We start from the raw sequence: 113893 nt of genomic DNA, 5'->3' as shown, positions 1-113893 counted from the left end.
CTGCGTCTGCGTTTTACAGCTTCGTGTAGCCAATAGGTGGTGCCACCGGTAATCAGGAGGAGGAGGGCAAGGAGGAGGTGCCTTTCGAGGAAGTATTGTCCGGTCAGTGCAATGGCAGTGATTAGGGCGGTGAAGAGGAGCAGGGAAAGGGTAGCTTGGGTATGGGAGAGCCCAAAATCGAGGAGGAGGTGGTGGATGTGCCGGCGGTCGGGAGTAAAAGGGGAGGAGCCTCGGTAGATGCGGGTAGAGAAGACTCGGATGGTATCGAAAAGGGGGACTACGATGACGGACATGGCGAGGACGGGCACGGCATCGAGTTTCCAAGGGTGGCTGGGCGAAAGGGCGGCAGATTTTTCAATGAATGAGATGGTTAGGATGGCGGTCATTGTGCCTAGAAGTAGGGAGCCGGTGTCGCCCATGAAGGTCTTAGCGGGGGGGATGACGTTAAAGGGCAAAAATGCGGTGTATGCGCCGGCGGTGATGCTGGCGAGGATGGCGAGCTCTTGGAATCCGGAGCCGTAGAACCATGTGCCGAGCAGGAGGCAGGCAAAAATGCCTAAGCTGGAGGATAGCCCGTTGATGCCGTCTATGAGGTTGAAGGCGTTGGTGATGACCAAAATGGTGAACACAGAGAGGATTAGGGAGAGGGCATAGGGCATGTCGTTCCACCAGCCGAGCATGCCTTGGAAGCTGGCAATGCGGATGTCGGATGCAATGGCGAGGAGGATGGCAACGGCTATTTGTATGAGGAGCTTTTTTTTGGCTGCCATAGGTGCGAGGTCGTCTTTGAGGCCCATCATGAAGATGACTAGTACTGCGCCGATGATGTATTGGAGGTGGGCGTAGGCTTGGAAGGGGACCCAAAGCAGGACGGCAATGAGGAAGCCGGCGAATATGCCTACTCCGCCAATGGAGGGGGTGGCGACAAAGTGGGAGCTGCGGTGGCCGGGCTTATCGAATAGGTGTTTGTCTACGGCTATCCTGATGACGGGGGGGATGGCGAGGTAGGTGATGAGGAATGCGGTGATGAAGCCGAAGAATAGGTCGAGCATAGTTTTTTGGTGTAAGGGGGATTGGGGGCAAAGATAAGAATTCTGAGGGGTTGGAGGTGGTTTTTTGGGCGCAGCGGTGGGGGGCTCGCGGGCTTGCTTGTGTTTTTTGCTTGGGTGGGCATGGGGGAGGGTTCACGCGGCGGGCGCGGCGCAGCGGCGGATCGCGGCGCGGTGGTGGTGGGCTCGCAGGCTCGCTAGTGTGTGTTGCTCGCAGGCTCGCTTTTTTAGGGTGTAAGGGGTTACGCGGCGGGAGGGGCGCAGCGGCGGATCGCGGCGTGGTGGTGTTGGGCTCGCATGCTCGCTAGTGTGTGTTGCTCGCGGGTTTGCTTGAGAGGGTCAGGAGGAATCATCTTTTGGAGGGTAGAGGCTAAATCCCGAAAGAATGCCAAAGGCGAGCCATATATGACGGAAGTTCATCATGTCACGGCTGATGCTCTCGATTGATGCCATGCCGAGGAAGATAAGCAGGGCGGATATTTCAAGTTGGGTTTCTTTGGGGATTTTTTGGGTGAATCGGTAAAGAATGAAGATGAAAAATATTAATACTGAAAGGCCTGTGAAGCCTATTTCTGCCCAAGCGCCAAACCAAGTAGAGTGGGGATCGTAGAGTGGGAGATGGGTTGGATATTTATCTTGTGCCTGCAAAGCTCCAAGTTCGCTGTTGAATTGTCCAGGGCCAACACCAAGAATGGGATGCTCTGTTGCAATCGTATATGCGGCTTTTTTTAACTCCAGGTAGGTCGTCTCTATCCAATAGAAATCTCCTGTGCGGGCAGCAGTGGTATAACCGGTATAGGACGTTCCTTTCAGGTAGGTGGCATTGTATTGAGCAGCAGGAAGCACAATTAGGTGGGTCCCCGTCCAGTAGACCAGAGCGGCGGCAGCCCATACTAAGTTTTTTAGATAAGCCGTCACTGCACTGTCTTTACGGGGAATATGGTGTAGTGCAATCAGCAATAGCCCTGCACCTAATAGTATCAGTTCTTTGGAGGCGCTAAGGCCTAAAGCAAACAGAAGGATAGCCAAAGGTGCGGCGTTGCCTCTGCGATGTGCCAACCAGTCTTTGAAGAAGAGCAGTGTGGGGAGGAAACAAACTGACATGAGCATTCCTCCGCTACCGGTCAATCCTGTCGCTCGGTAGATGGTGCCAAAGTAGGGGTAGTCTTGGTAGAGGCGCACTAGTTGGCTTGGGTAGCCGGCCAGTGCAAAGACATATCCTCCGATGGCGATCAGAGCACTTGCTACTGCTCCGTATTGCCAAGCTCGAAGCAGGGGCATTGACAGTCCTTTGCTAGCCCAATGATGTGCAAGAAGAAAGATTCCGGCTAGATATGCTCTTCCCGTGGCTTCGAGAATTGCATTAGCTTGCTGGCTGTAAATGGCTGAGGCATAATTGATAAACAAGTAAGCGGCTAAGGGAGGCAAGAGGTTGGATGGGGGGAGATTAAGCTTGGCTTTGCTTTTCCATAGATAAGGTAGGACTGCAATTAGGAATATGATTTCAGTGAGTTGAAACCGGCTGCCAAGGATTGGCAATTGGATGACTTTAACGAAGGGTAGGCTGAAACAGAGCAGGTAGAAGGCCTGATATGCTAGGTGTGATGCTTTCTTTGTGGTGGGTTGCAGTTTTAATGAATTGTGGTGGTGGAGAGGGGGGTACGCGGCGCAGCGGCGGATCGCGGGGTGGTGATGAGACGGCTGTGGTGGTAGTACAATCGCGTTGCGGGCCGCTCCGAGTTGGAGTTTGGTGTCCGTGGTGAGGACCACTCCGCGCAGCACAAGCCGAAATGCCTTAACTTTTCTTAAGCCGCTGCTCTGTACGGTAAAAATTCACTAGCAGCTGTTCGAGGAGCTGGCTGGTAGGAATGGACTGCTGTTCTAACCAATATTTAATCTCCGGGTCTAGCTGCAGGCGGACGTTCAGGGCTGCTTCGGCTTCCGCAAGGCCATCGGTAGCCACTGCTGTCCATTCGCCTTCGAAAGCTTCGTCTTCAGCAATAGCCTCATCATCGTAGTAGATGCTTTCCTCGGGCACGTCTACCCCGGCTTTGGCAAGCTGCATCGCCTCCAGGGCTTCGACTTTATGATCGGTAAAATCCACTTGGTAGCCTTGTAATGGCTCTTCGGCCCTGGCTCTTTGCAGGGCTTCGGCTACGGTTAGTTTAGTTTTCATCGTCCTGCGATTTCAATTTTTTGCTCAGATAGGCTCTCCGCTCTTTTTTATTAGCTCTACGGGCTGATATGATGCGAACTACGGCCCCTCTAAGTGTGTAAGCAAGGCTTATTATGGCTAAGAACGCTTTGCCTACCGTCAAAAACCGCTTTTCTCCGTTGCGCTCTTGCTCAAAAATTAGCCTGTCCTGGTCATTGAAAATTTCTTTTGCGTCCTCAAAAGGCATGCCGTGCTTCGCCTTATTCTTAGCGTTTTTGTGCTCATCCCATTCAAATTTTGGCATAGCGGTAGGGATTGATATTGTTCAATAAACCTTCTTTTCCGGGGAGTAGTTCCGGGGGCGAGGCGTTTTTTGGGCTCACGCGGCGGTAGCAATGAAGCAACGGTACGCGGCGTGTCGATGAGGCGGCTGCGGGGCTGCATACGCTCGTTACGAGTCTTGGCTGCGTGGCGCTTCGTTGCGTTAACCTCTTTCTTACCACTGAGGGGCATTAGGTACTTAGGGATTTTCACCATGGAGTTTTACCACTAAGGCACAGAAGGTACTAAGAGGCACTGAGAATATTAAGGTGTTGCTAAGTGCAGCTTACTGCCTGATTGTCTTAGTGTTGTTCTTGTGGGTTTTACCACTAAGGCACGAAAGGTACTGAGCTCTTGATTCAGCACTAAGGGGGAAGTTTTTGGTCTTAGTGCAGCTTACCGGCTACCACTCCACGCCGCACAACCAGCATTCGGGCTGATAGCGGGTTATTCTTGCCCTTTTTTTAGCTCTTGCGCTGCTTCAAACAAGTGGACGACGATAGGTTTGAGAAGAGCTGCTACTTGTGCTTTATTTTCGGATAGCCAATGGTCAATTTCGGGAGATTGGGTCGAGAGGTCGATGTGTATGGCGGACGGTTGGAAAGCGGCTGCCCGCCTGGCCTTTTCTTCCCACGAAAGCTCAACGATTTCGCTGTTGATCGTCAGCTCATCGATATCCTCGTCGTAAGCTATGTCGTCGTCGTTGTAGTAGATGTTTTGCTCGGGGATGACGATCCCGCCGCTTGATAGGACGATGGCATCCTGGATGTTGACCTGTTGGGCGCTGTCTTGATCCAAGATGATGCCTTTCAAGTCTCCGCCTTCGTTGATGCGTGCTACAGCTTCCTTAACGGTCAGGGTTTTCATGGGCTCGGTTTTTGAATTTGTGCTCAAAATAGCGGTTCCGCTCGTTCCGGTTGGCCTGCCTGGCTGAAATGATCCTTACGCCCATCCCTCTCATGGTGTAGACTACCAAAAGTATAAATTTAGCGGCAGACTTTCCAATCCGGATGATTCTGTACTCCCCATTCCGGCTGGCTTCCAGCTCTATAGCACTTTTATCGGTAAATACCGTTTGGGCTTCCCCAAAGCCTACCTTGTGCTTGGCCTTGTTCTGTGCGTTCTTGCCCTCGTCCCATTCAAATTGCGGCATGGCGGTGGGAGTTGGGGATATTCCTGAAGCCTCTTTTTCTGAGGGGGAGTTCCGGTTGCTGATCGGGTTTTGCTGCTGCCTTCGAGGGGCTTGGTGCCCGGTTGGTGCTGCACAGGTGGTGTTGCTCTACCATAATGTCTTGTATTGATAGGCTAAAGGTAGCAACTTGTTTCTTTAAACGAAATGTAAATAACGTTAAACGAAACATTTTAACATAAAAAGCAGGCTAAGGCACCGAAAATCCTGCATTTTATCCACATTTGTGCTATGAGTACCCGCTATAACCGTATCAAAGCTGTATTAGTCGAGCAGGAAAAGACGAGCAAGTGGCTGTCCGAGCAAGTTGGCCGGAGCAAGGGCACCGTCTCGAGGTGGTGCTCCAATCAGATACAACCGCCGTTGGAGGTCTTGTTCCAGATCGCAGATGTGCTGGAAGTGGATGTCTGTACGCTGCTGGCGAAGAATGAGAAGAGCCCAAGGAGGTGAGAAGCTTGTTTGAGCTATTTAGTTGGGTAAATCAGAGGGATTCTGATTCTCCAGGGGCTTTTTTAGTTGAATAATTCCTTGAGTTGAGTGGGCACTTGTTGCAAAGTGATAGAGGAGAGATTATAAGAAGAGTAGGCAGAAAAGTCATCTATATTTTGCAGGCAGCTTATTTTTTCCTTGGTTTTGAGAAAACTGCATGGATATTTGGCTGATACAACTGAAAATCAATACGACACCAATCCATGAACCACTTACTCTGCCCCCAAGGCCAGGGGCGGTAAGTGATATAACAGTTGCCATAATTACCGTACTGCAAAATGCAGCTCTGTAATTCATAGGAAGATATGTGCTTATACTTGCTCTCAGTTGTTTAAAGAAATAAGTTAAAAGTATTAGGGTGCCAATAAGGCCTGTCCCAACTAGGCTTGAAAAAATAAAGCTATGCATAGATATAGCAATGGGAAAATACTGCCGGAGAATAGCACCTTCACCCGCAGCAAAACCTGATCCAAAGATAGGGTCTTCAAGGAAAGCAGATATAGCTAAGGTCCACATATAGTTTCTACCCGAAGAGTCTTGTAATGAAACTTTTTCTTCTCCCAGCCAGAGCGTGTGAAGCAGCAACTCTTCACCCCAAAAAATAAAAAGAGTCAAGCAGGCTGCTATTACATATAGCAGTATGCTTTTATAGTATTTATTTCCTAGCGACAAGCCGAATAACCCAAGAAAAATCCCTAAATAATTTTTTCTAGCAAGGGATAATGTGGTGAATATACTTATGATCCACGTAGCAGGATGAAAGGGTCTTATATACCAAGCCAAGAAAAAAAAAAGTGGAACAGATGTCCTTGCTGCATAGAACATGCGAATGGTAAAAAGCTGATTTCGAATCAGTAATGCATAAAGGAAGGACCATAAGATTTCCCAAAGTATGTAAAGGAGTAAAAAATCTATTATTTGTTTGGGGTTGCACCTTTCCCCCAGAATCATACTTACCGAAGTTATTAGGAAAAGAAAGCATATCATCTCTACGGAACGAGCTAATGTTTCAAGAGGGCCAACTGACCATAGAGTGGTAAGAAACGCCCAAATAGAGAAAATAAGTAAAGATAAATTAGGCTTATATTTCTCTAAATAATCATAGCGACGAAATAGATAGATAAAGCTAATTACACCGATGATCAACCAGTAAGTAACTTGTATAATTGCGGACTTATCAATAACATCGAAATACTCTACCGGTCTTTGCCTTTTCCATATGAACTGCATAGGATGCAAAGCAAACAGAAGAAAGATTAGTATCTGCTCTAATGGTTGGGTGGTAAACTTTAAGAGGTCGAATGTTCCCAGCCGGATCTTGAGGGAATAAACCTTTGGCATTAATATACTAGATGGTTAATTCGATATAAGCGTATAAAGTCTATAAGTGATGTACAAGCAATTCAGCAAAAGCATTTTAGATGAAAAAAAATGGTAGCGGAAAGAAGGGGATGCGTTGTAGGTAAGCAATAAAACAGAAGACTAGTTGTCCTGTCCAATAGAATTGGAAAATGATAGATACGGCGGACACCTTGGAAGTGGCAATTCGGGTACATATTTCCTAACATAGATTTTTCAAATTGAAGTCATATTTGAAAACCCCGGGTTAGATTTGCATGAAGAGAGTACACTTAGCCCATATACCACGCCTCACTTTTCAACCCCTCATACACCCGCTCAATCCCCTCCCGCAGCCCAATCCGGGCCGTCCAGCCGGCTGCTTTCAGTTTGCTGACGTCCATGAGTTTGCGGGGGGTGCCGTCGGGCTTGGAAAGGTCGTGCTCCAGTTGGCCTTCAAAGCCGACGATGTCTTTGATGAGCAGGGCCAGGTCTTTGATGGGGATATCCTCTCCGGTGCCGATGTTGACCAGGCCGGGCTCATTGTAGGTTTGCATGAGGTAGTAGCAGGCATCCGCGAGGTCGTCTACGTGCAGGAACTCCCGTTTGGGGGAGCCGGTGCCCCAGATAGTCACGGCCTCGTCCCCGCGCTTCTTCGCTTCGTGGAATTTGCGGATGAGGGCGGGCAGAACGTGGGACTTCTCCAGGTCATAGTTGTCATTGGGCCCGTACAGGTTGGTGGGCATGACGGAGATGTAGTTGCAGCCGTACTGGTGGCGATAGGCGTCGCAAAGCTTGATGCCGGCAATCTTGGCGATGGCGTAGGGCTCGTTGGTGGGCTCGAGTTCGCCGGTCAGGAGGTAGTCTTCCTTCAGGGGCTGTGGGGCCATCTTGGGGTAGATGCAGCTGGAGCCGAGGAACATTAGCTTTTCCACGCCGTTGTCCTTTGCTGCGTTGATGACGTTATTTTGGATCATCAGGTTGTCGTAGAGGAATTCGCCCCGGTAGGTGTTGTTGGCGAGGATGCCTCCTACTTTGGCGGCGGCTAGGAAGACGTGGGTGGGTTTTTCTTGCGCGAAGAACTCGTTTACGGCGGCTTGGTTGCGTAAGTCGAGTTCTTTGCTGGTGCGGGTGATGATATTCGAGTAGCCTTCTGTTTTAAGCTTGCGGCTTATGGCGGAGCCGACCATTCCCCGATGTCCAGCAATATATATTTTATCGTTGATGTTCATTTTTTTGCTTTCAAGGTTTAACCATGGAGTCTCATAGAGTTGCATGGAGTTTTGCTTTGTACTTCTCTGTGGTGAGTATAACCATAGAGAAGCATGGAGTTACATGGAGTTTTAGGGCGTTTTTTATTTGACTCATTGAGACTCCATGCAACTCTGTGGTGATATCAGTTAATATCCATTCACCACCCGTTTAATACCGTTTTTCAAGCTTTTGACATTGAAGTTGAGGAGCATGCCGTGGCGAAGGTTCATGAGCTTAAGATAAGTCAGTACTTGTGCCAGGTGTATTGGAGCGAGTTGATCAACGGCTTTCAGTTCCAAGACGAATTTTCGCTCGACTAACAGGTCTATACGGTAGCCACAATCCAGTTTTACTTCTTCATATACCAGGGGTACTGCTTTTTCCTGCTCGACAAATAGCCCACATTGCCGGAGTTCGTATGCTAAACAGGCTTGATATGCCGATTCTAGAAGTCCCGGACCAAGTGCCGTATGCACTTTGAACGCACATCCTAATACCTTTTCTGACAACTGGTTAAACTCCATGCAACTCCGTGTAACTCTGTGGTGAACCTACTCGAACTCATTCTTAACCTCAAACCCAGCCGCCTTCAACACCTGATCCCGCTTAAACAACTCAATATCCGCCGCCACCATCTCACTACACAGCGCCTGCAAATCATAAGACGGCTCCCAGCCCAACTTGGCCTTGGCTTTGGAAGGGTCACCAATGAGGAGGTCCACCTCGGTAGGGCGGAAGTACTGCGGGTCTACGGCGACGACTTCGCTGCCGGCTTGCAGGGCGTAGTCCGGATTGGAGCTGCTGCTGACGATGCCGACCTCGTTAATGCCCTCGCCTTTGAACTCCAGCTCCACGCCGATCTCGCGGAAGCTCATGCGGACGAAGTCGCGCACGCTTGTGGTGACGCCGGTGGCGAGCACGAAGTCCTCAGCTTGGTCTTGCTGCAGCATGAGGTACATGCCTTTGACGTAGTCTTTGGCATGGCCCCAGTCGCGCTTGGCGTCCATGTTGCCGAGGTAGACTTTGTCCTGGAGCCCGAGGGCGATTTTGGCGACGGCGCGGGTGATCTTACGAGTGACGAAGGTCTCGCCCCGCAGGGGACTCTCGTGGTTGAAGAGGATGCCGTTGCAGGCGTACATGTTGTAGGCCTCGCGGTAGTTGACGGTGATCCAATAGGCGTAGAGCTTGGCGACGGCGTAGGGGGAGCGGGGATAGAAGGGCGTGGTCTCCCGCTGCGGGACTTCCTGTACTAGGCCGTAGAGCTCGGAGGTGGAGGCCTGGTAGAAGCGGGTCTTTTCCTGCAGCCCGAGGATGCGGATGGCTTCGAGGATACGGGTGGTGCCCAGGCCATCGGCATCGGCGGCGTACTCCGGGGCATCGAAGCTGACCTGCACGTGGGACATCGCACCAAGGTTGTAGATTTCATCCGGCTGTACTTCCTGTATGATACGGATGAGGTTGGTGCTGTCGGTCAGGTCGCCGTAGTGGAGGATGAAGCGGAGGTCTTCCTCGTGGGGGTCCTGATAGAGGTGGTCGATGCGGGCGGTATTGAAAAGGGAAGCGCGGCGTTTGATGCCGTGGACTTCGTAGCCTTTTTCGAGCAGGAGTTCGCTTAGGTAGGCGCCGTCTTGGCCGGTGATGCCGGTGATTAGGGCTTTTTTCTTCATGTTTTGTTTTTTGTTTTTACCACTAAGGCACGTTAGGCGCTTAGGGGTTTTACCATGGAGTTTCATGGAGTTTTTACCACTAAGGCACGGAGGCACTTAGGGGGGTTACCACTGTGCGCCTCTGTGGTGAGTAAAACCATGGAGTTCCGTGGAGTTTTGTGCACTGTGTGCCTCTGTGGTGAATTTAACCATGGAGTTTTTTCTTATGCTGTGTTGCCACAATTACGGGAAAATAGCCTTTAATTCCTAAACCACTGGCCTAGTTTGCGGAGGGGTTTGAGTATTGTGGTGTGGGGATAGGGTTTTAGCCCGTTGACCTGCCAGGCGAGGTGGTCTTCGCGGTTGGCGCGGATGCGGTGGCGGAAGCTGGCGTTGCTCATGCCACCGGTGCGCATTTTGACGAGTACTTCAGGCAGGTAGGTGGCGGAGGCTTTGTGCTTGTAGAGGAAGCGGAGCATGAGCTCATAGTCTGCTGCGGAGCGGAAGCGGAGGTCGAAGCTGCCGTATTGCTCAAACAGCGCGCGGCGGGCGAAGAAGGTGGGGTGGGGGGGCATCCATCCGTGCAGGAAGTTGCGGTGGCGGTAGGGGCCGGACTTCCAGTGCCGGACTACGTTGAATGGTGGTTGGGCTGTGACGTAGTGCAGATCGCCGTAGAGGGTGTCGGCTTGGGTGTCTTTAAGCTGCCGGGCTACCCGTTGGAGGGTACCGGGGGTAGCGTAGAAGTCATCGGCATTGAGGAAGGCTATGTACTGCCCGGTGGCGTGGGCTATGCCTTTGTTCATGGCATCGTAAAGCCCGCTGTCTGGCTCGGAAATGATTTTGGAGACATGGGGGTACTGCCGGGCAATGGCGAGGGTGTTGTCCTGGCTGACGCCGTCAATGATGAGGTGCTCGATACCGGGGTGTTGCTGCCTGGCAACGCTTTCCAGCGTATCCGCAATGGTGGCGCTACTGTTGTAGCAGACGGTGATGATGGAAAACGTGAGAGAAATGAGAATGGAATTTAATGCCTTCGTTCGATTGGCAGAGCCGGGCTAAAAACTTGGTGCTCTCTATTTTCTGACCCTTTTAGACTGTGTTGGGATTTCACCCTTTGGGCTGCATTTGCCAAATTTTATCCTGTACTTCGTTGCTCTTCAGTCGCTTAGCTCAGGCTAGGCTCCCTCATCGCGCCCCCGACGATGAATGTCGGGATCAAAGACTTGTTCAGAATAAAATTTGACTACATTCGCTCCAAAAGCGAATTCCCAACACAGTCTTAGTCTTGCACCCTCCGCTCTTTCTTAGCTACCGCCGGATTCCCCTGATAAATGGTGAAGGCTTCCAGATTTGAGGTTGCCACAGACTTGACCGAAAGGACCGCATGGCTCCCGCACCTGACGCCCGGGCAAACCAGGGACTGCGCCCCAATCCATACGCCATTTTCTAGTGTAATGGGGGCGGTGATGAGGTCAAAACTGCTTTTTTTGTAGTTGTGGTTGCCGCAGAGCAGCATAGCGCCCTGAGAAATGCAGCAGTGGCTGCCAATATCGACCTGATCGAGGTTGTCAATCCAGGCGCCTTCGCCTATCCAAACGTGGTCGCCGATGCGGAGCTTCCAGGGGAATTTGATGGTTACGGATGGCTTGATGACCACGCCGGTCCCCACCTTTGCTCCGAAGGCCTTCAATACCTGAATTTTCAAACCATTGATAATGGCCAGGGGATGGCGGAACAGTATCGCGCTGCAGAGCAGCCAAAGCAGTTCTTTCCAACGGGGAGCGCCACGCTGAAAAGCTTTGTTTTGGTAGCGGGAGAGGTCGGTTTGGGGCATCCTGGAAAAGGGCTACTTGGAAAAGAGCTTTTTGTAGGATGAAACCAGGTCTTGCTTTGCAAAATACTCCTTTGCAAAACGATGGGCAGACCTGGACCATTGTTCGTACTCATGAGCGGTCATTGTTAAAGCATGATGGAGGGCTGTTTTCCAGGCTTCCGGCTCAGATAAGGGCAGGTCCCAGCCTGCTTTATGTTTTTTTAGCCACCGCCACGGCGTTTGATCGCTAATCAGCACGGGCGTTCCAGTAGCTAAAGCCTCGAAAATGGCATGCCCAAAGTTTTCACCATGAGTGGGCAGTATAAAAAAGTGGTGAGCCAGCAGTGCGTCTTTTACCTTGGGCGGAGGCTGTTCACCCGCATAGCTTACCGAAATATTGGCAGGCAGTTTTTGGATGGCTGCTTCACAGTCTTTCCAGTAGCTCGGATCTTCCATAGGGCCAATAATGGTCAACTCCACGGGGTGGCTAATGTATTGCAGTACCTGCAAGGCATGGAGCAACCCCTTGATCGGGTGGATGCGCCCCACAAAAAGGAGTTTCCAGGCCGGAGCGGGGGCAGCTTTGACGGGCTTCCGGGCTTCCGGCTGTACGGGAAAGTTAGAAAGCTGTACTACCTTTGCAGCAGGGCCAAAAACCGAGCGGATATCTTTGGCTTCCGTGGCATCGGTGGCGTGAAAACAGATGCGGCGTTGCAGCCCTATGGTGTGCAGGAGGCTTAGCAAAAGCTTTTTTTTAATTGGCTTGAAAGCCAGGGCTGAACTCCGCAGCATCCCCCGTGGAGCCAAAACCACTTTTCCCCGGTGCGCTCCCCTGAGGTGCAACCATAGCGGCCAGAGCGTGAAGTCCGGGGAGAACATGCTGTTCAGGTACAGGGGGAGGGTAGGGTGCTGCCGCAAAATCGTTCGGATGCGCTTGCGCCGGTCAGCTGGGCTGAGGTATTGCACTTGTGTGGCAGTGCCTTCGTAGGCCACCCAATGGTTGGCGCGGATGCCCTCGTAGGGCTGCGTGTCGCCCAGGTCCCGGTCTCCGGTCACCACCAGCATGGGCATGTTAGGGGACAGGCCTTTTACCAGATTGACGGTGGAGGAAATGGGGCCGCCGGCCCGGTAGCCCGGAGCAAACCAATCAGTTAGCAGGAGTGCTTTTCCCAAAGGGTTAGCCATTGGCACTGCTGACTTTCTGGTAGAGCGACCAGTATTGCTGAGCGATACGTGCGGGCTCAAACCGCTTCACATTTTCAAATCCTGCCGCAACAAGCTGCTCCCGGTAAGCCGGATCGTTCAGAACGCGCTGTACGCCGGTACGGATGCTGTCTGTATCGGAAGGGTCAACCATGCAGGCGGCACTCCCGGCTACTTCGGGCATAGAAGAGCAGTTGCTCGTGATGACCGGGCAACCGAGGGCCTGTGCTTCTACGATGGGGAGCCCAAACCCTTCCAGCGTAGAGACGAATGCCAGGGCATCGGCATTACGGTATTTTTGTACAAGCGCTGCTTTACTGATCTTGTATGCATTGTGGTAGCGGATGCGATGTTTTTCCAACAGGGCTTTCTGCACAGGCGTCAGCTCGCCCACGATATCTAATGTCAGAGACAACCCCTCGACTGCCCGAATAAGGCCCTCCAGGTTTTTGTTGGCTTTGGTGCCAATGTGGAGTACAACCGGCGGGTGGTTGATGGCAGCGGATGGTATTGGAGCCTCTGCTACCGGCAGGGTGAGCGGGTTGGGGATCACTGCAATCTTTGCTTCAGGAATGGGAGCCAATTCCAGCAGGTCTTTTTTGGTGGCCTCGGAAATCGTTGTGATGTACCGGGCGTGACGGGCTGGGAGAAACACCCAAAACCAAAAAAGCAACCGGCGCTTCAGCCCGCTGCTCCGCTTCAGGAATTCAAAATCATGGAAGGTAACCACGGTGCGCCCCCGTTCCAGAAAAGGGGTGATGTAAGTGATGTCACCGGTAACGTGGTTGACCACTCCTTGCTGCCGCCGGGCATTCAGCCCGTTTTTCAGGCGGGGGGCCAGCCCCTTGCTCGGGAAAGGCAGCGTATACCACTTTGGCGTTTCGGGGAAGCAGCCCTGCAAAGCTTCAAATACCTGCTCAATGCTGTACTGATGCGGAAAAGCTTTGCGGAAAAACAGGGTCACCTTCACCAGTCAGACCTTCCAGTTTAGAATATTCCTGGCGGCCCAGAAGAAGCCAAAGACCACAATACTGGCTTTGACCATATGATTGAGCACGACCACCAGTTCTGTTTCCGCCTTGACCACCTGAAGGAAAATCAGGGGCAGGAAGGCGATAAGCAGCAGATTTTGTCCGGCGTTTTTCAACAAAAAACGCCAAAATCGGGCCAGGAAAAAACCCCAGGCGCCCATAAAGAGAATGCCGCCAAAGACATTGTAGTTGCCATAGGCTTCCCCGACGATACTTATACCCATTGAGGTACCTTGGCTAATGTCCAGCCCGGTGAACCTCCGAAAGTTTTCCCGGCCGCCGGCCTGCGTTTTGTTGGGGTTTAGGAACCGGGGCAGGATTGATGCGGATATAGCTTGTCCGATCGTCTCGCCCCCAATAAATGGTGTCCGGGCAGGGATTTCATCCATGATGGCGCTGATGATCCATCCCTGATTGAGCCTTACATTATTCTCTACATCCCTCTCCTGATCGGCATTACGGTCATCCGAAAGTATAGCGTCAAGTGCCAGGTCAGCGAATAACTCCAGCTTGTTGCCGCCGTACCCCTGCCAGACCTGCATTCGGTAGGCGGCTTTGATGGTTTGTAGAGTGGAAAGCGATAGAACACCGATGAGTATTGTCAGGTAAATCTGTGATTTGGAGGGCTGGTGCTTCAATGCCCAGAACATGTAGAAAAAGACCGACCAGAGCACGAGATCGTGGAACATTGCCTGCCTCAGCGCGCTCAAAAACAAATACCCCAATGCCAGGTAAAAGATGTTGCGGAGGCGTGGGTCATTACTAAAGAAAAGCACAATAGCCCCGACAAACTTAAAGTTGGAGGCCAGGAATGCAAAAAAGCCCAATGTGCCCGGCAAAACACCGGAAATCAGGTCGAAAAAGACGCCGATCAGAAATACGCCCAACCCATACTGCTCGTAACGCTGTAGTTGCGTCACAGGAATAGCCAGCCTGCCATAGCTGCCCAGCCCGCCCAGGGTGGAAAGTACGAAAAAGGCGTAGGCGGGCACAATGTAGCCCATGTACTCTGCCTCGGGCACGTACATATAGTACCGGTAATGAAAGGAGGGCGTAAGGTATTCGATGACCGGGCCTACAATCCACTGCAGTCCGGCCGTAAGAAGCATCAACTCAAGAATAGGGACACTTTTCCCAAGAACACGCACAAAACGTAAGAAAACCCATATCACCAGTGTCAGCCCGATTATACTGGCTGTGGTCATATCGCTTTTTTGATTGTTACCGTCCCGATCGTCTTTTTTTGATGAAGGCAATACCGCTAAGGTATTTTTCCCAGTTCCTGCTCATAAGCCTTGGCTTGCTCTTGAAAGCTCCAGGCCTCAATGTGGGCTTTCAAGTCGGAGGTGGTATACGCCTTGCCACTATGTTTTTTCATCCAAAGGATTTTTTCCTTTAGCGCATCCGCATTGCCGGCGGGAAAAACTTCACCGGTCTTTTGGGGAATGACCAGGTCGACCTGACATCCCACCCGGTCACTGACTACAACCGGGCGCCCACTGGCCAGAGCTTCGTTGACGGCCAGGCCCCAGGTTTCGCCCGGACCGTTTGAGGGCAGGCAGAAAACATCTCCCAGCCGGTAAACTACTGGCATCTGACTTTGATTTTGGAAGCCGATAAAGTGTACGTAGGTCAATCCCTGTGCCCGTTCTCTGAGACGCTCCTCCAGCTCTCCACTGCCGCCCAGAACCAGATGGACTGGATTTTTTTGCGTTTCGGCGATGCCAATAATCGCTTCCATTAGGAGTTGCGGAGCTTTTTTGGCTTCTAATTTGCCTGCAAATAATACCGCGAAATCGTCCGCTGCTATTCCTAACTTTTGCCGCCAGGCGCGGGCCTGCACTTCTTCCTGCTGCTGATCGTTTCCGGCAAAGCGAACGTTATCTATAGCATGGGGCGCAAAGGCGAGTTGTGCTTCCTGCAATCCGTGCTTCAGGAAATAGTGCCGGTTTGCGGAACCTACATAAAATGCCTTGTCTACATAGCGGTATACCCATTTCAGGAACAACCGCCGCGCCATTGTCCGCCATCCCGGCTGCTCATCGAGCAAAGTAGAGTCGCCCCGGAACCAGACCGGGCGCTTCCCTTTGAAATAACGCATGAGCCGCAAATGGCCGGGCGGATTCCAGCCGAATACCAGCACGGCCTGTGGATCATAAGCCTCAATCGAACGGATAAGCAGTTGAAGATGAGCTTTGGTATCAGCGGGGGTGAACTCAAACGCATAGCCTTCCAGCAAAGGGATATCCCAGCTTACGGTTCTGCCAAAAGCCCGGTCAAAGCCCAGCGACTCTTTGGGCTTGGTGTAAAATACCCGCAGGCCTATCTGCTTACGCGCTGTGATTAGCCGGAAGAGCGGGGCATGGTACTGAATAGGGTGGGTAAGAATGATGGCGAGGCGCTGTATCAACGCGGTAGGCTATGAAGTGCGGTATCAATAGCTGCTGCCAGTTTCCTGGCCGATTGGCGGGCAGAGAATTGCTCCAGCGGTTGCAGTTCGGGTGACCATTGTTCGTCTCCCTCCTTTAGAAAAGGGATAAAGGTGGAAGCGACCATTGCTTCTATTGCTTCCAATCCCATTTCAGGATTGTACCGGGCAAGGTAACGGTCAGCCTTACAGGCGGCCATGATTTCCGCTGCAGAGCTTTCTTCATGAAAAACAGCCCATACCGGGCGGCCTGACAGTAAACACTGAAAAGTTTTGGATGCTGTATAATGCGCTTCAGTGGAGCCGATGATCATTACCCCGGCTGCTTTTCTCAAAAATTGCTGAATATGCAAAAAGGGAAAGCGGGAGCGCGTTTCCACTACATGCTGAGCTATGCCATACCGTTGTGCATACTCCTGAATGGTGGTGCCGCCGTAGGCGCCTGTCCCCAGGAAATATAGTTTCTTTCGGCTATCCCATTGCCCCTGCGCCTCTATTTTTTGGACAACGCTAAACAGGGCTTCGATAAAGCGGTAACTCTGTGGCAGAAAAGCCCCGGCGTAGACGTAAGGGATAACCTCTGGGTTCTTGCTCCAGGGGTAGGTGATTTCTCCCAGGTCAATTTGATGGTCTGCCGGATCAAAGCCGTAGGGCATGCCCACGTGGGTAATGGGTTGACCTTTGAAGTGACGATCCAGGACAGCCTGATAATAGGACGTGGAGACTCCGGAAATCAGAGCCGCCTTCTTTACGGCAAAGGGTTCCAGCAACTTTGCCAGCTGAAGGCTCCACCATGCGCGGCCGTACCTTCGCTGATAGGGGGCTAGTGGGCGCACCCAGGGGTCGATGTAGTCGATGCCATAGGGAAGCCCGGTTTCGTTGTAAATCAGCCGGCCCAGAACTGCCATGTAGAAGGATGGGATAGGAATCCATATGAAGTCGATTTGCCGTTCCCGGCTCAACGCAATCGCTTTTTTATACAACGCCCAGAAAGCACGCAGCCCAATATCGCCAATAAGCCGGACGCGTTTCGGTGGGGATAATGCAGCCACCCGAATGGTTTCGAAGTGCTCCCGGAAAGTCCTGACAAAATCTTTATCCGGTGCTTCCTCAAAGTACTGCTCCTCCACAGTGAGTACCAGAGGCTGCCAGCCGAAATCCGGCAGGAAGTTGCCAATCAGGCGGGGCCGGTGTACGCCGGCCAGGTTGGCGGGGTGCCAGTGGGGATAGATGATGAGTAGGGTTTTCACGGTAATAAGGCCAACAATTTTTTTTGTTCGGCCTCCCAGGCAAAGGCTTTCGCTTTTTCCCAGCGCTCCACCTTATGGGATAAGGACAATTGAGCGCTGTCTATATGCTTTAAGGCCTCGGATAGCCCCGCGTCCATGATTTCACCCGCCCGATAGTCCAGACTTTCCAGAAATTGCCGCTGGCCTTGGGTATCGGTGGCCAGGACATATAAGCCAGCCTGCGCGTAGGCTAAAAACTTATTGGTCAGACAAAGATCCCGGTTCAAATCGGCATTTTTTGCTTCCAGGGCCAAGCCAATATCCATGGTGCTCAAAAAGGCGTGTAAAGCGGCTTGCGACATAATCGGATGTAAATGAATATTGGAAGGCAGCTGGAACCTTTCTAGATAATCCGGTTTGGGGTTTCCGATCAGGTGAAATTGCATAGCCGGATGATCTTTTGCAGCGGCAAAGACCTGCTCCAGCCCCCGGCCCGGTCCAATGGTCTGACTGAACCAGCCCAACTTTACCGGTCCAGTAGTAGTGCCAGACAATGGTTGTGTAAATTCCGCAGCCGGAAAGCTATTTAGAATCATCCGATGATTGGGATGCCCACCGATGAGCTTAAGCGTATGGACAGCAATGAGCGGACTGGCACTCGAAAGGCCAAAGGCGGCCGGCAGAATAGCTTGCATTAAAAATTCGCGACGCTGTTTTTCAGTTGCCGGATGTCGGCGAATAGACTCTCCGGGGTGATAGTCTTCCACGTCGAAAAGGAAGGGTACTTTTAGATAGTTACTCAGTCGCCAGGCGGGGTAAAAACTACCACCACTGTGCGCCAGAATAAGGTCTGCCGGCCCGTCTAGCTTTTTTATCTTTTGCCAAAGCAGAATAGCCGCTTTATTACTGGCGTAGGCATTGATGAGCCGATTACGTCTAAAAAAAGGAGATAAGCGCAGGGCTGCTTGCTGTTTCAGGCTAGCCAGCAACCAGGGCCAAAAGGGTTTTCTACCCAAATTGACACTAACCACCTCCAATTGATACTGCGCTATCAAGGCCTGATCTTTCTGCCGCCAGCGCTCCGCACGATTGATCAATACAATTTTCACCTGGTAGTACTCCCGTAAATACAAAATAGATTTTAGTGCACGCGGGGTGGTGGAGAGATTGCCGGAGAGTAGGTATAAAATTTGCCTAGCCAAATCAAAGCTTAATTTGCGCTAATAAGTCTAAATATTGCTCGGCAATTACCGCAAGGGAAAAACGCTGTTCGCAGTCTTGACGGACCACCGTTCTATCTATTTCGTCAACTTTTTCAATAGCGTCAATCATCCCAGGAACATCATTGACGATGTACCCCGTCTCTCCATCCTTTACCACCTCCGGAACGGAACCTCTTTTAAAAGCGATCACCGGTGTACCGCAAGCCATGGCTTCTGCCATCACAATACCAAAGGGTTCTTCCCATTTAATGGGGAATAAGAATGCTTTGGACCGCTGGAGGTAGTATTTCTTTTGTTCATCGTCGACCGGCCCCACGTATTCAATCAATGGATGCTCCAGGTGGGGCTTGATATGTTCTGCAAAATAGGCATCATGGCCCGGCTGAATATTCCCCGCAATAATCAGTTTTGTATGGGTCGCTAAGGCACTTGCAATACACTCTTTAGTCCCCTTGATATCTTCAATCCGGCCCAAAAACATTACATGTTCTTTAGCTACGGTATCATCGGGCACAAAGTAATCCGTGAGGGTAAAGTTATACACCGGCGTGAATTTATGTTGATAGTGTTGCAGGTGATTCAACATATGTCCAGCTGCCGCCGTAAAATTCGCCCGTTTGCCAAACAGGAAACTCATTAAGCCGGTGGATTTTGGGCTAATGAAGCGTCCGTAGGTCATTAAAAAACCAACCTTTGAGGTCATTAAAGTAGGATACAAGTACATCAGCCGGCCAAAGCTATGGATTACATCTGGCTTTTCGAGATGGTAGACTCGTAATAAAGTAAACGCATTTTGCAGGGTATTCCGTAGTCCCCGGGAAGAGGTATTTTTCCAGGCGTAGCGCTTAGCCTTTGGATTCGTTGATTCGGCATGGGCAAGCAAAACCACCTCATGCCCCCGCTCGACGTAGGCATTGATTAAACCATCCACCAGGCGCTCTACCCCTCCGTACAATTTGGGAGGGACAGGAATTTCAGGGTCGACGGGGATAAGTATTTTCATTTACTCTACTGTTTGCACTTCCAAATGGTGCATAACCAAAGCAGCCACCTCCTCCATACTGTGCGGCTTTTCGATATGCTTTGCCACCTCCATAATCGAGGCTGGATCCTCTAAAATATTTTCTAATTGCTGTTTTAAAGCATCGGTATTACCATTTTCGAACAACCAGCCGTTAACCCCATGATCGATACTGCTCTTCATAGCGATATAATCCGAAGCGATGGTCGGTATCTTACGGGTAGCGGCTTCTAAAATAACTAAGGGAGCCACTTCAGCAATGGAAGGCAAAAGCAAGACATCAATATTATTTAAGTATTCTGCCACTTCTTTTTGAGTTAACCCTTCAATCCATGTAATATCAGACCTTGAAGAAGCCCATGATTTGTGTCGATCAAAATAATCTATTTCTTCACCAGAAGGATTCGTAATGATATGGAGGTGAAAGGTCTTATCGCTTTCTAGTCTTTCCCAAGCTTCTTTTAAAAAATGAAACCCTTTAATGGGATGCATGCGGCCTAAAAATAAGAAGTGTACAGTTGGATGAACCGGCCTATGTTCAATGAGAGCATGGTCAAAAAAAACCGAACTAATCCCTTGGGGTAACAGGACTACATCTTCAATACCATTGGCCCTAAAAGCCTCCCGTATCCAGGGAGCGATCGCGAAAATCACATCAGCGTAGGTGGCGATGCGTTGTAATTCTTTTTCCCGGTGGCTGGCCTGGTACCAGCTGGGTGGTAAGACCGCTTGAAAAGTTGCTTGCTGTGTCAGCGTACTCAGCGTACGCCCCGCCAGGTTTGCTAGTAAAGGATTTAAGCCTTTATGCTGTAATAGACAATTTAGGCAGCGGCTTATTTCTACTCTACCGTCGCAATTACGTTTATCAAAAAGACGCATATTACCTTTAATACAAAACAGCCCACCTAAATGGGGGGTGAAAGCCGTTTTAAACCCTAGTTGTTTGGCAGTACGTAGATGAAAGCTATTGACTGCCCTTCCAAAAGAATGAAAATGCACCCAATCGGGTTGGATCATCTTTAATCGCGCCTCAAAAGCCTCAATACCCCGTGGTGGAATTAACCCATTTAGTTCTTTGGTACTAGCTGTTGGGGGGACCGGAAAGGTATAGACGGGGATGTCCTCGTGAATATAATCGTCTTGTACTGCTGTCACAGAAATTAAGACACTTACGCTCCATCCTTGTTTTTTAAAATAGTGGCATAAATTGAGTGCATAAATCTCGGTACCGGCGCGGTGAGTGGGGAAGAAGGATTCCAATACAAAAAGAATGCTAGACCTATTCACCTGTTTTCAATTAAATTTTTTGGGTAGGACGGAAACACTTAAAAAAATAAGCTTTAGGAAAACCGGTCTCCCGGAGAATACGTCTTAATTCCCTCAGGGAGAGCTTCGGGGACAGTCGAAGCAAACGTCGCCCCATCAAAATATTATTATTCTCCAAGATGGCACTTTTTAGGTAATCAGGTAAAATGGCCTGCTCCAGGGTATGCCGATGAATACAATAATTTAAAATAATGTACTCATTGTTTTGGTTACTGTTTATGATTTCCTGTCCTGGATGTTGTCTCCACCAAAATAAATCCCGAGCAAATAATACAATGGGGCTCTGGGAAGCTGCCCGCAGATTGAATTCATAATCCGCTGCCACCTTAAAAGCAAGATTAAAGCCACCGATATGCTCAAAGAATTGACGCCGATAAATGCAGCCACTAGGACCGATGTATAGAACGCCCTTTTTGAAAAAATGATTTATAAAGGCTTCTTCCGTGGTCTGTAAAACAGGAAGCGGGGTAGCGCCCAGGTAGCTATTATACGTCAAACCAATTCCCGCTTCTGGGTACTTTTCCATGGCAGCTACCATCATTGCTAATCCGTGTGGGTAAATGAGGTCGTCAGAATCTAAATATTTGAGATATTTCCCTTTCGCATAACTAGCTGCTTTATTCCGATTTGGGTAGTCTCCCAGATTTTTTTCATTGATATATACTTTTATTCGACTATCCTGTTGTTCGTACTTTCGAGCTATGGCAACGCTTTGATCCGTTGATTGATCGTCCACAATAATCAGCTCCCAATTTTGATAGGATGAGTTGATGACACTTTCGATGGCTTCGGCAATGTATTTCTCACGATTGTATACCGTCATTAAAACAGATACTAGCGGTATCTCTTTATACTTATCCATCTGTAGACAAACCTTTTTTGTGAAGACTTCTTCCAATCCCCCCCCATTCTTCTCGCCTCCTCCAGGCCCGCTCCAAAGCCTCCGAAAAACTATGCGGCGTAGGGGCACAAGCTACAAAACCCGTTTGATTATCGACTATCACTTCGGTATTGCCACCCACGTCGGTCACTACTGCGGTACGACCGCTGATAGCCGCTTCGACCAGAGAGATCGGCAACCCCTCCCCATCGGAAGGAATCAGCAAAATTTGATTTTTCATCCAGATTTCGGTAGCGGAGCTTACGTGACCACAAAAACGAACCTTTTGCTCAATGCCTAACCACTGAGCTAAGTCTTTTAGATAGGCTAAACCATAGCCCTTCCCGTAGATATTCAATTGCCATTGTCGGTTCTTCCACTGGGACTGTGCCAAGACTTCAAATAAAGTATCGTGCCCTTTACCGGAGACTAAAGCCCCCACCATGGCCATTTGAGTGGTTTGACCTGTTGGATAAGGTAAATAGACCTTCTCCTGTAAGTTCGGTGGATTTTGAAAAATCCTGGCGTTATCCAGGCGAGTACACAACATTCGTTCCGTCAGTTGCCACTGCCGATGGGAAACAAACAATACTGCTTTCGCTCGCTGAAATACCTGCCTCCCCCGAGGGTAAATATTTGCTTCGGGAATAAAACTATACTGACAATGAGAGTGACAAATCAGCGTGTAGGGTATTTTTTGTACATAGAGCCTTTGGTAAAGACCATAATGGTGTAGTAATAGATCAATATTACTCCCCTGATTAATAATTACTTCATCGGGGGCAAACTGCAATACCGCCTGCCAGGTATCATCTAGCGAGGCTACTCTATTCTTTATAAACCGCTGTATTTTTTTTCTTAGGGGTACATCGTGGGTAAAGCGCTCGCGCAGATGCAGTTGCGCGCCATTCTGTTGTAGGTCTTTTATTTTAGGATGTGTCTCGTTTCCCCAATCATAAACCGAAACCAAGACCTGCTTACCTTGCGCTAAACTCGCCATAGCCTGTGTATTCCAATAGGCTTCGCTCCCACCCCAGGGTAGCCCTCCCATTAATGATATATAGGCAATACTTTGCATCTACCAATTTTGTAGCGTGGCGATACTATTTTTGATACGCCAGTTGTGTACTATCTCGCTGCTTTTGATAGTTGAAATATTTTTTCATTTTCAAAAACTTAGATTCAAAGAAATGAAAACTAATGGCTGAGATACTGTAAGCCAGAGCTACCTTGGTCAAAAAATCTATTCCCAGATGCTCAAACCTAAAAAAACGATCACAAATAGAATAAGCTAGAGGGTGATAGACATATAAACCGTAACTAATTTTCCCCGTGTATGCGAAAAATTTTCCCTTTAACACTTTATTTGTGATATGATCACTCTTTAAGCTTAGCAGCAAACCTATGAATGAAAAATAGATTGTCGCTAAAAATAAAAATTTGATTACCTGTATAGTATCATTACCGGATCCCGAAAAAATGGTCCACATAATCGTGGTTGGAAGAAACAGTCCTACAGCTAGAACTGTATATTTTTTAGCGTGCGTTTCTCTAAATCCATATCGTTCTTCAATAAGAGCCAATAATGCTCCTATTGCTAAAGCATCAAACCGTGTAAAGGTGAAATAAAAAACGCCATATCCCAGATCAAGCATAAAAAGCCGCAACAAAAAGGCCATGATTACTATTCCGGCAATTATTTTCCATAGATTTTTTTTCGAAACAAAAAATACCACCAAGGGCCAAAAAAGATAAAAATGCTCCTCTACAGCTAAGGACCAAAAATGCGTCGGACCTACCGCATTCCAATCAAATGTAATGGCAAAATTTTGTAGATACGTATAGTAATATATTTGCTGACTAAAATCAGTACCTTTTGTTTGTAGTATCAAAGGAGCAACAAAATAGTACAGCAAAAGAAACAGATAGTACAAAGGAAAAATCCTTAAAGTCCTCCGCGCATAGAAATTCTTGAAGTACCCTTTAGTTTCTTTGGTCGCCATTAAAATTCGGGTAATCAAAAAACCAGACAACACGAAAAACAGGGTTACTCCAGTCTGTCCAAAGATCGCTGCTTTAGCCATGTAACTGAGTACTTTTGTAGAAGGTTCTATTCCCTGAAAAAAATGAAAAACCATCACCATTAATGCAGCTATAGCTCTAACCCCATCTAGATTTTTATAATAGGTTAATTTCATTTTTCTTGACTAAGAGGATCAGGGTAACGATCATTTTTTCATCAAAAATAACTCTATAATCCAGCAGATTTTTCAAGGTGAAATCTTTATTTATTTACCGACAAACAAGATCTTAAGTAATATTTCAGCACATCTAAATTACTTTTCTCAAAGGGCTTTAAGGACAAGGCTTTTAACCAATATTGAATCACCGTCTTGAATTCTCTATTTTTCACCAACACAAAGCAAAAGCTAGTAAGTACATAATGGTTTACCCTTTTTATTTCTGCTTTTGACAATCCTTTCTTTACAATAGGAAGACTATTTTTATGTCGCTTATGCCACTTCAAACTCTCATCTATCCACTTTTTATTAATGCTTCCCTCTGAAAAGTGCTCCAGTAAAATATCATGTGTTACTACAACAGTATACCTTCTACCAATCAGCAGAGAACTTTCCATATCGTAAAAGTGAAAGCCTTTTAGATCCTGCTCATTAAATGGAAAGTCATGCCAGACATCTTTCCGCATGGCCAGAAAAACACCATCTACTACGGATACCTCAGAGAAATTGCGATGTTCAGCCTCCTTTTGAATATGCTGAGTAGTTTTTCCATCCTTCCATCTTTGAACGGCATTAATACGATAAAATTCGGTAGGTATCATACTCCATGTCGAAGGATACCTGGACTTACAAACTGCCCCCGAAACTCCAACTAATCCAATTTCAGTTTTATCTAACAACACTTTAAGTGCCTCACCCCAATCTTTGGTATGGAAAGCAACGTCTTCGTGTAAAAAAAGTAAATGGGAGAACTTAGCCTTGCGCGCGCCTAAATTATATGCCTGGGATATGGAGTATTTATTGCTTGTATTATCAATAATTACAATTTCGTAGCTACAATTAATCGTATCTGCAATATTCTGCTTTAAACGCTCTAGTAAATTCGAATTTATAGAACAAATTATTATACTAAGCATTTGTCAGTGCTCTGCGAATAAAACCTAAGGTTCTCAACTGTAAAGAAACTTTTACCAAATTAAAAAGTGCTCTTAAGCTGAATTGTCTTTGGATTAAGAATAAGGCTTCATTGCCTCGATCCAAAGCAATCAATTGATTATTTGTTTCGGTGGTAATGTCGGGAAGGTCTATTCGATTCTTTCGAAGATAATTCTTAAACTTAATACGCATTGTTTTATCAAATTGCTCCTTATAATTGGTTGTGCTTGCTGAAATGTTAGCAATCACACTGTTTTCATGACGCCTAAAATAATTTAAAGGCTTGTGATGAAAGGCTACATTTCCAAGGCAGGACAATTTCAACCATAATAGCCAGTCTGCATTAGTTTTTAAATTCGTATCAACGCCACCTACCTCTTCATAGCATGATTTTCGAAAAATAACAGCGCTTGCGTTGGGAATCCCGTTTTCGTAAATCAAGGCTTTGTAGATTAACTCCTTACCCTGGAAGACGACCGTTTCTTTAAACAGTTCTGCGATTTCATCAGTAGAATAGCTCCATTTACTGGTAACTACGCCTGTTTCGTTCGTTTTATTGGATTGGCAAAAACTAATAACTGTTTCCGGCATCTCAAAAAAAGGCAATAACTCCTCAATAAATGTATGCTCGCTCCAATCGTCTGCCTCTGCTATCCAAATCAATTCGCTTCTAGCCAATTCAATACCTTTTCTCCATTGTTGAAAAACACTACCTGAGTTAATGCGATTCGGATATACTCTTATCCTGCTATCTTTTGCCCGGTAGGCTTCAATGACATCAAGGCTATTATCTGTAGAGGCATCGTCTAATATAAGTAATTCAAAATCTTGAAAAGACTGACCAAGGATACTATCTATCCGTTGGGGTAAGTATTTAGCATAATTATAGTTAGGTAAAACGACCGAAAGACGGGGCATCCTATTTAAATAGCTGTCGGATGAGTTTAAACGGCTTCAAAATAAAGTCTCCTACACGATAACTGAGAGAATTATAAATTTCTTTTTTATACTTTTCGAAAGCTGCTTTTTCCATACGCAAAGTATCCAGTTCACGAAGTATCGTTAAAGGCTCTGGAAAATACTGCTTATATAAATCTAGATGATTTACGATTAGTTGCTGTTCTAAATATTGCCTTTTCAGGTTCTCGTTGGCAATATCCTTGACCATTGATTTTTCTTTCACCCGATAATAAAACAAAGGCTCGTTTGATTTATAAAACCTAGCCCCTTGTTCAAGCATGGACAACCACAAATCCCAATCTTCCCAACCATACTTCATGTTTTGGTTATAGCCCTTAGTTTTATCAAAAATCGTTCTACGGAAAATAGCGGAACAATAGACTAGATTCCGCGTAAGCATTAATGGCATTTCAAAATCTGGTAAATCCCATTCTCCTGTTTTATCACCAAAAAATATTCCTTCTCCATAGAAAACATCAACAGTATTTTTTTCGCTTAAGCAATTTATTCCTAATTCAAGATACTTAGCATCAATCTTATCATCAGCATCAAGTGGTAATATGTATTGTCCTGTTGATGCTGTAATACCACTATTTCTAGCAGCTGAAAGCCCTAAATTAGCTTGATGAATTACCTTTATTCTATCGTCTAGCTCTTTGATCCTATCCGCAACTTCCTTTGTATTATCAGTACTTCCATCATTAATGATAATTATTTCAAATATTTGATACGTTTGATTTAAAACAGATTGAACAGCTTCCAATAAATATTGTGCCTGGTTATAACAAGGAATGATTACTGAGACCTTAGGAAGGTTAAAATTTTTCAGGGGTGATCGTTTTTTTTATTGTGTAATAAACAAACTTGAAATAATTAAATAAGGATAGATATTTAGCCAGAGACCAAACCGACTTTAAATAATACCAGTATCTTTTATTCTGTAATTCAAATAACGCAGATTGCTTATGTACAAATATCGCTTCAGCTTCTATGTCTTCTATCGTAAGATTAGGGATTCCCGGCATCCTTAATCTTCTATAATATGCATCTTGCTTAGCTCTAAGCGAAAAAATTCTAGCCTGCCAGATATTCTTATTGGCTCTATGCGGATTTGTGTGGGTACTTAAGGTCGAGTTTACCTGCTAACAAATAGATCATAGTGATGAAATTATTGAGGTTCCGGTATCCCCTCGCTCTTCTTTTTGCCAGCTGGATTTTTGTGTTAATGCCTTCTAATATCCCATTGGTTAATCGAGATGTAGTAAAACTCATGATTCCATACCAGTGAGCTTTCAGGGTTTTGACGAATTCGATGAACGGGAAGATTTTGCTTTCCTCTGCCTGGCTGCACCAATCAGCTAAAAACAGTTCTGCCTGCCCTTCTTCCTTGATTTCCCAAAAGTCATCAAATAGCACTTTAAGCCGGTAGGCTTCGCCAAGGGTTGGATATAGCTTGAGCAAGCTATCCCGCTTCTCTTTTTGTGACTTGCTCAACTTCTCCTCCCCTTTTAAAAAGGTGTACTTATGGCCCTTGAGCAATTCATGTTCCTTCCTTTCCGCTTGGCGTACTTTGTCCATGGCTTTGTTGAGCAGCTTTTTTACATGGAACCGGTCAAAGGTCAGAGCTGCGTTTGGAAAAGATTCCAGGCTGCCACTAATAAATGATGGGGACATATCCAGGCTGACTTCTTCTATCTGCTCTGCTTTACAGCCTTTGCTTTCAAGGTATTGCTGTATGTTTGAGACGCTTTGCTTATCCTTGCCCGGAGTTACATGGACCACTTTACGCTCATCCATGTCCACCGCTACAGTTATGTAGTTATGCCCTTTTTTAGTGCTTGTCTCATCTATCCCCAACTCTTTAACCTGGCTGTGGTCTTCTCTTTGATAAGCGCCGCGGACATAATAATTAAGGATAGTCCATATCCGGTTCGCATATTCCCCAACCAATTGCCCTACCTTGCTGACCGGCATTTCACATTCGATCAATTGCAATACAAAGGATTCGAACAGCAGCGTAAAGCCACTGCCAGGGCGCGCCCAAGGCACTTCAACCTGCTCGACCTTGCCATCCGACTTCTTTACCCGGGGGACTTTTGCATGAAGGTAGCACCGGTGCTGGAAAAAATCTAAATGCCGCCAAGTCTTATCACGTGTATCATAGGCAGTATATTTGTCCCCGTCCGATACCTTAAACGCGCTCCCTGGCTTGAAATCCAGAAATAAATGCAGCTCTCTCGAATCATTCAATTCACTTTCGGTGAATTCAATCTTTTGTATAAACCATGGAGTATTAATCCCCAATGCCATCGCGAATAGTTCCTTATTCTTCATCCACCAAATTTACTCGCTTTTTGGCTATTACCCACACGATTTAGCATAGAGCCTTCTTATTTAATGAAATGCTTTCAGCTTGGTGTCTGTAATAATAAAGAGGTTTGTCAAAAAATAAAACTTTCCCTACTTCTTCAAGTTTATAATACAAATCTTTATCCACCGCTTTTTTTAAATTTCTCGTTAACACCTTCTGTTTTTTGATATGCCTCTTTCTTAAATGTTGCAAAATGTGAAATATGATGTTGAGTATTATTCTTGAGCGTCAGATAACTTTGTTTGTAAGGAATTGTTCCAACATAAGTTGATTTTCCTATCACTTTTAGGGTTTTATCACAAATGAAATGTGTAGAATAAATAAGACTCGCGTGTGGATTTTCCAAGTGTTTTTTATACATCAAATCAACCGCTTCATCTATATATTCACCTAAATTATAACAAGGAATAATAACTGATACTAAAGGAAGTTCATTGTCCATATGCCTTTTTAGAATAGAATAAACGAAAGAACAAGCTGAGATATGCTTTATTTAGCTTGACCTGCCCATTTTTAATTTGCTGTATATATGCTTGCTTTGCTGCTTCTATGTGGTTTTGTTTGTAAAAATCAAATAAATACTTAGAACTAACAGCTTTTAGCATATCATTTGATTTTAAAAACTTAAAACTCCAATTAACTGGTGAATAATTTACAGATTTTGCTTCATATACACTAAGTATTTCATTCGGCAGCTTTGCTTGCTTAAAAATAAAATAGAAAACCTGCTTCGCTTCTTCTCTGAAGATCTCCTCAAATTTCGTAGTTTTTGATTCACTATGATAGCGAAAATGCCCTAAAGTATGATTAGTCAGGTTTATGTCTGAAATACCAAATTTCATTAAAAACCTAAACCAAAGCTCCAAATCCATTACATAATTCAAACTCTCATTTACACCACCTAATTTCTTAATACACTTAAGGCTGTAAAACATCCCCTGCTGATTCAACCGCTCATGAATTATAGTTTCAGAGACATTATCCAAGATTTCTGTACGGTATCTAAAATCAGGTAAAACTTTATTATCCTCAAAAACATTTCCAAACCCACATAAAAGTTTAGTTTCCGGAAGGCGTTCAAACTCAGCCGCAACCTCAAATAAGGAAGATGGTGCCAAATAATCATCACTGTTTATCCAGTTAAAAATATCACCACTTGCTTGGGCCAAACCTTTATTAATGGCATGACTTTGCCCACGATCTGGTTCTGAAATCCAAAATTTTAGATATTTTTCATATTTACGGATAATATCTACCGAATTATCCGTACTCCCTCCATCAATAATGATGTACTCTAAGTTAGGATAGTTCTGAAGCAATATAGAGCGGATGGTCTCTTCTATGTATATCCCTTGATTATAACTTGGGGTTACGATAGATATTTTAGGCCAATCTCTACGAACTGAATATAAAGCCGGATCGGTTTCTTCCGTCCAAGGCCAACCTGTTTTACTTGGCGGAGAAGGAGGTAATTGTTCTAATAGTCCTGACATACCGATATTTAAATCTAATTTTTTAAAACTTCTTATTTAGCTGACCAAATAGTCTTTTCCAGATCCGCCTTGTTGTTGAGGTTGATGGTGATGATGGAGAGTTTGGGTTGGGATGCTTTATCCATGTTAACATGTGCTTGCTATGCTGGTAAATTGGATTTTCTAAGTGAGAACACTTTGATAGAGGTGAACGTGCTTGTGTACGCAACTATCCATTGAAAATTGCTGCACTCTATTCTGGCCCCTTTCTACATAATGGAGTCTTTCCTCCCTGTTTCTAAGTTGCTCCAGGCATCTTACGAAACTTGGCCTATCGTCCACTTCATAAAATAAGGCCGCGTCGCCACCAATTTCTGGAAAACAACTAGCCCTGGGTAAAATAACCGGGCAGGCATTTAACCAGGATTCCAATATTGGGTAGCCAAAGCCTTCATAAACAGAAGGAAAAAGGAACCCCAGGGCTCCTTGATAATGATGGTACAGGTCTTCCTGAGCAATAAATGGTTGATGTAGGACTAAATCTCTTAGCCCCAAATTACTTAGAGAATTCTTTTCTTCCTGAGAAAATGGCCCACTACCATAACACATTAAACGAAGATTTTCCTGGATCAAAAAATCCGCTATGTTTTCTAATAACCAGTTGAAGTTTTTGTAGCCGGATCTGTTGCCAACGAATAGAAAATGATCAGAATCTTCTCCTTTGGAAACTTTGAGTTCTCCAGGTAAACGAATCCCATGATGGATCACCGAAATCTTGTCCGTATCTATCTGCGGAAATAAATGAAGAATATCTCTTTTTGTATTCTCTGAAATCGCAATAATCTTATCTGCCCGGGGCAAAAGTTTTTTTTTGTTGCGGATTTCCATAAAACCCCCATGACCTTCTTGCCGGGCAATGTACAACTCATGCGTCATATCATGGACAGTAACAATTAACTTAGTCGAAGGATGAAGGTATTCCAGATAATAATCTTCGTAATAAGTTGGATGAAAAACCGCAACTTCCCCAGTAGAAAGCTTTTTATTCAGGGTATCCTGAGCTTTTTGCCGTAAATAAACCTTTAAGCGATCTCTTCCTTTAAAATAGGGCCCATTGGTCAAGCGCTCCAACCAATGTTCTTTACCAATCCGCTGGTAATTTTCATTATAAGTATACGACAACTGAGTAATAGGTTGAATGCCGTAATCAGGAAGGAAATCAAACAACTCTGCGAAGTAGTGAGAGATACCACCAAATTTTTGGCTACGGAAGATTTGATTATCGAAATGAACTTTCACTGCCCTTGGGATAAGTCTTGTTGTACTTTTTGTTTGACCATTTCGAAGTCTATGCTTAACAGGCTTGGCCTTGGATTAGTTATTTCTGAATAAATCATCCTTCTAATCTTTCTTAATCCTCTTATAAAGAGTCCTGACTTGGCTTGTTGCATTTCTAATGGATTTGTATCAAACTCTTTTTCAGTAAAAAGATGCAGAGTTCTTCCGTTCGTGTAGAAATTCAAACCAAACCGATCGGCCAGTATTTTTAGTGCCTTTTCTGTATAAAAAGCGATGTGTTGGCCAGTCTCAGACGCAATATACCACCAGCCTTCAATATTGTTTTCTGGCTGTAATTCCGTACTGAACAGAACATTTTTCCCATAAGACAGAATCTTATTCAATTCGTCCACCGGGTCAACTAAATGCTCCATCACCTCAAATGCCGTTACCAATTCAAATTGGCGGTCAGATTTAGATAAATCCTCTATGTCAAAATATTTAGCAAATAGATTATCACAGTGAATATCTTGTCGATAATAATTGAACCCTCTATCCCGCATCATACGTACAAACATGCCATAACCTCCACCGTAGTCCAGGAATTTACCTCTCGAATTGAAAGTATTTTCAATTATTCTACTCACTACGGTCTGATAATGTAAATTACGGCTGATGAGTCCTATATCAAGGGAAGTGATAGCAGAGGAATAGGCTTCATCTAACCAAAATGGAGTTTCTGTTTGGATTAAACCACACTTTTCACATTTAGCATAGTTTACCAAATACTTTCCTAGCACTTTTTTTTGAAAAGTAACATTGGTTTTACCCGAACACACCCTACAATTAACATTCATTTTAATTACTATTGATTAGATTTAATTTTAGGAATATACTCTTGATAATCGACCTGAGTTTTTTAGGAACTAAAAACCACAAACGTTTCACCGGACTCATTTTGATTTTATTATGATTGTAAGAAACTATTTTTTTTCTCCCTAGTTTTGATTCTTGAATGGGAATTTTTTCTAGAATAATTTCTTTTGCAAGCTTCTCCCAATAACATTTATCCGACTCACCACAATTATCCCCACTACCATCATGCCCAATGTTGTTAACCAAGGACTGTCTGGGATGCAAGGCAAATCCATTATTCAAGAACATAGAGGCATACCACTTAACGGCCCAAGTTTTCTTGCTCCCACTAATATTCATATCAAGCTGATGCATAAAATCTCCCGAATCCTCAATGGTGAATTCTTTTACTTTTAGTGGATCTTGTACAATTTGACTTTTCAGGTATTTAGCATCAAGTTCTAGTTTGGCCCAGGCTTCTTTCCAGGTAGCCCATCCCCAACAAGAAGTGACATTATAAAAGAAAGTTTCTGGCAGTTGCTTCCATCCTTTTACCGGAAACCAATAGCCACTGATATGCATTACTCGATCCTCCTGTTCATATATATTCAAGGCTTCATTCATATATTTTAGAAAACCAGGAGAAGTGACTATATCATCTTCCAAGACGATGACACGCCCATATTTATTTACTATAGTAGTCACTCCATCCACGATATTGTCCGCCAGGCCCCAATTCTTTTCTCGCTCGACAATGATGACCTTTTTGAAACCATTGATAGTTTTGATATAATCCTTGACTGCCTGTACTTTACTATCGCTGGGTATTTTGGGGCCATCGGCGAAAATAAACAACTCACTCTGATCGGCTAAATCATTTTTTTGTAAGGCCTCTACTGTCTGCTGGGTATGCCAGGGACGGTTATATACGAAAAGGACGATAGGAGCTAACTCCATTCTGTAAAGAATTTTTTCATACTATTTTCCCAGACTTCTTTGGAAAATTTTTCTCTGTATTTAGATGAACTTCTTTTCCCAAGTTCCAATCTTAAATCTTTATTATTTAATAGCCTGAAGAATTTCACTAATGAATCTTTTCTATCATCTATTGTAATTAAGTATCCAGTTTTATTATTATCAATTACTTCTGGTAAACCTTCCTGATCAGACACAATGCAAGGAAGAGCATGCGCCATCGCACCAACAACGGCAATTCCAAAACTTTCTTTTTTGCTTGGCTGGAAATATACATCTGCTTTATTATACCATTTTTCAACGTCGGGGTCAGCTCCCCAAAAAACTATTCTATCTTCATCTCTAGTCAGTTCACGCCATTCTTCGATTTCAGAGCCACTCCCAATCCAGTAAAATTTAACCTCACTTGTTGTTTTTATAACTTCCCGAGCGATTTGCACCCAAAAACTTGGGTTTTTATACCACTCTACACTTCCTATAGTTAATATAATTAAATCATTATTTTTCTTTGCCCCACCAATTTTGTACGCATTTTTTTTCTTCTGATAATGATTATATATTTTATATACATATCTTTCCTTATGTAATAGATGCCAATTTTCAATTATTTTATTTCTAGCATATTCAGAAACTGTAATGATTTGTTTTTTGAGGGATAACTTTCTCACCCAAAGTCTTCTTATTTTTTCAATTTCCTGATCAACTACAGTATGAATTATGTAAAGGAGAGAACCTGGAAGAAGAAAAAAAAATAAATATTTATCTGGTGAACCAATGCTAGTTATTATTGCACAAACCTCATTTTTCTTCATTACTCTCAAGTAATGTATTGTAGCATGTATAGTTCTTTTAAGAGGGTTGATGTTGAATTTAGAGAATAGCTTTTCGTTAAATGCAATTCTTCCAAAATCATATTCCTGATTTATATACTTAAATCCATAAGTACTTAATTGCTTTAAAACTTCATCATCTTGTTGTTCTTCTGACAGCTCGACTGTTACATCATAATTTTGTTCTTTCAGGAATTCTAACAAAGAAAAGAAGTAGGTTCTAGTACCTCCGTATTTACCAAATTCTGGAACTAGCAATACCCTTTTTGACTTTTTTACTAATATCCCTGTATATACATACAAGTATATTAAATTTACTAATGGAATCACCCATTTAATTATCTTTCTCATGTAGTTAAAGCTAGTAAAAAACCATCTTCCCTCCAATCCAGGTAATAATCCTTAATTTTATCTCTATTTTTGCCAATAAAATATTTGAGAAATGAATAAACATTTCCTTTCAGCTCTTGTCTTTCTTCTTGCCTTCTATTGATCAATCGAAAATTTAGTTCTCTAGCTTTCATTACATTATTGAAAACCATAAGCAGCCTTTGTCCTGTATTAGAGAATACTAGTTGTGGAAACTTATGTTCTATGTAATAGCCGTTGAATTTTGTATCATCAAGAAAAGTCTTTATTAAATAATTGTAATAAAAAGTCTTATTTTCAGCAAGTTGAATTTCCTGAAAGTTGGGATATGTTTTATTTAGAAAGCTACTTAGGGCAGGTCTATTTGATTTTGTTAAAATTTCTCCAAAACCTTTTCTTTTCATCTTTCTTTTATTAAATAAATGCTCCACCATTTTTAAATACCACATATCTGGCAAAGCGGGAGCCTGAGTTGGATGCCATTGGTGGTAAACAGGTATATCGGTAGCATTGACCATGATACGCAATAATCCACTATCTTCTAGCCTAGTGTACAAATCATCATCTTCAGCTCCCCATACCTGAAAATACTCATCAAACCCCTCTATTTGTTGTAAGATATCGGTATCGACAGTACAAAGACCAACGTAATCATGCTTTGATTTTGCCAATACTGAACCTTGTTTATAATCTTTCTGTTTAGCACCTTCTGGCAGATAAAAACAGCGGTGCGTCGTAAAGGTATTTCTGTAGTCTATCTGTTCTTCTAGTTTTTGTAAAAAAGCAGGTTCTACCATAAGATCAATATCCCAAAGTACGGTTATTTCTCCTTTGGCTCGCCGAATTCCGGTATTTAAAGCATGAGAACGATTCCAAAACATCCCCCGTGTTTCATTATAGATGTAGGTCACAAAGGGATAAGATTCAACGATTGGCCGAACAGTTGTTCTTACCTCTTCGTCACTACCATAGTCAACAAAGATCAATTCAAAGTTCTGATTAATTTGACTTGCCAGCGAATCCAAACTATTTCTAACTCGTTCTAAATCTCGGTTCCTAAAAGCAGTGATGATAGAAAATCGATACATGTTATAATCAATAATATCTTTTATTCTTAAAAGCTTTCAGCAAAGCGCTTAATGGCGCTCTGATTCCAGTTCTGCCATTTTTCAACCTATTCAGGTCATCTTTAGCTTTAGCTAGTGACTCATTTAATGTTTTTATTTCTTCCAAACGTTTAACAAAGAGTTCTTTACATACGAGGTTATGCATAGGTTTTCTAAACTCCTCGAACATAAAATCTTTTTTGGAAAAAAGAAACATATTTTGTCTATACCACCACTCTATTTCTGTGGTATTCCAAAAATGGGGCCGTATAATATCATAACATTTGTAACCAACGGAATTAAATTTATCGATCCAATATTGATGCCACTGTTCATTCAGATGATTTTGTCCTCCTTGACCGGGAATTGCAGCAGAGAAAAGAACAGTATCGCCATGATTGATGATATTACCGAAGAAAATGTCTTCGTATTTCCCATCAATATGTTCTACTACTTCTAGGCTTACAACTAAATCAAACTGTTTATCCAAATCTAATTTTGTCCTAAGATCATATTCCTTAAAATATTTTAGGGGGATCGATAATAGTTTTTTATCAACATATGCTCCATCAATTCCTAGAACATCATTAATGTTGTTTTCTAAAAAAACATCTAACCAAGTACCTAATCCCGTACCAATATCAAGAACTGACTTTACTTGGATACGTTTTAAAAGAAAAGGTATGATATGTTTTGCAGCGTTAGTATTATGAATATCAGTCGTGTGTACGTACATTTTATATTTTTTTGATGTCAAACTTTGGAACAGCAACTATATTAGTATGAGGATAAGGAATTTTGCCAGAGGAATAAATATCCGTTTCCTTCAAATGAAATGAGGCTGCATTTTTAACAGTATCATAATCACCGTCGTTATCCCCTAAATAAAGATCAATATAGTATATGCCTGGTCTGATTAATGGGAAATCAGGAAGTTTAATAAAAAAAACATGTGATTTTTTCTCCTCAGAAACGATTGTTTTTCCTAACATGGTGTTATTTAAGCCGATTAGTTTTTCGTTATTATCTGACTTAATTACGATTCCCAAGCGAATATTTTCATTAGCTCGCCTAATTACTACATGTAATTCAATTTCTAATACACAATTAGTATGTAATATTGTGTCTTCTTTCCCATCAATTAAGAGTCGTAATTTTTGAAATCCAATTTTGGGATCGAGCACTTTATTTGGATGAGTGCTTAAGTTAACGATAGCCTTGGACTCAGGAAGATAGCCCTCACTCCTTTTTAAATATTGATTTACAACTTCATTAGTATGACCTCGTAACACAATTTTACCGTACTCTAGAAGTATAGACCTTTCACACAACTTCTGCACACTAGCCATATTATGACTCACAAACAACACCGTCCGTCCTCCCCCTTTCGAAATATCCTGCATTTTCCCAATCGCCTTTTTCTGAAATTCCGCATCCCCCACGGCCAGTACTTCGTCTACGATCAGGATTTCCGGCTCCAGGTGGGCGGCTACGGCGAAAGCGAGGCGGACGTACATACCACTGCTGTAGCGCTTGACTGGGGTATCTACGTATTTGGCTACCCCTGCAAAGTCAACGATTTCGTCGAATTTGCTGCGAATTTCTTGTTTGGTCATACCCAGGATCGCGCCGTTGAGGTAAATATTCTCCCGGCCGGTCAGCTCCGGATGGAAGCCGGTACCGACTTCGAGTAGGGAGGCAATGCGGCCGTGCGCCGTGATGCGGCCCGTGGTCGGTCCCGTGACCCGCGAGAGGATTTTCAGGAGGGTACTCTTGCCGGCACCATTTTTCCCAATGATCCCCAGTACTTCTCCCTGCTGCACTTCCAGGTTGATATCGCGCAGGGCCCATACGTACTCGCCGGCTCTACTGTCGAGCTGGTTTTCTTCTCCTATTTTGAGGGTGGGGTCTTCCTTACCGCGCATGCGGTACCACCAGCGCTGAATGTCGCCGCGCAGGGTGTTGGTCCCCACCAGTCCCAGGCGATACTGTTTACTGATGTTTTCTAACTTTATGATGGGTTCACTCATTCTTTACTTTTCGTGAAATTTAGTTTGGCATTTAGCCTGCGGAGGCAGGAGCTTCCTTAGAATTAATGAGCACGGTACAAGATCTATACGGTATCCATAAAGGTTTTTTCGACCCGGTTAAACAGTACAATCCCCAGAAACAGGAATACCAGAGCAAAGCCAGCGGCGTAGAGCAGGCCCGTCAGATTGAAGCTGCCCGAGCCCAGCAGACCGTACTTAAAGTTCTCTACAATCGGGGCGATGGGGTTCAGCAGTACAACGAAGCGGTACTTTTCGGGGACGGTAGATACCGGATAGATCACCGGGGTGGCGTACATCCACAACTGCACCCCGAAGCCCATGAGCTGAATCAGGTCCCGGTATTTGGTGGTCAGCGATGAGATAATGATCCCTACACCCAGCCCGATCGCCGCCAGAATGACCAGATAGACCGGGATAAGCAGTGCGGTCAGGTTGAGTTGAAAGGAAGCGCCGCGCTGCCAGAAGATCAGCATGACCACAAAGAGCAGCAGCATTTGGATAAAAAACTGCACCAGATTGGAGATCACGGTAGAGATGGGGGTCACCAGGCGCGGGAAATAGACCTTACCAAAGATGCTCGCATTGGCGGTGAAGGTACTGGAGGTACCGTTCAGACAAGCGGCAAAGTAGTTCCAGCCTACAATTCCGGTCAGGTAAAAGAGCATGGGAGGAGCGCCATCTGTAGAGATCTGCGCGATCCTATTGAACACCAGCGTATATACCAGCGTACTCAGCAGTGGTCCCAGCAGAAACCAGGCGGGCCCCAGGATGGTCTGCTTGAAGCGGGCGACCAGATCACGCCGTACAAAGAGCAGAATCAGGTCCCGGTACTGCCAGACTTCTTTGAGGTTGAGATCCAGCAGAGACCGCTTGGGCTCAATGACCAACGTATATTTATTATTTTGTGGTTGCATGTATGTTTTTAACTTTTTACGAAGGCATAAGGTCCAGAGAAGAGTACCAAGTTTCGCTTAATGGTTCGGTTGTTACCAAAACTTCCACCAGGTTTTCTTCTTATCATCACTATAATACCCATACCCATACCCATATCCATACCCGTACCCATACCCATACCCATACCCATACCCATACCCATACCCATACCCATACCGAGTCCCTTTCTTCACCCCATTCAGAACGATCCCCATTTTGGGGAGTTTCTTTTGTTTGTAGACTTCTTGGGTGATCATCAGGAGGTTTTTATCTGTTTTGCCATGCCTGGAAACCACAATACTCCGGTCTACCTGTTGAGCGAGCAGCAGGGCATCGGTCACGAGCCCCATAGGCGCGGTGTCTACAATGATGGCGTCGTAGGCTTCCCGCAATTCCTTAAAGAGTTGGGTGGTTTTGGCGCTCATGATCAGCTCGGAGGGGTTCGGTGGGATAGGGCCACAGCCGATAAAAAAGATATCATCCTGCCCGGGCACCGGCTGCACAATATCTGAAAGGGACGCCTGATCGACGAGGTAGTTGGTCAGCCCCTGTGGTGCGGTGGCACCGGTGAGGTAGCGGGATAATTTTGGTTTGCGCAGGTCGAACCCCAAAAGAACGGTTTTTTTACCCGCCAGGGCTTCAGACATGCCCAGGTTGATGGAAATAAAGCTTTTGCCTTCACCGGAGATACTGGAAGTCACCAATGTCACTTTATCTGATTTGTCCCCCTGTGAAAGGTAGTCCAGGTTGGTACGCAGGAGGCGGAACATTTCCGCCACAGAAGAGCGGCTGCCCCTTTTTACCACAATGCTGTCTGCTTTGGGGGAGGTACCGATCATACCTATAAAAGGCGTTTGAGTAAGGTTTTCGATGTGCTTACGGGTGTACACTTTATTGTCAAAGTAAGCCAGCAAAAAGAGTAGTCCGGCAGGGATGCCTAGCCCCAGCAGCCCGCCCAGGAAGAAAATACGCTGCCGGTCCGGGGAGACCACTCCCTCTGTTACCGGTTTATCGAGCAGGCGGGCGTTAGCGGTTTGGGCAGCGATGGAAAGCGCTGTTTCTTCCCGTTTTTCCATCAGGTAGAGGAAGAGGTTTTCTTTTATTTGCTGTTGCCGCATGATCTGCAGCAGTTGCCGGTTGATTTCCGGAATGCGGGCGATTTTCTGTTCAACGGGGCGCAGGGACTCCTGCAATTGCAGGGTTCTTTGCCGCAGTTCTTTTTGTAAGGTGTTGATACCCTGAAGCAAAATACCGCGCAGGAACTGCAATTGTTCGTCGTAGGTGGCCAGGCCGGGATTGGCCGTTGTAGCCGCTTCGAGGAGTTGATCCCGCTCAAAGATAGTCTCGTTATATTCCTTTGCGACTTCACTGAGCTGCGTGGACAGGATTTGTGAAGTCAGAGGCAGGGTTTTGTAACGGTTGGAATCTGCCTGAATGAACGTTTCTACCTCCTGCAGGAGCTGTTCCTGCAGGTTCAGTTCCATCAGTTGCTCATCTGCTGCGGTGAGTTTTTCCAGGTAGTTGGCATTTTGGTCCAATCCGGAAAGGGCATTGTCCTGCCTGAAGGTTTCTACCTCTTTTTCCACGCTGTAGAGGTCTTCTGTAATAAAGCGCAACCGTTCGTCGATGAAGCTCAAGGTTTGCCTGCCTGCTTTGTTTTTCTGTTCGATGACGGCCTCGTTGTAAAACAGCGCGAGGCAACTCATGATGTCGATGGACCGTTGGGGCAGGGGGTTATTCATGGCCATGTCAATGACATTGGAGTTCCGGGCCGGGCTTAGCTTCAGGGCATTGGCGAACCTTCTTGCGGTTTCCTCTGCGGGAGCTACTTTAATAGTCAGGCCAGCCCCCGGCTTCAAAAGTTCCTGGGTTTGTTTGCTGAGTGTCCAGATGGTCTGATCGAGGGTGAAAGGCCTGCCCAATTCCTGAATCAGCGTATCCGTTTCTCCCTTCAGCACGGCGAATTTGCCATTGTCTTTGAGTTCAATTTTGAGTTGGTGGTATTGATTTTGCTCCGCCGGCTGTATGTCGGAAAGTATTCCGGACCATTGGCTGCCATAGACTTCTGTGACCAGGATATTGCCCTCAACCCAGTAGCTGATATTTAATTTTAGGGAGTCTACCACTTTGAGCATGAGTTCGGAAGACTCCAGGACTCTTAGTTCATTATTGATATCAGTCCTGTCTCTGAGCCCCAGGTCTTCGGCGATGATATCTGTGGAGAAGGCCTGCTGTTGCTCTTCGTTGATCAGAATAGATGACCGGACGCTGTAAACAACGGTGCTGTATCGTAAAACGAGCCATGCTGCCGTAATTCCAATCACAAGCCCCAGGACCAGCCAGTACCAATTGCCCAGGAAGAGGTAGAGGTACTCCTTGAGGTCGATGCGATTGTTGTTTTCGCTTCCCGGGTTGTCGGTAGGGAGTTGTGTTAGGGGTTGTTGCAAGTTTTTGGTGGTTGGCTGTCCGGTTATAAAATGCGGATGGGCCGTTATCTGCTCAGGGCAATAATTAATGAGATCAAAGACAATCCAGCCGTAGCATAAGAGATAATCCGCTGAGCCGGGTCGGCTACTGTAGCAATCCGCGCCTGAATCGGCTCTACATAGATCACATCATTCTGCTGCATATAAAAATAGGGAGACGAAAAAATTTCTGCTGATTGCAGGTCCAGTCGGGTATAGGTGCGCCGCCCTTTTTTTTCCCGGATTAAAAGGACGTTATTCCGGTTGGCGTAATCGCTGAGGTCTCCTGCCATGCCGATTACTTCAAGTATAGTTGTTCGTTTGTTGGACAAGCGTTGGACCCCCGGTGCGTTCACTTCTCCCAGCACTGTAATCTTTAGATTTAGGAACCGCATTTCCACGACCGGGTCTTTGATATATTCCTGCAGCAGCCCGTAGATTTGCCCTTTGGCTTCTTCTATGGTGAGCCCTTCCACCTTTAGTTGCCCCAATACCGGGAAGTCGATGTAGCCATTTTGGTCGACCAGGTAGCCCTGGAACATCTCGAGCATGTAGTTACCGCCTTGACCTTGTCCACCCATTTGCATATTTTGTCTTTGCCCCCCAGGACCCGTTCCGGGGTTGAAAGGCGCTGCGGCGAGCGGGTCAATGCTGGTTACGTCGATACGCAGGAGGTCTTCGGGTTGTATTGTGAGGTTAATATCGTTGAAGATTTTCTCGGGGGTGTCTTCGGGGAGGTTGGCTTCGTTGAAGTTGATGAGCTGGCGGTGTTGTACGCAGGAGGAAGCGAGGAGGAGGATTAGGGTTAAGAAGGTTATATTTTTTATGATGGTGTTCATTTTTTGGGGTTTTCTGGGGGGGGCTGGGGGTTGGTGGTTTGGTTTTGTGGTTGTCTGGTGTTATGGTGTTTTGGTGGTTTGGTGGTTTGGTGGTTTGGTTTTGTGGTGTTTTGGTGGTTTGGTTTTGTGGTGGTTTGGTTTTGTGGTGTTTCTGGGGTTTGGCTTGGGGGGGGTAGGGTGTTTTGGTGTTATGGTTTTGTGGTGTTTCTGGGGTTTGGCTTGGGGGTTGGGTTTTGGAGTGTTGTGGGTTTTCTGGTGTTTTGGTGTTCTTGGGGTTTGGGTGTTCTTGGGGTTGTCTGGTGTTTTGGTGGTTTGGTTTTGTGGTTGTCTGGTGTTTTGGTGTTCTTGGGGTTTGGGTTTTCTGGGGGTTGTCTGGTGTTGTGGTGGTTTGGTGTTCTTGGGGGTTGTCTGGTGTTTTGGTGGTTTGGTTTTGTGGTGTTTTGGTGGTTCTGGGGTTGTGGCTTGGGGTTTGGTGTGTTGGTTTTATGGTGTTTTGGATCGGGCGGCTATGAGTTTGGCTAGCATGTGGGAAACGTGTTCGTATTCCTTTATGAGTTCTTCTGTTATTTTTGGGGGCAGGTAGCCGATTTCTTGTGCGATTATGAGTTGGGTGATGACTTCTGCGGTTGAGCCTTTTGCGATGTAGAAGTGCCGGATGCTTTGTTTGTTGGTGTCTAGCTCGTCTCCTTCGGCGGTGTTGGAGGGGACGGAGACTGCGGCGGCTCTGATTTGGTCTCGGAAGCGGAAGTCTTGTTTGAATTTTGTGTGCTCATCGGTTACTTGGTAGATCCTGACGGCTAGGTTTTTGCTTAGTTGCCAGACGCGGAGTTTTTTGAAGTTGCCGATGGGGGAGGGGGTTTGGGGGTTTGGTTTTGTGGTGTTGTGGTTTTCTTGGGGTTGTCTGGGGGTTTGGTGTTTTGGTGTTTCTGGGGTTGGGCTTGGGTTTGGTTTTGTGGTGTTGTGGTGTTTTGGTTTTCTTGGGGGTGTCTGGGGGTTTGGTGTTTTGGTGTTTCTGGGGTTGGGCTTGGGTTTGGTTTTGTGGTGTTTTGGTGTTGTGGTGTTCTTGGGGTTTTCTGGTGTTGTCCTCCTTCGCCTACAGGCTTCGGCGGGCGGAGGGTGGTTGGATTACCTTCTGTTTCCTCTAGGTTTTCTACCCTTTTTACGTTCATACGCTTTAATGTGCTCATCTTCGAGTTGGCGTGCTTTTTTTCTGCCAATGATCCCTTTGATGAGGATTTCTCCAACATAGCGGATGATGCCTACGGCTGCATTGAGAAAATTGATCTGTTCACGCATTCTTGAGGAGTAGCCATCTTTTCCGATAGGTTTGTCGCTAATGCCATATTTGAAGATGTCTTTCTCCTTTCGATCGTGTATGGCGTAGAGATGGTGCTCTTTTTCATTGTCGAGGCTATTACCATGCTTTGCCATACCACTTAGTCTCTCCAGCCCTGCTTATTACTATACGTCTCGATAGGGTAGGCAGGTATATAGTCATAGGGTTTTCCGGTTTTAAGCTCGAAAGCTTCACTGGGTACATACAGCAGGGACTCGAAGGTCAGGTCTTTGGGCATGGCTTCTGGATAGGACAGTACCTTTTCATAGTAGTCTTTTCCATTGGCAATGACACAGGCCCGGGCATAAAGGAAGTTGTCTACAGAAAAGTAGGCGTCTGGCTGCCAGGCGTCCTCGCCGATATGAAGGGCGTATTCCTTTTGGTCGAGCCGGTATAGCTTTTCAGAGAGCAGGTCGGCAAAGCTGTAGATGGAGCGGGCATCGAGTTGGGCAAGCTTTTCTACTGCCGGGCATACAATGGCTTCATCTGTTTTGGCTTCCCAGTCCAGCAGGTCAATAATCCCCCAGAAGTCTTGTTCGTTCAAGCTGCTGCCGGGCTCTGCCTGAAGGATCAGGTTGACCTCTGCCCCGGGGTACTTTTCTTGCAGCTCTTTGAGTTTGTCTTCATTGAGCTGATGGATGGGTATTTTGATATTTTGGGTCATGTCGCCATTTGAGTAAGTCGCTTTCAAGTTAGTTTTTTTTTGAGGTTGGGGCAAGGGGGGTATGGTTTTCCGGGGTGTGGCTTGGGGTTTGGTGTTGTGGTTTTGTGGTTTTCTTGGGGGTGTCTGGGGGTTTGGTGTTGTGGTTCTCTGGGTTGTGGCTTGGGGTTTGGTGTTTTGGTTTTGTGGTTTTGTGGTGTTTCTGGGGTTTTGGTGTTGCTGGGGGTTGGGCTTGGGTTTGGTTTTGTGGTGTTTTGGTTTTGTGGTGTTTTGGGGGTTTGGTGTTGTAGTGCTAGGGTTGTGGTCCTTTAACCTTGGGAGCTTTACACTTTAACCTTGCTTCTGCCCTTGTTCAGGTATCATTGGCGGCTATACTTCCGAACCTCGTTAGCGATGTGGTTTTTGATAAGTGGCCAGGAGGTGTCGGAGAACATTGTTGGCATCGGTTCGCGTTCTGCATCCTCGAAATAAGCTAGGCTACGGAGGGCTATCCATTCATTTCCATCGGTGATTTTTTGTTGGTAGAACTGCATTATTTCCAGGAGTGAAAATTGCTGTAGCAGGAAATAAAGGTCGATAAAGTCTTTTTTGGAACCCCGCTGTTCAATCGCTGCAATTTTCATGGCGGCGATATCCAATATTGACGCCATACGAATTCCATCTTCCTCTACTTGCGAAGCAATCCATGGATAGGGGTAATTGACGATGTCGACTTTGATATTATTGATGAAAAAAGCTTTAATGGAACTGCTGCCTCTGATGGCAACTACTTCTGCGAATTCAGATAATTGTACTGAAAGCTGATGATCATCGAGATGGTGTTCGCCAAATAAATCAATATCTATGGAGCTCCGATGCCCAAGCTGAAGCGCCAGAGCTGTACCACCCACCAATCGCAGTTTCGAAAAGGCTGGTATTTCCATGAGGGATTCTAATAATCCCAGAAGCTCTGCCGAGACTGTTTTTCTGTGTAGCACCGGAATGCTTTTTTGTCTATATTCAATACTAAGCTTAGGAAAGCTACACTTATGGCATCGAGGTTGTTTAGAGATACTACAATTTCACGAAGCGTATCTGGTCCATACCATTGTTGAATGAGTTTCCAGTCTTCCAGCTTTCCGTAACGCATGACCCGCTGTACGATGAAGTGCCGATGTTCGTGCCAATGGATATTGGAAACGGGTGTGTCCCAGAACATACGACAGGACAGGGCAGTTGCGGATGGAGTGGGACTGGTTTCTTCCGGTTTTGTGGTTTTATAATTTTGCATATTTAGAATAACCAATCTTTGGTTGGAATCGTTTGAGGGGGGGCTTGGGGTTTTGGTGTTTTGGTGGTTCTGGGGTTGTGGCTTGGGGTTTGGTGTTTTGGTGGTTCTGGGGTGTTTTGGTGTTTTGGTTTTGTGGTTTTTCTGGGGTGTTTTGGTGTTTTGGTTTTGTGGTTTTGTGGTTTTTCTGGGGTTTGGTGTGTTGGTTTTATGGTGTTTTGGATCGGGCGGTTATGAGTTTGGCTAGCATGTGGGAAACGTGTTCGTATTCCTTTATGAGTTCTTCTGTTATTTTGGGGGGCAGGTAGCCGATTTCTTGTGCGATTATGAGTTGGGTGATGACTTCTGCGGTTGAGCCTTTTGCGATGTAGAAGTGCCGGATGCTTTGTTTGTTGGTGTCTAGCTCGTCTCCTTCGGCGGTGTTGGAGGGGACGGAGACTGCGGCGGCTCTGATTTGGTCTCGGAAGCGGAAGTCTTGTTTGAATTTTGTGTGCTCATCGGTTACTTGGTAGATCTTGACGGCTAGGTTTTTGCTTAGTTGCCAGACGCGGAGTTTTTTGAAGTTGCCGATGGGGGAGGGGTTTTGGGGTGTTTGGGGGTTTGGTGTTGTGGTTCTCTGGGTTGTGGCTTGGGGGTTGGTTTTGTGGTGTTTTGGTGTTTTGGTTTTCTTGGGGGTTGTCTGGTGTTTTGGTGTTGTGGTTTTCTTGGGGTTGTCTGGTGTTTTGGTGTTGTGGTTTTGGGGTTTTGGTTTTGCTTTAATCTTGGCAGCTTTACCCTTTATCTTTATTCAGATATTAGGAGGTTTGGGGTTTTTATTCTTGAGAAAAGTCAAAAAGGAAACTTGCCTTTTTATCGTTCGATCTGTAGTAGTTGATAAGGACAGAAGTGTCAGGGGCAATTACTCTGGCATCATAAAATGGATGAAATCCGTAAAGGTTAGGATTTCTGTTTCCTCGAATTGTTTTAGCACCAGTAGGTCTTTATCGCCTGTAATTAAAAAATCAGCTTCACTGTCTTTGGCCATAGCTAACAGGAAATTGTCTTTTGGGTCTCTGCATATATCAACTTCAGATTTTACTTCGACCATTGCGCCGAAGGTATCGAAAACAGCCAAAAGGTCTTGGATATCTTCTGCTGCAAAATACTTTTGAAATTTTGACCGTTGGGCTACTAAAACAAACTCTTCTAAAAGTTGCTCACTAAAGATTAGTTTCACCTGATTATTAGCTAATAAGGCATCCAATTGGATCAGGCGTTCTGAAATCAGGTGACTGATCCAAAGGTTTGTATCTAAGATGATCTTTTTAAGAGGCACTTTCTTTATACAGTGCTGCTCTGACTTTTTCCACCTCTGTTATGATCTCCTCTTCCGTGACCGCTTCCTCTGCAGCGCGTTTCCGGATGCGCTCGGCAATTGAAGACAAGCTTGGTTTTGTTTCTTCCTGAATACGGATAAGGTTTAGTTTAGCCAATTCTTCTAAGAGGCTTTTGGCTCTTGGGTCTACCAGCTCTATGTTTAATACGGTCATTTTTTTTCTTTTTGCAGCTTATCGCTCAGGTTGTGGCAGAGGCTTGTTCTAGTGTTACGCGAGTAGCAGTATTATCTGCATAACAGTCTGCTAATGATCTGATTGTTAAAACAGTGGGGCAGGGTGGAGAGTTCCCAAAATCAAGGTGTTCAAAATTTATCGAAACGCGATTCTTGGCTTCCGTAGTTGTGGTGTTTCTGGGGTTGTGGCTTGGGGTTTGGTGTTTTGGTTTTATGGTTTTCTTGGGGGGGGCTGGGGGTTCGGTGTTTTGGTTTTGTGGTTCTCTGGGTTTTGGCTTGGAGGTTGGTGTTGTGGTTTTATGGTTTTCTTGGGGGGGGCTGGGGGTTCGGTGTTTTGGTTTTGTGGTTTTGTGGTGTTTTGGTGGTTTTGGGGTTTTGAGCGTGTGTTAGTGGCCGGTTTTGTCCACAGATTTGCACAGATGGCAGCATTTCATTCACGGCTCAAGACCTTTATTCAAATACTTCGGTCAACGGGATGTTCAAATCCGGGAGGACGGCAGACACGGGGCGCTCGCCCGTTACATAGGGCTTGCTGCCAATATAGCGGCCATGCTCATTCAAGGTATAGACGGTGACGCTGTTTTCCGAGATATCGACCAGCCAATATTCTTTGACTTCATTTTCCTCGTAGAGTTCAAATTTTTCTTTGCGCTCTTTGCGGCTGTTGCCGGGAGAGAGGATTTCGATGATGAGGTCAGGGGCACCGTTACAGCTTTGCTCATCTAGTTTGGATACTTCGCAAACGACGCAGATGTCGGGTTGGACGACAGTGTCTTTGCCCTTTTTGTTGAGCTTTACATCGAAGGGTGCATGGAATAATTGGCAGGGTTGTTTCCAGAGCAAGGCGTCTAAAAAGTGGAGCAGGTTTCTGCTTACTTGCTGATGCTTTACACTAGGTGCCGGGGACATTTTAAACACGCGCCCTTTTATGAGCTCTACCCGTTCTTTGAACCCCCACTGCAGGTAATCTGCATAGGTGTACTTTTTATTGAGGTCTAGCTGATTGATATCGGTAATCATCGTTTTACCCTTTGACCGGTAGCTGTCAATTTAGGGGTTTTCGGCAGCGTGGGCAAGTCTTGTCCACAGATTTGCACAGATGGCAGCACAGATGTTTGGTGTGCATTAGTGGCTAGTGTTGCCCCGTTTTACATCGTAATAGTCGAGGTACCAATCCACAAAAGCATCAATCCCCTCTCGGATGCTTGTCTCGGGCTTGTACCCAAAGTTATCAATTAAGTCCTGCACATCTGCATAGGTGGCAGGCACATCGCCCGGTTGGATGTCCATCATATTTTTCTCTGCCGTAATGCCCAGTTTGTCCTCGATGGCTTTGATGAAATCTAGGAGCTTTACCGGGTTATTGTTGCCGATGTTGTAAACCTTCCAGGGCGCTACAGAGGAGTCTGGCAGGGGATTTGCGCCGGTCCATTCCGGGTTGCCCTGAGGCGGGCCATCAATGACGCGCACCACGCCCTCTACGATATCATCTACGTAAGTGAAATCACGCACCATATTGCCGTGGTTGAACACCTTGATCGGCTCGCCTTTCAGCATGGCCTCCGTGAAGAGGAAGAGGGCCATATCCGGCCGGCCCCAAGGCCCGTAGACGGTAAAGAAGCGCAGCCCGGTCGTGGGCAGCCCGAACAGGTGGCTGTAGGTGTGGGCCATCAGTTCGTTGCTCTTTTTGGAAGCGGCGTAGAGGGAGATAGGGTGGTCTACATTATCAGCGGTAGAAAGGGGCATTTTCTCATTCAGCCCGTACACGCTGGAGCTGCTGGCGTAGGCAAGGTGGCCTACCTTATGATGACGGCAGCATTCCAGGATATTGGTAAAGCCTATGATGTTGCTGTCGATATAAGCTTGGGGGTTGATCAGGCTATACCGCACCCCGGCTTGTGCGGCGAGGTTGACTACGGCATCAAACTGTTCTGCTTTGAATAGTTTGTCCAATCCTTCCCGGTCGGTCAGATCGAGCTTGATGAACTGATAGTTATCGTGGGTATTGCTCTTTACGGGCTTGCCGTAGGCTATGGTATCGGTGTTGATCCCGGCGCTTTTGAGTCGGTCGTACTTGACCTGCGGGTCGTAGTAGTCGTTGATGATGTCGAGGCCGGTAACTTGGTCGCCGCGTTGGGTTAGCCGGTTAGCCAGGTGGTAGCCTATGAACCCTGCTGTTCCAGTGATCAGTATTTTCATTTTGTAATAAGTGTTAGAATGCTGGGGCTGTGTTGAGGTTGAGGTTTAGGTTTAGGTTTAGGTTTAGGTTGAGGTTTCTTTGTGCTGAGGTTTAGGCTGAGGTTGAGGTTTCTTTGTGCAGGGGCTGTGTTGAGATTTTTCTTGTGTTGAGGTTGAGGCCATCCGGGGGCTGCTACAGGATGCGGTCGCCACTTAGCCCCTCAACCCTCATCCCTCATCCTTACCCTTTACCCCTCAACCTTACCCTTAGCCCTCAACCTCATCCTTAGCCCTCACCCCTCACCTCAAGGCCTTCATCAACCGGTTTAATTCCAAAATCAGGACATTATATTCCTGAAAGAGAGGTTCCACCTTTTCCGGTGTGAAATATTCAACCCCTTGTCCATAAAGAAGATGGCTTTGGGTTTCGCATGCTGATCCGCGGGCGATGGTGTAGAAATAGCTTTTATCCTTTGAAGTGCGCCTGCCAAACCCTTCTGCAATATTACCGGAGACGCTATTGGAAGACCTTCTGATTTGCGAGGTCAATCCGTAGTCCTCAGATCTGGGCAGAGGCACGGTAAGCTGGAAAACTTCGGTAGCCAGTTCATTTGCTTTTTGCCAGACGGGCATTTCACTGAAGGATTGGTAGGGCATGGTGGACTGAGATTGAGGTTTTTCTTGTGCTGTGCTGGGTCTGTGTTGAGGCTGAGGATTGAGGTTTTCTTGTGATAGGGCAGTGTTGAGGTTGAGGCTGAGGTTTTCTTGTGCTGGGGCTGTGTTGAGATTTTTCTTGTGTTGAGATTGAGACCATTCGGGGGCTGCTATAGTAAACGGTCGCTACTTGGCCCATCACCCCTCATCCCTCAACCACACCCTTAGCCCTCATCCTCACCCTTAGCCCTCAACCTCAATCCTCACCCCCTCACCCCTCCTACGGCTTCGCCGACGATAAGTCGCAAGGGCTTAACCGGCTGAACAGAGATATGTAGTTGGCCAAAAGGCATCAGTTGCACCAGCCCAGCAAAAGCGGACCGATCAATATAGATAACTGCAAAGGTAGCAGTTGTTAGTCAAGTTGTGTGTTAAAGTGTTTGCCGGAGCTGAAAAGCGACACCCGTAGAAAGAGCAGCGCCCCGGAGACGTTGTAGTAACGAAGGGCAGTTCAGAGGACCAGCCTCCCAACACCATCCCCCAGAAGCAGCTGTAATGTTCCAGCCTTAGGGGAAGCCCATTCATTTTGTCGTTCGGCTTCTTTTCGTAGGACAATGCAAAAAAAGGCTGCCAATTCCGATTTCCCAAATTTTAAGCCCACAAAATCAAAAGCCACTTTCCCGCCAAGGGCTATCGCCAACCTAACCCCCTGCCAGGCAGCCATTTAGCCCCATCTGTTCTTTTTATAAAATCCAAAGCCCAGGATAACCGCTTTGGAACAGCCTCATATAGTTGTTCAGGGGCCTACCCTCGCCACAGGCTCGGGTCGCTACGCTCCGGGGCTCGCTATCCGCTCGGCCCTGCGGGCTGGCCACCCCTCCGCATCGCTAGTCCGGGCATAAAAAACCAATTGCCCGCCACCTTTTCCTCAAAAATTTCAGCGATTGGCAAAAAGCACTATTTTTGCGGAGCCCGCACAAGATGCGTGCAGCCAAGCCCCACTGTGAACCCAATACGCCATCCCGACCGGCCACAGCCGTCAAACATTCATGGCCCGTCCACAAGGCCCGGCACAAATCTACTTCATGAAGATACTTCAGCTCTGCAAGAAATTCCCGTACCCCCTGAAAGATGGCGAGTCCATAGCCGTGACTTCCCTCAGCCGGGCATTCCACGAGCTGGGCAGCGAGGTCACCCTCCTGGCCATGAACACCCACAAGCACTATTTCCCCATCGATCAGCTGCCGGCCCCCTTCAGCTATTACAAGCAGGTACAGGCCGTGCCGGTCGACAACCGGGTGAAGCCCTGGGAAGCCCTGAAGCATCTCTTCAAGCCGGGCTCCTACCACATCTCCCGTTTTGTGTCCCAAGCTTTTAGCGACCGCCTGGCACAGCTCCTACGCGCCCATCAGTTCGATGTCATACAGCTGGAGACGCCCTACCTGTCGCCCTACCTGCCCCTCATCCGGCAGCACTCCTCCGCCCTGGTCTCCATGCGGGCCCACAATGTGGAGCACGAGATATGGGGGCGCATTGTGCAGCACACCCGCCCGGGGCTGAAGCGCTGCTACCTCAGCCACCTCACCGGCCGGCTGCGGGCCTACGAGGTAGCGCAGCTGCAAGGGTACGATTACCTGGCTGCCATCACCGAGCGCGACCTGCAGCAGTTCCGTCAGCTGGGCTACGAGGGCGCGGGCAGTGCGGTCCCCATCGGCATCGACTGCAGCCGTTACCACCCCGACTATGGGAGCTATCAGCGCCCCGTCAGCTTTTCCTTCATCGGCTCTCTAGATTGGATGCCCAATCAGGAGGGGCTGAAGTGGTTCCTCGACAGCGTTTGGGGTCCGCTCCGGCAGGCCCACCCCACGGCAGAGCTGCACGTGGCGGGCCGCAATACCCCCGATTGGCTGACGAGGCTGCGCCGCCCCGGCGTGAAGGTGCACGGCGAAGTGCCTAGCGCGAGCCAGTTCATCAACCGGCACAGCGTCATGGTCGTCCCCCTTTTGGCAGGCAGCGGGATGCGCGCCAAGATCCTGGAAGGCATGGCCCTGGGCAAGGCCGTCCTGACCACCCCCGTAGGCCTGGAAGGGATAGCCGCCAAAGACCAGCAAGAAGTGCTGATCGCAGAAGGGCCGGAAGGCTTCCTGCGGCAGGCCCAATACATTTTCGGGGCGGGCCCCCGCCTGGAGCAGATGGGGCAGGCTGCCCGCCGGCTGGTGCAGGAGCGCTACGATAGCCGGGAGGTGGCCCGTGGGCTGCTGAAGGCCTACCGCGCACTTAATGTCGAAGCCCTTTAGATGATGACAGCGCTCGGGCATATCATGTTTTGGGGCGGGCTGTTGTCCTTGCTGCACACCTACCTTTTTTACCCCCTGCTCCTGAAGTTGCTGGCCCGTGGCAAGGCCGAGCAGCTCCCGCCCACGGAGGAGTGGCCGGAGGTCTTCATCATCATGTCGGCCTACAACGAGGAGCGGGTCATCGAAGAGAAGATGGCCTCCCTTTCCGCCCAGGAATACCCCGAAGGCCGGCTGCAGATCCTGGTCGGCTCCGATTGTTCCGACGATGGCACCAACCGCCTGGCCGCAGCCTGGGCAGGCCGGGAGCCGCGCCTGTCCTTCTTCCCCTACACACAGCGCAGGGGCAAGCCAGAGGTGATCAACGAGCTGGCGCAGGAAGCCCGGAGGCGGGCGTCTTCCCCGGACTACATCCTCATCATCACCGACGCCAGCGTCATGATGGAGCCGGGCACAGCCCGCCGCCTGGCGGCACGATTTGCCGACCCGGGCGTGGGGCTGGTAGACAGCCACATCAAGCATACGGGCATGCAGCGGGCGGGCATATCCGAGGCGGAGAACACCTACATTTCTGGGGAGGTGCTGCTCAAGCACCGCGAGGGGCTGGCCTGGGGCTGCATGATGGGCCCTTTCGGCGGCTGCTACGCCCTGAGGGGGCGCTATTTCAGCCCGGTCCCCTCCACCTTCCTGGTCGATGATTTTTACATCACCATGCGCTTGTTCGAACAGGGCGGCAGGGCGGTCTCCGCCCTTGATGCCCTCTGCTACGAGGCGGTCTCCCACGACATCCGGGAGGAGTTCCGGCGCAAGGTCCGCATATCGGCCGGCAATTTTCAGAACCTCAAGGCCTTCCGGCACCTGTGGTGGCCCCCGTTCGGCCGCCTGGGCTTCGCCTTTTTTTCCCACAAAGTGCTGCGCTGGCTGGGCCCTTTCGCCCTCATCGCCCTTTTGGCGGGCACGGCCCTGCTGGCCCTGGGGGGCAACTTATTCTACCAGCTGTTGTTTGGGCTTTTAGCGGGCGGGATGCTGCTGCTGCCGCCCCTGGATCAGTTATTGCACCGATGGCAAATCGACTGGCTGCCCGTCCGGGGCGCACGCTATTTTTTGGCGATGAACCGGGCACTGCTGGCTGGTTTTTACAAATATCTAAAAGGAGTACGCACCAATGTCTGGCAACCAACCAAACGAAACTAAACCAAAGGATTTTCAGCTCAACACCATAGAAGAGGCCATAGCCGACATCAAAGCGGGCAAGGTCATTATTGTGGTAGACGACGAAGACCGGGAGAACGAGGGCGATTTTATCTGTGCCGCAGAGTGCGTCACGCCTGAGATCATCAACTTCATGGCCACCCATGGGCGGGGGCTGATCTGCTCGCCCATCGATGAGAAGCGGGCCGACGAGCTGGGGCTCGAAATGATGGTCTCTTCCAATACTGCTTTGCACGAGACGGCTTTTACCGTTTCTATCGACCTGATCGGGCATGGCTGCTCCACGGGCATTTCGGCTTACGACCGGGCTACAGGCATCCGCCACCTCGTCAACCCCGATGCCAAAGCAGAAGATTATGCCCGCCCGGGGCACATTTTCCCCCTGAGGGCTAAAACCGGAGGGGTGCTGCGCCGCACTGGCCACACCGAGGCGGCTATCGACCTGGCGCGGCTGGCCGGCTTCCGCCCGGCCGGGGTCCTGGTGGAGATCCTCAATGAAGATGGCACCATGGCCCGCCTGCCGCAGCTCATCGAAATCGGGCAGCGGTTTGGGCTAAAGATCATCGCCATCAAAGACCTCGTCGCCTACCGCATGCAGACGGAGCGCCTCATCCGCCGGGAGCTGTCGGTCTCTCTAGACACCCAATACGGGCCTTTCGAGGTCATCGCTTTCCGGCAGCTGACCACCGGCGATATCCACCTGGCGATCAAGAAAGGCAGCTGGAACCCCGGGGAGCCGGTACTGGTCCGGGTGCACTCCTCCACCGAGACCGGAGAGATCCTGGGCTCCCTGTTCGACAATTACGGGGTGCAGATACAGCGGGCGATGGAGAAGATAGCGGAAGACGGCAACGGGCTACTGTTGTACATGCGCCACGGCGAGAAGTACGAATCCATCTTGCAGCACCTGTCCGATTATGCCAAGCTTCAGGAGAAAGGGGAGAAGGCCGAGCTCAGGGGCGGCATGGACCAACGCGACTTTGGCGTAGGCGCTCAGATCTTGCGCGACCTGAACATCACCAAGCTCCGCTTGCTGACCAATGCGCAGCGCCGCCGCATCGGCCTCATCGGGTATGGGCTGGAAGTTGTGGAGAACGTACCTTTATAAACAGGGGGTATGGGCCGGTACGAGCGCAAATACAAGATCGAGCAGCTTTCGCCTGCTGTAGTGGAAACGGTGGTGCGCCACCACCCGGCAGGGTTCCGTGCTCTGCATCCGCCCCGCTACATCAACAATTTGTACTTTGATACGCCCGGCTTCACCGCATTCCAGGATAATGTGGACGGTGCGCCTCAGCGCCTGAAGTACCGCCTGCGCTGGTATGGGGCCGACTTCAGTACCTTGCAAGACCCGGTGCTGGAGGCCAAGGTCAAAGACAATCAGGTGGGCTATAAGCGGCATTTCCCGCTGCCCCCCGGGCGCTACGGGCTGCAAGCCCTGCCGGCTTTGGTCGGGCAGTGCCGGGCCCTGGCCCATAAGGGGCTCGACCTGCAGCCGGTCTTGTTCAACCGATACCACCGGTCTTATTGGGCGGCTCCGGCTTACCCCTTCCGCCTGACCATAGATACGGCTCTGAGCTTTGGCCCTTACGCCCCTTCGGGGGTTGGGCGGCTGCCCTACACAGAAGAGGCCGTGGTGGTAGAGGTGAAGTACGAGTCCGGGGATGAACATCTGGCCGGCTTCGTGCTGCAGCATCTGCCGTTCCGCATGACCAAAAGCTCCAAATTCGTGACGGGCATCAATTTTGTGTATGGCTGATCAGGCCTGGCCTGGCTTGGCGGCAACGCCCAAAAGCGTGCCAAGGCAAAGCATACCACAGCGAAAAAGCATAAGATTTTGGAAATAGCACCGCGCACCGTATCCATTACCCGGGCATTGCAGCCCGGCAGCCCCTTCCGGGAAAAAATGGAGGGGGCAGGCTGGGTGGTCCACGGGCAGAGCTTGATCCGGTTCCGCTGTTGTGCCCCGCCCGCCCTTCCCGAAGCAGACTGGCTGTTTTTCTACAGCCCGAGGGGGGCAGACTGCCTGTCGCGCCTGCACCCCAGCCCGGCAGGCTACCGCATGGCCGCAGTAGGGCCGGGCACGGCAGCAGCCATGCAGCGCCACGGCTGGCTGCCGGATTTCACAGGCACGGGCCGCCCCGGGGAGACGGCCGAGGCTTTTGCCAAAGAGGCCAGCGGGCACAGCGTAGCCTTTGTGCAGGCGAAGCACTCCCGGCAGTCGGTCCAAAAAGCATTGGGCGGTCGGGTGGCGGCACAGTCTGTAGTGGCCTACGATAACGAAGCTGCCCCGCCGGCTGAGCAGTGGCCGTCGGCAGCCATTGTCTTCACCAGCCCTATGAGCGCCCGGGCTTATTTGAGCGTTTTCCCCCTGCTGCCCGGTCAGCGCGCTTTTGCCATCGGCCAGCCGACGAAGGACGCCCTCGCTTCCCTGGGGGTAGCTGCACCGCAGGCCGAGCGGCCGGACGAAGAGGCCATGGCCCAAATGGTCCTGGCCGCGTTGTTGTAACTTTTGTGCCGGCTGGCGTTAGGGCCGGAAAAGAACAGATAGCGATATGATGTACAAAGCATGGATGATAGGGGCGTTGATGGCGGTGGCGGCGGTAGGCTGTGCCCCGAAGGGGGCACCTGAGGATGGCAGCCGCCCCTTCCGGGAGTTTGCGGAGTTTTACGAGCGTTTTCATCAGGACACGGCCTTTCAGCGGGAGCGCATTGTGTTCCCTTTGCCCGGGCTGCCGCAGGAGGCCGACAGCGCCCTGATCGCTTCCGGCTTGTTCCGTTGGACGCCGCAGACCTGGCAGCTGCAGGGGGCTATTGATTTTTCCCGTTCGGAGTTCCGTCAGGAGCTCACTCCCGTGGGGCGGGACCTGATCATAGAGAAGATCGTGCAGCCGGAGTACGGGCTGCAGATTGAGCGCCGTTTTTCCCGCCTGGAAGATGGCTGGCACCTCATTTACTATGCGGGGCTGAACCGCGTGGAGGCCCGTTAGCCGTTAGGAGGTGGTTTGGAGCGGGCAGGCTCATGGCCAGCCCAGCATCTCAGCGATATCGGCTTCGATCAGCTCTACCCAACGGCGGTACATAAGGCTGGAAGGGTGGAGTTGGTCTGAGGCGACAAGGGCGGGCTCCTGCAGTCCCAAACGAGAAATGGGGGTGATGTCAAAAAAGCGGAGCCCTAGGCTGTCTGCCACACTGCGGATATAGCCATTGTACTTGTTGATCTCATCGGAGATGTCCTCTGGGCTGGAAAACTGCTGCCCGAAGGGGGTGTAGGCATAATCAGGAATGGACAGCACCGCTACCCGGGAGGGGGCGCCTCCGGCCAGGGCTATTGCCCGGCTGGCCAGCTCTTGGAAATCGGCTTCGAACTGCTCGAAAGGCTTTCGCTGATATTGATTGTTGACCCCGATGAGGAGGCTAACCAGGTCGTAAGAGGTGAGCAGCCCTTCTTCCTGTTCCAGCTCGCTGAGCAGCTGTGCGGCGGTCCAGCCTGTGCGGGCGATGATGCGCGGGGGCAGCATCAGTGCGGTGTCGCCGGCGTAGGTTTCATTGAAGCGGGCGGCCAGCTGTTCTGGCCATCGGCTGCGGGGGGCTACCCCTTCCCCTATGGTGTAGCTGTCGCCCAAGGCGAGGTAGTGCAGGGTATCTATTTGCTGTGCTTCCGGCCCTTTGCCTTTCTCTACCGGGCTCATCGTGGTTTTGCTGCAACCGTTCCATAGGAGTAGGGCAAGCAGGGTTGCCCCCAATAGCCTGCTGATGGTCTTATTGCTGATGGTCTGTCTCATAGTTTACGTCGTTTCTTGTGCCTGATGGACGGCTGTACCTAATAGGTACGAAAATTTAGGGGTTTGGGTTGCATAGGCCGGTAGGCTCCGTGGCGGGAATAGGCACAGCGGGCAAACAGGCACAGCGGCACAGCGTACACTGAGAAACACGGAGATCAACTCTCTCTGTGTACCTCCGTGCCCTCCGCGTCTCCGTGACGAAATTAGACACAGCGGCACAGCGTACACTGAGAAAAACGGAGATCAACCCCTCCGTGTACCTCCGTGCCCTCCCTGTCTCCGTGGCAAAAACAGGCACAGCGGCAAAAAAAATCAGTAGGCGGTTTCTGTTTTAAGGAAACGGGTAACATAGTCGTGGATGCCATCTTCCAGGCTGTAGAAAGGAGCCGTGTAGCCTGCGCCCCTGAGTTTGCCCATATCCGCTTCAGTAAAGTACTGATAAGTCTCCCGGATATCCTCAGGCGTATCGATGAAAGAGATTTTGGGCGAAAGCCCGAGCGAGCGGAAGGTTTGATTGGCGAGGTCGAGGAAAGAGCGCGCCTGCCCAGTGCCCAAGTTGTACAGCCCGCTTTCCGGGCGGTGCTGCCAAAGCCAGTGCATAACGCTGAGCACATCCATAACGTAGATGAAATCCCGGCTCTGCTGCCCGTCTGCGAAATCGGGGCGGTGGGACCGGAAGAGCTTCATGCCCCCATTGGCTTTGATCTGCCGTGCGGTATGGAAAACGACAGACGCCATCCTGCCTTTGTGGTACTCATTGGGCCCATAGACGTTAAAGAACTTGAGCCCGTACCAGTGGGGGGGCTGCTCTTTTTGCGACAGCGCCCAAAGGTCGAAGTCGTTTTTGGAATCGCCGTAAGGGTTGAGCGGGCGGAGCTGCGCGACGATATCGTGGCGGTCTTGGTAGCCGTGCTCGCCCAGCCCGTAGGTGGCAGCGCTTGAGGCGTAAATGAAGGGGATCTGATGTGCTGCGCACAAAGACCAAAGGGCTTTGGTATAATCGAGGTTGAGATCGAGGAAGATCTGCCAGTCCTGCTCGGTCGTATCGGTGCGGGCCCCAATGTGGAAGACGGCGGAAACATCGTCATGGTTTTCCCATAGCCAACCGGGGAAGTGGTTGCGGTCGATTTTCTGGGCGTATTTTTTGCCGGCCAGGTTGGGCGCTTTGTCCTCCCGGCTGAAGTTGTCGACCAAAATGAGGTCTTCCCGTCCTGCTTCGTTGAGGTACTGTACCCAACAGCTGCCAATAAACCCGGCTGCTCCTGTGATTGCGATCATGGTGGGTTGCTGTTTTGGGCAAAGGTAAGCAATTGCAAGCTTGGGCAGCAGAATCAAGTTTGGCAATCTAGTGCCTCAAGCCATAAGGGCTTAAAATTTTGTAGCTTCACGAAAGCAAAAGGGGCGACCCTGTCATCATGGGCGTGAACGAAAATGTCGCAGGTGTTTATGCTTTTGGGGCTTTATAGCCTGGCATTGGCCTAGCGCTGCGAAGGGGCGGCAGGCCTGATAAGGCCGAGCGGATAGCGAGCCCCGTAGCATAGCGGCACCTGCCATCGGGCAGGGGCAGGCCCCTTACATTGTACAGGGGCAGGCCAAAAGAGCGACAATCTGGTTTGCGCCCGTCACCATCAGATAGCAATATGAATACAGATTTTAGATTTTTCTGCAGCCTATGGCTGGCCGTTTTGATTTTTGGCAGTGCAGGTGCGCTGCGGGCACAGGAAACCTGCGGGGGCAATTTGGGCGAGAACATATTTGAGGCGGGCGACTTCGGCAGCGGGCTGCCCAATATCCTGACTACCGATCCGGGCATAGCTCCGGGCTATGTTTACTCCACCAGCCCACCGCCCAATGATGGCTTTTACACCATCACCAACAATACGGGGCTCTGGAATTTGTTTGAGGGGTGGCTGCCCATACAGGACAACAGCCCGGACCCCAACGGGTACATGATGGTGGTCAATGCCAGTTTTGAAGAGGGGGTCTTCTACGAGCAGGAGGTCACGGGGTTGTGCGACAATACCCTTTTTGAGTTTTCGGCCGATATCATCAACCTCATCAGCCAGTCTTCGGCCAGCCTGATCAAGCCCAATGTGACCTTCCTCATCGACGGGGAGGTGCGCTATACCACCGGCGATATCCCGCAGAACAATACTTGGAATACCTATGGGTTCACTTTTACCACTGCGCCCGGGCAGACCTCTGTGACCCTGGCCCTGCGCAACAACGCACCGGGCGGTTTTGGCAACGACCTTGCCCTGGACAACATCTCTTTCCGGGCTTGCGGGCCAGAAGCGCAGATACTGCCGGAGGCGGTAGCGAACATCTGCGAGGACGGTTCGCCCATACCCTTGAGCGCTACTATAGTGGGGGAGGAGTACGAAGACCCTGCTGTGCAATGGCAGCAGAGCACCAACGGGGCAGACTGGGTGGATATGCCGGGGGGCAATACCGGCACCATCATGCACACCTCGCTCTCTGCCGGGGTCTATTATTACCGTTACCTGCTGGCGAGCTCGCCCGCTAATCTGCAGAACGCGAAGTGCCGGATTGTATCCAATACCAAAGTGGTGGTGGTGCAGCCCAAGTTTTTTGAAGAGGCAGACACCCTCTGCGAGGGCAGCTTGTACCTGTTCGGTGGCGATACGCTCCGCACTGCCGGTGCGTATGTCGATTCCCTGGTTTCTTCCCTCGGCTGCGATAGTATTGTTACGCTCAGGCTGTCGGTAGTGCCCGACCCCGGCCTGGCGCTGGAAACGGCAGTCGACACGGCGAGCTGTTTTGGGGCTGCTGATGGGCGGGTACAGGTGTTGGGCGTTGAGCCCGCATTCCCCCCTTTTCAAGTCAGCATAGGCGGCCAGCCACAGGCGGGGCTGCCGGCCTCGCTTGGCGGGCTGCCTGCGGGCGGCTATGCAGTGCGGGTAGCCGACCGTTTCGGCTGCGAGGTATCGGATACGCTGCTGGTCTTGGAGCCGGAGGCTTTCTTTGTAGAGTTGTTGGGTGATACCGCAGTGAAATTGGGGGAGGAGGTGATTTTGGAGGCCATACCTTCCCTGCCCCTTGCGCAAAGCAGCTGGGAGGGCTTTGCTGATTTTGAGTGCCTTGGCCCGGGCTGCCTCCGCATCTCCCTGCTGCCGTTTGTGGACGGCATGTTCCGGTTTACGGGCAGCCTTGCGGACGGCTGTGAAGTTTCAGACTCGTTGTTTGTGCGTGTAGAAGAGGTGCGGCAAGTGTACCTGCCCACGGCTTTTTCTCCCAATGATGATGGGCGGAATGATTGGTTTGCTCCTGTTGTGGTGAGCCCTAATGTGCAGGCCATCGGGTTGTTGCAGGTGTTCGACCGCTGGGGCGGGACGGTTTTTGAGGAGCGCGATTTCCTTCCTCAGCCGGGCGCTGCAGCTGGCTGGGACGGTACATCGGGGGGGGAGCGGTTGCCTGCCGGGGTGTATACGTACCGGGCTGAGGTCATCTTTGTGGATGGCAAGGTTATCCCCTACGCTGGCAATGTGCATCTGATCCGGTAGGGCCGAATGGCAATAACAGATACGGAGGTCCGGAGATGAATTAGACACGGAGGCACAGAGGGCAAAGCGTGGCACGGAGGTCAAATGCTCTGTGGGCCTCCGGGTACTCCCTGTCTCCGTGGCGAAGACAGGGAGTGAGCCAAAAAGCAAGCTATTCCAGCAAGCAGGGGATCTGTTGAATAAAAAAACCCGGGTGGTAAGCTTCGTACTCCTCATGCCCGGAGCTCCAGCTGACGATGACGCGGTCTATTTCGTCTTTTTTGAGCAGGTTGAGCTGCCCTTGGTCTATGGCATAATACACCTCATAGACAACTTCCTGCGTCTCTGTATTGAGCTCCCCCCGGGCCGTTTTGCCGGCCGGCAGGCGCACGTACTGCCCAGCCAGGGTGGTGATGGTCAGCGCGCTGCCCTTGCGGATCTCCCCATAAATGCGTGCCGCATTGGCCACAGAAAAATGGTAAACAACGGACACATAGCGGTAGCCGCCCACTTGGGTGAGCCCCGCCTTGCAAGTCATAAACTCTTTGCCGTCCAGGAACGGGCGCATAGATTCGTCGGTATGGTCGAAGAGCGTCTCTTTTTCAAGAATGCGCTGGAACTTGCCATTGGGGTTGAGCCCGTCGTATTCAGCATGGCACCCCGGCTGAGGGTTTTGGATGACCTCCCGCGTGTGGCTGAAAGGCTGGTAGTCATCATCTAGCAGGACGCTTTCATAGCTTTGGGCCGACACAATATCAAGCCCAGAGAATTCCCTTGCCGCCTGCCGGCTGTCCGCCCGCTGCCGCTTATACTCCTCCACAATCTCCCCGCCTTCCGATAAAGAAGCCAGGCGGCGTACTTCCTGTCCTGCCAGGCGGGCTTCGTGCTTGGCCAGCCGTTCGATTTCCTGTGCGGTGGCCAGCCGCTGGCCGATCTGTTCGAGCAGGTCGGCATCTTCTGTTGCCGCCTGCGCCCTTTTGAGCTCCTCTTCGAGGGTAATGCGGCGGGCCCGGGCTTCGTCCAGCCTTTTGCTGGCAATCTCGTTGGCGCTCTGCGCGAGCTGCAGCTGCCGGTCTATAATTTTCCTGAGGTCATCGTAAGTGACGGCGATATTGCCCGGCAGGGGCTGTACGTCTGCAACGAGCACCGCGAGGTCCTGTTCGGAAACGGCATTGCCTTCGATATCCCTGGCTTTGCCTTCTTCGTTGTAAATGATGGGCACCCCGTTCTCATCGTAGCGGAGGGTAGGCTGCTGAGCCGATGAGACGGCGGTACAGCACAGGGCGATCAGGGCAAGGAGGTACTTCATGACGAGCTGTTTTTGGGTAAATGCTGTTCTTGCCCAAAAATAGGCAATAATCAGCTTACTTGGTTGGGGCATCAGCCGCCGGGCAGGGAAGGCGTGCAAAGCGCCTGCCGGAAACAACAGCTGGGCGTAAACCAAAATGTCGCAGCCCTTAATGCTTTTCGGGCCCTAGCCTGGCATTGGCCTAGCGCTGCGCAGGGGTGGCCGAAGGCCAGACTCGACGCCCGTAGGGCGAGGGGCCGAGCGGACAGCGAGCCCCGGAGCATAGCGGCACCTGCCTGCTGGCAGGGGCAGGCCCCTATCCTTACGGAGGGGGCAGGGCAAAAAACGAGAATCTGGTTTACGCCCCAACAGCTTTTATTTACCTTTGCGCCCAATGCCCGGCCAAGCGCATGCCCAGGCTGCTGGCTTTGTTGGAGCAAAGCTTAGCGGTTGGGTGCGCAGCCTACTTTCAGGCATAGGCCAAGCGGCAGAAAAGCAAGCGCTATGATGTATCTGTTCAACATTGGGTTCCTGCCCGTCCGTGTTTGGGATATTTTGGATATCCTGATCGTTGGGTACTTGATGTACCAGATATACAAACTGCTGAGGGGCAGTATCGCGTTCAACATCTTCGTGGGCGTGCTCACCCTGTACGTCGTTTGGTGGCTCGTCAATCAGCTGGGCATGGACCTGCTCTCGGCTGTGCTCGACCAATTTGTCAGTGTAGGCGTTATCATCATCATCATCATATTCCAGCCGGAGGTGAGGCGTTTCCTGTTGTTTTTGGGCAATACGACGCTGCGGCAGCGGTCCAACTTCCTGGGCCGCATCTTGGACCGCAACTTGGAGAACACGGAGGAGAAGGCTCGTCAGCTGCGTGCTTTGCGCTCGGCCATTGTGCGCATGAGCAAGCGCAAGACCGGTGCGCTGATCGTGCTCGCGGGCAGTTTGGACCTGGAGGGCTTGGTCAGCTCAGGCGTTGAGATGGACGCAGACATCAGCGAGCCCTTGCTGGAGAGCATATTCAACAAGTACAGCCCTCTGCACGATGGGGCGGTCATTGTAGGCAGCAACCGGCTAAAACTAGCCAGCTGTGTCCTGCCGGTTTCGGACAACCCCAATCTGCCAAAAAGCGCAGGCTTGAGGCACAGGGCAGGTGTGGGGATATCGGAGCGCGCTAATGTGGCTGCTTTTATCGTTTCAGAAGAGACGGGCGGCATTTCCGTAGCATACGAAGGGAAGCTCCGGCGCAACCTGGATGAGAAAGAACTGAAAAATTTACTAAGTGAGCATTACTAAGGAGGATTGGCAACTGGAGCGGCGCGAGGAGTTTGAGATCGAGGAGCAGACCGAGCAGGCCATAGCCGCATTATTGATGGAAGCCTTCCCGGGCTACCCTGCGCGCAGCTTTTTCCGGCAGGTGCCGGCATTCCGCTACCTGTGCTGGCAAGGTGAGCGGCTGGCCGCCCACATGGGGGTCGATTTCCGGATGGTCAACGCAGCGGGCACGCTCATCCGGGCATTTGGGGTGGTCGACCTCTGTGTGCACCCGGATTTCCAGCAGCGGAAAATGGCTAGCGCTATGCTCAAAGCCCTTACCGAGCTGGGGCGCAAAGCCAGGGTAGGGGCTATACTGTTGACGGCTTCGGACCAACAGCTGTACTTGGGGCATGGCTTTGAAAAGGTAGACAACCGCTGCACTTGGATGATGATCAGCGGCGATAAAACGCTGGGGGTGGTCAGCCGGGGCCTGGGTGGAGGGCTGATGGTCAAACCGCTGAACGGGCAGCCCTGGCCCGATGGCCCGGTCGATTTCCTGGGCCCAGCTTTCTAGAGCGCCGGGCGGTGCAGGGTTGTCCTACACCACATTCCCCCCTACGGCAGCAAGGTGGTCAATAGGGCCAAAAGGCGGTTGGGCAGGCGGAATTAGCGGTTGGGGCACTGCCTTTTAGGATTATAATTTTTACATTTGCTGAGCTTTTCAAAAAGCACCGGTCCTGCCGGCATTGCCGCACAATAAGGCGCTCCTCCGGCTCGTTCCGATGTGTCACCAATAAAAAACTGAAAAACAACAATGAGCGGATCACAAGTTACCATCGAAAACGGAAAACTCAACGTACCCAACGACCCCATTATCCCTTTCATCGAAGGCGACGGCATCGGGCCTGACATTTGGGCTGCTGCCGAGCGAGTGCTGGATGCTGCGGTAGAAAAAGCCTATGGCGGCGGCCGCAAAATCCACTGGAAGGAGGTCTTGGCTGGCCAAAAGGCCTTTGACCAGACGGGGGAGTGGCTCCCAGAGGAAACGCTGCAGGCCATTGAGCAGTACCTGGTGGCGATTAAGGGTCCATTGACGACACCGGTCGGTGGCGGTATCCGCTCGCTGAATGTGGCCCTGCGCCAAAAGCTCGATCTGTTCGCTTGTGTCCGCCCTGTACGCTGGTTTCAGGGGGTGCCTTCCCCGGTTAAGAACCCCGGCGCTGTCGACATGGTGATCTTCCGCGAAAATACAGAGGACATCTACGCGGGCATCGAGTACCTCAACGGCACTCCGGAAGCGGACAAAGTGAAGCGGTTTTTGGTAGAGGAGATGGGCGTTACCCAGATCCGCTTCCCAGATACGGTCTCGCTTGGCATCAAGCCGGTCTCTGTGGAAGGCACAGAGCGCTTGGTGAAATCCGCGATCGACTATGCGATCGATCAGAAGCTGCCCTCTGTGACGCTGGTCCACAAGGGCAACATCATGAAGTTCACCGAAGGCAAGTTCAAAGACTGGGGCTACGAGGTGGCTGAGCGCGAGTACGGCGATAAGGTCTTTACCTGGGCACAGTACGACCGCATTGCAGCAGAAGAGGGCAAAGAGGCGGCCAACAAAGCACAGGATGCGGCCCTGTCGAATGGCGCTGTCCTGATCAAGGATTCTATCGCGGATGCTTTCCTGCAGCAGATCCTGACGCGCCCATCAGAGTATTCCGTCATCGCTACGCTGAACCTGAACGGCGATTATGTTTCTGATGCGCTTGCTGCACAGGTGGGCGGCATTGGCATCGCGCCGGGCGCCAACATCAACTACACTTCTGGCCGTGCGATCTTCGAGGCTACCCACGGCACAGCGCCAAAGTACGCAGGCCTGGACAAGGTCAACCCTAGCTCTGTCATCCTTTCTGGGGAGATGATGCTGCGCTACATGGGCTGGAACGAGGCGGCCGACCTCATCGTCAAGGGTGTGGAAGGGGCGATCTCTGCCAAGCGGGTCACTTATGATTTTGAGCGCCTGATGGATGGGGCTACCCTCTTGAAGTGCTCTGAGTTTGGAGATGAGGTCATCTCGCAGATGTAACCTTCCTTGTCGTGGCATAACGACTGTCAGCGGGCAGCCTGGGGTACTGGGCTGCCCGTTTGCGTAAGCGCCCAAAGCGGCGAGCGGGCTGTTGTTGGGCGCAAAGGATGGAAAATGGTATTTTGAGCGCTGGAAAAACCTAACCGCATTGAAGAAGAAAGTCCTCCTGATCACCTATTACTGGCCTCCAAGCGGCGGCATTGGGGTGCTGCGCTGCCTCAAGATTGCCAAGTACCTGCGCGAAAATGGGTGGGAGCCTGTTATTTTCACGGCTGATGGCGCGGATTACCCCACCTTAGACCACAGCAACGACCATGATGTCCCGGAAGGGGCTACTGTCTTGCGCCATCCGATCTGGGAGCCTTACCAAGCTTACCGCAAACTGACGGGGAAGCCGCCCGGGGCCAATGTCAATAACGTATTTTATGTGCAAGAGGACAAGGGGAGGTGGGCCCACGAGCTGGCCGTATGGGTGCGCAGCAATTTTTTCATTCCTGATGCCCGCTGCTTTTGGATCCCATCGGCAGTCCGGTTCTTGTGCCGCTACCTAAAAGCCCACCCTGTGGATGCCATTTTTTCTGATGGCCCGCCACATACCAATACCCGGATTGCCACTTTGGTCAGCCGTAAAACGGGCATCCCCTGGCTGGCGGATTTCCAAGACCCTTGGACACAGATCGATTATTACCAGCTTTTAAAGCTGACCCGGTGGGGAGATGCCCGCCACCGCCGTATGGAACAGGAAGCGTTCCGGCAGGCTTCCAAGATCACCATCGTCAGCCCTACCTGGAAAAAGGACTTGGAGGCGTTGGGGGCGAGGAATGTTTCGGTCATCCCTTGGGGGTTCGACCCCGGCGACTATCCGCCGGAGCCCCGGGCAGTGGGCGGTAAGTTTGCTTTCACCCATCTGGGCATAATGGGCTACGACCGTAGGCCGGATGTTTTTTTCAAAGTCTTAGCGGATTTATGCCGTGACACTCCGGGGTTCCAAGAAGACCTCAGGTTAAAGCTAGTCGGGCAGGTAGACCAAAGCGTGAAGGCTGCGCTGCAAGGGCATGGGCTGATGGGCGCTGTAGAAATGCCGGGGAATGTGCCCCGCTCTGAGGCTTTGTCCCTGACGCTCAACAGCCCTATCCTGCTGTTGCTGCTCAATCAGCAGCCCAATGCGCAGGGGCGCATCCCAGGGAAGCTCTTTGAGTACCTGGCTGCCCGCCGCCCGGTCTTTTGCCTGCAGCCCATGGAGAGTGATGTGGCGGGCATACTGGCCCGCGCTGGGGCAGGGCAGGCTTTGGGCTATGAGGACGAAGCGGGCATCCGGCAGGCGGTATTGGGTTTGTACCGGCAGTACAAGACTGGCGAATTGCTGCAGCCGTTGGCGTCGGATATCAGCCCGTATTCCATTCAGTCCCTGACCCGCGAAATTGCGGGCTTCCTGGATGAGATTGCAGGGTAGGGCGGCCGGGCCATCCCTGCCCCTCGGGCAGGGGCAGGCTCAAAAAAGGGGCATCTGCTTTGTGCTCGGCCGTGGCTTAGGGCTTGTCCCCGGGGCGGGAGGCTTTGGCGGCATCGAGCAGTTGTTGGAAATTGAAGGCCAGGCCGGGGTGCATGCTGCTGCCCTGCCCCGATATCCAAGAGCCATCCTTGAGCTGCAGTTTTAGGGATTTCTGCCCCATCTCGTCATAGAAGAAGATCAGGGCGTCTGCATAGGTCCAGGCTTCGGCCTCGAAGGCCGCAAAAGCCTCTAAGAATTCCCGGGCGGCTGCCCGCTCTTTTTCCCCGGCCTCCCCGTATTGGGACCAGGTCATGAACCGGAGCCCTACCTTCCGGTTCTCGTTGGTGGACAGGTACTTGAAGTAGTCTTTGTAGGAGCTGCTCTGCAGGCCGATAAAGTAGGCCTCTTCGTGGATCTCCTCAATATTGGGCAGGCCGATCGAGGTGTATTTGGCGGCTGCAGGGTTGGAGAGCCACTTGATTTTCACGAGCGGCTTCAGCGTTGATTTTTCGGCTTTCAGCTCCTGCGCGGTCATTGCAGAGAAGCGGGCAAGATCAGCGGCCGGTTTCAAGTGCTGGAAATCTTGGCCTTCTGCTTTTGGGGAAGGCAGGAGGGTGAACTTCCGGCCAGGCTTGAGGTTGTCCGGGATATTTTGCTCAAAGTAGTACAGAAAGAAAGGCTCAAGGTCTGATATTTCAAGCCCGGTTTGGGCTCCCTCCTGATGGTTAGGTGCTTCCATTTTTATAGTGGTTTATCGGCCCCAATGGGCAAGGTTAATGTGAGGGCTGTTTTTTTTCCGCCCACTCGGCCCTCCCCAGGCCATACCAATGGTGCAGTGCGCCATCGAACTCGAAGGTCTCCAGGAAATTCAGCCCTATTTTTTGCAATACCCTGTTGGAGCCTGCATTCTCGATATGGGCCCCGGCAAAGACCTGTTGCAGCCCCATTTCACGGAACCCGTAGCTTAGGGCATGCTGTGCTGCCTCGGTAGCGATCCCCTGCCCCCAGAACCGCCTTTTCAGCCGGTAGCCAAGGTCGAAATAGGGCGTTTCCCTTACCGACCTTTCGTATTTGAGCCCTGCCCAGCCTATGAACTCGCCGGACGCTTTGCCGGCCACCGCCCACCTGCCTATGCCGTCATCTTCGTACTGTTTCCGGATGTAGGCGATTATGCCTTCCGCTTCCTGTAGGCTTTTAATGGGCTTGCCGCCCAAGTACCGGTGCACTTCAGGGTCTGAGTCGAGCTCAAATAGGCCCTGAAGGTCATCCGCTTCGATATCCCTAAGGATCAGCCGGCTGGTTTCGATGTGTATTTTCATATAGGTGGTGCGTTGGGGGGCAGCTTGCAAGGCTCTGAGCGCGCTGAGCGGAACAGCCGGTGCCCAAAAAGGCAGCCGCTTCCGGAGGGGGAGCGGCTGCTGTCGTAGGTTGCTTCGTGATCCCAGCAGGACTCGAACCTGCGACCGCCTGATTAGAAGTCAGGTGCTCTATCCAACTGAGCTATGGGACCTATTAGCTTGGATGCGTAAGGGGGGTAGCCTTAAAATGGCGCTTTCTTTTCCCGCGCTAAGCCTTTTTCCGATCGTTTGGCTTAGGCCAGGCTTCTGGGAAAAAGCCGGCGCGTGATTGAAAACAGCCCGTTTTGCCTACTGACTGGCCCGACGCATCAGGTCTATTGCATTTGCAGCGCAAAATTAAAGAAAAAACTGCAAAAACCAGCGGTTTAGTTCTTTGGGGCTGGAATTTCTTCCTTGGCGGGGGCTCAACCTTGCCCCTGAGCGGTTTGTTTAGAAGGGGCAGGGCAGAGGGTTGCCCTTTGCACACTTCAAAGGACGATGCCGTTATGAAAAAGATAATCCCCAACCGGAAACGCTTTTATTTCTCCCTTGCCATTGTGCTGCTATTTATTTACGCCTACGATTTTATGGAGATGCGCATCAGCACTCCGACTTTCCAGGCGGTGCTGTCTGACAACCCCCTTGGCTACCGCGCACGTTTCGACACCCTTGAGCAGGATGGGCGGGCGTTGCGCTACCTTGAGATCGGCACCGATTCCCTCCCCCTCGTCGTCTTCATCCACGGGGCGCCCAGCTCATCTTCTTTTTGGAAAACCTTTCTGCGCGACAGCAGCCTGCTGTCCAAAGCCAAGCTCATGGCGGTAGACCGGCCAGGCTACGGCTACTCCGGATATGGGCAGCCAGAGCTCTCGGTCAAAAAACAAGCGGCGCTCATTGCCGAAGCCATACGCGAAAAGCGCGGGCAGCACCCTGCCGTCATCCTGCACGGCTCCAGCTATGGGGGCACCGTGGCTGCACGAATTGCGATGGACTTCCCCGACCTCGTTGACGGGCTGCTGCTGCAGTCGGCCTCCCTCAAAGCCGGGAGCGAAAAGACCTTTCTTTTCACCCACATCACCCGCCACTGGCCCTTCCGTTGGCTGCTGCCCGGCTCCATACACGTCGCCAATATGGAGAAGCTGTCCCACAAAGCGCAGCTCGATTCTATGGCCGGGCTATGGGGGCGCATAAAAAGCGCGACCATCCTGCTGCACGGGGATGAGGACGGGCTGATTTACCCCGAAAATGCTATATTCGCCCGCGATCATTTGGAGAATGCGTCTTTCTTGGAGTTCAAAATGCTGGAGGGCCGCAAGCACGATCTGCTCTGGACCAAGCGCGCCCTGCTTGAAAAGTCCTTGGAAAAGCTGATCCGGCTTACTGCAGGCGGAGCCGATGCCCTCGCCCTGCCCGAAGGGTGACAACCGAAAATACAACCTACATGAGCCAAGTCCGTATCGAAGACAGCTGGAAGCAGGCGCTGCACTATGAATTTGAACAACCCTACTTCCAAAGCCTTATTGCATTCCTCAAAAAAGAGAAGGCGGCCGGTAAGCAGATCTACCCACCGGGCAGCTTGATTTTCAATGCTTTCAATATGACGCCTTTTGATAAGGTAAAGGTGGTCATCATCGGGCAAGACCCTTACCACAACCCGCGCGAAGCCATGGGGCTTTCTTTTTCGGTGCCCCGGGGCGTGCGCGTCCCCCCTTCCTTGCGCAACATCTACAAAGAGCTTCAGGCCGACCTTGGGCATCAGCCGCCCGCCCACGGCGACCTCACGGCATGGGCAGGGCAGGGGGTGTTCCTGCTGAACACGGTGCTCACCGTTGAGCACAAGACGCCCCGTTCCCATCAGAAAAAAGGCTGGGAGCAGTTCACCGATGCGGTCATCCGCAGGCTGTCAGACGGGCGGGAGCACCTTGTCTTCCTATTGTGGGGCGGCTTTGCCCGGCAGAAGAAGCTGCTGATCGATGCCAGCAGGCACCTTGTCCTTGAGGCGGCACATCCATCCCCATTAGCAGGCGGCGCTTACTTTGGCAGCAGGCATTTTTCCCAAGCGAACGCCTATTTGCAGGATAAGGGGGAGGCGCCTGTGGATTGGCAGTTGCCTGCCTGATGCGCTGAGGGCAGACTGTTCCTTTGGTGGGGCCTGCCCCTGCCGCGGCGAGGGGCCCAACGGGCAGGTGCCGCTATGCTGCGGGGCTCGCTGTCCGCTCGGCCCCTCGCCCTACAGGCGTCGGGTCTGGCCTTCGGTCACCCCTGCGCAGCGCTAGGCCGTTGGCGGGGCGGAAGCCCATCAAAGGTTAGGGGGGGCAGGAAGAAAAATGGAGAAAAATGCTGTAGATAATTGGACAATGCATTAGGTTAGCATTTTCAGAACAACATCTTCAACCCTGAAATATGTACTACTTGAGCCGATTGTTGATCGCCCTTGCCGCTATCCTGCCAACCGCCCATGCTTTTGCTCAGCCGGCTGGCCTCTTTGATGAGACCGCTTTCCTTAGGCTAGAGTCAAACGAGCCTTTCTTGGTGCTCAGCGACGACCGCCTGCTGAGGGCGGAAGAATTTGAGCTGATGCAGCACTTCCGTTACGAATGGCTGGAAACTGCAGACGGGGATAGCATACCTCGCAAGATGATCCGGCTGTTGCGCACAGATCAGGCTTATATGGCTAATGTCAGTAAAGACGATTTCCAGCGGGCTTTTTGTTTTGAAATGGGGGATATCGACCTCTTCTCTACCCACATCCCGTCTGAAGACAAAAACTGGCACCGCCGTTCGGATTTATACTTTACCCGTGGGTTTGCCCAAGCTGAGGAACTCCGCCACCCCAACCTGAAAAAAGCGTTGGCGCCTGGCCTCGCCATCTTGGGGGAGAAAGAAGCCGCGCTCGTCAGGGGCAAGCTCAACCGGGGGCGCAACCGGAAAATCATGAAGCGGGTGGCCCTCGTTGCGGGCATCCTTTTTACCACTGCCGGGGCCATGGAGCTGTACAACGTCCCTAGTCAGCGCAGGCTGAATGCCATTGGCTTGAGCTCCTTGCTTGGGGGCGCTACCCTTATGACGATAGGGATAGCCTCCTATCCGGAGAAGCATTACCTGGATGCGGTGAGCACTTACAACTATTTTATTGAGGAGTAGGGCGGGGCCCACCGCTGAGGCATTGCAGTCAGATATTTAACCTTTCTTTTTTCTGCAGACTCGTGCAGATTTTGCAGAAAACTTTTATGTTTACGAAGGCTTAACGATTATTTTTTCTTGCTCCTTTTAGATTAAGCTGTTGGCAATCAGTGATTAGCCCGCATTTTGCCGAAGAGTTTTTCTTCGTCACTTATACCCCAATTTTTTCACACTAAATCCATATTCTATGAAGAAGCTGGTTCTACTAAGCCTCGTTTTGATTTTTGCACTCGCTTCCACACAGCAAGCGATGGCCTTTGTTGTTCACACGCCTGCCAAGGCTAAAGTCGAAGCGGCAACGCAATAGGCTGGACTGAACGCAGACGCTTTTGCTAACCTCACTGTTGAAGAATTTCTGGCGCTCACTCCGCGCGACATCCGTCAGCAGACCGGCGAACGCCTAAGCCTGAAGGAGACGATCGCGCTGAAAGCGGCACAAAAGAAAATCAAGAAGGAGCTGCGCAAAGTAGATGAGAGCGCTCCGAAAAGCCAACTCATCGCCCTGCTGCTGGTTATCCTTGTTGGAGGCATTGGCATCCACCGTTTTTACCTGGGCTACACCACAATCGGTATCATTCAGCTGCTGACCCTTGGTGGTTGTGGCGTTTGGGCACTGATTGACCTTATCCGGATCATTACCGGCGACCTTGGCCCTGCAGACGGAAGCGCTTATGACCCTAAGCTCTAAGCCGAGCCGACGAAAGTTCTTTGCGATGGCAAGGCTGGCATTTCTGCTGGCCTTGCCTGTCGTGCTTTGGGCCCTCCCCGCTGATTATTTCGACGAGGGGCAGTCGGTATGTGTATCCCGCTTGTTGTTGGATGTAGAGTGTTACGCTTGTGGGCTTACCCGTGCAGTCATGCACTTGATGCACTTTGACGTACAGACGGCTTTCTTTTTCAACCCCCTTGTTTTTGTAGTCATGCCCCTGTTGATTTGGCTTTGGGCCAAATGGCTGTTGCAGGATATCCGGGCTTTAGGCTTGATCAGCCCCCGCGCCCCTGAGCCCTCCCCGGGCACAGAATAAGGGCCGCAGAGGCCTGCCCTTGCTTACCAAGAACGATTGATTTTCAATGCTTTAAGAAATGCTTCTTCTGTCAGCTCCCGCACGCTGCCCGGTGTATCGGTAGGGGAGATGCTCAGCCCGGCTATGCTTGCCCGGATGAGCCGGAGCACAGGGAAGCCAACGCTAGCCCACATCCGCCTCACCTGCCGGTTTTTACCTTCTGTAAGCTTTATTTCAGCCCAAGTATCGGGGATGTTGGCGCGGTACCGGACCGGAGGGTCGCGGTCGGGCACTTCCGGGCGGGGGGCGATTATCCTTACTTGTGCGGGCAGGGTGCGGAAGCTCCTTTTTTTAGCCCGGATGTCCACTCCTTCGCGGAGCTGACGGAGCGCTTCGGCCGTAGGGGCACCTTCCACCTGTACCCAATAGGTACGCTGATGCCCCCTTGAAGGAGAGAGCAGCAGCGCATTGATTTTCGGGTTGTTCGTCAGGAGGAGGAGCCCTTCGCTGTCGCGGTCAAGCCGCCCAATGGGGTAGACATCGTTGGGGAAAGGGTAGAGGTCGCCCAAGACCGAGTGGGCAGGGTGCTCGCGCGTAAATTGGCTGAGCACCCCATAAGGTTTGTGGATGGCAAAGTAGCGGTAAGTGGTCTGCCTGGCCATGCCCTTGGGTTAGACGTTGAAGCGGAAGTGCATCACATCGCCATCTTTGACGACGTACTCCTTGCCTTCAACAGACATTTTGCCGGCTTCTTTGACCGCCTGCTCCGAGCCGAATGCAACGAAATCTTCGTAGCCAATGACCTCGGCGCGGATGAAGCCTTTTTCGAAATCGGTATGTATGACGCCAGCAGCCTGTGGGGCTTTCCAGCCCCTTTGGATGGTCCATGCACGCACTTCTTTCACACCTGCGGTGAAGTAAGTGATGAGGTTGAGCAGCTGATAGCTGGCCCGGATGACCCGGTTGACGCCCGGCTCGTCCAAGCCCATTTCGGAAAGGAACTCCATGCGCTCCTCTTTGGTCTCCAGCTCTGCGATGTCCGCTTCAATGCCGGCGCTGATGAGGATGACTTCGGCCGGCTCCCCCGCTACAGCCGCACGGAAAGCTTCCGTGTGCTCATTGCCGTCATTGACCGACGCTTCGTCTACGTTGCAGACATACAAAATGGGCTTTGCAGTAAGGAGGAACATATCGTTGAGCAGCTCCTGCCCAGCCTCATCGAGCTCTAGGGAGCGGGCGGGCTTTTCTTCCTCCAGGTGGGCCAGGATTTTTTCGGCGATCGCCACATTTTTGAGGTCCTCTTTCTGAGCGCTCTTGGCCTGCCTTTTGTAGCGGTCGAGCCTTTTTTCAACGGTCTCTATGTCTTTGAGCAGCAGCTCCGTATCAATTGTGTCTTTGTCGCGGACGGGGTCTACGGAGCCGTCAACGTGCACCACATTGCCTTCTTCGAAACAGCGCACGACATGCACGATGGCATCCACCTCCCGGATATTGGCCAGGAATTGGTTGCCCAGGCCTTCGCCCTTGCTTGCGCCTTTGATGAGGCCGGCAATGTCCACAATCTCAATGGTGGTCGGCTGTACTTTCTGCGGGCTGACGAGCTCTGCCAGTTTGTCGAGGCGGGGGTCCGGTACGGTAATGATGCCCACGTTGGGGTCTTTGGTTGCGAAGGGGTAGTTCGCAGCGAGCGCTTTCGCAGAAGTCAGCGCGTTGAACAGGGTCGATTTGCCAACGTTCGGCAGTCCAACAATCCCACACTTGAGTGCCATATCAGAAAGGAATTAATAGTCAAAAGGATGTGCACCGGTAGTTGCCCGGGCTTTGAAATCAGGGCGCAAAGGTACACATAAAACGGGTAGAAAAAAGCAAAATATTGGAGGCCCGTTAGAAGAGCCCGTGCAGCTCAGCACTGACCTGATTGATGATGTCGCCCAAGTCTTCGGGGTTGCGCATGAAATCGACGTGGTCGGCATCGATGATCAGGAGCCGGCCTTCGTCGTAGCTGCTGATCCATTCTTCATAGCGTTTGTTGAGGCGTTTGAGGTAGTCGAGGCTCATGCTGCCCTCATAGTCCCGCCCGCGCTCTTGGATGTGCTCCACGAGCGTAGGGATGCTGGCCTTGAGGTAGATGAGCAGGTCAGGGGGCTGTACTTGTGAGGACATGGTGCGGAAAAGCTGAAAGTAGTTGTCAAAGTCCCGGGCAGACATCAGGCCCATATCGTGGAGGTTGGGGGCAAAGATGTAAGCGTCTTCGTATATGGTCCGGTCTTGCACTACTGTACGGTCGCCGGCCAGGATTTTCAGCACCTGTTGGTAGCGGCTGTTGAGGAAGTAGATCTGCAGGTTGAAGGACCACCGGTGCATATCCTCATAAAAATCGCTGAGGTAGGGGTTTTCGGTAGTGGACTCGTAGTGGACGTCCCAGCCAAAATGGCGGCCGAGCTTTTCCGAAAGTGTAGTTTTGCCCGCGCCAATGTTCCCGGCAATGGCGATATGTTTTATATTTGGACTCGATTGGGTATTGCTTCCGCTCATGTTTGATTCGTGATTTGCTGCGAAAATATAAAACTGCGGGGATATATTCGGAGGGCAATGCCCTGCATCACGCTTAAGGCGCTGTTTACCGATGAAATAGCCCTTCACATCTAAATTATGCTTATGAAAATTGACGAGGGCTTAATTTTACGGCTTGAGCATCTGGCCCGCCTGCAACTTACACCTACAGAACGCCAAACTGTGCAGCAAGATTTGAACCGCATCCTGGAAATGGTAGCGAAGCTCGACGAGCTGAGCACCGAGGGCATAGAGCCCCTCACTTATATCAATGAGGAGCCCGGCGATCTGCGGGAAGATGCTGTTGCTGGCCAAGCTGACCGGGCCGCTGCGCTGAGGCTGTCGCCCGATGAAGACGGCGCGCACTTCCGGGTGCCCAAGGTCATTGACCTTTAGCGCTCCAAACTTGCGCTGTGCCGCCTGCTCCTACTTTCTGTTACCATCAAAAACCGCCTGCATGACAAAGTCCGTGATCACTGTAAAAGAACTGACCAAAACCTACATCATGGGCCCTACCAAGGTACATGCGCTGCGGGGCATCGACCTGGACATTGCGACAAACGAGTACCTCGCCCTGATGGGGCCTTCCGGTTCTGGCAAATCTACCTTGATGAACCTCTTGGGCTGTTTGGATACCCCTACGGATGGGGAGTACTGGCTCAATGGCACCAACGTGAGCACCATGAACGATGATGAGCTGGCTGAGGTCCGCAACCGGGAGATCGGCTTTGTTTTCCAGACCTTCAACCTGCTGCCCCGTTTGTCTTCTCTCGAAAATGTAGCCTTGCCTTTGGTCTATTCGGGCATGCCCAAAGCCAAGCGGCTGGCCCGTGCGCAGGAGGTCTTGGAGGAGGTTGGGCTGGGCGACCGTGTGGGGCACAAGCCGAATGAGCTCTCGGGCGGGCAGCGCCAAAGGGTAGCGATTGCCCGCGCCCTGGTCAACAAGCCTTCTATCATACTAGCCGATGAGCCTACCGGCAATTTGGATACCAAAACCTCCATCGAGATCATGTCCATTTTTGAGCGCATCCACCAAATGGGCAATACGGTTATTTTGGTGACCCACGAGCCGGACATCGCCGAGCACTGCCACCGCATTGTGCGCCTGCGCGATGGAGTGGTGGAAACGGATGAGCGCAACGAGCACGTCGTCCGGGCTGATGATCCGGGCCACCGTTACAACCAGAAATAAAACGGCGAGGGGGCATTCGCCCCGGCAACCAAAAGGCGGGCTGGGCTGTTCCCCAATCAAAACCGACCTTGTATGGCCTTCCGAATATATACCAAGACAGGAGATCAGGGGGAGACCTCTCTTTTTGGCGGCAAGCGCTTGTTGAAAAGCCACCTCCGCATCGAAGCTTATGGCACAGTGGATGAGCTGAATTCTTACATTGGGCTTGCCCGCGACCACATCTCTGAGCCTGGCCTCCGCGATGAGCTGAAATATATTCAAGACCGCTTGTTCAGCCTCGGTGCCAATCTGGCTTCAGACCCCGACAAGCCCATGTCTGTCCCTGATATCAAGCCAGAAGATATTCTGTCGCTCGAAGCGGCTATGGACCGCATAGACGAGCACCTGCCCACCCTCAAAAATTTCATCCTGCCCGGTGGCCATCCCGCTGTTTCTACCTGCCACATCGCCCGCTGCGTATGCCGGCGTGCAGAGCGCTTGTGTGTCGCCTTGGCACAGGAGTCGCGGGTAGCGCCCATCCTCATTCAGTACCTCAACCGGCTGTCTGATTATCTTTTCCTGTTGGCCCGCTTTGTGGCGCATGCTAAAGGCGTGGAAGAGGTGGCCTGGGCCCCGCGCGGGTAGCGCCCCTCGGCAAGCTATAGCCCCGACAGCGGCCTAGTGGTCTGTCAAGGCTAAAACTAGGGGTTGCCTGCGGCGACTTTTGAGGCTACTCTTCGTTGGACAACCCCTTACGTAGCGCTGCTATGCGCGGGAACATCCGCCTTGATTAGCCTCAAAATCCGCTCCCACTCAACCCATAAATTAACACTTGACAGACCACTAGCGCTGCGGAGGGGTGTAAAGCCCGATAGGGCCGAGCGGACAGCGAGCCCCGGAGCATAGCGGCACCTGCCCGTTGGGCAGGGGCAGGCCCCTCCTTGTTGGCCCAACCGATGCCATACCGTAAAATTGTTGGCATCTGCCCAAACGTACAGTTTCTAAAGCATACCCGATGAAAAGCCGTTGCTGCTTTGCCTCCTGATTGCGTGCTGTAGCCCTATAGCGGCTTTGGCCAGGCCGGGGCATTCCCAAAACGGTCCTCTACCGGGTGGCCCACCTCGGCTTGGCCAGGCATCCCGGGCTTAGGCAAAAAGCTAGCCACCGTTGGCGCGGTCTGCTAATTAGGCTGACGCCAAATACTGCTCGCCCCCAGGGTAAATAGCGGCAGGGCTCAGCCCAGCGGATGGCCTCCAGCCCGGGGCTGAAATGAACCGCCCGCTGAAGGCGGCATAGCCTGTCAGCTCAATATTCCGCTGCGCCTCAATTGCACAAATCTTGGTTTACAGGGCTATTGCTGGCCAAAAAGCGTTAACTTGTGGCAAATGCTATAGCTTTTAGCCCGCCTGAACACAACAGCCACAAGCCTTTTTTCCCATTACCTCTACTGCAAAGCCTATCGCCAACCGGATGTGAGCCGGTTTGGGATAGCTGTCACTACGCCTTGTATCATCTAAAAAGCTTTCATGAATTTATCAACAGTAAGATTTAACAAGAACGACCGGCCAGCGTTTTTCCGGGAGCTTCGCCGCCGTGTCAACCAGTATTTTGAGGACGAACAGATCGACCGGCATGCTAATGTTCAGATGGCCGTAAAAACGGTTTTTATGGTAACACTTTACGTTGCCCCGCTCGCTATGCTCCTCTTCGGAGGGCTGCAGTCTGCTGCATTGATCGTGCTATTGTGGGCGGTTATGGGGCTGGGGATGGCCGGTATCGGGCTGTGCGTGATGCACGATGCCAATCACGGTGCCTACTCCGCCAATCCAAAAGTGAACCAGGCCCTTGGCGGGCTGATCAACCTGGTGGGGGGCTATCACACCAACTGGAAGATTCAGCACAACGTGCTCCATCATTCGTATACCAATGTCCATGATTTTGACGAGGACATCAAGAAAGGGGTCATGCGTTTTTCTCCGGATCAGCCGGCGCGGCGCGGGTTCTATTATCAGGCTTTCTACGCCCCATTCCTGTACGGGCTGATGACCCTGGTATGGGTCTTTGTAAAAGACTACGTTCAGCTGTTCGGCTACCACAAGCGCGGGCTGCTCAAGGCACAGGGGCAGTCTTTTGCCCGCACGTTGGCGGCCATTTTGTTCCATAAAGGCTGGTACCTGGCCATCACTTTGGTGCTGCCCATTGTCATCCTCCCTTTTGCCTGGTGGCAGACCCTGCTTTGCTTCCTGATGATGCACTTCATCTGTGGGCTGATCCTGGCATTGGTGTTCCAGCCTGCGCACGTCATTGAAGAGACCCATTTCTTCAAAGTGGACGAGGAGGGCAGTGTGGAGAACAGCTGGGCTGTCCACCAATTGATGACCACTTCCAACTTTGCCAACGGCAGCCGGCTGCTCTCGTGGTGCCTTGGCGGTTTGAACTACCAGGTAGAGCACCACCTTTTCCCTGGGATTTGCCACATCCACTATCCGCAGATCGCGAAGATTGTCAAAGCAACGGCCAGGGAGTATGGGCTGCCTTACCACGAGCACCCTACTTTCACAGGGGCCATAAAGAGCCATTTCCGGCTGCTGCACAAGCTGGGGACCGATACCTATGTCAGCGGTGAAGGCGTTGGGGCGGCTAAGCAGATGACGGCTTAGCGCTCTAAGGGAGGCGGCAGGCCTTTTGCGCTGGGCAGAGGGCATAGGCGTGGCTATCGCCCTTTGCGGGGTGCCCTGTACTGTGCATTTGTGCGTTCAGGCAGGAAAGGGTAGTTTAGGGGCTGTGCAATAAACCAAAACCTAAGAGATGAAACGCCTAACCCTTGCGCTTCTCCTTCTCAGCTGCCAGGCAGCGCCCGGCGGGAGCAATGTGAGCGATGTGCAAAAGCCACAGGCCGTCCGACTGCAGGTCAGTGCCCGGGTGGACACAGCACGGAGCGATGTCCGTGCTGTGCTCGCTCTTTATGAGAGCTACCTCAACTCCCGGCCAGACTCCATCTACGACAATCCCCACTGGAACACTGCAGAGAAAGCAGCCTATGAGGACTTTGATTTTTCGCGGGCCAGCATCTACAATGGGGTGAGCAGCGCAGCGTTGTTCCGGGTGTACACCCCTTTTGCCCTTTCCGTAGAGCCGCACCGTGGGCAGTACCATATCCGGGTACTGTACTCGAACCCTTCCGCTGAGGCCCCCTATATAGGCTCCAAGGTATGGTGCATCCACAAACTCGTGGCTTTGAGAGAAGGGGGCGAGTGGAAGCTCGGCAACTACCTTTGGGAAAAGACGGCAGGTTGGCAGAAAAAGCAGGTAGGGCTCGTGGAGTACGTCTTCCCGCCGGGCCATGGTTTCAATGCCGCACGGGCACAAGAGGCGGCTGCTTTTTGTGAGCGTATAGTCCGTCGTTTCAACCCCGGCTACGATAAGCCTTTTCAGTTCTACCTGGCCAGCGGCCCCGACGAGATGGGCGAGCTCGAGAACTTCGACTACTACTTCACGGGCATCACTACCGGCAAGGCCAGGGAGGGGATGATCCTCACCAGCAAAGGAGATGAGCATTATCCCCACGAGCTGGTGCACCAGCTGTTGCCCGGCAATGAGGGCAGGGGGCAGGCGATAGAGGAGGGGCTGGCCACCTTTTTGGGGACAAGAGAAGACCCCGAAGCCTACCGCAGCCTGATGCAAAAGCTGGCGCATGACCACCGTAGCCGCCCTGCTTACACCCTGGAGAACATACTGAACGGCGATGTGGAGTGGAGGGGCTACCCTGCGATCTACCCCGGTGGCGCTCTGGCCTGCGAAGCCGTCTACAATGCCAAGGGCGATGCCGGGCTGAATCAGCTCATGAGAGGGCAATCAGGCAGCTATGAGGCTATTGTGCAGCTTTGCGGGGAGATACTAGGGCTCAGTGCAGCGGAAGTGGAGCAAGAGCTGAAGCAGCAGCTGAGGGGCTACGAGTAGGCGGGCGCAAACCAGGTTGCCGTTTTTTGAGCCTGCCCCTGCCGTGAGGAGGGGGCAGCGCCGGAGCATAACCGTGGGCAGTTCCTGGAAATTGAATATATTTGGTGCTGTTGGGAAACAGGGGCTGGCAGGCCCTGTTTTCCGCAGGCCAGCAGTTTAAAAAGACGCAATTGTTGAAGGATTATTTTTTGTTACAGCACAGCATGCTCAACCGGCGGCTGCTTGAGATGGGCATACCCTTATGGGCATCTTATGTAGCAATAGGGCTTGGTTTTTTGGCAGTTACCGGTATCCTGTTTGCCAAAACGGCCTTAGCCGGCTACCTCTATGTACTGCTTGCGCTCAGCCTCGTTTCCCGCTTAGGCGGATCAGAGCGTAACGATTTTCTGCGCGCTACCTTCAGCCGCAGGAGGTATTGGCAGCTCAGGGCGTCCGAAAATCTGATCTGCGCCTTGCCGTTCTTGCCCGCCCTGCTGCATCACGGCTGTTACTTGTTGGCCCTTGCCCTTCCCCTAGCTGCAGCTGCCCTGGCCCTGCTGCGCTTCCGGGCAGTAGGCAGTTTTGTATTGCCGACCCCTTTTGGGAGGCAGCCCTTCGAGTTTGCAGCAGGTTTCAGGCAGAACTTCCTGCTTGTGGGCGCCGCCTATTTTCTGGCATTTATGGCGGTGGGTGTGGGCAATTTCAACTTAGGCGCTTTCTCCCAGCTTTTAGTTGGCTTCGTCTGCATGTCCTTTTACGCCAAGCCAGAGAACGAGTATTATGTCTGGGCCTTCAGGGCTACGCCGCGTCAGTTCCTGTACAGGAAGCTGAAAACCTGCGGCCTGCACTTTACGGCCATAAGCGTGCCCATCCTTATTCCGTTGCTGGCCGGTTTCCCTGAGCAGACCACCGTGTTGTTGGGCATCTATCTGCTCACCCTGCTCTATCTGGCCGCTGCGCTTTTGGCCAAGTATTCAGCCTACCCCGCAGCGCAGAGCTTGCCGCAGGGGGTGCTATTGGGCCTTGCCTTTTTCTTCCCCCCGGCTCTGCTCGGCATCATCCCGTTTTTATATGCCAAGTCTATCGAAAAACTCAACCCTTTCCTGAATGGTACGCATTGAGCAATTGTCAAAAAGCTATGGCCGCAAACAAGCCCTGGATGGGGTCAGCCTGTCGTTCCAAAAGGGGCGGGTACATGGGGTCGCTGGCGAGAATGGAGCTGGCAAAACGACCCTTTTCCGGTGCATAGCAGGCTTGGAGCCCTATACTGGCACGATCCATTCTGAGTATGACAGCCTCAAAGGGCACTTGGGGTTCCTGCAAGCGGAGCCGTTCTTCTTCCCAAGGATAACAGGCGAGGAGTACATCCGCCTGATGGCCAGCGCCCGTCAGAAAAAAATAGCGGGCCTGGAAAGCAAAAACTTATTTGGCTTGCCGCTGGGGCAGTATGCTTCGTCCTACTCTACGGGCATGAAGAAAAAGCTGGCCCTGACCGCTATACTGCTACAGGAAAATGAGGTCCTGATTTTAGATGAGCCCTTCAGCGGGGTGGACATCCAAAGCAATCTGGTCATCGTGGAGGTCATCAGCAGGCTGCGTGCCCTCAACAAGACGGTGATTATTTCTTCTCATATTTTTGCTGCCCTATCAGAAGTATGCGATGAAATATCTTTGCTGCGAAGCGGGCGCATTTTGCAGACTGCGGGGCGCAGCGGCTTCAGCAGCTTGGAAGCGGAGATGAAGGCGGTGACCATAGGCAGCCGTATTGATCAGCTGGAGCTGAAATAGCCTGCTGCCTGTGCATTCAGGGAGAGGGCAGCGCAATAGCCGCTCAAGTTGGGAAAACGTTTTTTCTTATCTTGTTACCTTAAGCCAAACTCCAGATGATGAAGCAGCCCTTTTCCGCCCTTCTTGCCATTTTGCTCTTGTCCTCCTCCTGTGCTGCCCTCAGGCAGCCAAAGCCCATCCAAGGCGATTTCGCCCACATCGTCCTGTTTTGGATGGAGGGGCAGACCGAACTTGGCAAAGCTGCTTTCCGCCAAGATATGGAGGCCTTCATCCGCTCCTCCGCCTACGCCAAACGGATGTACATCGGCACGCCCGCTGGCACCGACCGGCCCGTGGTAGATAATTCTTACGACTTTTGCCTCATTGTGACTTTTGACAATCAGGCTGGCCACGATAGCTACCAAAAAGAGCCGGCCCACTTGGCGTTCATCGAAAAGACCAAAGGGATGTGGAGCCGAATACAAATCTTTGACGCTGTCCGCTAACCCAAATGCACCTGAATAATATGGAAGGCAACATCATTCTCGGGCATGAGATCAGGCATAAAATAGGAGAGGGGCAGCTGTCAGAAGTGTTCTTTGCCCAAGTCCGTCCCGGATATCCTGCAGTTCTGAAAATACTCAAGCCGGCGTACAGCGCGGAGGAGAGCCTGCGGCAGCGCTTCGAGCAGGAAGCGCGTTTGCTGTCGAAGGTTGTCCACCCCTTAATCGAACGGGCATTTGACCTCACGGAGCATCAGGGCCGGCCGGCTTTCTTTTTGAAGTACCTTACCGGGCAGGACCTCGGGGCGTACGTCCGGGAAAAGGGGCCGCTGAGCCTGGATCTGGCTGCACGCCTGTGGGCAGATACCATGAAGGCCCTCAACTACGCCCATCGCCGTGGGCTGCTTTATCGCAACATCAAGCCTTCCAACCTCTTCCTTACTGAGTTTGGCGGGCTAGGGCTTTTGGACTTTGGGCTGTCCCCGGCAACCCCGCCACTGGCCCAAACGGGCACTGCCTGCTACCTGAGCCCGGAGCAGCGCTCCAATACCGAGCCGCTGACCCCGGCTTCCGACTATTATTCCTTGGGGGCTACGTTCTACTATCTGCTGACCGGGGAGCTCCCTTATGGCTTGGCTGAGGCGGCCCCGGCGGCAGTTCGGCCTGCCATACAGCAGGGCGGGGCAGTCGATTTGTCGCGGTTGCCAGAGGAGTGGTGCGGCACCCTTGCCAATGTCTTGAGAAAAGAGCCCGGCGCCAGGATCTGTGCCCCAAGGCCAAAGGGGGAGGTAAGTAGCCCTTTTGTAAAAAGCACGCTGGCTGTGCAGCGCACCCTCCCGCCACAGATGCCTTCAGCAATGCCCAAGGCGGTACAAGAATTGGCGGGCAATATGGTATGGGTGGAGGGGGGCACTTTTATGATGGGCGGTGCTGCTGAGCAGGGCGATGGCTGCCGAGGCCCGGAAACGCCCGTACACGAGGTAGCGCTGGACGGCTTTTGGATCAGCCGCTACCCGGTGACTCAGGCGCTGTGGGCGGCCGTAGTTGGAGGCGGCCCTGAGCATTTCAAGGGGTGCCCGGAGTGCCCGGTAAAGGGGGTAGGCTGGCTGAACGTGCGCCGGCTTTTCCTACATGCCCTCAATGAAATGACAGGCGGCCAATACCGGCTGCCTACTGAAGCAGAGTGGGAGTACGCCGCCCGGGGCGGCCGCCAAAGCCGGGGCTATACCTTCTCGGGCAGCGATGACCTGGGCCGTGTAGCCTGGTATGCTGAAAACAGCGGCGGCAAAGCACACCCGGTAGGGCTCAAAGCACCAAACGAGCTCGGGCTTTACGATATGAGCGGGAATGTATGGGAATGGTGCTCAGACACCTATGCTGCAGATTATTACAGCAGTTCGCCCTTGCACAACCCCCAAGGGCGGCCTGCTGGCACTAGTCATGTATTCCGGGGCGGCAGCTATGAGTCCAAGCCCAGTTTCTGCCGGGTTGCCTTCCGGTTCGGCATGAGCAGCAGCACGGCTCCTGGGTTCCGTCTTGCTGCCTCGCCTTTGCCAAAGGTTCCCTAAGGCCCACAGGCGGGCGGGCAGCAGGAGGGCGCCCTTCCCCGGGCGTGGGCCAGAACTGCCGCAGGCGTTCCTGCTTTTTGGGCTTTAGCCTGGCATTGGCCTAGCGCTGCGGAGGGGTGGCCGAAGGCCAGACCCGACGCCTGTAGGGCGAGGGGCCGAGCGGACAGCGAGCCCCGGAGCATAGCGGCACCTGCCCGTTGGGGCCTTCCTTGCGGCAGGGGCAGGCCCCTATCCTTCAGGCAAAAAAAACGCCGATTGGGTTTGCGCGCTTTTCCCCTTCGTAAAATGTAGGTTTTTTGAGTTATGGGAATGCGCTAACGGCGTTTTGGAATAAGAAAAAAACGTACTTTTAGCCCCCAATCTTTTTAGAAAACTTTCCAGAAAAGGCCATTTAAATGAGTTTATACAGCGAATACTTAAAGCAGATCATCGACAGGGAAGCCAACGGGCTGCACCCATTGCCCATTGACGATGCCGGGCTGCTCGGCGAGATCATCGGGCAGATCAAAGACGAAGGGCATGAGCACCGGAAGGACTCCCTTAACTTCTTCATTTACAATGTGCTGCCGGGCACGACAAGCGCTGCTGGCGTAAAGGCTCAGTTCCTCAAGGACATCATACTTGGCAAGGCTGTGGTAGAGGAGATCACTCCAGCTTTCGCATTTGAGCAACTGTCCCACATGAAAGGCGGGCCTTCTGTGGAGGTGCTCCTCGATCTGGCATTGGGTGAGGACGCCGACATTGCTGCCCAAGCTGCTGAAGTTTTGAAAACACAAGTATTCCTGTACGAGGCAGATATGGAGCGCCTGGAGTCAGCACATCAGGGTGGCAGCTCAATAGCCAAGGGCATCCTGGAAAGCTACGCTAAGGCTGAGTTTTTCACTCAGCTGCCAGAAGTGGAAGAAGAGATCAAAGTCGTCACTTTCGTAGCTGGGGTAGGGGATATCTCTACCGACCTGCTCTCTCCGGGCAAGGAAGCCCACTCGAGGGCAGACCGGGAGCTGCACGGGCAGTGCATGTTCGAGTTTGATGAGGAAAAGCAAAAAGCCCTGGAAGACCTGAAAGCGGCCCACCCTGACAAGCGGGTCATGCTGTTGGCAGAGAAAGGCACAATGGGCGTTGGCTCTTCCCGTATGTCGGGGGTCAATAATGTGGCCCTGTGGATCGGAAAGCAGGCCAGCCCTTACGTGCCTTTTATCAATATCGCGCCCATCGTTGCAGGCACCAATGGCATCTCGCCTATTTTCCTGACCACCGTTGGTGTGGCCGGCGGGATTGGGCTGGACCTGAAAAATTGGGTGAAGCAGTTTGATGAGGCTGGCAACCTGGTGGTGGACGAGGACGGGGAGCCTGTGCTGAAGCAGATGTACTCGGTGGACACCGGCACGGTGCTTACGATCAACACCAAAACCAAAAAGCTTTACGACAGCGAGGGCAGAGAACTGATCGATATCTCTTCTGCCCTTACGCCGCAAAAGATGGAGTTCATCAGGGCAGGAGGGTCTTACGCTGTTGTTTTTGGCAAAAAACTGCAGACCTTCGCCGCGGGGGCGCTTGGCATTGATGTCCCGCCCGTTTACGCGCCTTCCAAAGAAGTTTCCCATGAGGGGCAGGGGCTGACTGCGGTGGAAAAGATTTTCAACAAAAATGCGGTAGGCACTTCAGGCGCCACCCTGCATGCAGGCTCCTATGTGAGGGTCAATGTCAATATCGTTGGCTCACAGGATACCACTGGGCTGATGACTTCACAGGAGCTGGAAATGATGGCCGCAACGGTAATTTCCCCCATCGTTGATGCCGGCTATCAGTCGGGCTGCCACACGGCTTCGGTCTGGGACCTGAAAGCGCAGGCCAACACCCCAAGGCTGATGAAGTTTATGAACGATTTTGGCTTGATTACCGGGCGGGACCCCAAGGGCGGCTATGCCCCGCTGACGGACGTCATCCATAAGGTGTTGAACGACATCACGGTAGACGATTGGGCCATCATCATTGGCGGGGATTCCCACACCCGTATGTCCAAAGGCGTCGCCTTTGGTGCCGATTCGGGCACCGTGGCCCTTGCGCTGGCCACAGGGGAGGCCTCTATGCCCATCCCGGAGTCGGTCAAGGTGACCTTCAGGGGGGAAATGGCGGAGCACATGGATTTCCGCGACGTAGTGCATGCCACTCAGGCTCAGATGCTCAAGCACTTTAAAGGGGAGAATGTCTTCCAGGGCCGGATTATTGAAGTCCATATCGGTACCCTGCTGGCTGATCAGGCCTTTACGTTTACCGACTGGACGGCAGAAATGAAAGCGAAAGCCTCTATCTGCATCTCGCAGCCGGATACGCTCATCGAATCTTTGGAGATCGCCAAGGGCCGGATTCAAGCCATGATTGAAAAAGGCATGGACAATGAGCAGCAAGTCCTGCAAGGCCTTATCGACAAAGCGGACCAAAGGATAGCGGAGATCAAATCTGGCGAGAGGCCGCCGCTGGCACCGGACGAGAATGCAAAGTACTACGCGGAGTTTGAGGTAGACCTGAGCATCATTGATGAGCCGATGATCGCGGACCCCGACGTGCACAACAAAGACGTTTCCAAACGCTATACCCACGATACGATACGCGAGCTGTCCTACTACGGTGGGGAGAAAGCCGTGGACCTTGGTTTTGTCGGTTCCTGCATGGTGCACAAAGGAGACATCAAAATCGTTGCCAAGATGTTGCGCAACCTGGAGGAGCTGTACGGTAAGGTCACGTTCAAAGCCCCGCTCGTGGTGACGGCGCCGACCTACAATATCATTGAAGAGCTCAAGGAAGAGGGCGACTGGGAAATCCTGCAGAAGTACTCCGGTTTTGAGTTTGACGACAACGCCCCAAAAACATCAGCCCGTACGGAATACGAGAACATCTTGTACCTCGAGCGCCCGGGCTGTAACCTTTGTATGGGCAACCAGGAAAAAGCAGAGAAAGGGGACACCGTGATGGCGACTTCCACCCGTTTGTTCCAAGGCCGTGTCGTAGCGGATTCGGACCGCAAGAAAGGGGAGTCCCTGCTTGCTTCCACGCCCGTTGTCGTCCTTTCTGCTATTTTGGGCAGGACGCCTACGATGGAGGAGTACAAGTACGCTGTAAAGGGCATCAAGCTGACGCAGTTTGCCCCGCCAAGCAGCGATATGACCACGAAGCCTGAGCATTTGTTGTCTTTCTAGGACAGCAGCAGGTTGGGCAGCCAAGCGTGGCTTCCAACCGGTAAAATGAAGGGGCGCGATCTGGCAATAGCCGGGTTGCGCCCCTTCATTTTATAGGCTGTTGCCATCCGGCTTTAGCCTATATTTGCTCTCTGAACGGCTGTGGAGGGTTTGTTTTGCACCCTTTGCGCTGAACGCTTCAACGGGTATAGGATAAGTCCTGGCTATGATGGCGCTCCGGCAGCACCTAGTTGAGGAAATCGATCAGCAGGTCTTTGTTTATCTCCGTCCCAAACAGCTTCTTGAAACCGTAGCCCCTAAAGGGGTTGATGTATTTTCCTTGAAGTGCCATGTTGTTTGGGCGCAAACCAGATTGTCGTTTTTTGGGGGGCCTGCCCCTGCCGCAAGGAAGGCCCCAACGGGCAGGTGCCGCTATGCTACGGGGCTCGCTCTTCGCTCGGCCTTATCAGGCCTGTCGCCCCTTCGCAGCGCTAGGCCAATGCCAGCGCAGGGCCCTCGCCAAGCAGTGCCTCTTCGGCAAGGCTGCCGGCAAATGCCCCTGCTGCCACAAAGGCCAGATGTATACCGCCGGCACCCTGCCGGCCAACAAAAGCCCGCCTGCACAACTTAGGCCCATGCTCTGCAACTGATCACGGCTGGCAGCATGGCACTGCCCTGGCACTGCTTTGCCCAAGGACTAAAATTTAGCCCTGAAAACAGATTATACCTGCGCCTCTCCTTGCCCGCTTGGCGCTTGTTGCGGTGGCCGGTCAGGGGTTACGCCTTTGGTGAGCGGGACTGCCGCTGCGCGTCAGCTGGTTTTTGATGGTGGTTTTGTTAACCTTCTGCACAGCTGCACGGCAATGGCTTGGCGCTGTGCAATTTTGCTTTTTCTTTTTGTGCTGGCTTCAGGGTGTAATTTCTGACTGATTCAAATAGTATTCAGAACCGCCCGGAAAGCCCGGTACCGCTGTCGCGGTTCGCTCCGCCAAATGCCCACTGGGCATTTGGTTTAGCTAACGCTAAACTCCGCTCGCTCATTCTGGATCCCGCTTGGCACTTGTTGCGGTGGCCGGTCAGGGGTTACGCCTTTGGTGAGCGGGACTGCCGCTGCGCGTCAGCTGGTTTTTGATGGTGGTTTTGTTAACCTTCTGCACAGCTGTATGGCAATGGCTTGGCGCTGTGCAGTCTTGCTCTTTCCTTTTATCTGGACTTCAGGGTGTACAGATCTGGACTGATACTAATTGTATTCAGAACCGCCCGGAAAGCCCGGTACCGCTGTCGCGGTTCGCTCCGCCGAATGCCCACTGGGCATTCGATTGGGCTGGCGCCCAATTTCGCTCGCTCATTCTGGATCCCGCTTGGCGCTTTTTGCGGTGGCCGGTCAGGGGTTACGCCTTTGGTGAGCGGGACTGCCGCTGCGCGTCAGCTGCTTTGTTGATTGTGGTTTTGTTAATCTTCTGCACAGCTGTATGGCAATAGCTTGGCGCTGTGCAGTCCCGCTTTTTAGTGACACTTGGCGACGAAGGAGCCTTAGTGTCACTTGAGCGGGAAATCCTACTCTGGACTGGATAGGGACTCTGATAAACCAAAAGAAAAGTTAATGGACATCGACAGCAAGTCTTAATCCTACTCTGGACTGGATAGGGACTCTGATTGAAAGTAAAGAAATCTACCCACTGTCCTTTCTTGTGTCTTAATCCTACTCTGGACTGGATAGGGACTCTGATTCACATAGTATACCGAGGAGAACGGGATGTTCTCGTCTTAATCCTACTCTGGACTGGATAGGGACTCTGATATTGCAAAGCTCGTGGCTGTAGCGCATGAAAATAGGTGTCTTAATCCTACTCTGGACTGGATAGGGACTCTGATTCACGATGCTGATTTTACAGTGAGGGATATTTGGTCTTAATCCTACTCTGGACTGGATAGGGACTCTGATTATGCTTGAAAATAACAACACCCACCTGTGCGGGAGTCTTAATCCTACTCTGGACTGGATAGGGACTCTGATGCGTCAGAGCTCTACGTTTGGAACTGCGAGCAATGTCTTAATCCTACTCTGGACTGGATAGGGACTCTGATCCTACATTGCATCTTTTCCCATCTTTGATGGGAAATGTCTTAATCCTACTCTGGACTGGATAGGGACTCTGATAGTACAACGTTCTGACTAACAAACAGTTCGTTGAAGTCTTAATCCTACTCTGGACTGGATAGGGACTCTGATGCATGTTTTGCAATTGACTGAAAATGAACGGGTTGATGTCAAAGAACGGAGAATTTTAACACTTTTTAACAAGGGTTTTTTCTGCAAAACCTGCTGTGCAAAATACTAAAAAGAAAGCCAAACAAGGGCCGTTTGCCCTCATCGGTACTGAAGCAATATACAGCTTTTTTCTGCCAATTGTTCCCTTCAGCGGCAGAATTTTCTCCAAGCTGACCCGCGCTCCTTTCTGGCCTAGCCCGCAGCCGCCCCCGTCCTGCCTGTATACGGCCCTCTAGAAAGATCAGAAAGAGCAAGGGCAGGCTTTCAGAGTATCACTAAATGATACAATGGCGGTCCACCTTTGCCCCGGAAACAAGGGATCGCTATGATCCGCAAACCGAAAACCAAAATCTATTGATGATGAAGCAGCTTTTTGTTTTGGCCGCGGCTTTTTTTTGCGCCAACTTTGCATTTGCTCAGTCCCGGCTCGGGAGTACAGCGGACGAAATACGCGAAGAATTCTCTGACCCCACCTATCAGCTGGAAGATGGGGCGACAGATGGCGGCCGCCCTTTCATCAGGGTTGAGATGGAACGGTCGAGTGTGATGTACCTGCTTGACGATGAGGATGTTTGTGCGCTTACATTCATTATCCCGGAAGACCCTGGGGCGCTGAATGGCCTGGTAGAGGAGTACAACAACAGGTACGTCATCATTTCTCCCACCGAATGGAGGATGTACGGCGATTGGGGATATGCCGACATCACGCTGGTTTTCCCGGAAGATGGCAAGGCCTATTTCATCTGGGACTAAGCCCCTATGGCACGAGACAAGAGCAGGGCGGCAATGTGCAAAGCCCTTCAGTCAGGTTGTCCTGCTGGTGAGAGGGCCTCTGTTTGCTTTGCGAGATGGGCCTACCCCTGCCTGAGGGCAGGGGTCGCTATGCTGCGGGGCTCGCTGCCCGCTCGGCCCCTCGCCCTACAGGCGTCGGGTCTGGCCTTCGGCCACCCCTTCGCAGCGCTAGTCCGCTGCCATCAGGAGGCCGAAGCCTGCGCCTTTTGGGCTATGGCCATACAAGAGGCTGATTATTGTACAACTGCCCATTTGCCCCCTTCGCTATTCGGTACCCGCATGGCCTCTTTTTTCGCGTAGCGGCCGGCGGCACCTTAGTGGGCTGAAGGGCGAAAGCTGATAAAATTCAAATCCACCATCCTGTTATGTCTATCACCAATGAGATATTTGTCAAATGATTTGCAGGGGCAGGCCCTTGTAGCTGCATTGTGCCACTGTAGCTCATTCCTGTTGCTGGCCAAAGGTTTATGTGCCTTGCCTAACCAAAAACTGCAGTTTGCAGACCGATTGCTAATGTCCCAACACGCTCTATGTACAAGATCACCCGCGGCCAGAAAATGCTGGTCATGCCCGAAGGCGAAGAAGCGTACCTGTATTTCGCACGGATTGAAACCTGCAGTCAGGATCACCGGTACGTCCGCCTTGCCCTCACAGGTGAACAAGACGGCCCAACCATCTACATCGGCCTAAAGAGAAGCCATTAGAACACCTACGCGCCTCTTAGCAGGCCGTGGCTATTCATATTTAACACCAAAACATACATCATGAGCAAGTACTATTTGATGTCGCAGATGAAATCTACAGGGACCGCATACCTGTGTTGGTTCCTCATTGGCTGCCACTACGCTTACCTTGGAAGGTGGGGGCTGCAGATCCTATAGTTCTCCAAGGCAGGATTTGTGCAAAGTTGACGCAGGTATTTTTTTCGCTCGCAAGGCGAAAAACGCAGGCATAGCCTCAGCTACGGCGAGGCTTTTCAACGCAGCGAGCGGAAAAAAGAGCAAGTCAAAATGCATTAATCTCGCCTTGGAGAACTATATATATTAGATTACTATTGGCGGATTGGGCATCTGGGCGCTGTTCGACTTATTTCACATCCCGGCCAAGGTGGACAATCACAACTATAAAATTGCTGAAAAGATTGAATTCCTAGAGGGGGATTCGGCAGGGGCGAGAGGGGAGGACCGGCAAGGCGGTTATGGCCCAAGTGATTTCGTGTAATGCCTGCGCCGCTGCAGGATCGGGCTACGCCTAGCTATTGCAGCCTCATCGGGTTTACAATAGGATTGGACTAGCGCTGCGAAGGGGTGGCAAGCCCGACAGGGCCGAGCGAAGAGCGAGCCCCGGAGCATAGCGACCCCTGCCGTTAGGCGGGGGTAGGCCCCATTTTCCTGACAGGGGGCGGGCGGTCAATTGGCCATGTGGCAGTTGGATGGAAATGCCATACGGTAGGCTTCAAGATTGGGGGATATCGTGCCGGCAACAAGGCTGAGGGGTAGAGGGGGGGGCGTATCACTGCGTTCCCTCCATATACTGGCCTGCTGCCAATTTCAGTCTTTCCGCGATCTGCTGCCTTAGCCAAGAGGGCTGCTGTACCACGGCATCCTCTCCCATAGAAAGCAGCAGCCGCTCCAATTCAATATTGGGGATTACCCGGATAGAGAGGGTGGCGTAGGCGGCTGTCTGCTCCAGCAGCTTTTGAGAGTGGTGGATGGGCTTGGTGATCAGGTATTTAGCCCGCAGCGGGGCCACTTTGATACGGACCTCCTCCAACTGACGGCCTTCAGGGATGCTCACCCCGATCACCGGGTCAAAATAGCGTTTAGGGTGGAAGCCCGGCTGTAGGTAAAACTGTTGCAACAAATATTGCTCTGCATGCTGAATGCGGTCAAGGGCAAAGGTGCGGATCTTCTGATATTTGTGGCTGTAGCCGATCAGGAACCACCGGCGGTTGTATTCCCGCAGTATATACGGGCTGACCACCTGCCGGGTAGCGGGCTCTTCAAAGGGTTGGTATTGCAATGCGATGCACTGCCTTTTGATCACTGCTTCGTACAGCCCTGAAACCCATTGCTGCCCCTTTACCTGTTGTGAATGGCTGAACACGACTGCCGGCAGCTCAGCGGGCGCCCGTTTCAGCTTCAATCGTTCTGCGATGCGGTCGGCGAGCGTCGACAGACCCTTGTCCAGTTCGAAATAAGGGGCAGATTGGATAAGCCCCAGCGCTTCTTCCAGCAGGTGGATATCTTCTTGGTACAGCGGCAGTTGGTCGAGCACATAGGAGGCATCAGCATACCGGTAGGTTTTGTGCTTGGCGTCCCATTCAATCGGTGCGCCGAACCCGGCGGGCGGTTCCGCTTTCATCCTTTTCAGGTCGCGGGAAACAGTGAGCACAGTATAATTGCGATCCAGGTCAAGGTGTTCCCAGGCTTGGTCATTGCAGGCAGCCGCAAGCGTTTCGCGGGTCCACTGATAGCTGCTCTTCCTCAGGCAGCTGTCGATGACCCTTATCCTGAACATCATTTCCTGGTTCATTTCGCCTAATATTTTATGCTCAGGGCGTGAAAATAAGGAATCTCATTTTGAATATCACCAATTGATATACCAAGATGATAAATTGTGCCGCAGAAAAAAATGTAAAGTTGTGTAACAATGAGCGATAAAAGTCGTAAAATTACCTGTGAGCAAAACACAGCGGCGGTCTGTGCCCCCCAATACCCGGTGTGCCCCGCCTGCGGCAGTTGTTGTGCGAGCGCATTCCCTGACCCAATGAAAACGCCTATATGCCAAAGGTACGCTATCTCAAGGTGACATTCGCCAACCCTATCCTGGCCAGGGAAGCTCCCTGTTTCCGGGCTTCGGTCATCGAAGCCACCGCCCGGCAGTCGGCCCTCTTCCACAACCATACCCCGGACAGCGGCAGCATCTATCGTTACCCGCTCATACAATACAAGCCGCTGTTCAAGAAGGCGAGCATCATCTGCCTCAACGAAGGCACCGATGACATCCACTATCTGTTCCAGCGCCGGGACCTGTCCCTGCGCATCGGGGACCGGCAGGAGACGTTTCAGATCGAGGACATCCACCTCAACTACTTCAACGTGCAATGCTGGCAGGGGCAGCTCGAGTATGCCCTCAAAGACTGGCAGGCCCTCAATCAGGACAACTATCAGCGTTTCCAAGCGCTCGGCACCGAAATCGAACGCTTGCAGTTTCTGGAGAAGCTCCTGTTGGGCAATATCCTGGCTTTCGCCAAAGGCATCGGCTGGTGCCCGGAAGGGGCCCTGCAAGTACAGATCTCCCGCCTCAAAGGCAGTCGTTGGCTTCCTTACAAGGGCCGCAAAGTCCTTTGCTTTTCGCTGAATTTCCGCTGCAATGCGAGCTTCCCTAATTTTATCGGCTTGGGCAAGGGCGTGAGCGTGGGGTTTGGGAGTTTGCTTGAAATAAGGGGTAAGAAGCTGGGAAGTATGAAATATGAAGTGGGGAGTGCGGGGTTTGAAATTTGAAATAAGAAGTTTGAAATAAGAAATATGAAGTTTGAAATAAGAAATATGAAGTTTGAAATAAGAAATATGAAGTTTGAAATAAGAAATATGAAGTGCGAAATGGGGGATATGAAATTTGAAATGGGAACCACGAACAGCCATGATTTACACAACCACTAACAAATAACAAATATGGAGTCGATCACTTTTCATTGTAAGGTTATTACGCCTATGTTTTTGGCAGGGGCGGACGGGCAGACGCCGGAGCTGCGGGCGCCGAGCATCAAAGGTGCGATGCGGTTTTGGTGGCGGGCTTTGAATGGGCATTTGGGGGTGGAAGAGATGAGGAAGAGAGAAGAAGCCATATTTGGAGGTACGAATACGGGGGGGAGGAGTAAAGTCACAATTCGTTTGGAGGAAGGAAATATTAAAACTGGATCCCTTCCTGACACAAAAGCTGACAAAGAGCAGCATCCTGGTCTTCAATATTTGTGGTATACAATACCTATGAATAATAGACCAGGAATTTGGGAAGGTAATTTCTCCGTTCATTTATCTTCTCTTGAAAGCTTAGCCTTAGAAGAGGCGGCTCTTAGTTTTTGGACGCTAGCTAATTTTGGAGGCATAGGAACGCGTTCACGAAGGGGTGGCGGTTGTTTTAAAATTGATTCTATATCAGGGAATAGTTCAATTGAATTTGAATTTGTTCAATCTGGATCAGAGTCGCTGGTGAGACATCTAAGAAGAAACATAGACTTTTTAGCCAATAGATTTGCCTTCACGAGAGATTTTAATCCTGGTTCCTTTACACCTTTTCCAATGCTACATAATGCGCAAATACATGTCTTGCAAGATTCGGAGACATTCGCGCTAGGCGCATTAGAAAGAATTGGGAGGTTATTCAAAGAGTTTCGAGAAAGACTACAGCCAGACTACAATGAAGTTAAGAACTATATAGTATCTGGGACTTTTCCAAAACAGATACAGAGAGTTGAATTTGGCCTTCCTTTATCTTTCCGATACACTAGCTTGGATAGATACGGAAAAGCAGGTGCCAATGTAAAAACTACAAAAAGAGAAATTGATCGTAGCGCGTCAAGTTTGATAATACATATAAATGAATTTAACGGTAGGTATTATATTGTTATTACGAATTTCGCATCCTCTTTACTGCCTGAAGGCGTTGACCTGAAGCTTGTTACTCCAAGAAAGAACCTAAATCAATACAATCAAAAAAGACCGGCCTTTCTAAATCAACCCTATCAAGGAATAAAAGAATCTTTTACTTCAACGATAAGAACTGAAATACTATGACCTACCTCTTCCTCTTCGCCATAGGTCCCGTGCAGAGCTTCATTGCGCAGGCAAAAAATAGAACCAGCATCGTGCCCTCTGAAAACAAAGCCTAAAAGAATACTAACATGAACAAGATTACTTTTCATTGCCGAACCATCAGCCCTATGTTCCTAAGTGGGCCTGATACGGACGAGGCCGAGCTGCGTGCGCCTAGCATTAAGGGGGCGCTGCGGTTTTGGGCCAGGGCCATCAGCTTGGGCTGGCCCTATGATAAACAGGGGGACGAAAGCCATAAACGGCTACTAAAGCAGGATGAATCTTTGTTTGGCGGGGTGACGGAGGCGCATGGGCGGAGCTTGGTGGAGCTTAGTGTTCGGTGTGGGGAGATAGCGCAATACCCTGCAACTTTACTTCATTTGGATGAAGGTGGGAAGTACCTGTTTTATAGCTTGGTTGCAAAAGGGTATCAGGTTGAAAGAAAATATATTGCTGAGGATTTCCCATTTGCAGTCGTACTGCGCAGTAAAGAAGAGGGTGCATTGAGAAAAGCAGCAGCAGCATTTTGGGTGCTGGCTCACTTTGGGGCTTTGGGCACTAGGGCGCGGCGCGGTGCTGGCGCATTCCGAGTCGTTAAGACAGATGGGGACGCCTTGCCTGAGGCACTCCGTTTCAAGCCTAATGCGGAATTAGGGGCTTTCTTGAAAAAAAGCATTGCAGTTGTACATGACATATTTCAAGTTAGTGAGGATAGCCTCCGTTCTGAAAACTACAGCACCTTGGGCAATGCGTACCTGAGTAGCGAAGCTTTCCCTTCTTGGGACAAAGCACTTGATGCTATCGGCAGCATTATGCTTAAGCACCGAAAAGCGATTCCAAATAAGGATCGTTCTCGCCGTAAGTTCACGATGGAAACGCTGAATCAGAAAGCTGCTTTTGGTTTGCCCATCAGTGTACGCGATGACAACAGCGTTAATTTTCAGGAAACAGAGAACGAGAAGTACTCAAGGCGCGCCTCGCCTGTATCCATTACTTTACTGAAACACAAAAATCAGTTTCATTGGATGGTTACTAAGTTAGAAGGTAGGCTTATACCTGAAGGGGTTGGCTTCGAATTTCATAGTAAGAACCCAAAGGCTACTTGTGAGAAAGACCACTTCTGGACTGAGGCTGAACTGGCTCTTCTGAATTCGTTCTTTGAGAAGTTGAAGCTTAAATCTGTACCAATCAAAACCCTCATAAGATGACAGAGCAATCCAAAACCGCCATCCAAGCCTACTTCAAGGAGCAGCCGGTGCTGAAAGCTTGGCTGTTCGGCTCCCACGCGGCGGGCACGGCCACAGAGGGAAGCGATATAGACCTGCTCGTGATACTCGATCACAGCAAGCCTATCGGCCTACACTTCGTGCAAATGATATTGGACCTAGAAGACTTACTGCAGCGCAAGGTGGACCTCGTGCCTGAGGAAAGCCTGTCTCCCTACATAAGGCCGTATGTGGAGGCCCAAAAACAACTGATTTATGAAAGGGAGGATTAGTGACGATGCACGGCTGAGACATATAGCGGAATCGGCTACTCAACTGACAACATATACACAAGGGCTAGATTATGAAACATTCGCCAAGGACGAGGTGCTCGTATTGGCAAGCATACGTCTCCTAGAGGTTATTGGTGAGGCGGCTTCCCGCCTCAGTGAAGAGCTTCGGGAGGATGCTTCAGAGGTGCCTTGGCGTAAAATAATTGGCCTTAGGAATGTACTCATACATCAGTACTTTGAGGTCTCCACAGCTTTGGTTTGGGAAATCATACAGTATGATCTTCCAGACCTTCGTTCCAAGATTCAAAAACTAATAGCAGAATAACAGTACCATGTCCAAAACCACCCCATTCTACCTCCGTACCCTTTCCGCCCTGCACGCGGGCAGCGGCAAGGATAACGGCCTAGTAGACCTCCCCATACAGCGGGAGCTCGTCACCGGATACCCCAAGATCGAAGCTTCTTCCCTCAAGGGCGCGCTGCGCAGCCGGGTGGAGCAGTTGGGCGCAGACGCTACCCAAATCCACCTCGCCTTTGGCTATGATGACCAAAGCATGTACGAAGACACAAATACTGACTTTTCCGGTGAGGGCAGCGCCAATGCCTACGCCCGCTACTTCGCCGGGGCCCTTACCTTCACCGATGCGCGCATGCTGCTCTTTCCAGTCCGCTCCATGTGGGGGGTGTTCGCACAGGCGACTTGCCCCTATGTGCTGAAGCGGCTGGCCGAAGACCTTGAGCGGGCAGGGCAGGGGAGTGGCTTGATGAGCGCTTTGGATGGTATGGCCTTAAAAGAACGCCAATGCTTGCTGCCAAATAGCTGCCCCTTGCAAAAGGGCGGCAAGGTCATTCTCGAAGAGTACCTTTTTAAAGATGAAGACGGAGGCCAAGGCCAAGCCATAGCCAATGCCCTAAAGACCGCTACCGGCCTCGACACTACCCGCCTCATCATCCTGCCTGATGATGCTTTCGGCGACTTCACGCAGCTCTTCACCGAGCGCATGACCCGGAATAAAATCGGAGACAACGGTGTGGTTGCCGACGGCGCCCTCTTTACCGAAGAGTACCTGCCCGCCGAGGCGGTGCTCTACAGTCTGCTCATGGCCGAGGCGCCCCGGCAGCCGAAGGGGGAGAAGAATCTGGCTTTACCTGATGATTTCAAAACAGAAGACCACGTCAGCGACTTCATCACCGAAGATTGCTGGGGAGGGGATGATACCCAAAAAGTCCTCCAAATCGGCGGCAACACCACTATCGGCAAGGGCATAGTGGAGCTCACCTTCAAAACCACCAACCCATGATCGGATTCAAAAGCATAGCGGACGAGCGGCTGGACTTTGCGTTAGAGCGCGTGCAGGAGGTCATAAAAGCTGCGGAGTTGGGAAAAGGCGACAAAGAGGACCCTCGGTTGAAGCTAACACCTCAAAAGAGGAAAGAAGAAAAACTCACCCCAAGTGAACTCGCCAAAAACTACCACCAATACATCAAGTCCTTCGGCATGCTCGTGCTGAACAGCGGCTTGGTGGCCGCCCTGCTCTTTGCACAGGGCAAGGCGAATAAAGGGGATAAAAAAGCTGAAGCTTACAACCTCATCATCGAGCACCTGACCAAATGGCTAAGGTGTAGCGGTTATTTAGAAAAGGTGGATGACGAGTGCGAGAATATCCAAAATGTGCAAGACCGGGAGAAAGAAGCACAGAAAGCTAAAAATTCCATCCAACAACTCTACAGCAAAAATAGCCCCCACATCCGCCAAGCCACCCGCGAAGCCCTGGCCTTCCTCCAAGACCTCAAGCGCGTGGCCGACGCGCGATTGCAAAAACCTGAAAAAACCGGAAACGATGGCAAATAATTTATTCAAAATAGACCGTACCGCACTGCCAAGTGATACGAAAAAAGCAATAGGGGCTGAGAAGCCCGAGAACTTTGCTTTGCTATTCAACCGGATGGGGCACTTCGCAAAAAAGGAGGAGCTGAGGCAAGAATTGGAAATTGACAAACTTTTGTCTCAAGAAATCAAATTCCACTTCTTCCACAAGACCCGGGACAGTAAAATTAAACAAGATTACCTTCTTGATTTGACTACAGAATGGTCATTGAGCGGCGCTCAAAAGGAGAGATACAAGAAATTTAATAATGAATATGCCAAGGCTATCCAATCTCTTTGTCCAAGCATTGAGTCTTTCTTACTAAAAGCCGAATGGCGCATCGCCCTCGGCATGGGAAATGCCTCCGTCTACGAGAACGGCTTCACCTTCCACCCTACCTACGGCATGCCCTACCTGCCCGGCAGCTCGCTCAAGGGGATGACGCGGCACTGGGCTAAGGCGGAAGGTAAGGATAAAGAGGGTACGGATTACCTGAAGATTTTCGGTAATGAGCAAGATGGAGACAAAGACTTTCAGCAAGGTCAAATCATTTTCTTCGATGCCCTGCCGGTAGCGCTTGAGGAGAAGATGGTGCAGCCCGACATTATGAACAACCACTATCCCGATTACTACGAAGGCAATAAGCCCCCCGCAGATTGGCTCAGCCCCCGCCCCATCTTCTTTCTGACGATGAAGGGGGTGTCCTTTCAGTTTCACCTCGGGTACATCCCGGGTGCTGAGGAAGAGCAAAATAAGCAACTGCTCAAAACCGCTAAAGAATGGCTGGAAAATGCACTAAAAGAAGCTGGCGTAGGCGCTAAGACGGCCGTGGGCTATGGGCGTATACGAGGCGAGGATGATGAATATATCCCACCGGAGGAGCCCGAAGAGAAGCGGGAGCCGCAGTTTAAAGAAGGGCGCACTAAGAAATTTAAAAATGGAGATAAGTTTGAAGCAGTAGTGACAAAGCCTGGCAGACCAGCTACGGCCACTGTTTATGGCTATGAGGATAAAAAGCATCCCAATATCCAAATCGCTGGAAGGACAAATACGCTAAAAGTAGAAGACATTATCAGGGTTACTATCCAAGCAGGGAAACAAGGCAAAATCATCTCTTCTGCCTCATTAGACGGCATCATTAGCTAATCAGAAAACCATGACTCAACCCACCCCAACCCACTTCTTCATCTTCTCCCTAGGCCCGGTGCAGTCCTTCATTGCGCAAGCGCGCAAGGCGCAGGACCTGTACCTCGGCTGCCGCATGGTGTCTGACTACTGCAGATATGCCGCTTTGACTTTTGTGCAGCAAGGAGGAAGTATCCTATTCCCCGAAGTCAACAGCGCCTCGCTCACCAACCGCTTTGTGGGCACGATAGCACTGGAAAATGGCGATACGGGGAAAAACATCGGGAATAAAGTAGCTGATGCCGTACAGGAACGCTTTGCAGCCGAGGGCCTGGCCGTCATCGAAGCTGCCCTGTGCGGCAAAGGACTCGACCAAATCAAAGGGCTGAAGGAGCAGCTCGAAAACCATCTGCAAACTTACTGGATTTTCTCCCCCTACGATGAGGAGCACTATGCCGAGCGCTACCGCGAGGCCGAGCGCGTCTTTGGCATGAGCAAGCACCTGCGCACGCCCAAGACCCTGGCCTACCAAGGCGCATACGGTAACTATGCGGGATTTGAGCAGGGCTTCCTGGGCGAGACTGGCCGCAAGTGCATCGTGGACGGCGAGCGCAACGTGAAGGTCTACCGGTGGAGCGAGCAGGATATAGAGCAGTATAAAACCGTGGGTGCGCTGTTGCGGAACAAACTGTTTCTATGCCGAGAGGAAGTGGTGCTTGTAGGAAAATCTGGACAAGCTGATGAAGGGGCTTTTGTTGAAATCAACAACGTTCCGCCAAAGTTCATCCAAGATGGCGAAGGGCTCTCGGCAGTCAGCTTGTTCAAACGCTGCTACAAGCCGGATGAGGTTGAGGGCGCAGTGGAAGATAAGTCGCAGTGGGAGGCGCTATACAATAAGCCAGACTTTTGGGAAGCCAAGTATTCAGCAAAGCGTTACCTCCAAGAAATAGAACTGCCCACCACCGCAAAAACAGCTTTATTGGATACCCTCAACCGGATGGAATCGGAAGCCGCAGCCAATGGGCTGGATAACGTCCGGGCGAAATTCAAGGTCTTGGATGAGTTGGTAAAAAACGCCCGACCGGAGGATTTTGGGAAAAGATATCCAAATTATCGAGCAGAAGACGAGGAACTCTACTTCGATGACAACCACACCGAGAGCTACTTCAAGAAGTACAACTTTGACGTGGGGAAACTTGAAGAAATCAGCAAGGCACACAAGAAGTTCAAGGCTGCGCTGCCTAATACGGACGATTGCAAAGCTGCCCTACACCCCTACTACGCCCTAGTCGCCCTAGACATAGACGGGCTGGGCAAGCACCTGCAAAAGGTAGATAAGGCAGGCCATGTAGAAACGGCCAGGTATCTCCACCAATTCGCAGAGGAAGTGACCAAACTGGTAGAGGGTGGCAGCAAAGGCCGCGTTCTCCACGCCGGGGGCGACGATTTCCTGCTCATGCTCAACCTGCATGGATTATTCGAGCTGCTTGAGCATATACAAACGGAATGGAACAAGCTGGACACCGGCCTGACCTACTCCACATCCATCATCATGGCCCACTACAAGTCGCCCCTGACCCGGGCGGTGCAGACCACCAAGGCCGAGCTAAAGGCCGTCAAGGCCCGCTTCGATAAGGAGGGCAAGGACGGCATCGCCTGCTGCTTTATGGCGAAGAGCGGGGCGGTCAGCACGAGCTACTTTAAACAGGACAAACTGAACTTGCTGCGGCAGTTGTTCCAAGCCTTGCAGCGGGGTGATTACTCCCCGCAGTTTATCTTTCAGTTTGCTTCCAATATGGAAACGCTAGGGCTGGGCGGGGAGACGGATGCTAATGAGCAGGAGCAACTCCGCAATTACGCCCTGCGCGAGCTGAAGCGGCTGCTGTTACGGGCACGGGACAGCAGCCGGGTCAAATCCCCCAAGGAAGAGATGGACTTCGACGGGCAGTTTTCAGACTTGCTGTTCGAGCAGCTCCGCGAGGGGCGCACCCACTTCGACCTGCCCAACTTCCTCCAATTCTTGAAAATGGCCGAGCTGGCCGCAAAACACACCAATCTATGGCCATAGGATACCTCAAAATAACGCCCTTCGACGGCCTGTTCTTTGGCAAGGGCCGCCCCTTCAGCATCGGGGACGAGAGCTGGACGGAAGCCGAGCTGTTGCCGCCGCCGGGGGTGGTTTGGGGGGCGTTGTTCTCGCAGCTTTGGTACAGAGACAACAATACACCGCTTGATGCCCTCAAGATTGGGCGTATCATGCTGCTGGGCGAAAACGTCATGCATTGCTATTTGCCAGCGCCGCTCGATATGTTCATGGAAGAGGAGGCGCGCCGCCATCACCACAATTTTCACTGGCAGGATGAGCATGGCTTCATTACCAAGCGAGAAGGACAGAACGTACTGCTGAAGCCCCTGACCGACGAGAAAGTCGAGCTGCCCGAAGGCTACTTGCTATCTATGGGCAGCTTGGAGGCTTATATGGGGGCACATGAAGACTTCAACACTTTGGAGCTTTCTAAAGTACAGGAAATAGTTGGGCAAGAATTCAAAATCGGTATTGGGCGAGACGCACACCGCAGGACAGCAGAAGAAGGCAAGCTCTATACTGTGCATTTTTCCCATCTGCAGCCGGGCTACTGCTTTTTGGTAGAAGCAGCGTACCCGGATGATTATCCAGATTCGGGCATACTGAAATTGGGCGGGGAGGGGAAAATGGCGCGGTTTGAGAAAGTCAAAGAGCAGGAGGCAGATGAACTCAAAGCGGTCTTTTCGCTTCGATTGCCAGCGCAGAAGGCTGACTTTTTCAAACTCTACCTCACTTCGCCTGCCTATTTGGATGAGTACGGCCATCCAGCATTGCTCAAAGACAAGCCCTTTAGGGTAGAGGGCGGGGTAACGGGCAAGCCCTATTTGCTCGGCGGCTTTGATTACAAGCAGCGTCGGCCGAAGCCCATGCGCTACGTCGCTCCGGCGGGCAGTGTGTACATTCTTGAGTACACGGGCAGTGCAGGCTCCATAAGTACACAGCAAGCACAATCCGAATTAGGCTATGGCGAGTACGGCCAAGGCTATAACCAATTTGAAATCATACCCTACGATGGCGACAAAGAATAAAAGTAAAAGCAATAGCGCTGACAACAAGCGCAATACGAACCAATGGCAGCAAACAATTGCCCAGGAATATACCTACTGCATGATTTCCACCCTCAATCAGATGGTGAATTACCTGCCTATGCTGCTGTTCGACTTTCAGCAGCCCAAGATGTACCTGACCTTGAAAGGTGTGCCAAATGAGGCGTTTGACAAATGCTTGTTCGACACTTGCAAGAAGCTTAAAAATGAGGAGAAGGGCACACGTTTTGATATGCCGTCAAGCAAAGAAGAGCTAAGTGACATTAATAAAATAGGTGGTATAAAGAAGCCCTTGGGAGACAAAGCCAAAGGCAAAAAAGTCCTTTGGAACATCACCGGCGGGCAGCGCCCTATCCTGCTGGCCATTTTCGAGCTATTGAAAGAAGAAGAGCGCAAGGATGACGTCGTAATGTACTTGGAAGGGAATAATGCTCAGCTCGTATGGATGAAGGTCGAAGACCAAAAGCTTGTGCCTATTCCTGCCTCTGAACACAAGTTAGGAAAGTACAAGTTAGCGCATAATTTACACTTGCTCACCATCCCCATCGCCCTAAGGCTGATGGGGGCTGATGTAAGCACATATGCCTCCCGTAAGTTTGTCCCGCATGACGCCCTCAAAACCATCGCCCAAAAGTATGAGAAGCCTGAAAACGAGCTTTTCAGAATGCGTATGCTTTCCCTCAATAAGAAATTTACCGATAAAACTAAAGCGCTGAAGGGACTAGTCAAATATGAGGAAGTTGACGAAAAGAAGCTTTATTACTTTGAAAAGGAGTATACCATAAATGGCAAAAAGCAGCTTGTACGTTTCTACAACAACAAAATTTGGAAAGTAGAGGCTAAGCTCAAAAGCTACTTGCTTAAGGATGGAGATGACAGCTATCTCAGTCAAACGGAGTATGAGTTCTTTACCCAAAGCAAAAACTACAAAGAACGCACTTTCCCCTTTGGGCATTTGCTGGAGGATTTGTTTGGCCAAAAGGTTTGGGAGGCTTTTGGAGACAAGGTAGCGGAAATGGCTTGTAATGTAAGACTCTACAGCCTGGAGGAGGATGTGGATGAGCAAACCGACGAAATAGACATCATCCTGCTCACCAAAACCGGCCAGCTAGTCGTATTCGAGGTCAAGAGCGGGGGCATGAGCGGCGACGTGGCCAAGAGCACCAAATACACCACCTACGCCATAGCCGGGGTATACGGCAAGCCGGTATTGCTGACCGCCTTGCTGAAAGCGCAAGTATCCAAAGTGGGTGAATTAAGCAAAGTATGGCCCTACGACACAAGCGCGAAGGCCATCCGCGCCGCCAATCGCGCCCAACTGCCTATCATTGCTTTGGATGGGCATGAAAACAACAATTTTAAAGAAGCCATCGAAAAACTCTTGCGACCATGAGCGAGCACACCCACCCCTACTTCCGTGCCCTACTCGGGCTGCGCACCCTCAGCCCTCTGCACGCCGGAGTGCTGGGCGGCAACCACATCTTAGACCGGCCGATAGACAGGGAGGTACATTCTGGCTGGCCCAAGGTCAGCAGCGCGGCCCTCAAGGGGGCGCTGCGCGAGCAGGGCATAGCAAGAAGTGGCCATGCGGCCAATCTTTTTGGTGTAGAAGAATCTGTATTCGAGGACGAAAATGGAAATAAGCAAAAAGTAAGGTACGGTAAGGCTGGCCTACTCTCCTTCACAGATGCCCGGCTGTTGTTGTTCCCTGTGCGCTCGGCCCGGGGCGGCTGGGCTTGGGTGAGCTGCCCTAGCGTGCTGAGGCGCTTCCGAGAGGAGGCCGGGCTAGCAGGCTATGATGTGGCGCAGCCGGCGGTTGCCACCTTCTACCAAGCTTTTGCAAATGCGATCAATGACAATGCGGTATACGCAGGCAAAAACTTGGACTTAGGAGACAAACTGCTGCTGCACCACCACGTATTCGGTCTAGATACCCGCATAGACAAAAGCAAGCTGGAAGACTGGCAAAAAGCCATGCCCCTGCTCAGCGATTTGAACGATTTTTCGGAGCGTCTGGCCATCGTATCCGACGAGAACTTCACGGAGTTGACGAGGCTGTACACAGAGGTCTCCACTCGCAATAAAATTAAGGACAGCACCGGCGCTACGGGCGGTGGCGCTCTCTTCACCGAGGAGTACCTGCCGGAGGGAGCGCTGCTGTACGCCTTGTCGTTTTCCATGCCTAACTCCACGCACAAGGAGGTAGCGGGCATGCTGGACAGTACCCCCAAGACTTTGCAATTGGCTGGCAATGCCACCTTGGGCAAGGGGCAATGCGTCCTGAGCTGGCACTTTTCCTCTTCACCGCAAATACAAGCCGTATGAGCATCAAGACAGATAATAGGAGCATTGCGCTACGGGCCCTGAGCGCATTTCAAGCTTTTGAGGAAGAATATATGAGGCAAGAGCAAGCCGCGAATGCCGAAATGGCCAAGCATCTTCTTAATGCCGTGCAGCAGGCCGGCCTGGAGCTGGGCACTCAGGGCTTGAAGCGCTGCATGCTCTATGTGAGCGGGCAGATGGTTAAAGACGGAGAAAAAAAGGATAAGCAAAGCAATGGCACTGACCACCAAGCGGACAAGCCGGACGGAGAGGGAAAGAAAAAAGACGGAGATACAGCCAAGAAGTTCGGTTTGCCGCAAGCCTACCTCCGGCTTTACGAGCAGATGGCGCAGTTCGTGGGCATAGACCCAGGGAGTTTTCAGTATTACATACTCGCCGGGGCAGATTGTAATGCTATCGCTGAGTTGGAAGCTCGCCTGGCTTTTTTCCTGTTGTGCTTGAAGCGCCTCGCAACTATTGCCTACGTTGAAAATAACACCAAGGAAAATGGCAAAACGGATAAGAGCTAAAGGGCAGAACCCTAAGGATGAAGTTCAACAGGCACGTTATAAGCTTTATAAAAATGCCATAGACCAAGCTGTTGCCGCCAAAGGCAAAGGGCTTTATTTAGAAGGGATCACATTATTTGAAAGTTTGATAACAGACCGGCTTGAAAGCTTGTTGAGCAGAGTCACAGGACAAGAGGTGAGCTTCAAAACGTTGGGTTTTCTGATCAGGCTCGTCAAGGATCAGCCGCATGCTTTTTCGGACGAATTCTACCTGCTCGTCAATAACGATCTAGACGCTTGGAGAAAGAAGCGGAACCGAGCCTTGCATGAGTTGGTTAAGCTGGAAGAAGGGAAAATCGAAGGGTGGGAAAACCGTTACAGTGGATTGGAAACTACCTATGAAAAGGGATATGAATTGTTCCGTCAAATTGATAAAGCCATCCGGGAAATGACTAAATAGTCCAACAGGCGATTTGCAAAACCTCCTTTATGACTTCCTGATCATCAGCTTATTTCTGAAGGTTTAATTCTGCAACTATTGGTTGCAGATATCAACCCACCACGGCATAGGCGCCAAAACCGCCGTCGGCTACGGCTACTTCAAAACGTAGTTTGGTGGAAGAACTGAAAAGCAGGCTTCTGGCGATCGGGCAGAACCTGCAACAGTTGGGGGGGGAGCTAGAGCTATTGAAAACGCCCATACAGGAAGCATTGGAAGCCCCTCATCCTGATGTTGCTCAGATAAAACAGCTGTTGCTCGATGAGCTATATGATGCCGTATTGTGGGGGGCGGCCCTGGCGGGGTATGAGGAGCTGCTGGGCAAGCTTGAAAAGTACAACCCGCAAGCGGCTGATTTTACTGTTAAACGCTTCACCATCTGTTAGCAGATGAGGGCTGAACTTTTAGTAGGGCAAAATTGCAATTTGGAACCCGGTGCGTTCCAAATTGAGAAAATTAACTCCATGGCTTGCCAAGCCTTCAGCATTTTGCTTGAAACAGCTGACGAAGCCTTACTGCGTGAAGCACGATGCCGCGCACCGGAAGTGCTCACCTGCTGCCCTGCCTTGATTTCGGCACCCAAAAAGTTTAAGATATGCATTTTGATCTACCTTCTTTACGCCTTGCTATTGAGCAAGCTGACAAACTGGAGCTGTCTGCTTTGCTGACTGACAATTTAGAACTGCTCGACGAGAACAGTCTGTTCTTACTGCTCTCTGAGCTGTACGAACAGCAGGTCGTCAGTCAGTGGAGTGACGAAGAGGTGCTCGATGCGGTGAGGGCTTTTTACAAAAAGTCTCTACAGGGGGATTTTTTCGACCATAGCTGGGGCGATGACGGCAGATACGATGTCATCACCCCGCTCACCCAATCCTGGTACGACGAGGCTGGCTTTTGGCTCGATGTGTTGTGCTCCGAGCAACAGGAAAGGAGCAGAGCGTGCCGGCTGGAAGGGCTTCGGCTGCTATTGGTGCTGATCGATCAGCTCGATGAAGAGGAGATACTTGTCCCGCATGATACTTTGGGGGAAGAGAATGTAGCGTCCCGCTATGATTATCGGGCGTATTTCCGTCAATTACCACAATAATCAACCATGCCACGCAAAATCCTACTTTCTTTCCTGGGCACCAGCAATTACGAGCCCGTCAGCTATTACATTGAGCGCCGGGCAGCGCAGGCCCCCCTGGAAAAGTACGTGCAGAAGACGATACTGAACCATCTGTCCCCTGTCTTTACGGCGGAAGACCATGCGTACATCTTCCTGACCGATGAGGCTAGGGCGGGCAATTGGGAGAACGATGGCCATTATGACCACAGGGCCAAAGCGGTCATCCCCAATATCGGGCTGGCTCAGCAGATCGAAGCTGAGTCCTATGCCTTTGGCGTAAGCCCGGTAGATGTGGATGGGGAATCGGAGCCCCAAGCCATCTGGGCTACCTTCGAGCGCGTGTACGAGTGCATACAGCCTGGAGATGAGGTCTACCTGGACATCACCCATTCCTGGCGCTACCTGCCGATGCTGGGCATGGCCCTGCTCAACTACGCCAAGGTGCTGAAGGGCATACAGGTCAAAGCCATTTACTACGGGGCTTTTGAGCAGCTGGGCAATGTTTTTGAAGTCAGTCAGCGGCCTATGGAGGACCGCCCCGTGCCGGTGCTCGACCTGGTCAGCTTCTCCGACCTGCAAGACTGGACGGTGGCGGCCGATGATTTTGTGCGCGATGGCAATGCCGAGCGCCTTTCCCTGCTCACGCAGAAGAACATCGCGCCCATCATCAGGGAAAGCCAAGGGCAGGACGCCGTGGCCAGCAACTTGCGGGACATTACGCACGGGCTGGAGGAGGTCATCAGGAAGATCACCACCAACCGGGGCCGGGAGATATGGGAGTACAACTTCGATGGGCTGTACTCGGCTTTGAACGCTTTTTCAAACGAGCAGAGCTACATCAAGCCCCTGAACGGGGTGATGGACCACATCAAGTCGAAGGTGGCCCCCTTCCGCAATGGGCAGTGGCTGGAGGCTGTGAATTGGTGCATCGCGCACCGGCTGGTGCCTCAGGGCATCACACAGCTGCAGGAAGGCCTCATCACTTGGCTGTGCGGCTATTATGCCGAAAAGGGCTGGGGGGAGGCCGGCTACTTTGAGCCTTATCAGAATGGTAAAGGGCGGGACTTCCTGTCTAGTGCCTTACAGCTGATCGAGTTCCCGATGCCGGAGGAGAAATGGCGTGGGCAGCTCGGGCGCTACCCAACGCTTGGCTATCAGGTGATGGAAGATGAGCTGGCGCAGGCGCTGGCCAAGCCGTTCAGCAAGCTTGCTGCAGCCCGAAACGACATCAACCACGGGGGCTATACCAGGAATACCAAGGCGGAGAAGTTTTACAACATCTTGCAGTCGGCTTATGTCGCGATACGGGAAACGCTGCTGCCTTACTTGGGGCAGGAGTCGGTGGGCGGCTTGCTCAACATCTCCAATCATCCTTCCGATCGGTGGGCAGCCCGTCAGCGGGAAACGGCCATTGAGCTGTATGGCTTTGTGAAGGACCTGCCCTTCCCAAATGTAGACCCGGACATGAGGGCGGAAGACATGGACGCCCTGGTACAAGATTACCTGGGGCAGGTGCTGGCCCTGGCCCCGGCAGCCGTCCACCTCATGGGCGAGATGACCTTCACCTTCGCCCTAGTGCAGAAGCTGAAGGCGGCGGGCATCCCTTGTGTGGCTTCCACCTCCAAGCGGCTGGTGGAAGAGCGCGATGGCAAAAAGGTGGTGCAGTTTGAGTTTGTACAGTTCCGGCCTTATTAATCCTGACCGTTATGAAAAAGCAGATCCAACTCACCCCGCATCAGCAGCAGGCCCTGGCCAAGCTGCAGGCGTTCACCAAAGATCCGGCCGGCCGGGCTTTTGTGCTCAGAGGCTATGCGGGCACAGGCAAGACTACCCTCTTGGGGCAATATGCAGCCTGGCTGAAGCAGCAGGGCTTTACCCCGGTGCTCTTGGCGACTACCGGCCGGGCGGCCAAGGTGCTGCAGGGCAAAACGGGCATAGCAGCGCGCACCCTCCACGCTTGCATCTATCAGTTCGATGAAATGGAGGGCCTGCCTGCCGGCGACAAAACGCCCGCCGCAGGGCAGCTGTCGCTTCAGTTTGCGCTCAAGGCCCACCCTGACTACGAAGCCCCGCCGGTCTACATCATTGATGAGTCGTCTATGATCCCCAATATGGCGCTGACGGGCGGGCAGATGGCGCGGTTTGGCTCGGGCCATTTGTTAAAGGATTTCCTGGAGTTTTCGGAAGGCCACCGGGTAGTCTTTGTGGGGGACCCCTGTCAGCTGCCGCCGGTGAGCAAGGAGACGTTCTCGCCGGCGCTGAGCCCGCGCTACCTGCGCGACAATTATAGGGTGGCGGTGCAGTATGCAGAGTTGAGCGAGATCATCCGTCAGGGGCAAGACTCGGAAATCCTCCGGCTGGCGGGGCGGTTCCGTGCCGACATCGTAGCCCGGCGGTTTGTGAAGTGGCCGAAAATCGGCCGGCCGGCTGGGCAGCAGGCGCACTTGTACAAAAACGAGCACGAGCTGGTGAGGGGCTATATGAAGTACCTCGAGCGCAAGGCGTACGATGAGGCCCTGATGATCACGAATGCCAATGGGCATTGCCGGCGGCTCAACCACAAGCTGCGGATGCAGTTGATGGGCAACAAGAACCTGGTGCCCGGGGAGCTGCTGATGGTGGTGCAGAATAGTTATAAAGTGCCTTTGACCAACGGCGATCAGGTGGTAGTCAAGCGGGTGGAGCTTGCGGGCAAGCGGGCGGGGCTGAATTTCCTGAGGGTGCGGGTGCAGGAGGTGGGCGGTGGCGCGGAGCATGATACCCTGCTGATCCGGGAGCTGCTGTACAATGATCATCCTGGGCTTACGCCGGACGAGAACCGGAACTTGTTGATCGATTTTGATGTGCGGATGAGGAAGAATGGGGTGAAGCGCAAGTCGAAGTCGTATGAGGAGGCGATGCGCACGGATGCTTACCTGAATGCGCTGCGGGCGAAGTTTGGCTATGTGATCACTTGCCATAAAGCGCAGGGCGGGGAGTGGCCTAATGTGTTCTTGAATGTGCAGAAGTCGGTCTTTGTGATGCCGAGGGATGCGTTGTACCGCTGGTTTTATACGGCTATGACGAGGGCGAGCGAGCGTCTTTTTTTGCATGATGATTTTTGGGTGGGGGAGGTATGAAATGGGAAGTGGGAAATATGAAATGGGGAAGTATGAAATAGGAAATAGGGAAGGGGAAATGGGAAGGATGAAATGGGAAGTATGAAATGGGAAGTATGAAATGGGAAGTATGAAATGGGAAGTATGAAATAGGAAATGGGAAATGGGAAATAAGAAATAGGAAATGGGAAATGGGAAATAAGAAATAGGAAATGGGAAGTATGAAATAGGAAATGGGAAGTATGAAATAGGAAGGGGGAAGTATGAAATGGGGAAATAGGAAATGGGAAGTATGACATGGGAAATGGGAAGTATGAAATAGGAAATGGGGAAGGGAGAAGTGAGGAAATGAGGGGCCTACCCTTCCTGACGGTGCGGGTCGCTATGCTGCGGGGCTCGCTGTCCGCTCGGCCCTATCGGGCTAATACCCCTTCGCAGCGCTAGTCCGGGGGCAGTGCAGGGCTGCCGAGGGCGAGGCCAGGGATAGGGAAGATTAAACTTGATTAGCAAAACAAATAAAACCTATAAGTTATGAGTGATGGAGGGCTACAAAGGCGGACGAAGCAATTTGCGTTGGCTGTGATCCGGTTTGTGCAGGCGTTGCCGAACCAGAAAGTGTATTGGGTGATAGGCGATCAGCTGCTCCGCTCGGGGACTTCGGTGGGGGCCAATACGCGGGCGGCGCACCGTGGGCGCAGCAAGCGGGAGTATGCGGCCAAAATCGGCATTGTGCTGGAGGAAGCGGATGAGAGCCTCTTTTGGCTGGAGATACTGGAAGAAGGCGGGCTCTGCCCGCAGGTATTGCTGGAAGACTTGCAGGCCCTCAAAAAAGAGGCGGATGAGCTGACGGCGATATTTGCGGCATTGCACCGGAAGTTCAGGTAGCAGCACTGCCGGGCTGCGCAAGCGCTGTGGAGCAGTGCCCGCAGGGCAGACCGCAGGGCCGAGCGGATAGCGAGCTGCGGAACATAGCGGCCCCGCGCATTGGGGGGCTGCCTTGGGCGGGGTGCGCCCTGTGAACCTTTAAAAATTGGAGTATGCATATTGTGTTGAATTCTTATGGGACGTCGTTGCAGCGGGAGCAGGGGCGGTTTGTGGTGTATACGCAGGAGGGGAAGGACTATATCGTGCCGGGGCAGGTGAAGACGATCACGGTGAGCAAGGGGGCTAAGGTGAGCTCTGATGCGGTGTTGCTGGCCATTGAGCATGAGATTGACCTGTTGTTTGTGGATGGGCAGGGCTCGCCGAAGGGGCGGGTGTGGAGCGTGAAGTATGGCTCGATTGCGACGATACGGAGGAATCAGGTGGAGTTTATCTTCAGCCCTAAGGCGGTGGAGTGGGTGAAGCAGCTGCTGGCGTACAAAATGGAGACGCAGATTGCAGTGTTGCTGACGTTGGCGCCGGCGGGGGAGGAGGGGGAGCGTAGGGTGCAGCGGGCGATCAATGCGCTGGAAGACCACAAGCGGAAGGTGCTGCAGCTGCAAGGCGAGGTGGTGGCGGATGTGGCCCCTTCGCTGAGGGGCTGGGAAGGGGCGGCTTCGCGCCGGTATTTTGAGGCTTTGTCGCTGGCATTGCCGGAGGCGTATCAGTTTGGGGGGCGGAGTCAGCACCCGGCACAGGATGCGTTCAATGCCTTATTGAACTATGGTTACGGGATGCTGTACGGCAAGGTGGAGGGGGCGCTGATCAAGGCAGGGATCGATCCTTATGTGGGGGTATTCCACCGGGATGATTACAACCGGCCGGTGCTGGTGTTTGATGTGATAGAGCGGTACCGGGTGTGGGTAGATTATGTAGTGCTGCAGCTGTGCCGGCAGGAGGCTTTCCCGGAGGAGTGTTTTGTGGAGCGCAACGGTGGGATATGGCTGGAAGGCTTGGGCAAGCGGATCTTGGTGCAGTCGGTGAATGACTATCTGGCGGAGGTGGTGCCGCTGAAGGGCGTGGAGCGGTCGCGGGCGGTGCACATACAGCAGTACGCCCACCAATTGGCGAAGTATTTTCAAAGCAGCAGTTTATGATGCAGTTACAGTATGGCAGGGACATAACAAGCGTGAGCGAGCAATTGCAGAAGGTGCCCTTGGAACGGCTGTACCAAGGCATACGGCACCCGAAGCAGGCCCTGTCCAATCAGGTGGAGCGGCTGCGGCTGTTGCGGGCGGTAGATGAGCGGGAGTACAGCCGGCTGAAGCGGGGGCTGCCTTACTTTGTGTGCGGACATTTCCACCCGGCATTCCGGCGCAAGGAGCACTTTAGCAGCATAGAGAGCTTTGTCATTGACCTCGACCATTTTGAAGGCTCGGGGCTAGAGCAGGAGGCGGTGGCCGAGCGGCTGCGGGCCGATGAGCGGGTGCTGATGCTGTTCACTTCGCCCAGCGGCGACGGGCTGAAGGTGATGTTCCGGTTGGCGGAAAAGTGCTTTGACGCCGGGCTGTACAGTTACTTTTACAAGGCCTTCCTGCAGCAGCTGGCGGCCCAATATGAGCTGCAGGCGGTGGTGGATTTGCGGACGCATGATGTATCGCGGGCCTGTTTCCTTAGTGTCGACCCCAAAGCCCACTTCCATGCCGGAGCATTGCCTATTGTGCTGGAAGACTACTTCGACCGCAACGCCCCCGATGCGGATAGGGCGGTGAGGGAAGGGGAGCGCGAGCTGGAGCAGGCGAAGTCAGGGCAGGAGGCCCCCAAGCGCGGAAAGGGCGAGGGGCCGACGGATGAGGTGCTGGACCGGATCAAGCGGCGGCTGAACCCCCAATACCGCCCCAATCGGGCGAAGGCCGCCCCTTATGTGCCCACCGAGGTGGAGGAGGTAGTGCCTCAGATCAGGGAAGTGCTGGCTGCGGAAGGCATTGAGCTGCAGGCGGCAGAGCCCATACAATATGGCAAAAGGCTGCGCTTGGCGGCTGGCGCGCATCTGGCGGAGGTGAACCTATTTTACGGCAAGAGCGGGTTTTCGATAGTGAAGACGACGAAGACCGGCACGAGCCCGGAGCTGGCACAGTTGGCCTATCAGCTGATAGGCGGGCTGTTATACCCTGCGCCCTGATGGCCCGGCCAAAGAAAGTGGCCTATGACCTGCGCGAGAAGCTGCGGCTGGTCATGGAAGCCGGGCTAGGGCCGCAGCCGGAGGGCGGCAACGCGGGCAGCCCGTGGGAGGATATGCCCGTTCTGAACGACCGCATACGGGCCATACTGCAGCTGGTGCGGCGGCCTTCTGAAAACACTTATGACATGGTATACCTTGTTATGTACGATATCGAAGACGACCGGGTGCGCAACCACATTGCGAAGTACCTGTTGTCGAAAGGCTGTATACGGATACAGAAGTCCGTCTATATGGCGCGGACGCATCAGAAGGTGTTTGCGGAGATCAGCGATGCGCTGAAGGATGTACAGGCCGCATACGACAATCACGACAGCATACTGCTGGTGCCGGTACAGTCGAGCACGGTGGGCAGCATGAAGATCATAGGCAAGGACATACAGGTGGAGTCGTTGACAGACCCGCCGAACACTTTGTTTTATTGACCGGGCAGCATTTTTTTGGGTTTTTGGGGAACGATGAATGCAAAAAGGTTGTATATTGCTGTAGTGCCGGCGGGGCAAGCAGCCCTAGCTTGGCTATACTTTTTGTTATCAGATCAGATGGTTTTAAAGGAAAAACCCTTGTTAAAAAGTGTTAAAATTTCGAGTTCTTTGACATTAAGTATTTCATTTTCAGCCAGTTGTGGAATATGCTGTCAGAGTACCTATCCAGTCCAGAGTAGGATTAAGACAATCATGTCGGTCAGTATTCACCCAACTTAGTGTCGTCAGAGTACCTATCCAGTCCAGAGTAGGATTAAGACGGTCTTTACCATTAATGTCAGTACGACCACCGTTGAGTCAGAGTACCTATCCAGTCCAGAGTAGGATTAAGACACTCTCCGTACTCTCCCTCTCTGACAGTCAAGGCTGTCAGAGTACCTATCCAGTCCAGAGTAGGATTAAGACAGGGTCTTTGCCCAAGTAATGACATACTGTCTGGAAGTCAGAGTACCTATCCAGTCCAGAGTAGGATTAAGACTGGATGATGTTTAATTTTCATCAGTCTACTAAATGTCAGAGTACCTATCCAGTCCAGAGTAGGATTAAGACACTTCAGTGAGAACTCTGTAGCTTTGTATGGATATGTCAGAGTACCTATCCAGTCCAGAGTAGGATTAAGACCTTTTCGCAATACAATGTAGATTATATCTACAATACGTCAGAGTACCTATCCAGTCCAGAGTAGGATTAAGACAGAGGTCCTACCTAGACCCGCTGCAATTTCTTTAGTCAGAGTACCTATCCAGTCCAGAGTAGGATTAAGACCAGGTTAGCTTTTATGTACTGACCCGGAGCTACAGGTCAGAGTACCTATCCAGTCCAGAGTAGGATTAAGACATACGTCTTTCAAAATCATCACAAAGACTCGTAGGTCAGAGTACCTATCCAGTCCAGAGTAGGATTAAGACCTAGCAGGCCAGATTGCAATGTAATCTGGGTTGTCCGTCAGAGTACCTATCCAGTCCAGAGTAGGATTAAGACAGTTTGTCAACGTCTTAGGCAGCTTTCTGCTCCTTGGTCAGAGTACCTATCCAGTCCAGAGTAGGATTTCCCGCTCAAGTGACACTAAGGCTCCTTCGTCGCCAAGTGTCACTAAAGAGCGGGACTGCACAGCGCTAAGCTATTGCCATACAGCTGTGCAGAAGGTTATTCAAGTTAAGCAGCGTCCAGTCCAGAATGAGCGAGCGAAATTGGGCGCCAGCCCAATCGAATGCCCAGTGGGCATTCGGCGGA

112 protein-coding genes, 1 tRNA gene, 1 pseudogene and 2 CRISPR repeat arrays (1 of these 116 cut by a window edge) are annotated in these 113893 nt (G+C 51.3%); of the genes and pseudogenes, 53 read left to right on the top strand and 61 right to left on the bottom strand.

Features of this window, described 5'->3' with window-relative positions:
• From FRY97_RS08410 to FRY97_RS08385, 6 genes are all read right to left on the bottom strand, one after another.
• A protein-coding gene (locus FRY97_RS08410) for a glycosyltransferase family 4 protein (protein ID WP_147167001.1) crosses the window boundary here: on the bottom strand, window positions 1-1052 show its 5' portion. The gene continues 61 nt to the left of window position 1, outside the view; only the first 1052 of its 1113 coding nucleotides appear in the window; its start codon is at window positions 1050-1052; its stop codon lies beyond the left edge, outside the window.
• Between the two features lie 336 nt (window positions 1053-1388).
• Window positions 1389-2588: an O-antigen ligase family protein gene (locus tag FRY97_RS08405; protein WP_147167000.1), complete on the bottom strand. Its 1200-nt coding sequence runs from the start codon at window positions 2586-2588 to the stop codon at window positions 1389-1391.
• A gap of 256 nt (window positions 2589-2844) precedes the next feature.
• Window positions 2845-3225, bottom strand: a complete 381-nt coding sequence (locus FRY97_RS08400) for a hypothetical protein (RefSeq protein WP_147166999.1) — start codon at window positions 3223-3225, stop codon at window positions 2845-2847.
• Window positions 3215-3508 carry a BrnT family toxin gene (locus FRY97_RS08395; RefSeq protein ID WP_147166998.1) on the bottom strand — a complete coding sequence of 98 codons (294 nt, stop codon included), beginning with the start codon at window positions 3506-3508 and terminating at the stop codon, window positions 3215-3217. The genes FRY97_RS08400 and FRY97_RS08395 overlap by 11 nt, the downstream gene beginning before the upstream one ends.
• A gap of 464 nt (window positions 3509-3972) precedes the next feature.
• Complete coding sequence (locus tag FRY97_RS08390) at window positions 3973-4392, bottom strand: hypothetical protein (RefSeq protein ID WP_147166997.1); 420 nt, start codon at window positions 4390-4392, stop codon at window positions 3973-3975.
• Entirely contained in the window at window positions 4373-4678 is a 306-nt protein-coding gene (locus FRY97_RS08385; RefSeq protein WP_147166996.1) for a BrnT family toxin, read from the bottom strand. The genes FRY97_RS08390 and FRY97_RS08385 overlap by 20 nt, the downstream gene beginning before the upstream one ends.
• A gap of 267 nt (window positions 4679-4945) precedes the next feature.
• Between FRY97_RS08385 and FRY97_RS08380 the strand changes: the two genes are divergently transcribed.
• Window positions 4946-5164 (top strand): helix-turn-helix transcriptional regulator, encoded by a 219-nt coding sequence (locus FRY97_RS08380; protein ID WP_147166995.1) that lies wholly within the window; start codon window positions 4946-4948, stop codon window positions 5162-5164.
• Window positions 5165-5308: 144 nt separating this feature from the next.
• Here the strand turns inward: FRY97_RS08380 and FRY97_RS08375 are convergent, their stop codons facing one another.
• The 33 genes from FRY97_RS08375 to FRY97_RS08215 all read right to left on the bottom strand — a co-directional run bounded on the left by FRY97_RS08375 (window position 5309) and on the right by FRY97_RS08215 (window position 41275).
• Window positions 5309-6544 carry an O-antigen ligase family protein gene (locus FRY97_RS08375; RefSeq protein WP_147166994.1) on the bottom strand — a complete coding sequence of 412 codons (1236 nt, stop codon included), beginning with the start codon at window positions 6542-6544 and terminating at the stop codon, window positions 5309-5311.
• Window positions 6545-6834: 290 nt separating this feature from the next.
• Window positions 6835-7773 carry a GDP-L-fucose synthase gene (fcl, locus tag FRY97_RS08370; RefSeq protein WP_147166993.1) on the bottom strand — a complete coding sequence of 313 codons (939 nt, stop codon included), beginning with the start codon at window positions 7771-7773 and terminating at the stop codon, window positions 6835-6837.
• 168 nt (window positions 7774-7941) lie between these two features.
• A complete protein-coding gene (locus tag FRY97_RS08365; protein WP_147166992.1) occupies window positions 7942-8319 on the bottom strand; it encodes a GxxExxY protein in 378 nt (125 codons plus the stop codon).
• 27 nt (window positions 8320-8346) lie between these two features.
• Window positions 8347-9462, bottom strand: coding sequence for a GDP-mannose 4,6-dehydratase (gene gmd, locus FRY97_RS08360; protein ID WP_147167013.1), 1116 nt, complete (start codon window positions 9460-9462; stop codon window positions 8347-8349).
• A gap of 239 nt (window positions 9463-9701) precedes the next feature.
• Entirely contained in the window at window positions 9702-10391 is a 690-nt protein-coding gene (locus tag FRY97_RS08355; protein WP_238578308.1) for a glycosyltransferase family 2 protein, read from the bottom strand.
• A gap of 329 nt (window positions 10392-10720) precedes the next feature.
• Entirely contained in the window at window positions 10721-11275 is a 555-nt protein-coding gene (locus FRY97_RS08350; RefSeq protein ID WP_044224441.1) for a putative colanic acid biosynthesis acetyltransferase, read from the bottom strand.
• 12 nt (window positions 11276-11287) lie between these two features.
• Window positions 11288-12439 carry a glycosyltransferase gene (locus FRY97_RS08345; RefSeq protein ID WP_147166991.1) on the bottom strand — a complete coding sequence of 384 codons (1152 nt, stop codon included), beginning with the start codon at window positions 12437-12439 and terminating at the stop codon, window positions 11288-11290.
• Window positions 12432-13427 (bottom strand): glycosyltransferase family 4 protein, encoded by a 996-nt coding sequence (locus FRY97_RS08340; protein WP_147166990.1) that lies wholly within the window; start codon window positions 13425-13427, stop codon window positions 12432-12434. The genes FRY97_RS08345 and FRY97_RS08340 overlap by 8 nt, the downstream gene beginning before the upstream one ends.
• A 3-nt stretch (window positions 13428-13430) precedes the next feature.
• On the bottom strand, window positions 13431-14693 hold the full coding sequence (locus FRY97_RS08335; protein ID WP_147166989.1) for a hypothetical protein: 1263 nt from the start codon (window positions 14691-14693) through the stop codon (window positions 13431-13433).
• Window positions 14694-14749: 56 nt separating this feature from the next.
• Entirely contained in the window at window positions 14750-15727 is a 978-nt protein-coding gene (locus FRY97_RS08330; protein ID WP_147166988.1) for a glycosyltransferase family 4 protein, read from the bottom strand.
• Between the two features lie 167 nt (window positions 15728-15894).
• Window positions 15895-17166, bottom strand: coding sequence for a glycosyltransferase family protein (locus FRY97_RS08325; protein WP_147166987.1), 1272 nt, complete (start codon window positions 17164-17166; stop codon window positions 15895-15897).
• Window positions 17163-18347, bottom strand: coding sequence for a glycosyltransferase family protein (locus FRY97_RS08320; protein ID WP_147166986.1), 1185 nt, complete (start codon window positions 18345-18347; stop codon window positions 17163-17165). The genes FRY97_RS08325 and FRY97_RS08320 overlap by 4 nt, the downstream gene beginning before the upstream one ends.
• A gap of 1 nt (window position 18348) precedes the next feature.
• Window positions 18349-19371, bottom strand: a complete 1023-nt coding sequence (locus FRY97_RS08315; protein ID WP_147166985.1) for a glycosyltransferase — start codon at window positions 19369-19371, stop codon at window positions 18349-18351.
• Entirely contained in the window at window positions 19372-20676 is a 1305-nt protein-coding gene (locus FRY97_RS08310; protein WP_147166984.1) for a glycosyltransferase family 4 protein, read from the bottom strand.
• A 10-nt stretch (window positions 20677-20686) separates the two neighbouring features.
• On the bottom strand, window positions 20687-21577 hold the full coding sequence (locus tag FRY97_RS08305; protein WP_147166983.1) for a glycosyltransferase: 891 nt from the start codon (window positions 21575-21577) through the stop codon (window positions 20687-20689).
• Window positions 21570-22673 (bottom strand): glycosyltransferase family 4 protein, encoded by a 1104-nt coding sequence (locus FRY97_RS08300; protein WP_147166982.1) that lies wholly within the window; start codon window positions 22671-22673, stop codon window positions 21570-21572. Before FRY97_RS08300 ends, FRY97_RS08305 begins: the two co-directional genes overlap by 8 nt.
• A 25-nt stretch (window positions 22674-22698) precedes the next feature.
• A complete protein-coding gene (locus FRY97_RS08295) occupies window positions 22699-23793 on the bottom strand; it encodes an acyltransferase family protein (RefSeq protein WP_147166981.1) in 1095 nt (364 codons plus the stop codon).
• Between the two features lie 86 nt (window positions 23794-23879).
• Complete coding sequence (locus tag FRY97_RS08290; protein ID WP_147166980.1) at window positions 23880-24752, bottom strand: glycosyltransferase; 873 nt, start codon at window positions 24750-24752, stop codon at window positions 23880-23882.
• Complete coding sequence (locus tag FRY97_RS08285; protein WP_147166979.1) at window positions 24745-25689, bottom strand: glycosyltransferase family 2 protein; 945 nt, start codon at window positions 25687-25689, stop codon at window positions 24745-24747. Before FRY97_RS08285 ends, FRY97_RS08290 begins: the two co-directional genes overlap by 8 nt.
• Window position 25690: 1 nt before the next feature.
• Window positions 25691-26560: a glycosyltransferase family 2 protein gene (locus FRY97_RS08280; protein ID WP_147166978.1), complete on the bottom strand. Its 870-nt coding sequence runs from the start codon at window positions 26558-26560 to the stop codon at window positions 25691-25693.
• Between the two features lie 272 nt (window positions 26561-26832).
• Window positions 26833-28065 (bottom strand): ISL3 family transposase, encoded by a 1233-nt coding sequence (locus FRY97_RS08275; RefSeq protein WP_147166977.1) that lies wholly within the window; start codon window positions 28063-28065, stop codon window positions 26833-26835.
• Between the two features lie 155 nt (window positions 28066-28220).
• Entirely contained in the window at window positions 28221-28544 is a 324-nt protein-coding gene (locus FRY97_RS08270; protein ID WP_147166976.1) for a glycosyltransferase, read from the bottom strand.
• Window positions 28534-29595, bottom strand: coding sequence for a glycosyltransferase family 2 protein (locus tag FRY97_RS08265; protein WP_147166975.1), 1062 nt, complete (start codon window positions 29593-29595; stop codon window positions 28534-28536). Before FRY97_RS08265 ends, FRY97_RS08270 begins: the two co-directional genes overlap by 11 nt.
• 162 nt (window positions 29596-29757) lie before the next feature.
• The gene (locus FRY97_RS08260; RefSeq protein ID WP_147166974.1) at window positions 29758-30873 is read right to left on the bottom strand and encodes a glycosyltransferase family 4 protein; all 1116 of its coding nucleotides are present in this window, start codon (window positions 30871-30873) and stop codon (window positions 29758-29760) included.
• Complete coding sequence (locus FRY97_RS08255) at window positions 30870-31709, bottom strand: class I SAM-dependent methyltransferase (RefSeq protein ID WP_147166973.1); 840 nt, start codon at window positions 31707-31709, stop codon at window positions 30870-30872. Before FRY97_RS08255 ends, FRY97_RS08260 begins: the two co-directional genes overlap by 4 nt.
• A 1-nt stretch (window position 31710) precedes the next feature.
• Window positions 31711-32664, bottom strand: a complete 954-nt coding sequence (locus tag FRY97_RS08250; RefSeq protein WP_147166972.1) for a glycosyltransferase — start codon at window positions 32662-32664, stop codon at window positions 31711-31713.
• On the bottom strand, window positions 32655-33863 hold the full coding sequence (locus tag FRY97_RS08245; RefSeq protein WP_147166971.1) for a glycosyltransferase family 4 protein: 1209 nt from the start codon (window positions 33861-33863) through the stop codon (window positions 32655-32657). The genes FRY97_RS08250 and FRY97_RS08245 overlap by 10 nt, the downstream gene beginning before the upstream one ends.
• Window positions 33860-34969: a glycosyltransferase family 2 protein gene (locus FRY97_RS08240; RefSeq protein WP_147166970.1), complete on the bottom strand. Its 1110-nt coding sequence runs from the start codon at window positions 34967-34969 to the stop codon at window positions 33860-33862. Before FRY97_RS08240 ends, FRY97_RS08245 begins: the two co-directional genes overlap by 4 nt.
• 7 nt (window positions 34970-34976) lie before the next feature.
• Window positions 34977-35723: a class I SAM-dependent methyltransferase gene (locus FRY97_RS08235; protein ID WP_147166969.1), complete on the bottom strand. Its 747-nt coding sequence runs from the start codon at window positions 35721-35723 to the stop codon at window positions 34977-34979.
• A gap of 1 nt (window position 35724) precedes the next feature.
• Window positions 35725-37017: an ABC transporter ATP-binding protein gene (locus FRY97_RS08230; protein ID WP_147166968.1), complete on the bottom strand. Its 1293-nt coding sequence runs from the start codon at window positions 37015-37017 to the stop codon at window positions 35725-35727.
• An 83-nt stretch (window positions 37018-37100) separates the two neighbouring features.
• The gene (locus tag FRY97_RS08225) at window positions 37101-37952 is read right to left on the bottom strand and encodes an ABC transporter permease (RefSeq protein ID WP_147166967.1); all 852 of its coding nucleotides are present in this window, start codon (window positions 37950-37952) and stop codon (window positions 37101-37103) included.
• Between the two features lie 72 nt (window positions 37953-38024).
• Window positions 38025-40418 carry a polysaccharide biosynthesis tyrosine autokinase gene (locus FRY97_RS22960; protein WP_147166966.1) on the bottom strand — a complete coding sequence of 798 codons (2394 nt, stop codon included), beginning with the start codon at window positions 40416-40418 and terminating at the stop codon, window positions 38025-38027.
• Between the two features lie 44 nt (window positions 40419-40462).
• Window positions 40463-41275 carry a polysaccharide biosynthesis/export family protein gene (locus FRY97_RS08215; protein ID WP_147166965.1) on the bottom strand — a complete coding sequence of 271 codons (813 nt, stop codon included), beginning with the start codon at window positions 41273-41275 and terminating at the stop codon, window positions 40463-40465.
• On the opposite strand from FRY97_RS08215, the gene FRY97_RS22955 reads away from it, so the two are divergent.
• The gene (locus tag FRY97_RS22955) at window positions 41262-41858 is read left to right on the top strand and encodes a hypothetical protein (RefSeq protein ID WP_211356829.1); all 597 of its coding nucleotides are present in this window, start codon (window positions 41262-41264) and stop codon (window positions 41856-41858) included. The genes FRY97_RS08215 and FRY97_RS22955 overlap by 14 nt on opposite strands.
• Here FRY97_RS22955 and FRY97_RS23315 read toward each other — a convergent pair.
• From FRY97_RS23315 to FRY97_RS08180, 5 genes are all read right to left on the bottom strand, one after another.
• Complete coding sequence (locus FRY97_RS23315) at window positions 41759-42064, bottom strand: four helix bundle protein (protein WP_394349353.1); 306 nt, start codon at window positions 42062-42064, stop codon at window positions 41759-41761. The genes FRY97_RS22955 and FRY97_RS23315 overlap by 100 nt on opposite strands.
• A 336-nt stretch (window positions 42065-42400) precedes the next feature.
• Window positions 42401-42706 carry a hypothetical protein gene (locus FRY97_RS08195; protein ID WP_147166964.1) on the bottom strand — a complete coding sequence of 102 codons (306 nt, stop codon included), beginning with the start codon at window positions 42704-42706 and terminating at the stop codon, window positions 42401-42403.
• Window positions 42707-42711: 5 nt separating this feature from the next.
• Window positions 42712-43302, bottom strand: a complete 591-nt coding sequence (locus FRY97_RS08190) for a DUF4240 domain-containing protein (protein ID WP_147166963.1) — start codon at window positions 43300-43302, stop codon at window positions 42712-42714.
• A 329-nt stretch (window positions 43303-43631) separates the two neighbouring features.
• On the bottom strand, window positions 43632-44195 hold the full coding sequence (locus tag FRY97_RS08185) for a nucleotidyl transferase AbiEii/AbiGii toxin family protein (RefSeq protein ID WP_147166962.1): 564 nt from the start codon (window positions 44193-44195) through the stop codon (window positions 43632-43634).
• An 8-nt stretch (window positions 44196-44203) separates the two neighbouring features.
• Window positions 44204-44470, bottom strand: a complete 267-nt coding sequence (locus FRY97_RS08180; RefSeq protein WP_147166961.1) for a DUF6922 domain-containing protein — start codon at window positions 44468-44470, stop codon at window positions 44204-44206.
• 94 nt (window positions 44471-44564) lie between these two features.
• Here FRY97_RS08180 and FRY97_RS08175 point away from each other — a divergent pair, with 94 nt between their 5' ends.
• Complete coding sequence (locus FRY97_RS08175) at window positions 44565-44786, top strand: hypothetical protein (protein ID WP_147166960.1); 222 nt, start codon at window positions 44565-44567, stop codon at window positions 44784-44786.
• Here FRY97_RS08175 and FRY97_RS23310 read toward each other — a convergent pair.
• The 6 genes from FRY97_RS23310 to FRY97_RS08145 all read right to left on the bottom strand — a co-directional run bounded on the left by FRY97_RS23310 (window position 44748) and on the right by FRY97_RS08145 (window position 48923).
• Complete coding sequence (locus FRY97_RS23310; RefSeq protein WP_394349352.1) at window positions 44748-45053, bottom strand: four helix bundle protein; 306 nt, start codon at window positions 45051-45053, stop codon at window positions 44748-44750. The two genes, FRY97_RS08175 and FRY97_RS23310, sit on opposite strands and share 39 nt — an antisense overlap.
• Window positions 45054-45437: 384 nt before the next feature.
• Window positions 45438-45854, bottom strand: a complete 417-nt coding sequence (locus FRY97_RS08165) for a putative toxin-antitoxin system toxin component, PIN family (RefSeq protein WP_147166959.1) — start codon at window positions 45852-45854, stop codon at window positions 45438-45440.
• Window positions 45844-46068 carry a hypothetical protein gene (locus FRY97_RS08160; RefSeq protein WP_147166958.1) on the bottom strand — a complete coding sequence of 75 codons (225 nt, stop codon included), beginning with the start codon at window positions 46066-46068 and terminating at the stop codon, window positions 45844-45846. The genes FRY97_RS08165 and FRY97_RS08160 overlap by 11 nt, the downstream gene beginning before the upstream one ends.
• A 470-nt stretch (window positions 46069-46538) precedes the next feature.
• Complete coding sequence (locus FRY97_RS08155) at window positions 46539-47108, bottom strand: Uma2 family endonuclease (protein ID WP_147166957.1); 570 nt, start codon at window positions 47106-47108, stop codon at window positions 46539-46541.
• A 105-nt stretch (window positions 47109-47213) separates the two neighbouring features.
• Window positions 47214-48287: an NAD-dependent epimerase gene (locus tag FRY97_RS08150; protein ID WP_147166956.1), complete on the bottom strand. Its 1074-nt coding sequence runs from the start codon at window positions 48285-48287 to the stop codon at window positions 47214-47216.
• A gap of 279 nt (window positions 48288-48566) precedes the next feature.
• Window positions 48567-48923 carry a four helix bundle protein gene (locus FRY97_RS08145; protein WP_147166955.1) on the bottom strand — a complete coding sequence of 119 codons (357 nt, stop codon included), beginning with the start codon at window positions 48921-48923 and terminating at the stop codon, window positions 48567-48569.
• A 1082-nt stretch (window positions 48924-50005) separates the two neighbouring features.
• On the opposite strand from FRY97_RS08145, the gene FRY97_RS08140 reads away from it, so the two are divergent.
• The 6 genes from FRY97_RS08140 to FRY97_RS08115 all read left to right on the top strand — a co-directional run bounded on the left by FRY97_RS08140 (window position 50006) and on the right by FRY97_RS08115 (window position 55416).
• On the top strand, window positions 50006-51217 hold the full coding sequence (locus tag FRY97_RS08140; RefSeq protein ID WP_147166954.1) for a glycosyltransferase family 4 protein: 1212 nt from the start codon (window positions 50006-50008) through the stop codon (window positions 51215-51217).
• Window positions 51218-52408, top strand: a complete 1191-nt coding sequence (locus tag FRY97_RS08135; protein ID WP_147166953.1) for a glycosyltransferase — start codon at window positions 51218-51220, stop codon at window positions 52406-52408.
• Window positions 52380-53534, top strand: coding sequence for a 3,4-dihydroxy-2-butanone-4-phosphate synthase (gene ribB, locus FRY97_RS08130; protein WP_147166952.1), 1155 nt, complete (start codon window positions 52380-52382; stop codon window positions 53532-53534). The genes FRY97_RS08135 and ribB overlap by 29 nt, the downstream gene beginning before the upstream one ends.
• 9 nt (window positions 53535-53543) lie before the next feature.
• Window positions 53544-54185, top strand: coding sequence for a polyphosphate polymerase domain-containing protein (locus FRY97_RS08125; protein ID WP_147166951.1), 642 nt, complete (start codon window positions 53544-53546; stop codon window positions 54183-54185).
• 78 nt (window positions 54186-54263) lie between these two features.
• Window positions 54264-54935: a uroporphyrinogen-III synthase gene (locus tag FRY97_RS08120; RefSeq protein WP_147166950.1), complete on the top strand. Its 672-nt coding sequence runs from the start codon at window positions 54264-54266 to the stop codon at window positions 54933-54935.
• A 46-nt stretch (window positions 54936-54981) separates the two neighbouring features.
• Window positions 54982-55416 carry a hypothetical protein gene (locus tag FRY97_RS08115; protein WP_147166949.1) on the top strand — a complete coding sequence of 145 codons (435 nt, stop codon included), beginning with the start codon at window positions 54982-54984 and terminating at the stop codon, window positions 55414-55416.
• A 30-nt stretch (window positions 55417-55446) separates the two neighbouring features.
• On the opposite strand, the gene FRY97_RS08110 is transcribed toward FRY97_RS08115, so the two are convergent.
• Both FRY97_RS08110 and rfaD read right to left on the bottom strand, forming a co-directional pair.
• The gene (locus FRY97_RS08110; protein ID WP_211356828.1) at window positions 55447-56211 is read right to left on the bottom strand and encodes an SGNH/GDSL hydrolase family protein; all 765 of its coding nucleotides are present in this window, start codon (window positions 56209-56211) and stop codon (window positions 55447-55449) included.
• A 312-nt stretch (window positions 56212-56523) separates the two neighbouring features.
• Window positions 56524-57489 (bottom strand): ADP-glyceromanno-heptose 6-epimerase, encoded by a 966-nt coding sequence (gene rfaD / locus FRY97_RS08105; protein WP_147166948.1) that lies wholly within the window; start codon window positions 57487-57489, stop codon window positions 56524-56526.
• 362 nt (window positions 57490-57851) lie between these two features.
• Here rfaD and FRY97_RS08100 point away from each other — a divergent pair, with 362 nt between their 5' ends.
• The gene (locus tag FRY97_RS08100; protein ID WP_147166947.1) at window positions 57852-59735 is read left to right on the top strand and encodes a T9SS type B sorting domain-containing protein; all 1884 of its coding nucleotides are present in this window, start codon (window positions 57852-57854) and stop codon (window positions 59733-59735) included.
• A 151-nt stretch (window positions 59736-59886) separates the two neighbouring features.
• On the opposite strand, the gene FRY97_RS08095 is transcribed toward FRY97_RS08100, so the two are convergent.
• The gene (locus tag FRY97_RS08095) at window positions 59887-61023 is read right to left on the bottom strand and encodes a hypothetical protein (RefSeq protein ID WP_147166946.1); all 1137 of its coding nucleotides are present in this window, start codon (window positions 61021-61023) and stop codon (window positions 59887-59889) included.
• Between the two features lie 483 nt (window positions 61024-61506).
• Between FRY97_RS08095 and cdaA the strand changes: the two genes are divergently transcribed.
• The 4 genes from cdaA (at window position 61507) to FRY97_RS08075 (ending at window position 65795) form a co-directional block, all read left to right on the top strand.
• Complete coding sequence (gene cdaA / locus FRY97_RS08090; RefSeq protein WP_147166945.1) at window positions 61507-62301, top strand: diadenylate cyclase CdaA; 795 nt, start codon at window positions 61507-61509, stop codon at window positions 62299-62301.
• Window positions 62288-62836 carry a GNAT family N-acetyltransferase gene (locus FRY97_RS08085; protein WP_147166944.1) on the top strand — a complete coding sequence of 183 codons (549 nt, stop codon included), beginning with the start codon at window positions 62288-62290 and terminating at the stop codon, window positions 62834-62836. Before cdaA ends, FRY97_RS08085 begins: the two co-directional genes overlap by 14 nt.
• A gap of 240 nt (window positions 62837-63076) precedes the next feature.
• On the top strand, window positions 63077-64342 hold the full coding sequence (gene icd, locus FRY97_RS08080) for an NADP-dependent isocitrate dehydrogenase (RefSeq protein WP_147166943.1): 1266 nt from the start codon (window positions 63077-63079) through the stop codon (window positions 64340-64342).
• Between the two features lie 148 nt (window positions 64343-64490).
• Window positions 64491-65795, top strand: a complete 1305-nt coding sequence (locus FRY97_RS08075; RefSeq protein ID WP_170254549.1) for a glycosyltransferase — start codon at window positions 64491-64493, stop codon at window positions 65793-65795.
• Window positions 65796-65871: 76 nt separating this feature from the next.
• Here FRY97_RS08075 and FRY97_RS08070 read toward each other — a convergent pair whose 3' ends face one another.
• From FRY97_RS08070 to FRY97_RS08060, 3 genes are all read right to left on the bottom strand, one after another.
• Complete coding sequence (locus FRY97_RS08070; RefSeq protein ID WP_147166941.1) at window positions 65872-66573, bottom strand: hypothetical protein; 702 nt, start codon at window positions 66571-66573, stop codon at window positions 65872-65874.
• 34 nt (window positions 66574-66607) lie between these two features.
• Window positions 66608-67153: a GNAT family N-acetyltransferase gene (locus FRY97_RS08065; protein ID WP_147166940.1), complete on the bottom strand. Its 546-nt coding sequence runs from the start codon at window positions 67151-67153 to the stop codon at window positions 66608-66610.
• A gap of 117 nt (window positions 67154-67270) precedes the next feature.
• Window positions 67271-67344, bottom strand: a tRNA-Arg gene (locus FRY97_RS08060).
• A 333-nt stretch (window positions 67345-67677) separates the two neighbouring features.
• Between FRY97_RS08060 and FRY97_RS08055 the strand changes: the two genes are divergently transcribed.
• The 5 genes from FRY97_RS08055 (at window position 67678) to FRY97_RS08035 (ending at window position 71379) form a co-directional block, all read left to right on the top strand.
• Window positions 67678-68592: an alpha/beta fold hydrolase gene (locus FRY97_RS08055; protein WP_147166939.1), complete on the top strand. Its 915-nt coding sequence runs from the start codon at window positions 67678-67680 to the stop codon at window positions 68590-68592.
• Between the two features lie 20 nt (window positions 68593-68612).
• On the top strand, window positions 68613-69290 hold the full coding sequence (gene ung / locus FRY97_RS08050) for a uracil-DNA glycosylase (RefSeq protein ID WP_147166938.1): 678 nt from the start codon (window positions 68613-68615) through the stop codon (window positions 69288-69290).
• Window positions 69291-69574: 284 nt separating this feature from the next.
• A complete protein-coding gene (locus FRY97_RS08045; RefSeq protein ID WP_147166937.1) occupies window positions 69575-70315 on the top strand; it encodes a hypothetical protein in 741 nt (246 codons plus the stop codon).
• Window positions 70316-70667: 352 nt separating this feature from the next.
• A complete protein-coding gene (locus FRY97_RS23305) occupies window positions 70668-71042 on the top strand; it encodes a TM2 domain-containing protein (protein WP_211356831.1) in 375 nt (124 codons plus the stop codon).
• A 25-nt stretch (window positions 71043-71067) separates the two neighbouring features.
• Window positions 71068-71379, top strand: coding sequence for a DUF2752 domain-containing protein (locus FRY97_RS08035; RefSeq protein WP_170254548.1), 312 nt, complete (start codon window positions 71068-71070; stop codon window positions 71377-71379).
• A gap of 23 nt (window positions 71380-71402) precedes the next feature.
• Here FRY97_RS08035 and FRY97_RS08030 read toward each other — a convergent pair whose 3' ends face one another.
• The 3 genes from FRY97_RS08030 to FRY97_RS08020 all read right to left on the bottom strand — a co-directional run bounded on the left by FRY97_RS08030 (window position 71403) and on the right by FRY97_RS08020 (window position 73893).
• Entirely contained in the window at window positions 71403-72020 is a 618-nt protein-coding gene (locus tag FRY97_RS08030) for a pseudouridine synthase (RefSeq protein ID WP_147166935.1), read from the bottom strand.
• Between the two features lie 9 nt (window positions 72021-72029).
• Window positions 72030-73127 (bottom strand): redox-regulated ATPase YchF, encoded by a 1098-nt coding sequence (gene ychF, locus FRY97_RS08025; RefSeq protein ID WP_147166934.1) that lies wholly within the window; start codon window positions 73125-73127, stop codon window positions 72030-72032.
• Window positions 73128-73242: 115 nt separating this feature from the next.
• Complete coding sequence (locus FRY97_RS08020) at window positions 73243-73893, bottom strand: deoxynucleoside kinase (RefSeq protein ID WP_147166933.1); 651 nt, start codon at window positions 73891-73893, stop codon at window positions 73243-73245.
• Between the two features lie 123 nt (window positions 73894-74016).
• Here FRY97_RS08020 and gatC point away from each other — a divergent pair, with 123 nt between their 5' ends.
• The 10 genes from gatC (at window position 74017) to FRY97_RS07965 (ending at window position 86056) form a co-directional block, all read left to right on the top strand.
• Window positions 74017-74307, top strand: a complete 291-nt coding sequence (gene gatC / locus FRY97_RS08015; protein ID WP_147166932.1) for an Asp-tRNA(Asn)/Glu-tRNA(Gln) amidotransferase subunit GatC — start codon at window positions 74017-74019, stop codon at window positions 74305-74307.
• Window positions 74308-74368: 61 nt separating this feature from the next.
• Window positions 74369-75103: an ABC transporter ATP-binding protein gene (locus tag FRY97_RS08010; protein WP_147166931.1), complete on the top strand. Its 735-nt coding sequence runs from the start codon at window positions 74369-74371 to the stop codon at window positions 75101-75103.
• A gap of 72 nt (window positions 75104-75175) precedes the next feature.
• Complete coding sequence (locus tag FRY97_RS08005) at window positions 75176-75727, top strand: cob(I)yrinic acid a,c-diamide adenosyltransferase (protein WP_147166930.1); 552 nt, start codon at window positions 75176-75178, stop codon at window positions 75725-75727.
• A gap of 881 nt (window positions 75728-76608) precedes the next feature.
• Window positions 76609-77742: a fatty acid desaturase family protein gene (locus FRY97_RS08000; RefSeq protein WP_147166929.1), complete on the top strand. Its 1134-nt coding sequence runs from the start codon at window positions 76609-76611 to the stop codon at window positions 77740-77742.
• Window positions 77743-77890: 148 nt separating this feature from the next.
• Window positions 77891-79042 carry a hypothetical protein gene (locus FRY97_RS07995; protein ID WP_147166928.1) on the top strand — a complete coding sequence of 384 codons (1152 nt, stop codon included), beginning with the start codon at window positions 77891-77893 and terminating at the stop codon, window positions 79040-79042.
• A gap of 173 nt (window positions 79043-79215) precedes the next feature.
• A complete protein-coding gene (locus FRY97_RS07990; RefSeq protein WP_147166927.1) occupies window positions 79216-80142 on the top strand; it encodes an ABC transporter permease in 927 nt (308 codons plus the stop codon).
• A complete protein-coding gene (locus FRY97_RS07985) occupies window positions 80129-80809 on the top strand; it encodes an ABC transporter ATP-binding protein (protein ID WP_147166926.1) in 681 nt (226 codons plus the stop codon). The genes FRY97_RS07990 and FRY97_RS07985 overlap by 14 nt, the downstream gene beginning before the upstream one ends.
• A gap of 95 nt (window positions 80810-80904) precedes the next feature.
• On the top strand, window positions 80905-81294 hold the full coding sequence (locus tag FRY97_RS07980; protein ID WP_147166925.1) for a Dabb family protein: 390 nt from the start codon (window positions 80905-80907) through the stop codon (window positions 81292-81294).
• A 5-nt stretch (window positions 81295-81299) separates the two neighbouring features.
• Entirely contained in the window at window positions 81300-82859 is a 1560-nt protein-coding gene (locus FRY97_RS07975; protein ID WP_147166924.1) for a bifunctional serine/threonine-protein kinase/formylglycine-generating enzyme family protein, read from the top strand.
• A gap of 395 nt (window positions 82860-83254) precedes the next feature.
• The gene (locus FRY97_RS07965) at window positions 83255-86056 is read left to right on the top strand and encodes a bifunctional aconitate hydratase 2/2-methylisocitrate dehydratase (RefSeq protein ID WP_147166922.1); all 2802 of its coding nucleotides are present in this window, start codon (window positions 83255-83257) and stop codon (window positions 86054-86056) included.
• Between the two features lie 229 nt (window positions 86057-86285).
• Here the strand turns inward: FRY97_RS07965 and FRY97_RS22945 are convergent.
• Window positions 86286-86387: pseudogene (locus FRY97_RS22945) on the bottom strand (PD-(D/E)XK nuclease family transposase); the annotation flags it as partial.
• Between the two features lie 1196 nt (window positions 86388-87583).
• A CRISPR array of direct repeats spans window positions 87584-88268; the repeat unit is 37 nt; unit sequence GTCTTAATCCTACTCTGGACTGGATAGGGACTCTGAT.
• 396 nt (window positions 88269-88664) lie between these two features.
• On the opposite strand from FRY97_RS22945, the gene FRY97_RS07960 reads away from it, so the two are divergent.
• Window positions 88665-89060 carry a hypothetical protein gene (locus tag FRY97_RS07960; protein WP_147166921.1) on the top strand — a complete coding sequence of 132 codons (396 nt, stop codon included), beginning with the start codon at window positions 88665-88667 and terminating at the stop codon, window positions 89058-89060.
• Window positions 89061-89629: 569 nt separating this feature from the next.
• On the top strand, window positions 89630-89803 hold the full coding sequence (locus FRY97_RS22305) for a hypothetical protein (protein ID WP_170254547.1): 174 nt from the start codon (window positions 89630-89632) through the stop codon (window positions 89801-89803).
• Between the two features lie 808 nt (window positions 89804-90611).
• Here FRY97_RS22305 and FRY97_RS07950 read toward each other — a convergent pair.
• The gene (locus FRY97_RS07950) at window positions 90612-91634 is read right to left on the bottom strand and encodes a helix-turn-helix transcriptional regulator (RefSeq protein WP_147166920.1); all 1023 of its coding nucleotides are present in this window, start codon (window positions 91632-91634) and stop codon (window positions 90612-90614) included.
• Window positions 91635-91882: 248 nt separating this feature from the next.
• Here FRY97_RS07950 and FRY97_RS07945 point away from each other — a divergent pair, with 248 nt between their 5' ends.
• From FRY97_RS07945 to cas2, 22 genes are all read left to right on the top strand, one after another.
• Window positions 91883-92605 carry a CRISPR-associated endonuclease Cas6 gene (locus tag FRY97_RS07945; RefSeq protein WP_147166919.1) on the top strand — a complete coding sequence of 241 codons (723 nt, stop codon included), beginning with the start codon at window positions 91883-91885 and terminating at the stop codon, window positions 92603-92605.
• Between the two features lie 171 nt (window positions 92606-92776).
• A complete protein-coding gene (gene cmr1, locus FRY97_RS07940) occupies window positions 92777-93898 on the top strand; it encodes a type III-B CRISPR module RAMP protein Cmr1 (RefSeq protein WP_147166918.1) in 1122 nt (373 codons plus the stop codon).
• Window positions 93899-94005: 107 nt separating this feature from the next.
• Window positions 94006-95124 carry a type III-B CRISPR module RAMP protein Cmr1 gene (gene cmr1, locus FRY97_RS07935; protein ID WP_147166917.1) on the top strand — a complete coding sequence of 373 codons (1119 nt, stop codon included), beginning with the start codon at window positions 94006-94008 and terminating at the stop codon, window positions 95122-95124.
• Entirely contained in the window at window positions 95121-95414 is a 294-nt protein-coding gene (locus tag FRY97_RS07930; protein WP_147166916.1) for a nucleotidyltransferase family protein, read from the top strand. Before cmr1 (FRY97_RS07935) ends, FRY97_RS07930 begins: the two co-directional genes overlap by 4 nt.
• Complete coding sequence (locus FRY97_RS07925) at window positions 95398-95739, top strand: HepT-like ribonuclease domain-containing protein (RefSeq protein ID WP_147166915.1); 342 nt, start codon at window positions 95398-95400, stop codon at window positions 95737-95739. The genes FRY97_RS07930 and FRY97_RS07925 overlap by 17 nt, the downstream gene beginning before the upstream one ends.
• Before the next feature lie 7 nt (window positions 95740-95746).
• Window positions 95747-96715 carry a type III-B CRISPR module RAMP protein Cmr4 gene (gene cmr4, locus FRY97_RS07920; protein ID WP_147166914.1) on the top strand — a complete coding sequence of 323 codons (969 nt, stop codon included), beginning with the start codon at window positions 95747-95749 and terminating at the stop codon, window positions 96713-96715.
• Window positions 96712-97266 (top strand): type III-B CRISPR module-associated protein Cmr5, encoded by a 555-nt coding sequence (gene cmr5 / locus FRY97_RS07915; protein ID WP_147166913.1) that lies wholly within the window; start codon window positions 96712-96714, stop codon window positions 97264-97266. The genes cmr4 (FRY97_RS07920) and cmr5 overlap by 4 nt, the downstream gene beginning before the upstream one ends.
• Window positions 97256-98428 carry a type III-B CRISPR module RAMP protein Cmr6 gene (gene cmr6 / locus FRY97_RS07910; protein WP_147166912.1) on the top strand — a complete coding sequence of 391 codons (1173 nt, stop codon included), beginning with the start codon at window positions 97256-97258 and terminating at the stop codon, window positions 98426-98428. Before cmr5 ends, cmr6 begins: the two co-directional genes overlap by 11 nt.
• Window positions 98429-98438: 10 nt before the next feature.
• Entirely contained in the window at window positions 98439-100475 is a 2037-nt protein-coding gene (locus FRY97_RS07905) for a Cas10/Cmr2 second palm domain-containing protein (RefSeq protein WP_147166911.1), read from the top strand.
• Entirely contained in the window at window positions 100466-101521 is a 1056-nt protein-coding gene (gene cmr3, locus FRY97_RS07900; RefSeq protein ID WP_147166910.1) for a type III-B CRISPR module-associated protein Cmr3, read from the top strand. Before FRY97_RS07905 ends, cmr3 begins: the two co-directional genes overlap by 10 nt.
• Window positions 101505-102932 carry a hypothetical protein gene (locus tag FRY97_RS07895; RefSeq protein ID WP_147166909.1) on the top strand — a complete coding sequence of 476 codons (1428 nt, stop codon included), beginning with the start codon at window positions 101505-101507 and terminating at the stop codon, window positions 102930-102932. Before cmr3 ends, FRY97_RS07895 begins: the two co-directional genes overlap by 17 nt.
• On the top strand, window positions 102929-103864 hold the full coding sequence (gene cmr4, locus FRY97_RS07890) for a type III-B CRISPR module RAMP protein Cmr4 (protein ID WP_147166908.1): 936 nt from the start codon (window positions 102929-102931) through the stop codon (window positions 103862-103864). Before FRY97_RS07895 ends, cmr4 (FRY97_RS07890) begins: the two co-directional genes overlap by 4 nt.
• Window positions 103861-104391, top strand: coding sequence for a hypothetical protein (locus tag FRY97_RS07885; RefSeq protein WP_147166907.1), 531 nt, complete (start codon window positions 103861-103863; stop codon window positions 104389-104391). Before cmr4 (FRY97_RS07890) ends, FRY97_RS07885 begins: the two co-directional genes overlap by 4 nt.
• A complete protein-coding gene (locus tag FRY97_RS07880; protein ID WP_147166906.1) occupies window positions 104369-104830 on the top strand; it encodes a hypothetical protein in 462 nt (153 codons plus the stop codon). The genes FRY97_RS07885 and FRY97_RS07880 overlap by 23 nt, the downstream gene beginning before the upstream one ends.
• 155 nt (window positions 104831-104985) lie before the next feature.
• Window positions 104986-105255: a hypothetical protein gene (locus tag FRY97_RS07875; protein WP_147166905.1), complete on the top strand. Its 270-nt coding sequence runs from the start codon at window positions 104986-104988 to the stop codon at window positions 105253-105255.
• Between the two features lie 209 nt (window positions 105256-105464).
• Window positions 105465-105956: a hypothetical protein gene (locus FRY97_RS07870; protein WP_147166904.1), complete on the top strand. Its 492-nt coding sequence runs from the start codon at window positions 105465-105467 to the stop codon at window positions 105954-105956.
• A 6-nt stretch (window positions 105957-105962) separates the two neighbouring features.
• The gene (gene csx2 / locus FRY97_RS07865; RefSeq protein ID WP_147166903.1) at window positions 105963-107672 is read left to right on the top strand and encodes a TIGR02221 family CRISPR-associated protein; all 1710 of its coding nucleotides are present in this window, start codon (window positions 105963-105965) and stop codon (window positions 107670-107672) included.
• An 11-nt stretch (window positions 107673-107683) separates the two neighbouring features.
• A complete protein-coding gene (locus FRY97_RS07860) occupies window positions 107684-109096 on the top strand; it encodes an ATP-dependent DNA helicase (protein WP_147166902.1) in 1413 nt (470 codons plus the stop codon).
• A 510-nt stretch (window positions 109097-109606) separates the two neighbouring features.
• On the top strand, window positions 109607-109960 hold the full coding sequence (locus FRY97_RS07855; RefSeq protein ID WP_147166901.1) for a four helix bundle protein: 354 nt from the start codon (window positions 109607-109609) through the stop codon (window positions 109958-109960).
• 152 nt (window positions 109961-110112) lie between these two features.
• Window positions 110113-111093: a CRISPR-associated endonuclease Cas1 gene (gene cas1, locus FRY97_RS07850; RefSeq protein ID WP_147166900.1), complete on the top strand. Its 981-nt coding sequence runs from the start codon at window positions 110113-110115 to the stop codon at window positions 111091-111093.
• Window positions 111090-112118, top strand: coding sequence for a CRISPR-associated primase-polymerase type B (locus FRY97_RS07845; RefSeq protein WP_147166899.1), 1029 nt, complete (start codon window positions 111090-111092; stop codon window positions 112116-112118). Before cas1 ends, FRY97_RS07845 begins: the two co-directional genes overlap by 4 nt.
• A complete protein-coding gene (cas2, locus tag FRY97_RS07840) occupies window positions 112118-112600 on the top strand; it encodes a CRISPR-associated endonuclease Cas2 (RefSeq protein WP_147166898.1) in 483 nt (160 codons plus the stop codon). Before FRY97_RS07845 ends, cas2 begins: the two co-directional genes overlap by 1 nt.
• Window positions 112601-112811: 211 nt before the next feature.
• Window positions 112812-113714: direct repeats of the CRISPR family, unit length 37 nt; unit sequence GTCAGAGTACCTATCCAGTCCAGAGTAGGATTAAGAC.
• Window positions 113715-113893: the final 179 nt, after the last annotated feature.

The organism is Phaeodactylibacter luteus, assembly GCF_007993045.1.
GTDB lineage: Bacteria > Bacteroidota > Bacteroidia > Chitinophagales > Saprospiraceae > Phaeodactylibacter > Phaeodactylibacter luteus.
This window is presented reverse-complemented; position numbering and strand designations above follow the sequence as displayed.

What these genes read in the sequence shown, in the direction of transcription:
- FRY97_RS08400 (WP_147166999.1), bottom strand. Translation starts at nt 3,225, where the DNA reads ATGAAAACTAAACTAACCGTAGCCGAAGCCCTGCAAAGAGCCAGGGCC.
- FRY97_RS08395 (WP_147166998.1), bottom strand. Translation starts at nt 3,508, where the DNA reads ATGCCAAAATTTGAATGGGATGAGCACAAAAACGCTAAGAATAAGGCG.
- FRY97_RS08390 (WP_147166997.1), bottom strand. Translation starts at nt 4,392, where the DNA reads ATGAAAACCCTGACCGTTAAGGAAGCTGTAGCACGCATCAACGAAGGC.
- FRY97_RS08385 (WP_147166996.1), bottom strand. Translation starts at nt 4,678, where the DNA reads ATGCCGCAATTTGAATGGGACGAGGGCAAGAACGCACAGAACAAGGCC.
- FRY97_RS08380 (WP_147166995.1), top strand. Translation starts at nt 4,946, where the DNA reads ATGAGTACCCGCTATAACCGTATCAAAGCTGTATTAGTCGAGCAGGAA.
- FRY97_RS08375 (WP_147166994.1), bottom strand. Translation starts at nt 6,544, where the DNA reads ATGCCAAAGGTTTATTCCCTCAAGATCCGGCTGGGAACATTCGACCTC.
- fcl (WP_147166993.1), bottom strand. Translation starts at nt 7,773, where the DNA reads ATGAACATCAACGATAAAATATATATTGCTGGACATCGGGGAATGGTC.
- FRY97_RS08365 (WP_147166992.1), bottom strand. Translation starts at nt 8,319, where the DNA reads ATGGAGTTTAACCAGTTGTCAGAAAAGGTATTAGGATGTGCGTTCAAA.
- gmd (WP_147167013.1), bottom strand. Translation starts at nt 9,462, where the DNA reads ATGAAGAAAAAAGCCCTAATCACCGGCATCACCGGCCAAGACGGCGCC.
- FRY97_RS08350 (WP_044224441.1), bottom strand. Translation starts at nt 11,275, where the DNA reads ATGCCCCAAACCGACCTCTCCCGCTACCAAAACAAAGCTTTTCAGCGT.
- FRY97_RS08345 (WP_147166991.1), bottom strand. Translation starts at nt 12,439, where the DNA reads ATGGCTAACCCTTTGGGAAAAGCACTCCTGCTAACTGATTGGTTTGCT.
- FRY97_RS08335 (WP_147166989.1), bottom strand. Translation starts at nt 14,693, where the DNA reads ATGACCACAGCCAGTATAATCGGGCTGACACTGGTGATATGGGTTTTC.
- FRY97_RS08315 (WP_147166985.1), bottom strand. Translation starts at nt 19,371, where the DNA reads ATGAAAATACTTATCCCCGTCGACCCTGAAATTCCTGTCCCTCCCAAA.
- FRY97_RS08305 (WP_147166983.1), bottom strand. Translation starts at nt 21,577, where the DNA reads ATGGATAAGTATAAAGAGATACCGCTAGTATCTGTTTTAATGACGGTA.
- FRY97_RS08300 (WP_147166982.1), bottom strand. Translation starts at nt 22,673, where the DNA reads ATGCAAAGTATTGCCTATATATCATTAATGGGAGGGCTACCCTGGGGT.
- FRY97_RS08295 (WP_147166981.1), bottom strand. Translation starts at nt 23,793, where the DNA reads ATGAAATTAACCTATTATAAAAATCTAGATGGGGTTAGAGCTATAGCT.
- FRY97_RS08290 (WP_147166980.1), bottom strand. Translation starts at nt 24,752, where the DNA reads ATGCTTAGTATAATAATTTGTTCTATAAATTCGAATTTACTAGAGCGT.
- FRY97_RS08285 (WP_147166979.1), bottom strand. Translation starts at nt 25,689, where the DNA reads ATGCCCCGTCTTTCGGTCGTTTTACCTAACTATAATTATGCTAAATAC.
- FRY97_RS08275 (WP_147166977.1), bottom strand. Translation starts at nt 28,065, where the DNA reads ATGAAGAATAAGGAACTATTCGCGATGGCATTGGGGATTAATACTCCA.
- FRY97_RS08270 (WP_147166976.1), bottom strand. Translation starts at nt 28,544, where the DNA reads ATGGACAATGAACTTCCTTTAGTATCAGTTATTATTCCTTGTTATAAT.
- FRY97_RS08265 (WP_147166975.1), bottom strand. Translation starts at nt 29,595, where the DNA reads ATGTCAGGACTATTAGAACAATTACCTCCTTCTCCGCCAAGTAAAACA.
- FRY97_RS08255 (WP_147166973.1), bottom strand. Translation starts at nt 31,709, where the DNA reads ATGAATGTTAATTGTAGGGTGTGTTCGGGTAAAACCAATGTTACTTTT.
- FRY97_RS08250 (WP_147166972.1), bottom strand. Translation starts at nt 32,664, where the DNA reads ATGGAGTTAGCTCCTATCGTCCTTTTCGTATATAACCGTCCCTGGCAT.
- FRY97_RS08245 (WP_147166971.1), bottom strand. Translation starts at nt 33,863, where the DNA reads ATGAGAAAGATAATTAAATGGGTGATTCCATTAGTAAATTTAATATAC.
- FRY97_RS08240 (WP_147166970.1), bottom strand. Translation starts at nt 34,969, where the DNA reads ATGTATCGATTTTCTATCATCACTGCTTTTAGGAACCGAGATTTAGAA.
- FRY97_RS08235 (WP_147166969.1), bottom strand. Translation starts at nt 35,723, where the DNA reads ATGTACGTACACACGACTGATATTCATAATACTAACGCTGCAAAACAT.
- FRY97_RS08230 (WP_147166968.1), bottom strand. Translation starts at nt 37,017, where the DNA reads ATGAGTGAACCCATCATAAAGTTAGAAAACATCAGTAAACAGTATCGC.
- FRY97_RS08225 (WP_147166967.1), bottom strand. Translation starts at nt 37,952, where the DNA reads ATGCAACCACAAAATAATAAATATACGTTGGTCATTGAGCCCAAGCGG.
- FRY97_RS22955 (WP_211356829.1), top strand. Translation starts at nt 41,262, where the DNA reads ATGATGGTGTTCATTTTTTGGGGTTTTCTGGGGGGGGCTGGGGGTTGG.
- FRY97_RS08215 (WP_147166965.1), bottom strand. Translation starts at nt 41,275, where the DNA reads ATGAACACCATCATAAAAAATATAACCTTCTTAACCCTAATCCTCCTC.
- FRY97_RS08195 (WP_147166964.1), bottom strand. Translation starts at nt 42,706, where the DNA reads ATGGCAAAGCATGGTAATAGCCTCGACAATGAAAAAGAGCACCATCTC.
- FRY97_RS08185 (WP_147166962.1), bottom strand. Translation starts at nt 44,195, where the DNA reads ATGGAAATACCAGCCTTTTCGAAACTGCGATTGGTGGGTGGTACAGCT.
- FRY97_RS08180 (WP_147166961.1), bottom strand. Translation starts at nt 44,470, where the DNA reads ATGTTCTGGGACACACCCGTTTCCAATATCCATTGGCACGAACATCGG.
- FRY97_RS08160 (WP_147166958.1), bottom strand. Translation starts at nt 46,068, where the DNA reads ATGACCGTATTAAACATAGAGCTGGTAGACCCAAGAGCCAAAAGCCTC.
- FRY97_RS08155 (WP_147166957.1), bottom strand. Translation starts at nt 47,108, where the DNA reads ATGATTACCGATATCAATCAGCTAGACCTCAATAAAAAGTACACCTAT.
- FRY97_RS08150 (WP_147166956.1), bottom strand. Translation starts at nt 48,287, where the DNA reads ATGAAAATACTGATCACTGGAACAGCAGGGTTCATAGGCTACCACCTG.
- FRY97_RS08145 (WP_147166955.1), bottom strand. Translation starts at nt 48,923, where the DNA reads ATGCCCTACCAATCCTTCAGTGAAATGCCCGTCTGGCAAAAAGCAAAT.
- FRY97_RS08140 (WP_147166954.1), top strand. Translation starts at nt 50,006, where the DNA reads ATGAAGATACTTCAGCTCTGCAAGAAATTCCCGTACCCCCTGAAAGAT.
- FRY97_RS08135 (WP_147166953.1), top strand. Translation starts at nt 51,218, where the DNA reads ATGATGACAGCGCTCGGGCATATCATGTTTTGGGGCGGGCTGTTGTCC.
- ribB (WP_147166952.1), top strand. Translation starts at nt 52,380, where the DNA reads ATGTCTGGCAACCAACCAAACGAAACTAAACCAAAGGATTTTCAGCTC.
- FRY97_RS08125 (WP_147166951.1), top strand. Translation starts at nt 53,544, where the DNA reads ATGGGCCGGTACGAGCGCAAATACAAGATCGAGCAGCTTTCGCCTGCT.
- FRY97_RS08115 (WP_147166949.1), top strand. Translation starts at nt 54,982, where the DNA reads ATGATGTACAAAGCATGGATGATAGGGGCGTTGATGGCGGTGGCGGCG.
- FRY97_RS08110 (WP_211356828.1), bottom strand. Translation starts at nt 56,211, where the DNA reads ATGAGACAGACCATCAGCAATAAGACCATCAGCAGGCTATTGGGGGCA.
- rfaD (WP_147166948.1), bottom strand. Translation starts at nt 57,489, where the DNA reads ATGATCGCAATCACAGGAGCAGCCGGGTTTATTGGCAGCTGTTGGGTA.
- FRY97_RS08100 (WP_147166947.1), top strand. Translation starts at nt 57,852, where the DNA reads ATGAATACAGATTTTAGATTTTTCTGCAGCCTATGGCTGGCCGTTTTG.
- FRY97_RS08095 (WP_147166946.1), bottom strand. Translation starts at nt 61,023, where the DNA reads ATGAAGTACCTCCTTGCCCTGATCGCCCTGTGCTGTACCGCCGTCTCA.
- cdaA (WP_147166945.1), top strand. Translation starts at nt 61,507, where the DNA reads ATGATGTATCTGTTCAACATTGGGTTCCTGCCCGTCCGTGTTTGGGAT.
- icd (WP_147166943.1), top strand. Translation starts at nt 63,077, where the DNA reads ATGAGCGGATCACAAGTTACCATCGAAAACGGAAAACTCAACGTACCC.
- FRY97_RS08070 (WP_147166941.1), bottom strand. Translation starts at nt 66,573, where the DNA reads ATGGAAGCACCTAACCATCAGGAGGGAGCCCAAACCGGGCTTGAAATA.
- FRY97_RS08065 (WP_147166940.1), bottom strand. Translation starts at nt 67,153, where the DNA reads ATGAAAATACACATCGAAACCAGCCGGCTGATCCTTAGGGATATCGAA.
- FRY97_RS08055 (WP_147166939.1), top strand. Translation starts at nt 67,678, where the DNA reads ATGAAAAAGATAATCCCCAACCGGAAACGCTTTTATTTCTCCCTTGCC.
- ung (WP_147166938.1), top strand. Translation starts at nt 68,613, where the DNA reads ATGAGCCAAGTCCGTATCGAAGACAGCTGGAAGCAGGCGCTGCACTAT.
- FRY97_RS08045 (WP_147166937.1), top strand. Translation starts at nt 69,575, where the DNA reads ATGTACTACTTGAGCCGATTGTTGATCGCCCTTGCCGCTATCCTGCCA.
- FRY97_RS08035 (WP_170254548.1), top strand. Translation starts at nt 71,068, where the DNA reads ATGGCAAGGCTGGCATTTCTGCTGGCCTTGCCTGTCGTGCTTTGGGCC.
- FRY97_RS08030 (WP_147166935.1), bottom strand. Translation starts at nt 72,020, where the DNA reads ATGGCCAGGCAGACCACTTACCGCTACTTTGCCATCCACAAACCTTAT.
- ychF (WP_147166934.1), bottom strand. Translation starts at nt 73,127, where the DNA reads ATGGCACTCAAGTGTGGGATTGTTGGACTGCCGAACGTTGGCAAATCG.
- FRY97_RS08020 (WP_147166933.1), bottom strand. Translation starts at nt 73,893, where the DNA reads ATGAGCGGAAGCAATACCCAATCGAGTCCAAATATAAAACATATCGCC.
- gatC (WP_147166932.1), top strand. Translation starts at nt 74,017, where the DNA reads ATGAAAATTGACGAGGGCTTAATTTTACGGCTTGAGCATCTGGCCCGC.
- FRY97_RS08010 (WP_147166931.1), top strand. Translation starts at nt 74,369, where the DNA reads ATGACAAAGTCCGTGATCACTGTAAAAGAACTGACCAAAACCTACATC.
- FRY97_RS08005 (WP_147166930.1), top strand. Translation starts at nt 75,176, where the DNA reads ATGGCCTTCCGAATATATACCAAGACAGGAGATCAGGGGGAGACCTCT.
- FRY97_RS08000 (WP_147166929.1), top strand. Translation starts at nt 76,609, where the DNA reads ATGAATTTATCAACAGTAAGATTTAACAAGAACGACCGGCCAGCGTTT.
- FRY97_RS07995 (WP_147166928.1), top strand. Translation starts at nt 77,891, where the DNA reads ATGAAACGCCTAACCCTTGCGCTTCTCCTTCTCAGCTGCCAGGCAGCG.
- FRY97_RS07985 (WP_147166926.1), top strand. Translation starts at nt 80,129, where the DNA reads ATGGTACGCATTGAGCAATTGTCAAAAAGCTATGGCCGCAAACAAGCC.
- FRY97_RS07980 (WP_147166925.1), top strand. Translation starts at nt 80,905, where the DNA reads ATGATGAAGCAGCCCTTTTCCGCCCTTCTTGCCATTTTGCTCTTGTCC.
- FRY97_RS07975 (WP_147166924.1), top strand. Translation starts at nt 81,300, where the DNA reads ATGCACCTGAATAATATGGAAGGCAACATCATTCTCGGGCATGAGATC.
- FRY97_RS07965 (WP_147166922.1), top strand. Translation starts at nt 83,255, where the DNA reads ATGAGTTTATACAGCGAATACTTAAAGCAGATCATCGACAGGGAAGCC.
- FRY97_RS07960 (WP_147166921.1), top strand. Translation starts at nt 88,665, where the DNA reads ATGATGAAGCAGCTTTTTGTTTTGGCCGCGGCTTTTTTTTGCGCCAAC.
- FRY97_RS22305 (WP_170254547.1), top strand. Translation starts at nt 89,630, where the DNA reads ATGTACAAGATCACCCGCGGCCAGAAAATGCTGGTCATGCCCGAAGGC.
- FRY97_RS07950 (WP_147166920.1), bottom strand. Translation starts at nt 91,634, where the DNA reads ATGAACCAGGAAATGATGTTCAGGATAAGGGTCATCGACAGCTGCCTG.
- FRY97_RS07945 (WP_147166919.1), top strand. Translation starts at nt 91,883, where the DNA reads ATGCCAAAGGTACGCTATCTCAAGGTGACATTCGCCAACCCTATCCTG.
- cmr1 (WP_147166918.1), top strand. Translation starts at nt 92,777, where the DNA reads ATGGAGTCGATCACTTTTCATTGTAAGGTTATTACGCCTATGTTTTTG.
- cmr1 (WP_147166917.1), top strand. Translation starts at nt 94,006, where the DNA reads ATGAACAAGATTACTTTTCATTGCCGAACCATCAGCCCTATGTTCCTA.
- FRY97_RS07930 (WP_147166916.1), top strand. Translation starts at nt 95,121, where the DNA reads ATGACAGAGCAATCCAAAACCGCCATCCAAGCCTACTTCAAGGAGCAG.
- FRY97_RS07925 (WP_147166915.1), top strand. Translation starts at nt 95,398, where the DNA reads ATGAAAGGGAGGATTAGTGACGATGCACGGCTGAGACATATAGCGGAA.
- cmr4 (WP_147166914.1), top strand. Translation starts at nt 95,747, where the DNA reads ATGTCCAAAACCACCCCATTCTACCTCCGTACCCTTTCCGCCCTGCAC.
- cmr5 (WP_147166913.1), top strand. Translation starts at nt 96,712, where the DNA reads ATGATCGGATTCAAAAGCATAGCGGACGAGCGGCTGGACTTTGCGTTA.
- cmr6 (WP_147166912.1), top strand. Translation starts at nt 97,256, where the DNA reads ATGGCAAATAATTTATTCAAAATAGACCGTACCGCACTGCCAAGTGAT.
- FRY97_RS07905 (WP_147166911.1), top strand. Translation starts at nt 98,439, where the DNA reads ATGACTCAACCCACCCCAACCCACTTCTTCATCTTCTCCCTAGGCCCG.
- cmr3 (WP_147166910.1), top strand. Translation starts at nt 100,466, where the DNA reads ATGGCCATAGGATACCTCAAAATAACGCCCTTCGACGGCCTGTTCTTT.
- FRY97_RS07895 (WP_147166909.1), top strand. Translation starts at nt 101,505, where the DNA reads ATGGCGACAAAGAATAAAAGTAAAAGCAATAGCGCTGACAACAAGCGC.
- cmr4 (WP_147166908.1), top strand. Translation starts at nt 102,929, where the DNA reads ATGAGCGAGCACACCCACCCCTACTTCCGTGCCCTACTCGGGCTGCGC.
- FRY97_RS07885 (WP_147166907.1), top strand. Translation starts at nt 103,861, where the DNA reads ATGAGCATCAAGACAGATAATAGGAGCATTGCGCTACGGGCCCTGAGC.
- FRY97_RS07880 (WP_147166906.1), top strand. Translation starts at nt 104,369, where the DNA reads ATGGCAAAACGGATAAGAGCTAAAGGGCAGAACCCTAAGGATGAAGTT.
- FRY97_RS07870 (WP_147166904.1), top strand. Translation starts at nt 105,465, where the DNA reads ATGCATTTTGATCTACCTTCTTTACGCCTTGCTATTGAGCAAGCTGAC.
- csx2 (WP_147166903.1), top strand. Translation starts at nt 105,963, where the DNA reads ATGCCACGCAAAATCCTACTTTCTTTCCTGGGCACCAGCAATTACGAG.
- FRY97_RS07860 (WP_147166902.1), top strand. Translation starts at nt 107,684, where the DNA reads ATGAAAAAGCAGATCCAACTCACCCCGCATCAGCAGCAGGCCCTGGCC.
- FRY97_RS07855 (WP_147166901.1), top strand. Translation starts at nt 109,607, where the DNA reads ATGAGTGATGGAGGGCTACAAAGGCGGACGAAGCAATTTGCGTTGGCT.
- cas1 (WP_147166900.1), top strand. Translation starts at nt 110,113, where the DNA reads ATGCATATTGTGTTGAATTCTTATGGGACGTCGTTGCAGCGGGAGCAG.
- FRY97_RS07845 (WP_147166899.1), top strand. Translation starts at nt 111,090, where the DNA reads ATGATGCAGTTACAGTATGGCAGGGACATAACAAGCGTGAGCGAGCAA.
- cas2 (WP_147166898.1), top strand. Translation starts at nt 112,118, where the DNA reads ATGGCCCGGCCAAAGAAAGTGGCCTATGACCTGCGCGAGAAGCTGCGG.